We start from the raw sequence: 115343 nt of genomic DNA, 5'->3' as shown, positions 1-115343 counted from the left end.
TCTTGAGTTGTCGCCGACCGAACATATGGGCGTGCATGCCTCGCAGATGCGCCAGCAGGGAATGGCCGTCGAGCGTGGCCGGCTCGATGGTCGAAGCGGCGACAGTGTCAGCATTCTGACGGACCGCTACCAGGCGATCGACCACGGCTATGCAACGACGATCCATAAAAACCAGGGCGCGACGGTCGATCGCTCTTTTGTGCTGGCGTCCGGCACCATGGACCGGCATCTGACCTATGTCGCCATGACAAGGCATCGCGACAGCGTGCAGCTCTATGCAGACATCACGGAGTTCAGTAATGCGGGCCGGCTGGTTGATCACGGCGTAGCGCCCTACGAGCATAATCCGCAATCACGCGACTGCTATTTTGTGACGCTGGAGAATGACAAGGGCGAGCGCCGCACGGTGTGGGGCGTCGATCTCAAGCGGGCCATGCGAGATGCATCGCCAGAGATCGGAGACAGGATTGGACTGCAGCATGAAGGCGCCACGCCTGTCACGCTTCCGGACGGCACAAAGGCCGAGCGAAATGCATGGCGTGTCATCAAGGGTGACGAACTGGCCTACCAGAAACTGGCAGGCCGCCTGTCGCGTTCCGGCGCGAAGGAAACGACGCTGGATTACATCAGCGACTTTGCCGAGCGGCGCGGGATCGCAAGCGACCAATGCATCGCAGGCGACCAAGGGATCGCGGAGCAGCTCGGGCTCAAAAGCGAGATCGAACTTGCTTCCGACCGGAATGAGCGTCAAGAGGTCATGTCCCGCGCGGCCCATCTGCAACGGGAACAGCAGGGCCGGCCATCGGAACGTCAGCGGGTTTACGAGGAACCTGCCGGCGATCTGGCCGGCCCTGTTCGTCGCGAAGATCCTCGCAATCAGTTCGCCGGAAATATCGATGACGGACGGCGCGACGACCGGACAGAGGACAACAAAGGATATCGCCGCATCCGGTGGTCCGATCTCATGTCGCAAGACGGCGCCGCCCCTGCCCCCACAGAAGCTGCCGGCCAGCAATCGTTGCTGGAAACCGGTAAGCAAGCTCCGCTGGTACCAGCAATCACCCGTTACGAAAGCAGCATCGAAGAGGTGGCGCAGATGAGGGCAATGTCCGTCATCGATCAGCAATTCGATACAGTCGAATCTCTGGTGCGGCGCGTGTTCCGTGATCCGGCCGAGGTCTCAGCGAGACTGCGCACCGCGATGACCGAGAAGGAAGGCAACGGCAATATCATGGCGAAGGCCATGGCAGAGCAGCCAGAACGCTTCGGGGAGCTACGCGGCAAATCGGGTCTGTTCGGGAACAACAAGGGGCGGAAAGAGGCGCTGCAATATGCCAGGTCTCTCTCTGCCCATATCGGGTATGTCTCCGAGGCATGGGAGCGCCGGCTTGGCGAAGAGCGTCAGAGCGAACAATGGCAACGCGAGCAACGTGATGTCATCGAAGTGCCTGGCCTCACGCCGCGCAGCGCCGAAATCCTTGCGAAGATGGAGAAGATGCCGGTCGAGAGGCGAAGCAAGTTCATCAAAGAGCTGCGATCGTTACCTGGGGGCCGAGCCGCGCTCGACGAGGCCAAGCTGGTCGCTGATGCGCTCGCGCGGCGGTTTGGTAGTTGCGATCCTCGCAGGTTCGCCGAGGAGTTTGAGGCACGCCCGGAGCTCGCAAAGCAGGCCGAGCAGATCAAGGCAATCGCCGGCCTGGTGCATCGTGCACGCCATGCAGAACTCAGCCATGACCACGCGCTGAAACAGCAACTGGCCCGGTCTCCGGGGCTTGGACTGAGCCGATAGTGTGCGCTGGCAACAACACTGGCGTCAGCTTTGATAATCCTCAAATTACCAGAACATGAAGCGAGCCAGCTTTTCGCCGATTCCGCGCCATGTTTCACCGGTTGTGGCTGTGGTCTTCCTCGGCAATCGGTCCTGAGCCGGTGCGGGTGTAGTGGACGAGTTGGAGTTGATAAACTATTTATTCAGATAGATGAGCAAGCATTTCCCATCCTTTTTTCCTACAAGACTGATCGGTCGGACATCATCACCTCCATCGATGGATATCTCTACCGGCAACCCTTGGTTTTCAAAGGACTGAAGTTCCTTTATCAACTCTTCAATGGTTTTCCCTCTATTAGCCCAATCCTTATGATCTGTGTCTTTAACGTTCATTATCAATCCCCTATACGATTCAGATTTGAGTCATAAGTTCCGAGGCGCGTCCCCTTACCTCCGAGGTCCTTAACGGAAGTGGCCATCTTCCAAGCGCCTCCATTATGACCATCCAAATCCCTTGTTATGAGGTTTTGTTGACAAAGTAGCTTGAGGTGCTCGTTAAGAACTACTTTTCTGCGTCGCCCAAAAAAGCTTCGATGCTGACTTCGTGGAGCCTTTGACGCGCTGCTACAGAAATCAGCCTGACGTCGGGATTTTCCTCCACCGCTCTTCCATACCAATATTTTGCGGCATGCAGGTCACCAATCTTCTCATAACACTCTCCCAACCGCTCCCCGAGATATCCGGCATCCAACGACTGGTCGCCATCTGCCATGAAAAGATAAATCTTGATCGCGTCCGCTGCCTTCCCAGTTGCGATCAGGTCTTTCGCTATTCGGTCTAAATGATTGAAGTCATACAAGAATTTTCTCCTTTTTTTGCAACGTGTTACCGTCTTAACTAAGGTGCACAACTCATGAACCAGAGCAAGTGTGGCAACAATATTTATGCGGCGGCCAACACGAGAAAGGCGGCGAAGGATTTTTGGGTTTTATCGTATCGGGTGGCGACACGACGAAATTGCTTCAGCCGGTTGAACAGCCGCTCGATACGATTTCGGTCCATGTAGACTGTGAAGTCACAGGCGGTTGGTCTTTGCCGTTGGCCCTCGGAGGAATAACGGGCCTGACCCCGTGGATCAGCAACTCTTCGCGCAGAGCGTCGCTGCCATAGCCCTTGTTAGCGAGAAACAGCCTCGGCTTGGCAACCGGCATGGCTAATAGATCGGGAACGGTATTGTAATCGAAGCTTCACCGCCTTGTCAGGATGAAGCCGAGAGGGCGTCCCTGACCGTCCGCACGGCGTGGATTTTTGTCGAAAAGCCGCCGCGTGATCGACCGAAAGCCTCCTTATAAGTCCCTCTTTTGCGCCCGCAGCCTGAGAATGGCCGCGAACCGTGGTGCTGTCAATCATATGCTGCCAGTCATCGGTCAAGCCAAATTCGACAAGCGTCTCCAGCAGGACATCCCATACGCCTTGTTCTGCCCAACGGCGGAAGCGCACGTAGACGGAATTCCACTTGCCATACCGCTCATGCATGTCGCGCCAAGGGCACCCGACCCGCGAACATGCAACATTCCGTTGAGATACTGCCGATTATCGTGAGAAGGGCGAGATTTCCTCCCGCGCTCAGTGGGCAGTAGTCCTCCAACAATCCGCCATTCCAAATCCGTCAGATCGCCGCGAGCCAAAATCGCTTCCTAAAAGGCAGTCTTGAATCATGCTCTATGGATAGACCCGCCTCCCTGCGACTTCAAGGTATATGAAGACCACAACCGCATCGAACGAATGTTCAACAGGCTCAGACAGTTCCGACGGATTGCCCCCCGTTACGACAAGACCCGAACTTCCTCGAAGCGTTCCTTTCGCTGGCCGCCGCAAAAATCTGGCTGCCGCACTTCACACAACGCCTTTAGCCCAGCAATGGCTCAAATCGCCTGTAAGCCCACCATCGCCTATCAACCGGAACCTGCGGTCCATCCGATGGTGGAGACGTGAAGACAGTCATTATTGTTTCATAACCAAAATCCGAGATGACCTCCGATGCGACCACCTCCATGCGTTGTCGGTCATCATCGCTGAAATCGTGATCGATCAAGAATTCCAGCACAATCTTGTTGCCGCTCCAGCCGCACGTAACGGCGGCGAGCGTCGATGATACGGCCCCGAGTAAGGCGCGTTGCACACTAAGTCGAAGTCGTATTTCTCGATCAGGTCCGGACATCGAATCCTCCGTTAGGAGCGATCTTATCGCATTATCACTGATAAGTTTGTCAACAGGACCTAGTTCGTCTTCTCATCATACGGCGCGGCCTCGAGTTCATTTGCAGCATTGAGGATCCATACGTCATCTTGATTGTGGTAAAGTAACCACTGTTCAGCGGGGTCATCAGTATTGAGCCACGTCTCTAAGACCCCACCTAAATCAAACTCGAACCGGCATCGCATAGTATCTGGTATGTAAGAGACCGAACGTAAAATTTGGCCGTCGAGAAAATGCGCGGCCCTCGACATCTGAGACTGGTCTGAATTGCTACTCGCCAATAGAGCAGCATTATCTAAAACGTGCCAGCGACAACAATAAATCCACAGATGCCATTCCCCTTGAACTGATATACTTCGCCGCTTTTTCCTCGTGGTGGGCTCTATACGCCGTATACCTGCCCTTCCAAACTCGAAAGTTAGGAAGCTTCCATGCCCCAATCGCACCAGCCAAGCTGGCTCACCTATTATGGGTTGGAAGATATTTTTGAGAAGTTCGCCATTCAAAGTCGCAATACCTCTAATTCAAGTCAAACATGTCGACTGCAATTTGCTTTATCTCGTGAAACGAATAGCCTTGTCCCGTAATCTCGTCGTGCAGCCTTCTGCGCTGGTTTGGGCTTAGTCCTAGCATTCGCACTATATCGTCTACCTGCTTGTTTTGGGCCTGATTGTTTCCAGGTGTCCCCCCTTTGCCAATCGGCGGGCGACTGTGCACTTGCCTGCCCTGACGCGATCAGGCTCGCAAAAAGCGAAATGGCAAAGGTCCGCTTGAAAGCGTCCGTCGACTTAACGGAGGCATTCCGCTCTGCCCGCACGGCGACCGGGGATGTTGCGAAGATTCGAGTGGCCGGCGCAACTGCGAGATAAAAATCAGGAGGGAGTAGCCATCGGAAACCCGGAATGAAAGCAGCAAGTAGCATATTTGGGAGGCCTGCATTTGAAATGAAGTTTGTCGCGGCAATTCCGCCCATGCTTCACTCTGCAGCTATCCTTGCTGTCGATCCCCTACCGGGTGCATAGATCAGTTCATCTGATCCAAGAAGCGTTAAAGTAGTAACTTTCTTTGCGAAACGATAGTCGCAAGTCATTTGCCCAAGGAACCGCGCACGCTGAAAATTCACGTAATAATCAATCTTGCCAACACCATGGCATGGATATTATTTTTCATCCGTAAATTTTAAGCGCGATCCGCCAATCTCCATTCGTGCGTTTTCGCGAGTCAAACAACAACCAGAAGTTATTGCAAGCGTTGGTGTGCAAGACCGGATGGAAACCAAAGTTAAGGGGAAACTAAAATTGTTTCTCAGATGGGATATGAACGGTGGCGAGACAACGCAATTCAATGGCTAGAACCGATAGGTCAGACCGACCACCGGCCCGCTCAGCCTCGAATCAAAAACGTAACCGTCGTCTGAGTAATCCACGTCGAGCACCTTGTAACCTGCCGATACGGACAATGTGTCCGTGAAGATGTAGTTCACCGTCGCGAGCGCAGACCAGGTGAGATCGGATCCCGCGCCAAAGCCGCCGATATCCACCTGCGCCTGAACGGAAAGCTTATCCGTCAAGCCGAAAAAAGCGCGCGCGCCGATGACGGGATCTATCCAGCCAAAACTCTCCGTGTGGGTGGCGGACACGCTGCCGATTAGGGGATGGCTGGCGGTCACCGCCACCTCATTGGAAATATGCCAGAAGCGAGCTCCGGCCAGCGCGTCCAGCGAAAATCCATCTGCGTCAACGATGCGGTACCCGGCCTGTAGCGTCGCCATGAATTCCTGCGTGTCGACATCTGCATCGATTGCAGCGCCGGCCGGCAAGGTTGGTAAACCGGGAATCTGCAGCGCTGGCAGCGGTCCGGCCGCCTTGCTGTCCGTAGTATCGACATACATGATGTCGCCGGAAAGGACGAAGCGGTCATAACGGCCCCAGACGTTAAGAAACCCGCCGAAGTTGAGATCCTCCATCACGTCGGAGAAGGATTTTTCGACATGAAGCGTCGGCGCCCGCTGGAACGGCGAGATGTTGCCGTTCAAACCAGTGGCCCATAGATAACCCGTGGCCTGAAACGCCCAATCGGCTCCATCAACCGTTGCGGGCGCGGCACGAACCCCATCCGCGCCTGAGGCCGCAGTTGCGGAAAAGGCCGTAAATACCGCAAAGACCGATAATTTTAGCAATGCCTTCTCCCCAACTAACGCCCGTAGCTAAACCTATTTGACTCCCGCCAACAAGTCCGATCTTCTATCATACGCTGTATCTTGTACCGAAAGCACCGGAGACGTTTAAATGCGCCCGAAGACCCTGCCGCTTTTCTCTGCCTTCACCGCCGCCATGGTTTCCATCGCCACGCTCACCACGTCAGTTGCGCAAGCCTGCACGCGTTTCGTTTATTTGGGCGAGAATAATCAGGTAATGACGGCCCGTTCGATGGACTGGAAAACCGATGTGGGGACAAATATCTGGGTTTTCCCCCGCGGCATGGACCGTTCCGGTGAGGCCGGTCCGAACTCCATAAAATGGACCTCGAAATATGGCAGCGTCATCGCATCGGGTTATGACATTTCCACAACGGACGGCGTGAACGAGGCGGGCCTGGCGGCCAACGTTCTCTGGCTCGTTGAGTCGAGTTATCCCGTCTATGACGGGAAATCTCCGGGCTTGTCCATCGCAGCATGGGCGCAATATGTGCTCGACAATTTCGCGACCGTGGAGGAAGCGGTGCGTGCGCTCGAGAAAAACCCGTTCACGATCGTGACTGATAATGTCCCCGGCGAAGAGCGTCTGGCGACACTGCATCTATCGCTCTCCGATGGGAGCGGCGACAGTGCGATCGTTGAATATATCGATGGCAAGCAGGTCATCCATCACGGCCGACAGTATCAGGTGATGACCAATTCGCCGACTTTCGACCATCAGCTGGCATTGAACGAATACTGGAAGCAGATTGGCGGCACCGTCATGCTGCCGGGCACGAACCGCGCGTCCGACCGTTTCGCCCGCGCATCCTTTTACGCAAACGCAATACCCAAAAGCGAAAACCCGGTCGAAGCCATCGCAAGCGTATTCAGTGTCATCCGTAACGTCTCCGTTCCTTACGGCATCACGACCCCGGACCAGCCGAACATATCCTCCACCCGCTGGCGCACGGTGATCGATCACAAACGCAAGCTCTATTTCTTCGAGTCCGCGCTGACGCCGAATATTTTCTGGATCGACCTGACGAAGCTCGATCTTTCCAAGGAGACGGGTGCAGTGAAGAAACTCGACCTCGGCGCCAATCAGATCCATATCTATTCCGGCATGGCGAATGACAGCCTGAAGGAGACTCAACCTTTCAAATTTCTGGGGCTTTGAGTCTCATCCTGGCCGCTGCGGTTCCATGGTCGCCGGAGCGTCACGAAAAGCGGTAATGCAATCTCACACAGCCCTTGTCGATTGCTGTTGCACTTATCAGCGTCGGGCTTGCCCGATAACCGGTCAGAGGAAAGAGAGGCTGGCCGGAGCCGAGCATTTCCGGGATCACATATATTTCGATCTCATCCAGCGCGCCGCGCTCCATGAAGGCCATCTGCAGCCGGCCCCCGCCCAGCATCCAGACATCGCCGTCGTCGAGAGCACGCAGCTCCTCGATCAGCGAATCCAGGTCGGCGCGCACTTCAAGCGCGCCTTTCGGCTCCTTGATCGACCGCGACGTGACGACGATGACACGGTGGCCGTCATAGGGCCACGGACCTTGCTCCCCGGCAATGAAATCATAGGTCGCCCGCCCCATGACCACGGTCCTTATCCCCTTCAGGAACAGGCGATAGTCATGCTCGCCGAGGTTCATGTCGTCATACTTGTAGAGCCAGTCAAGAGACCCGTCTCCCGATACGATCAAGCCGTCCAGACTGGCAGCAATATATCCGCGAATGACCGCCATTTCACCCTCCTTGATTTATAAATGAATATACGTTTATAAATATCCTCATGCCAAGACACAAGCTTGTTTCCGATGAAGAGGTGCTTGACGCCCTGCTGCCGCTGATGTTGCAGACAGGGCCTGACGGCCTGACCTTTGCTGCCGCCGCCAAAGCCAGTGGCCTCTCTGCCGCTACGCTGGTACAGCGCTACGGCAACCGCGGAGACCTAGTGGAGTCTGTGCTGATGCGCGCATGGGACAACCTGCTGGCGCAGACGCGGGCAGCGGACGACGAGGAGCCGTTGACGCCGCAGGGCGCGATATCCCTGCTGATGCGGCTTATGCCGGGTGACGCTGCAGAAAAGAACGCCTGCGACGGGCTACTGCTGCTTAGAGAAGATATCCGCAATCCGAAACTCAGGGCGAAAGGTGCCCTCTGGGGCAAGATTCTTGCACAATCGCTGGGGCGCCGGGTCTCGAAAGATGAAGAAACCGAAGCAAGTCTCGGCTGGCAGATGGCTGCCGTCTGGCAGGGCGCGCACACGTGGTGGGCGTTCACCCGCGGTGAAGATGCGGATTCGGCAATTCGAAGAGCGCTTCAGGATTGGGTGGATATGGTGGAACGGGCCGGGCGGTGAACAGAAATCCTCATCGTTGCACCGACTTTTCGCCTTCAGATGGGGCAAAAACGACACGCTGTCCGCAAATAACAAGAAGCACCTGTGATTTATTCAAGCAGAGGTTGACTCCCACCTCCAATCATCTCTAGCAAAGTCTCGCATATTCGCACATTCTAATGCTGGGGGGCATATGGGCAGCGGGCGTAGTTGGTGGAGTGACGTTGCCCGTGGTGCGGCGTCGAGTTTTTACGGGATACTGACGGCGGCTTCGCTTGCCCTGGCGCTCGTTACCGTTTCGGTAACGACCAGCCTCGCTCAATCTGTTTCGATGACGGCCACTCCCGACACGTTCACTCGGGTCGGCGACACCGTCCGCTTTGACTTCGTCATTGACACCGGCTCATACAGTTTAACAACGCTAGATCCCGCTAAGACGTCCATCAAGGAAAGGGACATCTCCTGTAACCCATTCAACAGCCCAACAGGAACCGGAGCGCAGCTTTTCTGCACGGCTACTTATCAAGTGGATGCTATGGATGTCATGTCCGGCCAATTCACGGAACTAGCCTCATTCACCGGCCTCAGACTTGGCGGCATCCCTGTGTCGTTCCAAAGTAATCCGACTGTCGTTCGAGCAGTTGATGGCGGACCCGTTGTCATTTCGGTGACATCGTCGCCAAATCCTTCAATACCCGGACAAGAAGTCGCCGTGACCGCGACGGTCTCCTCGATGGGTTGCAACGCCGGCCAATCACCTTCAGGCAGCGTCAACATTTCCATCGGTTCGCAATCTGCAAATCTCGGCCTGTCGCCGACAGGGCCAGTCAGCCCGGCGTCGTCCGCCACATTTCGTACCACGACCCTTGCGTCCGGCACCTATCAGGTAAACGCATCCTATTCAGGCGGCGGCGGTTGCAGCACGGGTACAGGCTCCGGCTCAAGCCATACGGTGGACACGAATCCAACGGTGACGATCAATCAGGCCGCCACTCAGGCAGATCCGACCTCTCGCTCTCCAATCCTGTTTGATGTTGTTTTTGACAAGCCGATCGTCGGTTTTTCCGCAGCCGACATTCAGCTTTCCGGCACCGCAGGAGCGACCAATGTCGCGATCACGGGCTTGGGCCCAAGTTACCGGGTTGCGGTAACCGGAATGAGCCGCGCCGGAACCGTCACTGCAGCCATTCCGGCCGGAAGCGTGATGACGCCGGCGGGGCTTCCAAACGAAGCGTCCACAAGTTCAGACAACAGTGTGACCTATGACCCGGTAAGAATTACGCCGGTCACGATTTCAAACCCTGTTTATCAGCAGTCCTATGGGCCGATTACCCTCTCCGCGGGTGGTGGCACCGCGCCACACACTTTTGCGGTATCGGCTGGTTCGCTTCCGCCCGGTCTCTCGCTGACAACCAACGGGGAACTCAGCGGCACCCCTACCCGAAGCGGCAATTTCCCATTTACGGTGACCGCAACGGATTCCACGGGCGGTACAGGCTCGCAATCCTATACGCTGGCGATCGCCGCTCCCGTCATCGAAATCAATCCGACCAGTCTTCCCGCGGCAACCTACGATACCGCCTACAGCCAGACACTGACGGCCTCGGGTGGCGCTCTCCCCCTAGTCCTTTCAGTAACCACGGGGACTCTCCCGTATGGCTTGACACTGTCGTCCGCTGGCGTGCTCTCCGGTACGCCGTTAGCAGCAGAGAATACGGCCTTCACCATTACCGCAACGGATGCAAATGGCGAAACAGGTAGCCGGGCCTATTCCATCAACGTCGCCCCCACCGTTCCCGATGCCCCGACAGGCATCTCTGCGACCGCTGGCGATACGCAGGCATCGGTATCGTTTCAGCCTCCGCAGAAAACCGGCGGCACCTCTATTTCGTCCTACATAGTCACCGCAAGCCCGGCGGACGTCATGCCCGTAACGGGACAGAGCAGTCCAATCATTGTTAACGGCCTGACAAACGGCCAAAGCTACACGTTTACGGTGACAGCCGAAAACAGTGTGGGGGCCGGCTCTCCCTCGGCGTCATCAAACAGCGTTACGCCGCGTGCAGCCCAGACAATAACGTTCACCAATCCCGGCACGCAGACATTCGGTACAACGCCCACTCTGACAGCGACAAGCGATTCCGGCCTGACGCCTGTCTTCACATCCAGCACCACAGCCGTCTGCACGGTTACAACGACCGGCATCTTGGCATTTGTATCGACCGGCACGTGCACGATCAACGCGGATCAGCCAGGTAACGACGATTACCTCGCCGCAACGCAGGTCACGCGTAGTTTCACGGTCAACCCAGCGGCGCCCATTGCAAACGATGTTTCGGTCACGATCCTGCCGGATTCGTCCAACAACGTTCTTCCCCTTGACATAACGGGCGGCGCAGCGACCACGGTTAATGTTGCGACTGCACCGGCGCATGGAACGGCGACCGCAACTGGAACCACGATCAGCTACACGCCGGCGCCGGGCTATACCGGCCACGACAGCTTTACCTACACTGCGACCAATGTCAGCGGTCCGTCGGCACCGGCGACGGTCAACATCAATGTGACTGCAACGACGCTGGTTTTCTCGCCCGCTCCCGGACGACTGGCCGATGCTTTTACTGCAGTACCTTACGCGGCCATCATCTCGGTTTCAGGTGGACGTGCACCCTATCAGTACGCAGTCGGCGGCACGCTTCCGAGCGGCTTGAGCTTGAATGCAGCAACGGGCGAAATCGCTGGCGTGCCGACGGCGGAGGGCGTCGCAAGCTTCAGTGTCACGGTGCGAGACGCAGATGATGTAGTAGCGTCGGCGATTTACAACATCGCCGTGCTGGCGCAGGCCCCGGTCGCAACCGACAGCGCAGTGACCGTGGCTGCTGACAGTACCGGTAACTCTGTCCCGCTAAACCTTTCCGGAGGCCGGGTCGACACGCTGGTCCTCGTCGCTGGCCCGTCACACGGCACGGCAACGGTGGCCGGAACCAGTCTCACCTACAGTCCCGCAAGCGGCTACTCCGGTACCGACAGCATCACCTATACCGTCAGCAATTCGTCGGGCAGTTCCACCGCCACCATTACCTTGACGGTAACGCCACCTCCCGGCGCGCTTTCACTCTCGCCCGCCGGCGGTGCACTGAAAGATGCGATGGCGGGTGAAGCCTACAGCCAGACCATAACTGCCTCTGGCGGCACCGCGCCGCTCATCTACGGTCTCACCGGCGGAACGTTGCCACGTGGAATGGTGCTCAACGTGTCGACAGGCGAACTGACCGGGCCGCTCGAAACCGAGACAGAAGGGGATTACACCTTTACCATCCAGGTGCGGGATGCGCGCGGAAGCACGCTTTCTGTTGGCTATACGCTGAAGGTGACCCCACGTGAAGTGAGTGTCGAAGATCAGCTGATCGAGGTGAAAGACGGGGCACCGAAAAATGTCAATCTCACCGCAAAAGCCACGGGAGGCCCATTCACGGGCGCCGATCTGACGTACGTGACTCCACAAGGTGCCGGGCAGGCGTCTATCGTATATGGCGAGTTCGCGCAGGCTGGCCCGGTCCAGTCGACGGGGTTGTACCTGAAATTCGTACCGAACCCTGCGTTTAAGGGCGCCGCGAGGGTCGGCTTCCGTTTGAAAACCGCAACAGGAGTGTCAAACGAGGCGACAATCACGTACGATATCAAGACATATAACGAGGATGCGGTCGAACGAGAGATAGACCGCCTCGTGCACGGTTTCGTCAGCACAAGACAGAATCTTCTTGCTTCAACCATCAAGGTTCCGGGCCTTCTGGAACGCCGGCAGATGGCCAGTGCAACGGAGGCCGTGACCTCCCGCGCAACACCGTCCGGTGAAGGGATGGTCCTCGGCTTTTCCACCAGCCTCGCCCAGATTGAAGCTGCCCGCGAAAGGTCCGATGGAGTGACGGAGAGCGAACTGCCAGCCTTCAACATCTGGCTGGACGGTACGTTTCTCGTTCACAATCGTGATGAATCGGGTAGCAAATGGGGCAGTTTCGCCATGGTCTCGGCCGGCGTGGACTATCTGCTTTCCGACAAAGCTCTGCTGGGCTTCTCGTTTCACTTCGACCGGATGACCGACCCCACCGACGGTGACAATGAACTGACCGGCAACGGCTGGCTCCTAGGCCCGAACGCATCGCTCGAAATCGCTAAGGGAATTTTCTGGAACAGTAGCCTTCTTTATGGAGGGTCCGCAAATGACATCGATACGCCCTTCTGGGACGGGTCGTTCGATACCACACGCTGGCTGTTCGACACGTCGATTTCCGGTCGATGGGATATTGATGACGTTACGACTTTCACGCCGAAACTTCGTGGCGTCTATTTTTCCGAGACAGTTGATGATTACGCCGTGGGGAATGATGCTGGCGACAGGATAGACTTGGAAGGTTTCCGCGAAGAACAGCTCCGCGTTAGCCTCGGCGCGGAGGTGGCCCGTCAGATTGCGCTTGAGAACGGCTCGATCGTCACACCGAGATTCGGGGGTACTGTCGGCGTCTCAAGTCTTGACGGATCTGGCGCATTTGGCTCCCTCGCGACGGGTGTTTCCATGGAGACGGCGGAAAACTGGTCGCTTGATGCAGCACTCCTTTTCAACATCGGGGGCGATGGGGAAACCTCGGCAGGCGCGAAACTCGGCGTCAGCAAGAAATTCTAGGCGCAAAGGCAAGTAAACCGAAGCGCCGTCCCGTTGGCTGGCCTGCCTCACCACCGCGGCGGCACGCCGTTGGCATGACATCAAAAAACCACTTGACCTCAACCGCGATAGAGGTCCTAGAAGTACTGTCACCTTGATTTCGCAAGGCTCTTTCATGCTCTTGAGCGAACAGTTGACAAAGGAATACCCCATGGCTTTCCAGCTTCCCGACCTGCCCTATGCCCATGATGCGCTCGCCCCCTCGGGGATGTCCGAGGAGACGCTGAAGTTCCATCATGATCTTCATCACAAAGCCTATGTCGACAATCTCAACAAGGCGATATCAGGGACCGAGTGGGAAAACAGGAACCTCGAAGAGATCGTCCGAGGCACCTATGAGAAGGGTGCGGTGGCACAATCCGGCATATTCAACAACGCCTCCCAGCACTGGAACCACACTCTCTTCTGGGAAATCATGGGGCCTGAGCATCATGCGATGCCCAAGGTGCTGGAAGAGGCGCTGACACAGTCCTTCGGCTCGGTAGCATTGTTCAAGCAGAATTTCGCCCTTGCCGGCGCTTCCCAGTTCGGCTCCGGCTGGGCGTGGCTGGTGGTTGATACCGATGGTTCTCTGCAAATTACCCGCACTGAAAACGGGGTCAATCCACTGTGCTCCGGACAGAAGGCGCTTCTTGGCTGCGATGTGTGGGAACACAGCTATTACATCGATTTCCGCAACAAGCGCCCGGCCTATATCGAGAACTTCCTCGATAATCTGGTGAACTGGCAGGCGGTCGCCGGTCGTCTCTGATCTGATTGAACCAATCTGGCCGGCGCCGCTACCTCGTGCGGCCCGTCGGCTCAGGCGCAGCCGGACAGCCGCCGTCCGGCTGCCATTCCGTTCGAGCACCCAGATGCCCTATGTCGTCACCGAAAACTGCATCGCCTGCAAATACATGGACTGTGTGGACGTCTGCCCGGTCGAATGTTTTTATGAAGGCGAGAACATGCTCGTCATCCATCCCGATCAATGTATCGACTGTGGCATTTGCGAGAGAGAGTGCCCCGCCGCAGCGATCAGGCCAGATACGGAGCCGGGACTGCACGTCTGGCTCGACCTTAACCGCCACTATTCCGGCATCTGGCCGCGCGTGCATCAAAAGAGAGCGCCCCCAGACAATGCCGATATCATGAATGGCGCGGCGGCCAAGTTTTCCATTTTTTCGAAAAATCCGGGAGCGGGCGGTTAGCCCGGCGTCGCATGTCTCATAATCTCAAGCTCATCGATGGCGGTGCGGTCAATCACGCGCATCTTCCGCTTAGAGCCTCCGCTAGGCCGGCCGTCTCACCACGTGAGTTCAAGGACGCGATGAGCGCCCTCGCCTTCATCGTCGCGGTGGCCTCATCCGCCCATGGGGATGAGCGGATCGGACGCACGATCACCTCCTTCATGCCGCTCAGCGCGGAGCCACCGCTTCTGATGATCTCCATCGACGCCAGCAGCCGTATGGTCGACCTCATAGCCGCAAGCCGGCGGTTTTCTGTCGCCGCGCTGTCCAGGGGCCAGGAAGAGATCGCCGACGTTTTCGCGGGGAAGGGAAACCTGCCGGATCGGTTTTCGATCGGCCAGTGGGATTCCTGGCCTTCAGGAAGCCCTCGGCTTGCCGGGGCGCTACTCTCCCTTGATTGCGAGCTCGTCGGCTCCGTTGATGCCGCCGACCACATCCTGTTCGTTGGCGCCATCACCGAATCGATCCCGGATCCCTCACGCAAAGCCCTGCTCTGGAGCGATCGCTCCTATACCGGCAGAGAGACGAGGGGCTAGCGATCCAGGGTTCCTCCCGACGACCTCAGATACACAGCGTCTTTCAGAAGGCTTCAACACCCCACGAAGTGGCGAGAGCCCGGCAGTCAATCATGGGATTTGCAACCTGGTGGAACACAGCCAGCGACGAAATACCTGCCGCGGCAGATTTATGACCGAGTCTTCAGGCATATTACCGTCCGGTCGTCGCTGAACTCGTTGGATGTCGATCCCTTCACGGATGGGAATTCGTCGAGCTTGTGAAAATCCACTGCCTCGACGCGGGCAAATTCCGCCTCCCAATCGGCAATGTCTACACCGGTCGGCAATGACAGATAACCATCGGAGAAGATTTCGAGGCTTGTGACCGTGTCCTTGGCGAGGGTGAGATCGACCAAGCCCTCCCCTATCACCTGCCCACCGTTGATCGACGCGTAACCGAGAACATGGCCTTGCCTGTTTGCATAATGTGGCTGGACACGAATGCCGCCCATCAGGAACTCTTCGACCGCGTCGATGTCGTTTTGCAGGCCGCTTGCGACAGCGGCGGCGGCGACGACGTTTTCGGCCTCCGGCATCGTCATGATACTAGCTTTAACGGCAGCGCGAAGGCCGGAAAATATGGTAGCGCGGGTTTTTGCCTCGGCTGCATCGCCCTCGCCAAGCAACGCGAAAAGCTGTTTGAAAACATGAATTCGCGCCGACGTGCTGACCTTGTCTATCAGCTTGGCGTGCTGCAGCAGGCGGGTACCGTTGATACGCACACCAGAATCCCCGGCCAGAAGCAGGCGAAAACTGTCACCCAGATCTGCGACAATCGCGAGCGTTGTGGATGGTGGATGGCTTGCATTGATGCGCTTCGCCTCGCATTTCAGGAGGTCGCTGATACTTTGAAACAGAGCTGCCGCCTCACAGCTTTGCAAGGTGCCCTTTATGCTCATCTCGGCGACCGCGTTTGCTGCGGCAAGTGCGGCGATACGGCCGGAACTCAGCCCGTCGTAACTCGCTCCGGTCGGATCGGTCGCACCGTCGAAAACAGCCAGAACCCGGCCGGGAAGAAGAACTGCCACGTCGTCCCCCGGCGTTGCGGCGTTCTTGTATTTCGATTGCGAAAAGCTCGCGATATTCATTTTGTTGATTTCCTTGCAGAGGGGAGCGGACGGCGACACGTCGGTCACCGCAGCTATTGTCTTTACTGGGGTGTAAGAGGTCAGACGAAGGAAGCTTCCTTGTCTTCCGAAAGGCGAAAGACGACGAAGACACAGATCCCGGTGCTAACCAATAGTACGGTCGAAAGCGCGGCCGCAGTCCCGAATTCACCGTCGATTACCTGGATGTAGATCAGGACCGGCATGGTAATCGTGCGCGCCGTATAAAGGATCAGCGTCGAGGAAAGTTCGTTGATGGCGGTGATGAAGCTCATCAGCGAACCGATGATGAGGCCTGGCAACATCAATGGCACCGTCACCGACAGGAATGTCTTTGCGGGTGAAGCTCCAAGATTAACCGCCGCCTCCTCGATCGATGGCTTGATCTGCCTGAGGATCGATGTCGTGGATCGGACGCCATAGGGCAGCCGGCGTATGAACACCAGAAGAATGATGATGAGCGCCGTCCCGGTGATATCGAAAGGAGGATATCGGAACGTCGTGACGTAACCGATCGCCATAACGACGCCCGGAATGAGATACGGCACCATCAACAACAGATCGAGCGAGCCGGAAACGGCATTATCGCGCCTAACGACGATAAAGGACAGGAGTCCGGAGACGACCGCGATAAGCACCACTGCGGCCAGTGCGAAGGTAAAGCTGTTGGCGATGGCCTGAGGGGAATCCCTCAAGATGCGAGCATAGCTGTCCAACCCGAAGCCACCGGAAAAGACGGGGCCGTTCGTCGCCAGGAAAGATGTATAGATAACCGTTAGAGAAGGTAGCATGGCAATGAACACTACCAGATAGCAGAAACCGTGAACGATGAATGACTTCAGCGGGCGCATCGACTGCTTAACGGGTCGGTTGGTCAGGGAGCTGGCGTAACGGCGCTTGGCGAGAATGCGCCGTTGGAGAAGAAGCGCTGCCATGGAAATCCCGATCATTACCATTGAAATCGTGACGGCCATGGTCGGCGTGCCCGCCATTTCGGAGGTATATTGCGCATAAGCAATCGTCGACAGCGTCCTGATGCCCTTGCCGAGAATGGCGGGTGTTCCGAAGTCGGCGATGGAAAGCACGAAGCAGATGATCGCACCTGTGCTGACTGCTGGAAAAACAAGGGGCAAGGTGATTTTGCGGAAACGCTCAAACGCCGTGCAGCCGAGGTTTTCCGCCGCATCCTCATAAGACTTGTTGATGGTGTTCAGGGCATTTTCCGTCATCAGGAAGATATAGGGGAAGAACTTCAGGCTGAAGACCATGACGATGCCGGGTATTCCATAAATCGTTGGCAATGAGATGCCGGCAAAAGACAAAAGGTTGGTGACCGCACCGTTGGCACCGAACAGCATGATCCAGGCATAAGCACCGATGAAAGGCGGTGCGCAGAGAACAAGAACTGCAAAGGTCGCGATGAATGTGCGTCCCTTGATGCGATAACGCGACGTGCAAAATGCAAGCGGGATCCCAAGAAGACAGGCACCGAGCATGCCCAGGACGCCGATCAGCAATGTGTTCCAGAGGGCCACGGTGTAAAACCGGCGCGTGAACACCTCCGCGTAGTTGCTGAGCCCGAACGCACCGGTCTTCGCATCAAAAAAGCTGGTGAAAAACACACTGAATATCGGAAGGATCAGGAAAATTGCCAGCAAGATCACGGCAAGCGCCGTGACACTTGTCCAGAAACCCGGCAGCCGCAGGCGGAAACCTCCAGGCGTTGAAGTGGCGGTCATATCCGTCATGACAAGCGCTCCCCCGTCACACCTTCACCGAAAAGCTGAGTATCGGCCGCCCGCCAGGAAAAGGTTGTCTTCTGGTTCGGCTCAAGGGCGATGATCTCTGGTGACGGCTTGGTGATTGCCTCGATCTCTTCACCCGAGGAGAGTACGGCCGCCACGTTCATTTCACGTCCGGTGAAACTGACCTGACGGATGGTCACGGGCAGGTCGATGCGGTCTTGAGCAGAGATCGCGGAAGGACCCACTGAAATCGCCTCGGGGCGGATCGCTGCGACGACCTTCCGTTCCGGTGAAATCGCATCCGCTTGCGGCAGTGCAACCTTGTGGCCTGACAGGAATATCTGCCCGCCCGTGCGATCAAGCGTCAGGAAGTTATTGGCCCCAACGAAAGACGCGACGAAACGGTTAGAGGGATTATTGTAGACTTCCCAGGGTGGCGCAGCCTGCTGAATTACTCCCCCATACATGACGCAAACCAGATCGGACATGGCGAGCGCCTCTTCCTGATCATGGGTAACATAGACCGTCGTGATGTTCATGGCCTGCTGGATTTCACGCAGTTCCCGCCGCAGGTCCACGCGCAGTTTGGCGTCGAGGTTGGATAGCGGCTCGTCCATCAAAAGCACTTTGGGATTAATGACCAGTGCGCGCGCGAGGCCCACACGCTGCTGCTGGCCGCCGGAAAGCTCGTGCGGCATGCGCTTGGCATACGGAGCAAGCTGCACGATATCGAGGATCTTGGCGACTCGTTCGCGGATCTCGGCGGACGATGCCTTACGTTGCTTCAGACCGAAGGCAATATTATCGAACACGGAAATATGCGGAAAAACTGCATAATCCTGAAACACCATCCCGACATCACGCTTATGGGCGGGCACATGCTCAATCGCCTGTCTTTCGATGCTGATGCTGCCACTGTCCTGTTGGTGAAACCCGGCGATCGTGCGCAAAAGGGTGGTCTTTCCACAACCGCTCGGGCCAAGCAGCGTGAAAAATGATCCCGAAGGAATTGAGATGCTGATGTCGGAAAGTGCAACGACATTACGATAGCTTTTCTTGATGCTGTTAATCTCAACGGCGGCCATGTGCTGCTCCAAGATATATCCTGCGCGGCGCGCGACCACGGTGGACGGAATGAAAGAGGGGGAACGGCGCGTGATGCGCCGCCCTATGCTCTTACTGGACGTCGAGAAGTATCTCGTTCCATTTTTCCATCAGGCGCGATCGGTTGTCGGCAGCCCACTTGAAATCGTATTTCGCATCAGGAACATCCGAGAGCGGAATAAGTGCCGCGTTTGCCGGAACATCGGTTCGTACCGACCGACGGCCGGCTTTCACCACGACCTCCTGCGCTTCCTTGGACACGATGAAATCGATGAAAGCCTTGCCGTTCTCGGCGTTCGGCGCACCCTTGACGAGCGCCATACCATCGGGCGCTATTGCCGTGCCTTCTTGTGGGTAGACAATCTCGACCGGAGCGCTGCCTAGCTTGTAACGCAGAGCGGCATCTTCGAGCGTAATGCCTACGGCCTGCTCGCCATCATTGACAAAACGTGGAACGGCGCCGGAAGAGGTGGATAGGACAGAGTTACCAAGGATGCCGGTATAGATCTCCCAGCCCTTCTCCTCACTGTCGAAGTCCTGCAAGACAGTTGCCATCTGGATGTATGCTGAACCAGATTGATCAGCGCGGGCCGAGGAGATCAGGCCCTTATATTCAGGCTTGGCGAGATCGGCCCAGGACGTCGGAACCGGCGCGCCTTTCAAAGCCTCTTTGTTGACAATGAAGGCTGTCACGACAGCTGTGAAAGGCACCCAGTTCGCACTCGGCGAAAAAGCTGTGTTGATCGCGGCCGCTTCGACAGGCTTGTAAGGCTCGAAAAGATCAGCGGAGAAGTCGATGACGGTGCCGTCAACGCTCCAGATCACGTCGCCCGCCGCCTTGCCGCTTTCTGCCTTAATGCGGTTCATCAGCTCGCCGGATCCAGCTTTAACAAGCTCCACCTTGGTGCCGGTCTTCTTTTCAAACATTGGCAACAACTCGTCCATGAGCTGCTGCGGCGCTGCCGAATACACCACGACAGTGCCTTGTGCGTGGGCGAGTGCGGCGCTTGCTAAGAATGCTGCGCCAGTAAAAAGGCGCGCGAAAATAGTGCATGATTGACGCATGAGGATCTCCGTTTTTTGTTCCCTGACAGACGAGGACTTGCGACAGGTTCTTGCTATTTTTGGTGTCGTTGCTCGTTGTCTGATATTTATTTTCTTTACGTAAATTAATAAGTCAAGCGGCGATTGGTTCTAAAATTCCTAAAGGCCCTAGTTCATTGATAAAACGGGGAATTAAGGAAACCCAATTCGCCCCATACTGGCTCGATATGCCTCTGACTCATCGAAATTTGCTGTACAACCGCTTGGTTTGCGCTATTCATCCGGCGTAACGTCTCGCAGGAGAATGGTTTGATCGACCTCGGCTACAATGAGCGGCGACTGCTTGAAATCTTGCGCGGAAAGGGAGGCATGTCGCGTATCGAGCTGGCACGCGAGATGGATGTTTCTGCACCGACCCTAACACGCCTGACCGCAAATCTTCTCGAATCCGGCCTGATCCTCGAGGCGGAGGAAGCTCGCAGTGGCGGCAAGCGCGGCAAACCCTCCACGGCAATTGAAATAAACCCGAATGGACTATTCACTCTGGGGGTCTATTTCAATCCAGACGATCTGCGTGTTTGTATCGCCGATCTGAACGGCACGATCAGGCAGGAAATTCGGTCCGAACTCGAAGGGCACAGTTTCGAACACATCATGGAAATGGCTGAAAGGGCTTCCCGCCAAGTGCTGGAGAAGGCTAAAATAAGAAAGAAGGATGTCTTGGGTTGCGGCATCAGCTTTCCGGGCCACTTCAAGCGCGATCGAGGCCATGTGTTTCGCATCAGGCAGTTCGAGAACTGGCGCGATATAGACGTCGAGAAGGACTTCCAACCCTATTTCGATTTCCCGGTCTTTCATGAAAACGACGGCAACACCGTCATTCTCTCAGAGCTTTATTACGGTGCGGGCCGCAGTATCCGTAACTTTGCGATGATCTGGTTGACATATGGTATCGGCGGCGCCGTCGTGGTGCAGCGTCATCTTTATCGCGGCACGAACGGAAATGCTGGCGAGTTTGGTGGCCTGTTTCCCAAATCACATCCTCGTCCCTCCGGACAGGATCTTTGCGACACGCTCGCCGCCCACGGGGTGGGTGTCCGGCGCTTAAGGGATATTGATGAAAGCTATCGCGACCATCCGGCGGTGGTTACCTGGCTTGAAAGGGCAACGGACCAGCTGCGGGTGTTGGCTCTGACCGTCGCCCGCACGATGGATCCCGGCGCCATCATTTTTGGCGGATCACTGCCCAATTGGATTCTCGACCATATCGTGGAGCGCATCGGGTCGCTGGAAATGCTTGGCGAGGATTTCTTCGTGGAGCCCCCCGAAATACGCAAATCGATGATGAGTGACTTGCCGCATCTCGGTGCAGCCAGCATACCGATCTACCGTGCCACTACGCCCAGCTATTATTCAGGTAGGGCGCTGAAGGGATGGGCTTAGCCGCTGTTAGCCGGTAGCCGTCTGCCCAATAAGAGCCGCCGAAGATCCGCGGCGCCTACTGTGGAGCGAACCTGCCTAATCCGCCCCTCCCTCGCGGTGAACCGGACGGCCCTTATCGCATGACCGGCGACGGCTGGAAAAATCCTGCCTGCTGTCGGCGTCTGTCGCCATTTGCGCGGGCAAAGACGCCCGGAGCGACACCGCTTCTTCTGCGGAAAGCGGTGCTGAATGCACTGACGGATTCATAGCCGATCTCCTCCGCAATATCATCGAGGGACTTCACCCCGCGTATCAGCGCGTCCCTGGCCAGCGCCATCCGCCAGCGAGCCAGATACTCAATCGGCGCGCAGCCTAGCATTTCATTAAATCGTGCTGCGAAGGCCGAACGCGACATGCCCGCGATGCGAGCCAGTTCGGCCACGGTCCAATTCACACGTATATCGGCGTGCATGGCGGACAATGCGCGGGCAAGCCCCGGCAAGCGCATTCCCTTCACCAGTCCTGCAGGAATGGCCTCGTTACCAACATTCGGCCGACGTAGCACTTCAACCAGCAAAACCTCCAGCATGCGCCGTATGATCAAATGCTTGCCCACATCCTCGCGCGCGCACTCCTCCGCCAGCAACTCGATCAGACGCGCCAGCCGGGGTGCTCCACCCTCTCCCGCAGGTACATGGATCAACTCGGGCATCAACGAAAGCAGCAGCGCCGCATTGATCCGCTCGAACGTGAAACTTCCTCCCAGCGCAACAAAATCGGGTTCCCCATGCTGTTCCCCATGCCGCACCGCCTGATCTTGCGGCTCGACCGGAATGCAGTCGACGTCGGTATCGCTGCAAAGCGAGAAGGCGGGCGTGGACGGCAAAAGCAGGAAATCGCCACGCGCCAGCCGCAGAGGTGCCCGGCCATCGATCATAAGCCATGCCGCACCGGCCAGCACGACGGCAAAGCCCGGGGCGTCATAGGCGCGATAACGCACGCCCCATCTGCCCCGTCCGGAAATTGGCTTCGAAACGGCGGCGCCCGGCCGCAAAAGATCGATAATATCGCTGAGAGGATCCATTATCTGGACGATCAATAATAAATTATGGTGTTACGAGCATATATCATCCAGAGCACATCGTCTATCTCCGGTCATATCGAACAATGGAGATTATGATGACCAGAACGATCCTCATCACCGGCACCTCATCGGGCTACGGCAAGGCAACCGCCGAGTTCTTCCTATCACGTGGCTGGAATGTCATTGCGACCATGCGGCGTCCGGATCCCGATCGCCTCGTTGGCAACACCGACCGGTTGCGCGTCCTCCCGCTGGATGTGACGGACGAACAAAGCATCGCAGCCCTGACCGATGCGGCAGGTCCGGTCGATGTGCTGGTGAACAATGCCGGCATCGGTATGGTCGGCGCTTTCGAAGCGACACCCATATCGGCAATCCGCACGATCTTCGAGACCAACAGTTTCGGTGTGATGGCGATGACGCAGGCCATAATCCCGCAGATGCGAAAGCGCAGATCCGGCACCATCATCAACGTAACATCCAGCGCCACGCTCGCCTCTTTCCCGCTCGCCGCCGCCTACACTGCCAGCAAGCAGGCAATCCAGGGCTTCTCCGGCTCGCTCGCGCATGAACTGGATCATTTCAACATCCGGGTGAAGCTGGTGGAACCGGGCTATGCCCCGACCACCCGCTTCACGACAAACGCCATCCTTCCGCTGGAGCAACTGCTGCCGAAAGACTACATGGATTTTGCAGGACCAATCCTTGAAGGCTTCGCCAAACCGGCCATGACGACCAGCGAAGGCGATGTTGCCGACGCGATCTGGAGCGCCGTCCATGACCTATCCGGCCAGCTTCGTTTTCCCGCAGGTGCGCTGTCCCGGGCGAACTGACGACCGATAGCGGCCCGACCGGACATTGCTCGGTTGCGGCGTTTCAGCCGGCTGATATGCAGATGGCAGATGTTTCAACACATCTGCCATCGACTTTACCAGGACGATGGCGACGGCGCTTCGAGACGCTTGCTCATCTTGCCCATGCTCTACCGGTCGCGGCGGGGGCCGTCTTTAGCCAGCCGGTGAAAGCTTCGACCTCATCCGTCTGGATCGCTCCGACGCCGGCCTCGGCGAGAGCGCCCCACACCGCTTCAGGGTCCGCCAGCGCGCGCGTGTCATTGAAATCGAGGCAATGGGCGAGGTCGAGCGTGTTGACCCAGAGACGGATGTTCTGGCGCTCCATCTCGGCACGACCTTCAGCCAGATCGGCTATATCGGTGAATTTCACCTCGATCATCGGCGCACGCAACGCCTCGATACGGCGCAAATCCTCCGCAAACTTGCCCTTCCGCACCGGGAACATCGGCATATGCGGGATCTTGCCGAACCAGTGCGCATCCAGCACCTCGAAACGGGCGGCTTCCGGGTCGACATCGGTCTTCACTAGCACCTGATCCTGAATGCCGAGCCGCAGCACGGTTTCCATGACCTGTGGCAGATCGCGGGCGAATTTGGTGTCGATATTGACGGCGATCCGGCCGCGCGCCTCTTCCAGCAATTCTTCCAGCGTCGGCACGCATTCATCGGTCACCTCGGCCGCATCGCCACCCGCACCGGCCTTCAGTCTTGCAGCGCGGACCACCTCGAAGGGCAGCGCATTCACGACGCCCTTCCCCGTCGTCGTGCGGTCGAGTGTCCCGTCGTGAATGACGACCAGCTGGCCATCGGCCGTCGCCTGCGTGTCGATCTCGATCATCTCTACCCCCGCTGCAACCGCGGCACGGACGGAAGCCAGCGAATTTTCGGCGGTGGCGGTCCAGAAACCGCGATGGGCAATGGTCAGAATGGCCGGATCGTCGCGCGAGCAGAGCGCAAGGACATTGCAGGGGCTGGAGGTATTTCGAGAGGCGGCAAGGGTTTGATGCATGATTTTCACTTTCAGACGTTGTGTTTACCGGCACTGGTTGCCGGTGTCAGACTTTCCCCGTGCCGCGGCCGAGGCGGCTCCTGCGAACCGGTTGTTGACCGTCTGGATTTAATACACTCATAGTGTATTATTTATAACAGGATCCATGAAAAGTTATGTCAGCCACGGTGGTCCGCATTGCAGCCGCCCCGCACAGCCATTATCCAGAGCGATGACCATGGATCAGACCCAGCCCCAGAGTTTCGACCGCCAGCCGCTTGCCAGCGAAAACGAGCGTCTCATTCTGGATATCGTGCGCCGCCAGGGGCCCATTGCCCGCGCGTCGATCACCTGCCAGACGAACCTGACCCAGCAATCCGTGCACCGCCTGATCGAGGGCCTGTTGGAGCGTGGGCTTCTGCGTACCGGCGCACCGATCAAGGGCACACGCGGCCAGCCGAGCCCGACCATCGAACTCGTGCCGGAAGCGGCTTACTCTCTTGGCATTTCCATCAACACCGACTCCCTGGTGATCTGCATCGCCGATTTCCGTTGCGATGTCATTGTCGAGGAAAAGCTGAAGATGCTTCCGGAGGACCGGGAAGAGACGCTCGCGGCCTTGTCGTTGGCGCTCGAACGGCTGCTGGCGGAACATGGCATTCCGCGCGAGCGACTACTTGGTCTCGGTTTTTCCATGTCCGGCTTTTTCGTGTCGGAGGACCGCGCCTTCAACGCGCCTGAACCTCTTCGCGACTGGTCGCTGATGGACCTGAAGCCTATCCTTGAGAAACAGTTCCAACTGCCTGTCTGGCTGGAGAACAACGCCACCACGGGCGCGATCGGCGAAAGCCTTCGGGGTGTCGGCTCCTGGTGTCAGACCTTCGCCTATCTGTCCTTCAATTACGGCTTCGGCGGCGGCTTGATCCTCGGCGGGCAACCGTTCCAGGGCTTCCATGGCAATGCCGGCGAATTCAGCGGCATATACAGCCCGGATGAAGCGCCCAAACGGCCGGCCCTGCAATATCTGATCGCCACCCTGCAGAAAAATGGTGTCGACATTCATTCGATCGAACCGCTGTATCAGCAGTTCGACCCCACATGGCCGGGCGTTGAGGAATGGCTGAACGAGACCATGCCGCAGGTGGACAGGCTAGTAGCGAGCCTGATCGCGGTTCTCGATCCGCAGGCCATCGTCTTCGGCGGACAATTGCCGCGCGCACTTGGCCAGATGATGATCGAGCGCACGCACATGCCTTCCCAGCGCGAACACCGTTATGGCGTCGGACCGAAGGAGGCCAAGCTGGTTCTCAGCGAAACAAAGGGCGATCCATCCGCCATAGGTGCGGCGCTGCTGCCGCTCAGGGTGCGCTATTTCCTGTAACTCAGCCCAAGCGGCCTGATGTAATCCCGCAACAATCATAACGGAAACGTGAGCCTGATTTCGCCCCCGGTTTTTTACTGGTTGGCAGCTTGCATCCGAGGGCGATAAATATGATTGCAACTATCATGTTTATGACATGACGCAGCATATCCTGTTGCTTCATGCGTCAAGCCAGTACGCCACCGGGTCGATTGATGAGCAAAGCTCTGTTACAGGTTCTCGATGCCGACGAGGAAAGCCGCCTGATGCGGTTTTTCCGCCGGCGCCTGCAGAACCGGGAAGACGCTGCCGACGCCATGCAGGAAACCGTGCTGCGGGCGCTGGAGGTTTCTCATGCCACGCTGATCGACAATCCACAGGCCTATCTCTTCCAGATCGCCCGGTCCGTCGCCCGCCTGACAGCCATTCGCCAGTCGCGAGAGCGGCCATTATTCGCACCCTACGAAGCGGGTTTTGCCGTTGCCTGCGAAGAGCCGGGGCAGGAGCGGATCGTCGCCGGGCGGCAGCACCTTATTTTAATGGCACGGGCCATCGAGGCCCTGCCCAAGCGTTGCCAGCAGGTCTTCGTGCTCAGCCGCCTGCATGGCCACTCCAACGGCGAAATCGCCGCCCGTCTCGGCATTTCCCGCAATATGGTGGAAAAACACATCATCAAGGCGCTGCTGCACTGCCGTCAGGTCCGCGCGCAAATAAAAATGTAGACCGTCATCAGGTGTTCGCATCCTTTTTCACTCTATAAGGGAAAGGGGACACATCTCAGCACGCAACGAACGGCAGATCAGGACATGAACAAGCGCCCGGACGGTCTGAAGGATAAAGGCTTGATCGATGACGGTCTGGCCGAAGAGGCCGCGCTTTGGGTGGCGCGCATGCAATCGGCAGATGCGACGGAGGCGGAGCGCGAGGCGTTTCATGTCTGGCTGCGGGCCGATGCCGCCCATGCCAGCGCCTATGAGGACATGCAGAGCCTCTGGGGCGAGCTTGGCGATATAGAGCTTGCGCCGGTTGAACAGCGAAAACGGCGCGGACCTCGCCGGGCAATGCTGGCGGGTGTTGCCGGTCTCTGCCTCATCGGGCTTGCAGCGCTGGTTGCGGAGAAAAGCGGATTGAAGGACCGCTGGCAGGCGGATTTTTACACCGAAATCGGCGAAACACGCCTGCTTTCACTCGAAGACGGCAGCCGCATCAGCCTGAACACCGATACCGCGATTTCGGTTCATTATTCGCAAAAGGAACGGCGCATCACCCTTCTTCGCGGCGAAGCCTATTTCGATGTCGCCAAAAACCCGGAGCGGCCCTTCATCGTCGAGGATGGAGCGCTGACGGCAAAAGCGCTCGGTACCCATTATTCGGTGCGCACCGGCAATGGCGCGCTGCCGCAGGAGGTGCAGGTGGAGGAAGGCCGGGTGGAGGTGACCACAGGCGCCGAGATCGCCGTACTCACGCCCGGAGAGGCCGTGACCCTTGGCGGCGACGGCCGGCTGATGCGCGCCCGCAAGGATGTCGCCAAAAGCATGGCCTGGCGCGAAGGCAAGCTCGTCTTCTCTGGCCAGCCGCTGCGCGAGGTTCTCGATATTCTCTCGCAATATCGCCGGGGCCGCATCGTCATCCTCGATGAGGCGGCGGCGAGGCAGCACGTCTCCGGCATCTTCGATCTCAAGGACACAGATCAGGCCCTCACCATTCTCGAAGAGAGCCTTCCCGTTTCGGTATCGCGGCTTTCCGGAATGCTGGTTTTCGTCCGCTCGCGATAAAGTAACTTTTTTCGCAGATCCGACGTCAGGAGTCGGTCCGCCTTTTCACTCTAGGCAATCAGGACCCGTTTCAGCGGGGGGGCATGAGATCACGAGTGAGAGGGAATGACATGAAATTGGGTAAGCAGGCACGCGGCTGGTTCTGGCTGACGACGACGGCGATTATCGGGGGCATCGTCTCGGCAGGTCCGGGCGCCACGACCGCCAGCGCGCAGACACCGCCCGCCGCAAGCGGCGCACCCGCCACCGTCACCGTCTCCATTCCCGCAGGGCCGCTGGAAAACGCCATTCTCAGCTTCGGCCGCCAGGCCAATCTGCGCATGGTCTACCCCTCCGCGATCACAGGGGTCGCAGCACGGTCGGCGTCAAGGGCACGCTCAGCGTATCGGCGGCAGTCAGCGGGCTTCTGGCCGGATCGGGACTGAACTATGCATTGGCCGGCGGCAATACCGTCCGCATTTTCGATCCCGCCAGCCAGACCGCCGAAAGCGGCGGTTCGGCTGCCGCCGGCAGCACCCTGCTTGCGCCGATCACCGTGCAGGGCACCGGCCTTGAAGGCGCCAGGGGCATCATCGAGAGCGATGGCTATGTCGGCAAATCCGGCCGCACCGCCACCAAGACCGATACGCCGGTTGCCGAAACCGCCCAGTCGATCACCACCGTCAGCCGCAAGCAGCTTGACGACCTGAAGCCGCAGAACCTCTCGGAAGCGCTGAACTACACGCCCGGCGCGCGCATCGGCCAATATGGCGCGGAGCCGCGTTTCGACGCCTTCAAGGTGCGCGGCACCGATCTCAGCACCACCGGCATCTTCCGCGACGGCCTGCGGCAGGTCAGCAGCCAGAACGGCAGTGCCCGGCTCGAGCCCTATGGCGTGGAAGCTGTTTCCATCCTGCGCGGTCCCGCCGCCTCCATCTATGGTGCAAGCAGCTCCGGCGGCATTGTCGATATCATCTCGAAACGCCCGACCGAAGAGACGCTGCGCGAGGTGGAGCTGCAATATGGCTCCTTCGGCCGCGTGCAGGGCGCTTTCGATCTTTCCGGCGCCGTCGATGACGAGAAGACCATGCTTTACCGCCTGACCGGGGTGGCCCGCGACGGCCGTAACGAGATCAGCGCCATCAAGGACGACCGGCTGTTCATCGCGCCGGCCTTCACCTTCCAGCCGGATGCCGGCACCAAGCTGACGTTGCTCGGCGAATATATGGACAGCACCACCGGCGGCACCTGGGGATACATCAACAATTACGGCAGCGACGGCAAGTCGATCGGCGCGACGCCGGTTTATGGCGGCGATTCCCGTTTTAATGATTTCGAGCAGAAACAATGGCGTATCGGCTATGAGTTCGAGCATGAAATCAACGACAACGTCACCTTCTACAGCAAGGCGCGTTATTCGGCCCTTTCGGCCGACCAGCAATGGGTCTTCGCCAACTATCCCGGCATCACCATCGAGGACAATAAAGGCGTCTCCGCCGACAATTACTTGAAGACAGAATTCGACACAGGCCCGGCGAAACATACGCTGCTGACCGGTATCGACTTCAGCCACATGTCCTACACCTCAAAACAGGGCAGCGGCGCCAGCCCCTTCACCGACACCTTCACCTATGTGCCTGATGTGTCGCTGATACTGAAGCAGAGGATGAACACGCTCGGCATCTATGCGCAGGATCAGGTCGAAATCGACCGCTGGCGCCTGACGGCCGGCATTCGTCACGACTGGCTGGACACCGAATATCAGGCCCAGACCGTCGGAGACGCAGCGGCTCCCATCTATGATGGCGATGAAACCAAGACGACCGGCCGCGCCAGCCTCGGTTATGTCTTTGACAGCGGCGTGATGCCCTATATCAGCTACGGCACCTCCTTCGTCGCCAATCCGGGCGTCATCATCACCACGGGAACGGTAACGGGACAGGCGCAGCCAACGCTCGGCAAGCAATATGAGCTCGGCATGAAATATGCCCTGCCGCAATATAACGCCCTGCTGAGCGCCGCCTTCTTCAATCTCGATCAGGACAATGCGACGGTCTATGAGACCTCGTCCGGCATCAACCTGCTGCGCCAGCTCGACCTGCGCTCGCGCGGCGTGGAACTCGAAGCCACGGCCTCGCTCGACAATGGCTGGAGCCTCATCGGCTCCTATTCCTATAACGACGTTGAAATTACCAAACTGACGTCGGAAACGGTGGGCAAGCAGCTCAATTCCTCGCCCTATCACACCTTCTCGCTGTGGGCCGATTACGAGTTCCAGAGCGGTGCGCTCGAAGGCCTCGGCATCGGCGCGGGCGTTCGTTACGTCGGATCGAGCTTCGGCGACAACCAGCACACCCCCATTCTTGACAATGAGGCCCGCACCTTCGTCGACGCCTCGCTGCGCTACGATCTCGGCAAGGCCCTGCCCTCGCTGGAAGGCGTGAAATTGCAGATCAACGCCACCAACCTTCTCGACGAGGTGAAACAGGTCTGCACCACAGGCTTCTGCTATTATGACGAAGGCCGCAAGGTCGTCGGCAGCATCCGGTATCGCTTCTGATGCTGCAGCAGAACCCTGCCACAACCAAGCCGTCGCCGGCCGCCGTCTTCGTGGCGGTCGGCGGGCTTTATGTCGGCCAGAGCGTGATTGGCGGGCTGACCTTTCTCGGCCTGCCGGCGGTGCTCAGAACCGCCGGACTGCCGCTGGACCAGATCGGCCTTCTTTATCTCGTCGTTCTGCCCTGGGCGCTGAAATTCCTCTGGTCACCGCATGTGGAGCGTTACCGGCTGCCGCCCGTTGGCAGGAACCGGTCGCGAGTGATCGTCGGCACGGGCATCGCCGCCTGCGCCTGCGGCCTCGCTGTTCTTGCTTTCACCGGCCCGTCGCCGGTTTCCGTCGCAATCGCCATCCTGTCGGTAATCGGGCTGGTGACGGCGACAGTCGACATCGCCTGCGACGGCTATGCGGTCGAAACGCTGGCGGAAGAGCATCATGGATGGGGCAACGCCGCACAGGTAGGCGGCTCCTATCTCGGCTCCGCCATCGGCGCCGGCCTGTTTCTGGTGCTGGTGGACCGCGCCGGCTGGACGAGCGCCACGCTGGTCATGGCCGGGCTGGTCATCCTGCTCGCGCTCCCCTTCCTGCTCGGCCCGGCGGCAAGAACGGTCCCGCAAACACGGGACCACCTGCCATCGATCAAAAACGCGCTCAAGCGACGGGAAGTCCGCACCGGCCTTCTCGTAGCGGCCGTTTATGTCGCGGCGCAGAAATGGGGTCTGGCAATGCTCGGCCCGTTCCTGGTCGATTACGGTTTCGATCTCGCCACCATCGGCGCACTGAATGGCGTGGGCAGCATGATCGTCGGTTTCGCCGGCGCGCTGCTCGGCGGAACGCTGGTACGCCTCTACGGGGCGTCACGAATCCTGCTCATCGCCATCTTCGTGCAGACTGCGCTGTTGTGCCTTTTCGCCTATTTCAGCGTTCATCGCGATATTTCGCAATGGGTCGTCATGGCGGTTGCGGTGGCTAGCTCGTCGGGCATCATGTCCATCGGCTTCGTCGCGCTTTACGCCTGCTTCATGGGCTGGTCCGACCCCCGGCAGGCCGGGGTCGATTTCACCCTGTTCCAGTGCATGGATGGCGTTGTCGGCATGATTGGCGGGCTGGGCGCAGGCGCGATTGCCGAAAAATTCGGCTATCAAGCCTCCTTCATCATTGCCGCCATCGTTTCGGTGCTCGCCGCACCGGTCATCTTCCTGCTGATGCGACGGCAGAACTCTTGAACCGAAGCCCCGGGCGCGGCGGCTTAAGCCGCGCCAGGCAGGCCTCTTGCATCGGCCTATTCGACCACCACTGACAGGTCCGAACCGGTATAGACCGGCCGCACCTTCACGTTGCCCGCATCTATCGTGGCGAATGTCCCGGTCAGGCCGTTGGCGGAGATGACGTCGAGCCGCGTGCCGGCGGCCGACGCGCCGCCTTCGAAAGCGAGCTTCAGCGTCGCGCCGTCTAGCACCACATTGCCTTTGACGCGCAGAGCAATCTTTTGCGGATCAAGCGCCAGCGTGCCGCCGGACTGCGTATAATCACCGCCGATGGCGACATCCTTGCCTGCGGCAAGCGAGAGCGTGCCGCCCGTGACCAGCACGCCACCGGTTCCAAGCGCATCGGCGGAAGACGCAACCAAGGTTCCGTTCCTGACAATGGTGCCGCCGCCATAGCTGTTGTTGCCGCTGAGCGTCAGCGCCCCACTGCCGGATTTGACGAGACGCCCTGCCCCGGCAATATCATTCGTCCAGCGGTCTGCCGCATTGAAGCCACCGACCGCAGCGTCCATCGTCACCTCGACGTCGCCGTCAAATGCGCCATAACCACCGGCAGCGGCCACCAGATTGATGCGTCCCCAGCCGTTGCTGTCATCGAGCAGCGGATAACCCGCCTCGATGCCGGTGGAAAACAGCACGGCGCGACGTTGTGCGGCATTAAGATAAGGCAGGCGTGTTTCGAGCAGAACCTCGGCGCCCTTCGGCACCACCATGGGTGCATGGCCCCCAGCCGTGTTGCGGCTGAAGGAATAGGTCATGCGCCGGCGATAATCGGCCTGGTTTTTCGCCGCATCGGCATAGGGGTCGCTTTCCAGACCCGCGCTATGGGCGAACTGGATCAGAGACTGGCCCTGCGGCAGGCGTTTTACGAAATAGGCCTGCAGGTCGTAATGCGCCGCCTTTTTGACCTCTGCGTTCTTTGGATCCTGCAAGACGGCAGCGGCGATCGCAGTTGCCGTTATGCGGCCACCGATCACATCGACGGGGGAATGCATGCCGGCGACGATGCGGCTTTCGCCCAGTTGCGAAGCCGCCGTCAGCAACTCGGAAAAACGCTCCGGCACGGCATAAGCATAGGCAATCGCGGCAAGATAGGCGGCATTGGTGTGGCCGCTTGGAAAGCCGCCATCCTTGCCACGGCCGCGATTTTCGCGCGCATATTTCAGCGCCGGGACAACAATGCCGGCACTGGATTCGTAGCCTTCGAAGGTACGATCGCCGATGGTCTCGGTCCCCTTGTCGACGACCTCACCCTTATCGTTCATCCGCCACGGGCGCGGCGAGGAATAAAAGTATTTCGCGGGCGATGTCGTGGCTTCCGGTCCGCGGATCGCCTTCATCAAGGCCACGACGCTCTTTAACTCGGATTCGGCCGTTCCGGCTTCCGTACCCTTGTCCTCCTCCTTGCGGGTAATCACCTCGTTCGGATCGAAGTCTGCAAGTGTATGGTTGATCGTGGTGGTCGCACCCGACCCCTCACGATACCAATCGGCAAGCGGTCCCATGCCGTTGATCACGCTGTAGCTCTGCGAGCGCCGATCATTCATGTAGGCATTGAAAGCGGCGGCGGTCGTGCGGTTTTCCCCGGTCACAGACAGCACATAGCGCATGTTTTCCTGCCAGATCGCGGGATTAACGGCCTTCGCACGGCTAAAATCCGTCGGACCATCGCCGTTGGCGCCACCAGCGGCCCATTTCTCATCGCCAAGCGTCCAGATCCGGTTGAAGCCTGAGAGGATTTTGATGACGGGATTGTCATGGTCGTCATAGGCACGGACATCCTCGCCCTTCTCATTCTTGCCCGTCTGGTTGCGATAATTATCGGCAAGCGGCAGCGGGTAGGCCGCAGTCGGCTCCGTCACGGCGATGGCATAGCCCTGACCAGCCGGTGCCTTGCTATCGAATGCTTCGGCGCTCGAAACGAGCACCAGCAACGCAACGGAGGCAAGCAGTGCCGAGCGTGCGGAGGGAATGGACGACATCTTCAATTTGGGCATGATGAATCCTGTGATTTGACGCGTGACGAAAGGGGAGCGCGCAAAGCCTCGGCGCGCCGTCAGCTTTAAGCCGGGCGTATGGCAGTTTTTTTTCGGCATGCTGATTAAGATAGATCGCATGTGAAAGAGCGGCCGGCAGATGAAGGCGCGATTTGCCCGACGCGTCGCCCCGGGCAGATCGACTTTTTATCTCGAAGCGGCGCTCTTATTTCTTGACCGCGACAGCCTCGTTGATCTTGGCGATGTCATCTTCCAGAACCTTGTAGGTCTGATCGAGCGTCAACTCACCGACGATAAGCTGGCTCATGCGCTGCACGATCTGTTGATACATGGCGCTGCCACCCTTGGCGCGTTCGAAATCACGCGCGGCCTGCGGCACGTTCTTTTTGTTATCGAGGAAGACCTGCATCGCCGCCTTGGCGTTTTCGCTCTTCAGCTTGTATTGCGGATTGGCGATCTCTGCACCCGTCAGAATGACGTAGTTTTCAGCGATTTCCCGTTGCACTTTTTCGGAGCCGAGGAACTCGATGAAATGGGCCACATCTTCAGGGTATTTGGTGCGCTTGAAGCCAACGATCGCGGTGCCACCAGGCATCGCGTAGCATCCCGCATCGCCGCAGGGAGCATTGATCGCGGTCCATTCGAAAGTGTCGCCGATCTTGTTCTGGAACGGATTGACCATCCAGTTTCCGGCGAGATACGTCACGACATTGCCGTTGACGAACTCGTCACCCATGTTCTTGTACTGCGAACCGCCAGCCGCACCCCACATTTCCTTGGGGAAGCTGCCGTTTTGCGTCCATGAAAAGAGGTCGGCGATGTATTTTTTTGCCGCATCGTCAGGGAAGCTGAACTTGCCGTCCTTCACATAAGTCGAGCCGTAAGAGAAGGCGCCGCCGGAGAAACGGTGGCCGGACCGGTCCATGGTGAAGGGGATCTGCACGCCCGTCGCCTTGGCGACACGGGCGGATGCCTCGACGATCTCGCTGAATTTGGCGGTCGGGCCGGGCAAGGGTTCGCCGGCCTGCTCGAACAGCGTCTTGTTGACGAAGGGCAGGTTCAGCGTCTGCGACGCCATGTAGCCATTGATCGACTTCGGATCGTTGACATTGGGCAGGCGAAGCTGGTCGAGGCTTGCACCATGCAGTTTCGCGAAGGCGTCCGCATCCCTCATGTAAGGCCGCATGTCGAGATAATAGGGCGCGAGCTGCCAGTCGGTGATCTTGGCAATATCGGGGCCCTCGCCCACCGCCAGCTGCACTGGCAGCTGCTTAGAAACGGCATCATAACCCGACGATACGAAATTGATCTTCACGCCGGGATTGGCCGTCTCGAACTCCTTGCTGAGCGCTGCCATGCGCTGCACATAACCCTGATCGTCATCGGTAAAAAGAAACGTGATCGTGCGGGTCTCGGCCTGCGCGGCAGAAAGACCGGCCACGGAGGCAAATACCAGGGCGCTGACACCCGAAAACAATTTCATCATGCTCATCCTCCCAATGAAAAAATTTTCATAAATCGAACGAAAGCTCCTCTGCTTGGTTCGATTTATGATGTTTTGCGGCTTGACAGAATAAACGTCAAGCTGTTTGTTCCAGCGAAATCTCATAAATCGACGCGGAAAAGCGAATACAGGTTTGTGAAAATAATTTCATAATCGATCGACGGGAGGCGATCCAATATGACGGATGGACCATTTGCGGCGAAGGCGTCGCAGCCCACATATACCGTCGCGGGCGGCGAGACGGTGACCGCCTGGATCGTGTCGGAACTTGTCGAAACATCGTTTCCGGGCACGCCGGCACCGGCGGAAGATCGGGTCAACTACCGCTTCATCAACGGCTTTGTCGATGTCGGCGACCTTCCCTGCCGCAAGGCCTTCCAGCAGACCATGATCGGCCGCAGCATAGCCCCCGATACCGGCTGGCCAGTCTCCCACCTCAACCTGCCCGGTTCCAATCGCCGCGTCGAATTCACCGGCTTCTGGCATGTTCCGACCCACGTGCAGCGCTGGCTGAAGGGCACGTTTCGCAGCGAGACTGCACGGAAAGCGCAGTTCCGGCTGCGAACCTGTGGCGGCGTGCGCATCTGGGTAGGCGGCGTCGAGCAGGTCCGTTTCGAACCCTTTATCCGCAATGTCGAAAGCAGCCGTGACATCGCGCTCGATCTTGCGGCCGGTGACAACGAGGTCCTGCTTCTCTGCGAGGATCTGGCGGAGCGAGACATCATCTGGTTCTTCGAACTTGAGGTTATTGATCCCGCGCCGCTCACCGTCGTGTTGCCGGTGCCGCTCGACCGGGAAGAGACGAAGCGCCTGGCCGCGCTGGTGCGTGACGTGCACCCTGCCCGCGACGTGTTTTCTGGCAGCGCCCTAGAACTCGTCTTTGGCGCAGCGCCGGCAAGCGATCTGCCGGTGCACATCGCCGTCAAAAGCCATGGCCATGAGCGCGCCGCGCTTGCGGAAGTGGATACGGTGCTGAAAGCCGGGCAATCCTCACTCACGATCCCCGAAACAATAGGCATTGCCGACGGGTATCACGGCGTCAGGATCACCCTCGGATCGGGTTCCGGCACTGTCACCCGCGTCATCGACGCCGCCTTCATGCGTGATATCGCGCCGGAAGCATCCTCTAACGACATCAATGAACGGAAGAAGGCGGCGCTTTCCTTCAGCGCCCGTTTCGGCGCCTGGCGCATCGGCCGCGCGCTTGCCATGGTCGCCACCGGCAGCGATGACATCGAGACGATCGGCGGCATCATCGATGCGACGCTGCACTCCATCGACAGGCGCGAAGACTGCTCGGATTTCATCATGATCCCGCTGCTGTGGCTGGTGCGTGCTCATGGGGACCGGTTGCCTGCAGATATGCGGGCACGGATCGATGCTTCGATCCTTGGTTATCGTTACTGGGTGGACGAGCCGGGCAATGACGTCATGTGGTTCTGGAGTGAAAACCACGTCCTTTGCTTCCACACCAGCCAGTTGCTGGCCGGCGACTATCTGCCGGACGCCACCTTCACCGCGTCCGGCCGTAGCGGGCGCCAGCAGGCCGCGCTGGCAGCTGAACGGCTGGCGCGCTGGTTCGACAGCGTCGAGGCGCATGGGTTGGCCGAGTGGAATTCGGCCGCCTATTACCCCGTCGATTTCATCGGTCTTCTCGCCATCGAACATTGGGCGGAGCCGGAACTTGCTGCCCGCGCGCGCCACCAACTCGATCTCATTTTCGAGATGATCGCACTGCATACACTGGGCGGCGTTCCCTCCGGTTCGCAGGGGCGGGCTTATGACAAGGAACTGCGCGCCGGGCCGCTGACGGAACTGGCGCCTTTTGCGCAGGTCGCGTTCGGCAAGGGCTGGCTCAACAACGGCGTCGCCTCGCTGCCGATGTTCTGCTGCGGAGATTACCTGCCGCCGGCGCATCTTGCCGCCCTCTCCCAGCTGGAAAACGGCCGCATGGTCGAGGCGCGCTACGCGCAGGGGCTGGAGCCCGGCAAACTCGTGCTGTTCAAGAACGAGGCCGCCCAGCTTTCCACCGTTGTCGATCACAAGACCGGCCGCAGGGGTCACCAGCAGCACGTCATGGACATCAAGCTTGCCGGCCACCCGATGGCGCGGCTCTGGGTCAATCATCCCGGTGAGGACGATCCCTGGGGCAGCCAGCGTCCCTCCTATTGGGCGGGAAGCGGCATCCTGCCGCGCGTAGCGCAGCACCGCGATCTGGCGATGCTGATCTTCGATACCGAAGATCACCGCAACGACTGGACCCACGCCTATCTCGGCCGCGACGGGCTGGAGGAGGTGATGATGGAAGACAACTGGCTCATCACCCGTTCCGGCCGCGGCTTCGCGGCCCTTTACGCGACGAACGGACTTGAACCCGTCACCTCTGGTGCCACCGCCAACCGCGAGATTAGATCGCCCGGCCGCCGCGCCGGCTGGATCGGCGTTATCGGCTGCGGCGACGCGCAAGCCTTCGCCGGCTTCCGCGCGAAAATTCTCGCCACACGGGTCACCTTCGATGCCGAAAGCCGACTGCTCGCAGTCACGCCACCCGGCGGGCCGGAACTCACTCTCAGCTGGGACGGCGCCTTTACTATCGGCGGACAGGCCATGGCCTTCGACCATGACCAGCCGCAACCGAAAATCACCTTCGACAGCGCAGACCCAGCTTCGGGCAGCGCTGCAAAACCCTTCTACTCCTAAGCGGAATTGACAGATGAACCAGCCAAGCATGGAAAAAGACACTCTCAGGACGACGATCGATAATGTCGCCGCCGCCTTCAGCCGCCTCAAAGGCATTCAAGAAGGTCTGGTCAGCGGCAGTTCCGATGGCAAGATCCAGTTCGATGAATGGGATTGGGAAGTGGGTGTTGGCCTTTATGGTTTCCTGCGCCGGGCACTCGCGGCCAACGACCAGAAGGCACTGGACGACCTCGTGACATGGTACGGCTGGCAGATCGACCGTGGCCTGCCGCCGCGCCAGATCAACAGTTCCGCGCCGATGCTGCCGCTCGTCATCCTGACAGAACATGTCGACCGGCCGGATTTCCGCGCGTTGGTGGAAGACTGGGCCGACTGGCTGGTGCATAAATTACCAAAAACCGAAGATGACGGCTTTCAGCACGTCGTGAAGGAACGGCTGAATGAGGGGGAGCTCTGGGACGACACGCTGTTTATGGCCTGTCTGTTCCTCGCCCGCGCCGGCGTTGTCTGCAAACGGCAGGACTGGATCGACGAGGCCGTCTACCAGTTCATGATCCATGCGCGCTATCTCTCCGACCCCGTCACCGGGCTCTGGTATCACGGCTGGACCTTCAACGGCCGCCACAATTTCGCGGACGCTTTCTGGGCGCGCGGCAATTCATGGATCACCGTCGCCATTCCCGAGCTTTTCGAACTGGTACCGACACTCTCTGGAAAGGACAAACGCTTCCTCGCCAATGTGCTTTCGAGCCAGGTGCGGTCGCTGAGAACATATCAACGTGAAGACGGCATGTTCCATACGCTGCTGGATGACCCGACCTCGCCGGTCGAGACATCGGCAACGGCTGGCATCGCCTATGGCATTCTGCGCGGCATCGAGGCCGGCATTCTCGGCGACGAGAACCGTCCGCATGCGGAACGTGCGCTGAAAGCGGTGCTCGGCAATATCGATGAGGAAGGCGTCGTTCACGGCGTCTCCGACGGCACGCCAATGGGCCACGATCTCGATTTCTACCGCCGCATCCCCAACCTGCCCACGCCCTACGGGCAGGCACTGACGATGCTGCTTCTGATCGACGTTTTTCTGAAAAGGCGAAAGACATCGTGAGCATCATGAACATCAGTCAGGACATCACAGTTGCGGCCAGTGGCCTCGACGCCACGGCGACCAGGCTATCGATGCCGCGTCATCAGCAGGCGGCGGCCGCGTTTCTCTCTCGGCCGGACGACATGTCAGCGCCGGTCTCCGGCTCAAAAGCGGCGTGGAACTGCACCTTGCCGCAGACGCGGTACTCGCCCCCGTTTCCGATTACGACGCTTACGCCCTCACCCGCGTTTCGGTGATTGCCGAAGACTCTGATCGCGGCATGATTATCGCCAAGGGCGCGCACGACATCGCCGTCACGGGTCCGGGCCGTATCGAGGCCGGCGGTGAAAACTTCATCATTGGCGACGACACAGCCATGGGCACCTATATCCCGGCAAAAAAACGCCCGCGTGTGATGGTGCTGGAAGCCTGCCGTAATGTGCGCCTCGAAAACCTGCACGTCAGTGGCTCCCCCATGTGGACGCTGCATATGGTCAATTGCGAGGACCTTCATTTCCGCAATCTGCGCATCGAAAACGACCGCCGCCTGCCCAATACGGATGGCATCGTGCTGGATGCCTGCCGCCGCGCGCTGATCGAGGATTGCTTCATCTCGACTGCGGATGACGGCATCTGCCTCAAGACCAGTGCCGGGCCGGATGGCAAGGCAGTGGGCGTGTGCGCCAATATCGCGGTTCGCCGCTGCACCGTTTCCAGCATGAGCTGCGCGCTGAAGCTCGGCACCGAATCCTTCGGCGATTTCACTAATGTGGTGTTCGAAGACTGCAAGGTGGTGCAGTCAAATCGCGGCATGGGTCTTTTCTCCCGTGATGGCGGCGCCATGCGCAACATCCGCTTTTCACGCATCGAGGCCGAGTGCCATGAAACGCCGGGTGGTTTCTGGGGTTCTGGCGAAGCAGTGACAGTCACTGTCGTTGACCGCCGCCCCGAACGGCAGGCAGGCAGGGTGGACAATCTTGTTATCGAAGATTTGAGCGGTTCGATGGAGGGAGCGATCAACCTCGTCTCCACCTCGGCAGCCGGCATTCACAATGTCAGGCTTGCGCGCATCACGCTGGCGCAGGAGCCCGGCAAGCTCGGCACCGGCCTGCAATATGACCTGCGTCCCACCAATGCCGATATAGCGCCAAGCGCCGATGCGGCCGGCCGCGCTAATGCCTGGACGCAGGATGCTGAGGGCCGGATCGTCGGTATGGAGGATTATCCGGGCGGCATGCCCACGATCTATCTTGAGGGCGTTCACGGTTTTTCGGCTGATGATGTCGCCATCAAAAGAGCAATGCCCTTGCCCGAGGGTTGGAACAGCCAGGAGATCGTCGCGACGGCGAGCTCGGTTGAAGGGAGCAGGTGATGGGAAGTCTGAAACTCGAAAACCTCAACAAGGCGTTCGGCGCCGTGCATGTGCTGCATGATATTGATCTCCAGATCGAAAACGGCGAATTCGTCGTTTTCGTCGGCCCTTCGGGCTGCGGAAAATCGACGCTGCTGCGCATCATCGCTGGTCTTGAGGACGTCACATCTGGCAGCATCGCCATCGGAAATCGCGATGTCAGCGCGCTCTCACCGGCCGAGCGCAAGATCGCCATGGTGTTCCAGTCCTATGCGCTTTATCCGCATATGAGCGTGCGCAAGAACCTCGCTTTCGGCCTGGAAAACCTGCGCTTCAAGCGGGCGGAAATCGAAAACCGCATCAACGAGGCGGCGCGCATGCTCGCCATCGAGCCCTATCTCGACCGCAAGCCGAAACAGCTTTCCGGCGGCCAGCGCCAGCGCGTCGCCATCGGCCGCGCCATCGTGCGCGAGCCTGACATCTTCCTGTTCGACGAGCCGCTGTCGAACCTCGATGCCGCACTGCGCGTGCAGACGCGCGCCGAGATCACGCGGCTGCACCGTGATATCAAGACAACGATGATCTATGTCACCCATGATCAGGTGGAAGCCATGACTATGGCCGACAAGATCCTGGTGCTGCGCGCCGGGCGTATCGAACAGGTGGGCAGCCCGCTTGAGCTTTTCGATAATCCGCGCAACCTCTTCGTTGCCGGCTTCCTCGGCTCGCCGCGCATGAACATGCTGAAAGGCACTATCACCAAGGGCGACGACGGCACTATTACCATCGATGCCGGCTATGGCGTGTCGCTCCCCTGCCTCGTCGATCCGGCAACCGTCAGCCCCGGACAGGCGGTTCTTGCGGGCATCCGACCCTCGCATTTCACCATCGCGGATGCCGGCCTGCCCTTCGAGGTGCAATACCACGAAAGCCTCGGCACCGAGACCTATCTCTACGGCAATATCAAGGGTGAGAAGGACCAGATCATCGTGCATCAGGCCGGCCATTTCGCGCCCGCCTCCGGCGCGGTGCTCAAAATCATGCCGGCACGGGAGAAGGTCCATGTCTTCGATCCCGCCACCGAACTGGCGCTGCCGCGCCTAACGGGCAAAGGGAGGGGGTAGCATGGCCAATCCGACGCTTGCGAGACTGTCCGACCGTGCGCTCGACGCCGTGATGGCGATTGCCGAAGTGCCGCTCAACTTCATCGAGCGGCTGATCGGCAAAAGGCGCATGCCCTATATCTTCCTGATGCCGAACCTCGTTCTTTTTGGCATCTTCACCTTCCTGCCGATTGCGATTGCGGTCGGTTATGCCTTCACCGGCGGCACCGAACTTTTGATCACCGACCGCCCCTTTGTCGGTTTGGAGAATTTCGGCAAGCTGCTGGATTGCCAGAGCTATATGGACCCGGGAAGCTGCCGGGAATCGCTGTTCTGGACGGCAATCTGGAACACGCTTTGGTTTGTCGGTTTCAATGTCATCGCCACGTTGCTGGTCGCGCTCATAACCGCCCTCATCCTCAACAGGGCGATAGCCGCGCGCGGTTTCTTCCGCGCCATGTTCTTTTATCCCGTCCTGCTGTCGCCCGTCGTCATCGGCCTCATCTGGAAATGGTTTCTGGACCGCAACGGCCTGCTCAACGCCTTCTTCCAGATGCTGGGCGTGCCGCCGGAAATCTTCCTGCTGGATGTCGGCTGGTCGCGCTTTTTCGTGGTGGTCGTTTCGGTCTGGTTCCACATGGGCTTTTATACGCTGATCCTGCTCGCCGGCCTTCAGGCCATCCCGAAGGATCTCTACGAAGCCGCCGCCATCGATGCCGCCTCGCCCCGGCGCACGCTTTTGCGCATCACCCTGCCGCTTCTCGGCCCCAACCTGCTCGTCGTGCTCATCCTGTTGATGATCCGCTCGGTGCAGATATTTGATGAAGCCTGGGTTTTGACGAATGGTGGCGGGCCAGGCACGGCCAATACGTTTGTGGTGCAATATATCTACCAGATGGCCTTCGGCAGCGATCTCAGGCTGTTTGGCCTCGCATCCGCCGCATCGGTGCTGATGGGCCTTGTGCTTCTTGCGCTCACCCTCGTGCAATTGCGTCTCGGCAAAAAGATGGAGTCCTGACCATGTCCAATGCCGTCTCTTTCCTCACGCGCACCCGCCGTCCCGGCCGGATCGGCCTCACCGATATCCTCTCCTGGGTCTGGCTCATCGGCGGCACACTTGCCGTCCTCATCCCGGTTGTCTGGGCCGCAATGTCATCGCTGAAACCGGAAGCCGAGATCACGCGGTTTCCGCCAAGCCTCCTGCCGCGCGCTGCCGTGCAAGTGGAGGTTCAGGGCTACGACAGGCCGCTCAGCCTGTGGAAGGCCACCATCGACGGCGCAGAGCGTGAGATGGCCATGGTCCGCCGCATCGGCCTCAAAGCCCAGATGGTGGACCCAGCCAATCCGGGCCTGCCAATCAGTGTCGACACACGGGAAATAACGCCGGTTCAGAAGCTGACCATCGCGACGGAGAACTTCACCGATCCCCTGACACAGTTCAGCTTCCTCACCTTCCTCAAGAACTCGGTCTTCGTCACCGTCGTCGCAACGGTCCTGACGCTGATCGTCAACGCCATGGCAGCCTTTGCGCTCTCCAAATACCGTTTCCGTGGCGAAAAGGCGATCTTCGTGCTGATCATCTCGACGCTGATGATCCCGCTCACCGTCGTCATGGTGCCGGCCTATCTCGTCATCGTCGGTGTCGGTCTCGTCGATAATCTCTGGGGTGTCATCATTCCCACCGTCGCGACACCGACAGGCGTCTTTCTGCTCCGGCAATATATGCTGACCATCCCCGACGAACTGATCGAGGCGGCGCGCGTCGATGCCGCCAGCGAATTCCGCATCTTCTGGCGCATCATCCTGCCGCTGACGGCCCCGGCGCTCGCGGTTCTCGCCATATTCTCGGTTTTGTGGCGCTGGAACGACTTCCTCTGGCCGCTAATCGTTCTCAGCAGCCGTGAGAATTTCACGCTGCAGGTGGGGTTGAACGCCTTTCAGGGCGAGTTCTCGGTGCAATGGCACTATATCCTCGCCATGACCTTCCTCAGCCTGGCACCCGTCACGGTCGTGTTCCTGTTCCTACAGCGCTACATCACAACAGGCATCGCCGGAACGGGAATGAAATAGGCTTCGCAGACATTAGCGCCGAACGCCACACAAAGAAAAAGGGAGATGTTGTTTGCAACATCTCCCCCTTCGTTCATTTGGTGACGCGATGATCAGTCGTCGGAGCCCATCGCGTCATAAGAATCGCGCTCGCCGGCGATGATGGCGCGCTTGCCGACATGGTTGGCAGGTCCGACAATCCCTTCCTGCTCCATTCGCTCCACCAGCGAGGCGGCGCGGTTATAGCCCACCGAAAGGCGGCGCTGGATATAGGAGGTCGAGCACTTCTTGTCGCGCATCACGATTTTGACGGCCTTTTCATAGAGGTCATCGCTGTCGTCGTCGCCCATCGAGGTCTTGTCGAAGACAGCCGTATCCTCTTCCGCCTCTTCTTCCGCTTCCTCGGCATCTTCCGTGACCGTGCCCAGATATTCCGGACGACCCTGCGTCTTCAGATGCGCCACGACCTTTTCAACTTCCTCGTCGGACACGAAGGGGCCGTGAACACGGGCGATGCGGCCACCGCCCATCATGTGCAGCATGTCGCCCTGGCCGAGCAGATGCTCCGCCCCCTGCTCACCAAGAATGGTGCGGCTGTCGATCTTCGAGGTGACCTGGAAGGAGATGCGGGTCGGGAAGTTGGCCTTGATCGTGCCCGTGATGACATCGACCGAGGGACGCTGGGTTGCCATGATGAGATGGATGCCGGCGGCGCGCGCCATCTGCGCCAGACGCTGGATCGCACCTTCGATCTCCTTGCCGGCGACCATCATCAGGTCGGCCATTTCATCGACGATGACAACGATATAAGGCATCGCCGTCAGGTCCATTTCCTCCTGCTCATAGACCGCTTCGCCAGTGGCGCGATCGAAGCCGGTCTGGACATTGCAGAACACCGTCTCGCCCTTGGCACGGGCAGCAGCGGCCCTTGCATTGTAGCCATCAATATTGCGCACGCCGAGACGCGACATCTTGCGGTAGCGGTCTTCCATTTCACGCACCGCCCACTTCAACGCCATCACCGCCTTTTTCGGATCGGTGACGACAGGCGTCAGGAGATGCGGAATACCGTCATAGACCGAGAGCTCGAGCATCTTCGGGTCGACCATGATCAGGCGGCATTCTTCCGGCTTCAGGCGGTAGAGCAGCGACAGGATCATGGTGTTGATGGCAACGGACTTGCCCGAACCGGTGGTACCGGCGACCAGAAGGTGCGGCATCTTCGCAAGTTCGGCGATAACCGGTTCGCCGCCGATGGTCTTGCCGAGGCAAAGGGCAAGCTTCTGGCGTGTCTCGGCGTAATCCTGCGCCTCGATCAGTTCACGCAGGTAAACCGTCTCGCGCACCGGGTTCGGCAGCTCGATGCCGATGACATTGCGGCCGGGCACGACCGCAACGCGAGCCGAGAGCGCCGACATGGAGCGCGCGATATCGTCAGAGAGACCGATGACACGCGAGGACTTGACGCCAGGAGCGGGCTCGAATTCATAGAGCGTGACGACAGGACCAGGACGGACATCGATGATCTCACCCTTGATGCCGAAATCCTCGAGCACGCTTTCGAGTAGACCGGCGCTCTGTTCCAGGGCTTCCGGTGTCATGGTCGTGGTCTGCTGGACGCGGGCTTCCTGCAGGAGGTCAATCGAAGGATACTCATATTCCCCATCGGCGAAGACAGGTGCTTCACGGAACATGGGCTGAGAAGACTGGATAGGCGCTCGCGGCGTAAAACGCGGCTCGGCAACGATCCTTTCCGGCGGCTGAACCTGCTCTGCAAGCTGCTGCGGCGCAACGACCATGGCAGCTTCCGCTATCGGCTGCGACGCGAACTCCTGTTCGGCAGCCACGCCGGCGGCTGGAATGAATGTCTGCCGTACGCCAATTTCCCGATAGAGCCGGATGGCGGAGCCGCCGGGTACGGTGACGACAGGTGGCTCGGCCGAAAGGACAACCGGGGCGGCTGCGGGCGAGACGGGAGCGACAGCCACTGCGGATGAAGGCGCTGTCAGAACGGTATTTACAGGCGCCGGAGCTGCGGGCGCCGAAACGGAAAATGCGCTCCGCACCTCGGCGGTAAGAGCTTCAGCCGCATCGCCGGGCAGATCAAGCGTCATCACTTCCCAGAACAGCTCATCCGGCAGATGGGCGGCAAAGGCGGGAATGGAAGTCTGCGTCTCAGCTTCCGGCTGCGCGGCAGGTTGCGGCTCAAACGTCTGCGGCGCTGCGGGTTCCGCATCGGGCGCGGCAGACGTCGATGAAGATGGATCCCGCACGGCTGCGGCAGCCTCTTCCGCCTGTTTACGGGCAAGCTCCAGCCGCAATTTGTAAGTCAAGGCGCGAGCACCGCGGGCGTCGGGCGGCTGCGGCAGAAACGGCATGCGCGGCGGCGCCATGCGTTGCTCGGCCGGCTTCGCGGCTGGCTGGGGTACCGGCGCGTCCTGGCGAACCGCCGTCTCGGGCTCTGCGGCAACCGGTACGGACGCAGCGGGCGCCTCCTCTTCCGGGATATTCGGCGTCTCCACCGGCATACGCCGGTTAAAGACGCTCTCCGGCGTGCGGGTAAAGCGGACATTCGGGCCAAGCACGAAGGCATTCTGCCAGCCGGGCATCTCGGCACGGCCTTCGATGGCATCGGCTGCGATCACGTCAGCATTCTGCCGCGGCGCTGCACCTGCAGCCGTCACGATCGTCCGCTGCCCCGCAGGCGTCTGGACACCGGCATGACGGGCGTTTTCGCTCCCCTCCCCTACGCTATTGGACGAATTCTGAAATCTGGATCGGGAGAAGCTCATGGCAGCGTGCACACTCATCATAAACGTACATATTTCGGTCTCCTTGAAATAAAAAATAAAGGTTAATTACCCCTTTCCAAACGGGGTCGTACCGACGGATTTTCAACCGCTCCACAGGTTCGCAGCGCCATCCGCTGCCTCGCAAAACACATATCAAACGATTGGTTTCATTCGGTTATGTCGAGTTTTCCGCCGTGAATTCGCCGCTGATGGCGGACTGGAGAACCGAATTTTCCGAGACGGGGCATATTGTTTCCGCAAAGCTCTCCGCAACGTAAAATCATTGCTGTAAAGGGCGCGAATTAACGTGGACACTGCCGAGGTTGCAGCCTTAAGATCGGCGCGCCGCGGGCCAAGCGGAAAAGCCCGCCTCGCCCTCATTCCGGAGTGAAATTCATGTCGCCTGTCCAGCTTTCCCGCCGCTCGCTTCTCAAGACCTCGCTCGCTCTGGCCGCAACCACGGGATTGGCGGGAATTACCGTCGCACAGGAGAAATCCGGCGGGCGACTGATCGTCGCGGCCGATTCGGAACCGAAAAACCTCAACCCGGCAATCGTTGCCTCCAACGGCGTGTTTTACATCGCCAGCAAGATCGTCGAGCCCCTGGCCGAGGCCTCCTTTAACGGCACCGACGGGCTGGAGCCGCGACTTGCGACGGAATGGCAGGGAGCCGATGACGGGCTCAGCGCCACCTTCAAGCTGCGCGAGGGTGTGACATGGCATGACGGCAAGCCATTCACCTCGGCGGACGTTGCGTTTTCGGCGCTTTCCGTCTGGAAACCGCTGCAAAATCTTGGGCGGCTGGTCTTTGCCAATCTCCAGACGGTGGAAACGCCTGATGACCACACGGCGATTTTCCGCTTTTCCAAACCCACGCCGTTCCAGCTCATCCGCAATGCGCTGCCGGTGGTTACCAGCGTCGTGCCGAAACACCTCTACGAGGGTACCGACATCGCTACAAATCCGGCCAATACCAAACCGGTGGGCACCGGGCCTTTTATCTTTTCCGAATATAAACCCGGCGAATATTACCGCCTGACGCGGAACCCGAACTATTGGGGCAAGGGTCAGCCGCAGCTCGAGGAAATCATCTATCGCGTCCTTCCCGATCGGGCCGGCGCGGCCTCTGCGCTGGAGGCTGAAGAAATCCAGCTTGCCGCGTTTTCAGCCGTGCCGCTCGCCGATCTTGCCCGCATCGCCAAGGAGCCCGGCATAAAGGTTATTGCGGATGGCTATGAGGCACTGACCTATCAGCTGGTGGTGGAAATCAACCATCGCCGCAAGGAACTGGCAGATCTCAAGGTCAGAAAGGCGATCGCGCACGCCATCGACAGGAAATTCGTCATCGACAAGGTCTTTCTCGGTTACGCCACTGCATCGACCGGCCCCGTACCGAAGAATGCGCCGGAATTTTACACTGATGACGTTGAGACCTATGATTTCGACGTCGCCAAGGCCAACGCTCTTCTGGATGAGGCGGGTTATCCGCGTGGCGCGAATGGAACACGTTTTTCGCTGAAGCTTCTGCCCGCGCCCTACTTCAATGAGACCCGCCAGTTCGGTTCTTATCTGCGGCAGGCGCTTCAGGAAATCGGGATTGATGCAGAACTGGTGAACAATGACGCCGCGGCGCACCAGAAGGCCGTTTACACCGACCACGCCTTCGATCTCGCCATCGCCCCGCCGGTGTTCCGCGGTGATCCCGCAATATCGACCACGATTCTCGTCCGCTCCGGGATTCCCGCCGGCGTCGGCTTCTCCAATCAGGGCGGATACGAGAACAAGACGCTGGACGAATTGATCGACAAGGCGGCGATAACAGTGGATGCCGCCGCGCGCACCGCGCTTTACAAGGACTTCCAGAAACAGGTCACGGCCGATCTGCCGCTGATCAACGTCGCCGAGTGGGGTTTCATCACTGTGGCGCGCGATACGGTCAAACATGTCGCCAGTAATCCTCGGTGGGCGGTGTCCAACTGGGCGGATACGGCGGCGGATACCTGAGGCAACGCCGTGAGACGTGCGGCGAAATTGCTGCGGCGAAGGGCATTCACCGCCATTCCGGTGCTGCTGATCGTGCTCGTCTTCACCTTCCTGCTGCTTGAAAACGCATCGGGTGACGCGGTCGACGCCTATCTCGTTTCCATCGGCGGCGGCGATGCCGGGCTGCGCGATGCGCTGCGCGAACAATATGGTCTGAACGGCTCCGTGCTGGCCCGTTTCTGGCTCTATGCGAGTTCGGTGCTGCGGCTTGATCTCGGCTGGTCGCTTGCCTTTGACCGGCCTGTGCTGGGGCTGATCCTGGAAAGGCTGCCGAACACGCTTCTTCTGATGGGCAGTGCGACAACGCTCGCCTTCATCCTCGGCACAGCACTCGGCATCGTGGCGGGCGCGCGTCCGGGCGGGGCGACAGACCGCGCGCTTTCCACACTCTCACTCGCGCTTTACGCCACGCCCGGCTTCTGGCTTGGGCTCGTGCTCGCCATCGTCTTCGCGGTGAAATTCAGATGGCTGCCTACCTCCGGCATCGAGACCATCGCTTCGGGCAAGCTCGGCATGGCGAGGGCGGTTGATATCGGCCGCCATCTCGTGCTGCCGGTCGCCAGTCTTGGGCTGATCTATCTTGCGCTTTTCCTGCGCGTGATGCGCACCGCCATGGCTGCGATCTGGCCATTGGATTTCGTGCTCTTCGCCCAGTCCAAGGGGCTTTCAAAACGACGGATCGTGCTACGCCACGTCGCCCGCAACGCCGCCCTGCCGCTTGTCACCGTGCTTGGCCTGCAGGCGGCCACCATGCTGGGCGGCAGCGTGGTCATCGAAAGCGTTTTTGCCATTCCCGGTTTTGGCCGGCTGGCGCAGGAGGCCGTCACTGGCCGAGACGCCCCGTTGTTGATGGGCATCATCCTGACGAGCGCGGTTTTTGTCATCCTCGTCAACCTCTCCGTCGACATTGTCCATTCCGTGCTCGATCCGCGCATTGGCAGCGGGGAACAAGGCGCATGAGTTTCGCTTTCCGGCTCCTGCGCAGTTTCGAAGGCATGACGGGAACCGTCATCCTGGTGCTGCTTTCCCTGACGGCGCTTGCCGCACCCGCCGTCTTTCCAGGTGACCCGTTGGCTATCGTTGGCGAACCGCTGATTACGCCTTTTACGGATGCGGCCCTACCGCTCGGCACCGATCGGCTGGGCCGCAACGTGCTTGCCGAGCTCGCCCATGGTGCGCAGGCCTCCCTGCTCGTCGGCATAGGCGCCGCCGCAGCCGCGCTGATTATCGGCACCGTCATCGGCACCATTGCCGGATTTGCCGGCGGCGTTGTGGACGAAGCATTGATGCGCGTCACCGACGCCTTCCAGATCGTCCCGAACTTCCTGCTAGCGCTCGCCTTCGTCAGTACAATCGGCCCCTCCATGCCGATTGTCATACTCGCCATTGCGCTTGGCGCATGGGCGGATCCGGCGCGGTTGATGCGCGCGCAGGTCTTGAGCATCCGCGAGCGCGATTATGTTCAGTCCGCCCGCGCCATCGGCATGCACCCGCTTGAGGTCGCATTCAGGCAGATCCTGCCAAATGCCCTGCCGCCGGTCATGGCGCTTGCCGCCATCATCGTCGCCGCGGCCATTTTGACCGAAGCCGCCCTATCCTTCCTCGGGCTCGGCGATCCCAATATCGTTACCTGGGGTTCGATGATCGCAGAAGGACGCAATGTCCTTCGCTCGGCCGCGTTTCTGTCGGTCATTCCCGGCATCGGCCTTCTGGTTACGGTTCTCGGCGTTTATCTTCTTGGTGAAGGCATCAACAAGGCGATGGCGACAGGGAGGCGAGCGCCATGAGCGGAAATGCACTGTGCCGGATCGACGACCTCAGCGTTTGGTATGCGGCAAGTGATGCGCCGGCATTGCAGAATGTCTCGCTGACGATCCGGCAAGGCCAGAGGCTGGCGATCATCGGCGAAAGCGGCTCGGGGAAATCGACGCTCGGCAAGGCGATTGCGGGGCTTCTTCCCGGACATGCGAAGGTTTCCGGTGATATTTCGTGGAGCCGCGATAGCCTGTTCCACGGCAGGCCGCTGCCAGGGCGGGATATCGGCACTATCTTTCAGGACACCGGCGCAACGCTGAATCCGGTTCTCACCATCGGCGAACAGGTGGCGGAAGGGGCTGTCCGGCATCTAGGCCTCTCATGGCGGCAAGCGCGCGATCTTGCCCGCGATCTTCTGGAGCGGGTCCGGCTGCCGCACCCTTCCCACCTCATCCGGACCTATCCGCACCAGCTCTCCGGCGGCCAGAGGCAACGCGTGACGATTGCCGCCGCCATTGCAGCCAGTCCTTCAATCCTGATTGCCGATGAAGCCACGAGCGCGCTCGATACGGTTAGCCAAGCCGCCATCGCCACGCTGCTGGACGATCTGGTGCGGCAGGAAAACAAGACGCTGGTCTTCATCACCCATGATATCGGCCTTGCATCCAGCCTTGCCGACGAGATTGCCGTTCTGCGCGCGGGATTGCTGGTGGAACATGGCCCGACGAGGCGGGTGCTGTCCGCACCCGTCCATGACTATACGCGTGCGCTGCTTGCCGATTACCTCGATCTGTCCACGCCGCCGCTGGTCAGCGAGGCCGCGTCATGAACGATGCCCTGCTCACCGTCGACGGCTTGTCCAAGACCTACCGCAGCGGCGCAAGAAGGGTGGCGGCGCTTTCCGACATCTCTTTTTCGCTTCGGCCCGGTGAGACGCTGGGACTTGCCGGTCCCTCCGGCTGTGGAAAATCCACGCTTGCGCGCATTCTCATGCGATTGATCCCGGCCGACGAAGGCACGATCCTTTTCAGAGGCCACAATTGGCTGACACTGGACGGCGGCAAGCTTCGCGCCGCCCGCCAGCACATGCAGATGGTGTTTCAGGATACGCATGGCGCTTTCAATCCACGCGCCAGCGTCGAAGATGCCATCGGCGAACCGTTGCGCATTCATCGCACGGTCGCAAGACGCGAGCGTGCGGCGGAAGTCCGCCGCCTTCTCGACCGCGTTGGCCTGCCCGCCAGCTATGCCGGCCGCTCGGTCTTCGACCTTTCCGGCGGCCAAAGGCAGCGCGTCGCGATCGCACGGGCGATTGCGCTCAAGCCGTCACTTCTCATCCTGGACGAAGCCGTCTCCGCGCTCGATGTTTCGGTTCGCCGGCAAATCCTTGAACTGCTGGTGGAAATACAGCGCGATACGGCTGTTTCCTGTATTTTCGTTTCCCATGATCTCGCGGTCATTCGCGCCGTCTGCCACCGCGTCGCCATCATGGAAGCAGGAAGGATCGTTGAAATCGGCCGGACAGGAAATATCGTCTCGGCGCCGCAATCCTCGACCGCCAGAACCCTGATCGACGCCGCACCGCGCCTGACCATTACCACGTAAGGAAAAGACATGCACGCTCCGGATTATGCATTGCTGCTCGACCCACCCGCTTTTCCTGCCGAGCGTTATGCTGCCCTTGCCGACCGGCTGGCCGCGCTGATGAGCACAAGCAACGACGTGCTGCTGATACAGGCGGAAGCCGTGCTGGCGCTCGAAGCCGCAGCCACCAGCCTTGCGCGACCGGGCCTGAAAGCGCTCAACATTGTCACCAGCCCTTATGGTACGTGGTTTGGCGGCTGGCTGGAAAAGGGCGGCGCGACCGTGCGCAATCTGACCGCCAGCCCGGCAAGGCCGGTCACCCTGGAGGAAGTGGAACGGGCGCTGGACGAAGGGCCGGATTTCGACCTTCTCGCCATCGTCCACGCGGAATCGGCAAGCGGCATCCTCAACCCCCTGCCCGCCATCGCCGCGCTCGCCCGGGAACGGAGCATCGTGACCCTTGTGGATGCCGTCGCGTCCATTGGCGGACATGCTTTCGACGTCGACCGTTTAGGTATCGATATCGCCGTCATCGGCCCGCAAAAGGCGCTGGCCGGCCCGGCCGGCATTTCCGCCATTTCCGTCAGCGAAAGGGCCTGGACGCTTCTTTCGCATGACGGCGCTCCTGACAACTCCATGCTCTCGCTTATGGACCAGAAGAAACTCTGGCTCGATGCCGGCCGCGGCACACTGCCCGGGACGCCCGCCCCGTTGGAGTTTTACGCGCTGGAGGCCGCCCTCGACAGGATCGAGTCAGAAGGGCTGGCATCCGCCAATCGACGCCACAAAACGGCAGCGGCGGCCACCCGAAACGGCCTCATGGCGCTTGGCATTCCAACCTGGGTGGAAGAGGCGCACGCTTCCGCCCTCGTTTCCACGGCGATCCTGCCGGATACCCTCGAAGCCGGGGCATTCCTCGCGGCTGCGTCCCAAAAGCGAGGCGCGGACATTTCCGGTGGCGTCGGCCCCGGCGCGGAACGGTTGATCAGGCTTAACCACACCGGTCGGAGAGCGCATCGGGATGCGGTGAAAGCCAATATCCTGGCCTTCTCCGGCGCCCTGAAAATCCTTGGCCACACTGCAAATACCGATTTCGCGCTGGAAGCCGCAGAAAAAACCTATTCAGACGCACCTGCGGATGGCGCTTGACGGTGTCGAAGAACATTCATTGCGCAAAATCCGCTCGCGATGGAACGCCGCTCACGACATTGTTGTTAAAAATGGTAGACAAATTCCTCCGCCAATCTTGACGAAATCATGGCAACGCGCGAAACTTAACACTACGTTAACTCGCGTGAAGAAGGGAAACGGCCATGGTAGCAGGGTTCAACATGCTCTCCTTTGACCTCTTTGGCATCGGCCTAAGGATGCCCGTCGTCAATGAGCGGGTGGAGACCGAGTTTCAGGACAAAACACCGCGCAGACCCGACGACGAATCGCATGATGACGATCGCGATCAGGAATATGAACTGTTTTTCTGGTCGCTTTACCCGGTGATCTGAGCGTCTGCCGGCGACTTGCAGCCATGAACCTTGCCAAGGGCCGCCGGTTCATTCAATGATTGCCGCATGCGCCGGTCCGGAAATGAAAAGAACTCTGCAAACAGAGACTTGAAACTGCTGCGCCGCCTTCTGCGGGCCAAGGATCATATGGACGCGGCGCCCCATGAGGCGTGGCCTGTTTCACGCCTTGCAAGCGTCAGCGGCGCCTCACAGGCGCACTTCGCGAGATCGTTTCGCGATGCTTTTGGCATACCCCCTCACCGCTATCTGCTGACCCGCCGGGTGGAGCGGGCCGTGGCGCTGTTGCGTGATACGGATCTTCAGGTCATCGAGATCGCGCTGCAAACCGGCTGGAACAGCATCGGCACGTTCGGCCGTGTTTTCCGCGACGTGACGGGGGAAAACCCGGGTGAGTTGCGGCGCAGGATGCGGCTTTTGGCTGCCGATCTTGAGCAGGTCCCCCATTGCTTCGTCAGCGCCGCGCATCGCCCCCATCTCACAATCGCAGTTTCGGAGAAGCGCCGGCGAACGGAAAGCGGTAGGCACGGTGAGTGAAAGGGAGATAGCTCATGAAAAATGGTGTTCAAGTCGTCGGGCTTTACGTTCATGACCAGGACGAGGCGCTGCAATTTTATGTCGAAAAACTTGGATTTCGTGTGCATACGGACGCACGCAACGGCGATTATCGCTGGTTGACCGTGCAGCATCCGGACCAGCCGGATTTCCAGCTCGGCCTGTTTCGGCCGCAGGCCCCGACCGTTGACGAAGCAACAGCGCAGGATCTGAACGAAGCCGTGGCCAAGGGCGCCATGCCGCCGTTGGTTCTGGTGGTCGAGGATTGTCAGAAGGCCTTTGACGCCATGCACAAACGCGGCGTCGAATTCACCCAGGAACCGATCACGCGTTACGGCTCGGTAGATGCGAGTTTCCGCGACCCTTCCGGCAATGGCTGGAAGCTCGTCCAGGCCCGTTGAGGCAACCGTGTGTCACATTCCATCATGGATGCTTTTTCTCGGGGGCGACTTTGATCTTGCAAAAATGGATAAGGAAGAGCCATCGGTGGCTGGGCATTCTGCTGACCGTCACCATTCTGGCGAACTTCGCTTCGATGGCTTTCGGCCCGACACCACCGGTAATCGTTTATGCCCCGCTTATTCCGCTGACTTTGCTTGTCTTTAGCGGGCTCTACATGTTCTTCCTGCCTTATATGGGAAAGCCGCTCTACGCCTCGAAGGAGTAGGCAGGCGGGGGACGAGGCGCTGTATGCCTCACACATCAGGAACATTGCGGCGGTTTTGAAGAGTGACGCTTATCGAATGTCCGAAAATATTCAGCCCCGGGGCGGCACCCCAGGGCTGATCTTTAGCTGATTTTTAAAAGCGACCGGCCGAAACGGCCTTGCCTTTAGTGGTTGTCGCGCGGCAGGCCCTTGGTCTGGGCGATGCGCTGGTACTTTACCGCCGGTTCCAAAACCGCGCCGGTTTCCATCTGGCTGACGATGCCGCGCTGGATTTCCTGCCATGGCGTCTGGTGGTCAGGGAACTTGTAGCCACCCTCTGCATGCAGAGCCTCGTAACGCTTGGCCAGTTCTTCACCAGAAATCAGGATATCCGCCTTGCCGCGGCCCACATCGATGCGGACGCGGTCGCCCGTCTGCAGGACGGCGAGACCGCCGCCGGCCGCCGCTTCCGGCGAGGCATTGAGGATGGACGGGCTGCCCGACGTGCCGGACTGACGGCCGTCACCGATGCAGGGCAGCGAGTTGACGCCTTCCTTCAGCAGATAATCCGGAGCGCGCATGTTCACGACTTCTGCCGCGCCGGGATAACCGATCGGGCCGGCACCGCGCATGAACAGGATGGTGTTGGCGTCGATCTTCAGCGACGGATCATCGATGCGGTGATGGTAGTCTTCCGGACCGTCGAACACCACGGCACGTCCTTCGAAAGCTTCGGGATCGTTCGGGTTGGAAAGGTAACGGTTGCGGAACTCTTCCGAAATCACACTCGTCTTCATGATGGCGGAGGAGAACAGGTTGCCACGCAGAACGCGGAAGCCGGCACGCTCCTTGAGCGGCTGTTCATAGGGGCGAATGACCTTTTCGTCCTCGATGATCGCGCCACGGCAGTTTTCGCCGATGGTCTTGCCGTTGACCGTCATGGCGTCTTCCATGATCAGCCCCTGGGTCATCAGCTGGTTGACGACAGCAGGAACGCCGCCGGCATGGTAATAATCCTCACCGAGATACTCACCGGCCGGCTGCAGGTTAACGAGCAACGGTACGTCTTCACCATAGGTCTGCCAGTCATCCACTGTCAGCTCGACGCCGACGTGACGTGCAAGGCCGTTCAGGTGGATCGGTGCGTTGGTGGATCCGCCAATCGCCGAGTTGACGCGGATGGCGTTGATGAACGCATCCTTTGTCATGATGTCCGATGGCTTCAGGTCTTCCTTGACCATTTCGACGATACGCAAGCCGGTGAGGTAGGAGACTTCCTGACGATCACGGTAAGGCGCCGGGATGGCGGCGGAGCCGGGAAGCTGCATGCCCAGCGCTTCGGCAAGCGAATTCATGGTCGTCGCCGTGCCCATGGTGTTGCAATAGCCGGTCGACGGAGCCGAGGAAGCGACAAGCTTGACGAAGCCCTGATAATCGATCTCACCCTTCGCCAGCAGTTCGCGCGCCTTCCAGACGATGGTGCCGGAGCCGGTGCGCTCACCGCGGAACCAGCCGTTCAGCATCGGGCCGACGGAAAGGGCGATGGCCGGAATGTTGACGGTGGCCGCCGCCATGAGACAGGCAGGCGTGGTCTTGTCGCAGCCGATGGTCAGAACGACGCCGTCGAGCGGATAGCCATAAAGCACTTCCACGAGGCCGAGATAGGCGAGGTTACGGTCGAGACCTGCGGTCGGCCGCTTGCCGGTTTCCTGGATCGGGTGAACCGGAAATTCGATGGCGATACCGCCAGCTTCACGGATACCTTCGCGCAGGCGGTTTGCCAGTTCCAGATGGTGACGGTTGCAAGGAGAAAGGTCCGAACCCGTCTGCGCGATGCCGATGATCGGGCGGTCGGACTGAAGCTCGGCCTGGCTCAGACCGAAGTTCATGTAACGCTCGAGATAAAGCGCGGTCATATCCGCATTTGCGGGGTTGTCGAACCAGGCGCGTGAGCGAAGCTTGCCTTGTGTTGCAGGCAGTTTGTCGGATGTAGTCATGATGCAGGTCTCCAGCCGGAAGTGGCCAACGGTAAAATATTACGAAATGCGACAAGCTTATGTTGTGCGCACGGAAAATGGAATCAGCTTTCGGAGAACACGCATAACCGACAGAGCAGCGCCAGACGAGTGACCTGAAGCCGTTCTTCGGATTTAGCCGAATATTTTTCGGTATTTATGGTGATACCGGTGTCGCGCAACGGCCTCTCCCTCCCATGCCTTGCGGGAATGCGGCTAGCTCTTCGGCTCCCCGCTCCGCCTTTTATAAAGTCTCTTTATTTGTATTACTATTAGAGACAATCGCCTTCTGTCAAGTCGCCTCTGAGGCCACGTCAGGCCAGTTCCGCAAGCGGAAAAATGAGGCTTTATTTCGTTCAACCCATTGATTCATCGCATTTTATGGCGAAAATTCACCGCAGTTCACCGAAGCCAAATTGCGGAAAGGCTAAAAAATCGCTTTTCAAGAGTATTACTATATGCTCATAGTGATCGCGTCACGCTGACATCATCTCTGGGAGGATTAAGATGAGAAAAGCTCTCGCGACAGTTACTGTCGCCGTTTCGCTGTGCCTTGCATCAAGTGTTTCCGCCAAATCGCTTACCGTCGGCTTCTCGCAGATCGGTTCGGAATCCGGCTGGCGCGCGGCTGAAACCACCGTTACCAAACAGCAGGCCGAGAAGCGCGGCGTCACGCTTAAGTTCGCCGACGCGCAACAGAAGCAGGAAAACCAGATCAAGGCCGTCCGCGGCTTTATCGCGCAGGGCGTCGACGCAATCCTGATTGCACCGGTCGTCGCAACGGGCTGGGATGCTGTCCTGAAGGAAGCCAAGGAAGAGAAAATCCCGGTCATCCTGCTCGACCGCCAGATCGAGGCTCCCGATGATCTTTACCTGACCGCAGTTACCTCGGACCAGGTCCACGAAGGCAAGGTTGCCGGTGACTGGCTGGTGAAGGACGTCGGTTCCAAGGATTGCAAGGTGGTGGAATTGCAGGGCACGACTGGCTCCTCGCCCGCCATCAATCGCAAGAAGGGCTTCGAGCAAGCCATCGCTTCGCACGCCAATATCAAGATCGTCCGCTCGCAGACGGGTGACTTTACCCGCACCAAGGGTAAGGAAGTGATGGAAAGCTTCATCAAGGCCGAAGGCGGCGGCAAGGACATCTGTGCCGTCTACGCCCACAATGACGACATGGCCGTTGGCGCGATCCAGGCGATCAAGGAAGCCGGTCTCAAGCCCGGAACCGACATCAAGGTCGTGTCGATCGACGCCGTGCCTGACATCTTCAAGGCCATGGCAGCCGGTGAAGCCAACGCCACCGTGGAACTGACGCCCGACATGGCCGGCCCGGCATTCGACGCGCTCGAAGCCTATCTGAAAGACAAGAAGGCTCCGGCGAAGTGGATTCAGACCGAATCCAAGCTCTACACGGCATCTGACGACCCGATGAAGGTCTACGAGGCGAAGAAGGGCCTGGGTTACTAAGCCATTCTTTGCAGAAACGGCGCGTTGATTGCGCCGTCTCTTTCTGTTGAGGAGAGCGAAACCTCTCCGATCCAGTCTGCAGAATGATCTCGTATGGAGCGAGCGCATGCCACTTGTTTCTTCTCCCCGTCCGGGGAGAAGTCCGCGGCAGTGGGATGAGGGGGCAAGCCTGGAGATGTCAGGAGAGCTTGCCCCTTCATCCGACCCTTCGGCCCACCTTCTCCCCGGCGGGGATGAAGAAATACGCCGCTCCCTGCCGATTGCTCTACCAAAACCCATTGCAATACGGAAACTGCTCAATGTCCGAAACGGCACCACTTCTGGAAGCACGCGCCATCGGCAAATCCTTTTTAGGGATCACGGCGCTGGATGGCGTCGACTTTTTGCTTGGGCACGGCGAAATCCATGCCCTGCTCGGCGAAAACGGCGCGGGCAAATCGACGCTGATCAAAATCCTGACGGGCGTCTACAGCCGCGGCAGCGGATCAGTCTTTCTGGAAGGCAGCGAAATCTCGCCCGCCAATGTGGGTGAGGCGCAGGCCCTTGGCATCGGCACCGTCTATCAGGAGGTCAACCTTCTCGAAAACCTCACCGTTGCGGAGAACCTCTACCTTGGCCGCCAGCCGCGGCGCTTCGGGCTGATTGACCGCAGCACGATGCAAAAGAATTCGCAGGCGCTGCTTTCCCAGTACGGCCTTTCCATTGACGTCAACGCCCTTCTCTCAAGCTATTCCGTCGCCATCCGTCAGATCATCGCCATCGCCCGCGCCGTCGATCTTTCCGGCAAGGTGCTGGTGCTGGACGAACCGACCGCCAGCCTCGACGCTCATGAGGTTGAAATGCTGTTCGGCGTACTGAAAAAGCTGCGGGCGCGCGGTATCGGTATCGTAATCATCACTCATTTCCTCAATCAGGTCTACGATATCGCCGACCGGGTGACGGTGCTGCGCAACGGCCGGCTTGTCGGCACACGCGAAATCGGCAGCCTGCCGCGTTCCGAGTTGATATCGATGATGCTCGGCCGGGAACTTCAACAGATCACCCATGACCATCAGGCGACCGAAGAAACAATCGCCGAAGGCGAGCCAAGCATTCGCTTCGAAGGTTATGGCAAACGCGGCAGCGTCTCTCCCTTCGATCTCGGGATACGCCCCGGGGAAATCGTCGGCGTGGCAGGGCTTCTCGGCTCCGGCCGGACCGAAACGGCATTCCTGCTCTTCGGCATAGACCGCCCCGACACGGGCAAAGCAACGATCGACGGGAAGGCGGTGACGATCTCTTCTCCCGAGGCGGCGATTGCGGCCGGTTTCGGTTTCTGTCCCGAAGAACGCAAGACGGACGGCATCATTGGTGATTTCTCCGTGACCGACAACATCGCGCTGGCCCTTCAGGCCCGGCAGGGATGGGCGCGGCCGCTGTCGCGCCGGCAAAAGGCAGAGCTGGCGGAAGGTTTCATCAAATCCCTTGATATCCGCCCGGCCGACCCCGACCGGCCGATCAAGTTCCTGTCCGGCGGCAACCAGCAGAAGGCCATCCTGGCCCGCTGGCTGGCCACCCATCCCCGGCTTCTGATCCTCGATGAGCCGACACGCGGCATCGATATCGGCGCCCACGCGGAAATTCTCAAAATGATCGAAAAACTCTGCAGCGAGGGCATGTCGCTTGTCGTCATATCCTCCGAACTGGAAGAACTCACCGCCGTGGCGCATCGTGTCGTCGTGCTTTCCGACCGCCGGCATGTCAGCGAGCTGAAAGGCGGCGAAGTGACGGCCGACAATATCATGCGTGCGATCGCAGATGCGGCCAGAACGGAGGCGGCATGATGACGGCAGTCAATCGGCGTCTTAGAAGACTTGCACCGCAGCTTGCTGCGCTTTTTATCATTCTCGCAGCGATTACAATCATTTCGCCCGGCTTCCTCAATGTGTCGTTTCAAAATGGCAGGCTCTATGGCAGTCTGGTGGATATTCTTGTGCGCGCCGCCCCCGTGGCGCTGCTCACCATCGGCATGACGCTGGTCATCGCGACCAAGGGCATCGATCTTTCCATTGGTGCTGTCATCGCCATCTGCGGCGCCGTCGCCGCCACGCTCATCAGCAATGGACATTCCATTCCCGCCGTCATCGCCATTTCGCTTGGCGTGGGAATTGTCTGTGGCCTCTGGAACGGCGTGCTGGTTGCCCTTCTCGACATACAGCCCATCATCGCCACGCTGATCCTCATGGTGGCAGGGCGCGGCATCGCGCAGCTCATCACCGAGGGCGTCATCCTCACGTTCAACAATGACAGCTTTTCCGCGATCGGCTCCGGCGCATTTGCCGGTGTGCCCCTGCCCGTCATCATCTGGATAACGGCCGCGCTCCTGATAGGCTTTCTCGTTCGCAAGAGCGCACTCGGTTTCCTGATCGAAGCGACCGGCATCAATCGCCGCGCAGCGGCTCTTGCCGGTGTAAGGGCGCGCTTTCTGCTGTTCTTCGTCTATGCCGTTTCCGGTCTTTGCGCGGCGATCGCCGGCATGATCGTGACGGCGGATATTCGTGGTGCGGATGCCAACAATGCCGGCCTTTGGCTGGAATTGGACGCCATATTGGCGGTGGTCATCGGGGGCACTTCACTAAATGGTGGCCGCTTCTCCATCACCGCATCGCTGATCGGCGCGCTCATCATCCAGACCATCAATACCGGCATCCTCGTCTCGGGCTTTCCGCCGGAATTCAACCTCATCATAAAGGCCGGCATCATCATGGTGGTGCTGACGCTGCAATCTCCGGCGATCATGGCCGTCCTCGGTTTCGTGAAAGCGCCAAAGCAGCACGCCAAAACCGCCACCAACGGTATGACCAAGGAAGGAACCGCGCGATGATCCACAGCCGCAACCTGCCCTTCCTCACCACGCTGACGATTTTCGTCGTCGCCTATCTTCTTTGCGTGATGCAATATCCGGCGATCTTTTCGACGCGGGTGATCGGAAATCTTCTTACCGACAACGCCTTTCTCGGCATAGCCGCCGTCGGCATGACTTTCGTCATCCTGTCAGGCGGCATCGATCTCTCGATTGGTTCGGTCATTGCCTTCACCAGCGTCTTTGTGGCCGTCCTGGTCGGCACCTATAACATCCATCCGCTGCTTGCCTTCGCCATCGTGCTTTTGATTTCCACGCTGTTTGGCTGCCTCATGGGCGCGATGATCCGCTTTCTCTCCATCCCGCCTTTTGTGGTGACACTCGCGGGCATGTTCCTGGCGCGCGGGGCTGCCTATCTGATCTCCACCCAGTCGGTGCCGATCTCACATCCTTTCATCGATGCGATACAGGGCTTTTATTTCCGCTTTCCAGGCGGCGGCAGGCTGACGGCGCTCGCCATGCTCATGCTTCTCGTCTTCGCCGCCGGCATGCTGATCGCAAGCCGCACCCGCTTCGGTGCCAATGTCTATGCGCTGGGCGGCAATCCGCAATCTGCCGAGCTGATGGGCGTGCCGATCGGGACCACCACCATCGGCATCTATGCACTTTCCGGCTTTCTCTCCGGCCTCGCTGGCATCGTTTATACGCTTTACACCTCGTCAGGTTACTCGCTGGCGACGGTGGGCGTGGAGCTGGACGCGATCGCTGCCGTCGTCATCGGCGGTACACTTCTGACCGGCGGCACGGGATTGGTTGCGGGAACCTTTGTGGGGCTTTTGATCCAGGGCCTGATCCAGACCTACATCGTTTTTGATGGAACCCTGTCCTCCTGGTGGACGAAAATCGTCATCGGCGTGCTGCTTTTCGTGTTCATCGTGTTGCAGCGCGCAATCATCTGGTATTCAAACAGGAGACTGGCCGGACCGCATCCGGCATAACGCAAACGGAGGCTTGCTTGGGGCTGCTCGAAACGACGATTAGCGGGCGAAAACGCCGGAACAGCCACGCGCATGTGGTTTCCGAACTCGGCAGCGCCATCGTCTCGGGCAGGATCGCCGAAGGCTCTCTGCTGCCCAACGATGCGGAGCTCTCCATGCGTTTCGGCGTCTCGCGCACGGTGCTGCGCGAAACCATGAAGACGCTGGCGGCCAAGCGGCTGGTGGAACCGAAGGCGAAGGTGGGCACCCGGGTGCTCGACCGTTCGAGCTGGAATTTCTTTGATCCAGATGTGCTGGGCTGGCGCTGCGAAGCCGGCATCGACCAGGAATTTGTGAAGCACCTGGCCGAAATTCGGCTGGCGCTGGAGCCGGCGGCGGCGGCGGCAGCAGCTCTCCAGGCCTCCAATGAAGACATTGTCTCGCTTTACGTCATCGCCGCAAAATTCGACAATCCGCAGCATACGCCGGAGAGCATCGCCAAGGTGGATCTCGAGTTCCATCTTGCCGTCGCGCATATGTCCGGCAATCCCTTCATGCGTTCGGCAAGCGGGCTGATCGAGGCGGCGCTTGCCATCTCATTCCAGCTTTCGTCACCGGCCGCATCGCCCGGCACCATCGCGGAGATCGCATCCAACCACCTTCGCATTGTCCACGCCATCGCGGCGCGGGACGCGGATGCGGCGGTGAAGGCCATGCGGCATGTGATCGAAGTGGGCAAGGACCGGACGCAGAAGGCGATCAAGACGGTTTGAAACCCGAAACCAGTCGTAGCGAAGGCGGGCCCACAAGAATGCAGGCCCTTCCTCTCGCCAGGTCCTCAGCCCTGCGATGCCTCTACCTGCGGCACCACGCCGCGCCGCGACGCCATCAGCGAGGCGCCGAGAAGGGCTGCGATGGCCACGAAGACGAACACCATGGTTGCGCCCTGGAGATCGATCAGCAGGCCGCCAAGAACCGCACCGCTGGAAATAGCGATCTGGAATGTCGTAAGCAGCAGCGCACCCGCGCTCTCGGCCTCATCCGAGGCAACACGCGTGATGAAACTCTGCACGCTGACGGGCAATGCGCCGAAGGCAAAACCCCAGGAGGCGATGGCAAGGCCCGCAACAACGGGAGATGCGCCGGCGATCACCAGGATGGAAGCCGATGCGGCGATCAGCGTCGCGGCGAAGGTCACCGCCCAGGCCGTGTTCTTTTCGGCGAGGAAACCACCGAAAAGATTGCCGAAGAAACCGCCGATACCGTAAATCAGCAGAACAAGCGAAATCGCCTCCACGCCAAGCTGCGGCACGTCTTCCAGGAACGGTCGGACATAGGTGAAGCCGGCAAAGTGGCCCGCAACGATAAATAGCGTCGTCAAAAGACCGATCCGGACCTGCGTTCGCTGAAGCAGCCGGAACATGGTGGAAAGGCCGGGGGCACCGGCCGGCGGCAGCGAAGGCACGGTGAGCAATTGCACGGCGAGCGCAATGACGCCGAGCACGCCGGCAACGACGAAGGCCGATCGCCAGCCGAGCGTCGCGCCAATCCACGCGCCCACCGGTGCCGCACACACGGTTGCGACGGAGACCCCGGTAAGGATGATGGCCATGGCGCGTGGCATTTTTTCAATCGGCACGAGCCGCAACGCCAGCGCCGCCGACATGGCCCAGAAGCCGCCAAGACCGATGCCCAGCAGGACGCGCGAGGCAAAGAGCATGAAAAGCCCATTGGCAAAGGCGGCCAGTGTGCTGGAGATTATCAGCAGCGTGGTCAGCCCCAGCAGGGTCCAGCGCCGGTCAATGCCGCGTGTGCCGATGACGACACCCGGGCCCGCAACCGCAGCGACCAGCGCCGTGACGGTTATGGATTGTCCGGCAATGCCGGAGCTAATGGAGAGATCGGCCGATAACGGCGTCAGGAGGCTGACGGGCAGGAATTCCGCCGTTACCAATCCGAAAACGCCGAGCGAAAGTGAAACCACAGCGGCCCATTTCGCATCCGGCTCGTGTCTGCGCGGCGTATATTCCAGTTCGTTTATGGTCCGGCTATTCATGAAAATCTCCTGATGCGCATTCCCGGAACGCGTCGTGAAACGGAAAGGGCAAGGCGAGGAAGCCGGTTGGGAGCCCCGCTTCGACGACTGCAAATCGATGCAAGCAGGCTATGCGTGACAGCCCGGCGTTTCCATGCTAGAAAATCCGTATTCCTTAACCAATCGTCCGAATATGCGAGATACCATGAACGATGCCCTGACGGAAATGTTGCGTGGCCTTAGGCTTGACGGTGTGGAATATGGCCGCTGCCGCATGGCCACCCCCTGGGCGACGGCTTTTCCCGAACAGGAGGCGGCGCGGTTTCATTTCATCGGCGTGGGGCATGCGAAATTGCAAAAACCCTCGGGTGAATGGCTGACCCTGACATGTGGCGACGCCGTGCTTCTGCCGCGCGGGCATGCACATGTGCTGGCGAGCGGTGAAAAGGTGGCCCCTTCCCCCTTCGACCGGTTCGGCAAGAAGGAAGTGTGTCAGGGCATTTTCGACATGGAGTGCGCGAGTGCGGGTGGCGATACCGTGGCTTTCACCGCTTCGATGCGTTTCAACATGGATAACCTGCATCCGCTGCTGCAGCTGATGCCTGACGTGATGCTGACCAGCGATCTGGCCAAAAGCGATCCGGCCATTCCCCATCTTCTGGAAGCCATGACGCGGGAGGTCGAGCTGAACCGCGTCGGCGCGGGTGGCATTCTGGCGCGGCTGGCCGATGTGCTGACTGCAACGCTGATCCGTACTTGGGTGGAATATGGCTGCGGCGATTCCAGCGGCTGGCTTGCCGCCGTGCGCAATCCCGAACTCGGCCGCGTGCTCGCCGCCATTCACCTCAACCCCGAAAAGGACTGGAGCGTGGAAGAACTCGCCTCCCTGATGGGCGCATCCCGCTCAAGTTTCGCGGAACGTTTCACCCGCGTGGTAGGAGAAAGCCCCGCGCGTTATGTGGTTCGGGTGCGCATGCATCAGGCGCGGCTGTGGCTGCGAGAGGGCATGCGGGTGACGCTAGCGGCCGAAAAGCTCGGTTACGATTCCGAGGCCTCTTTCAGCCGCGCCTTCAAACGGGTAATCGGCGCACCACCCAGCCAGTTCCGCAGGAAAGATGCGGCAGGGCTGGAGGATGCGGCTTAAGACGCGCCCTCTCGGCGGATATCACAGACTTGGCGGAAATTATGGGAAAGGATCTTTATCCGCTCCACCGCATCTTCCTCATGGGCGGCCGGCGGCGGTCTTTCCCTGATTGTGCGGTGATCCGCTTATTCATCTTTTTTTCTTGATTTGTTCCTATTTCCCGCAAAGAGTCAAACAGCAGTTGGCGCTCTTCACCAGTTCGTACGGGAAGAGAGGATTCTGGCCTTGCGGCTACCTGTTGCACCGTTAAAACGGAATGATCCGTTTGCCACCTGTTACCCTGACAGACCGGGCGACGGGCATCAGGGTTTGGAGGAACCGATGATGATCGCCAGCTTTCTGATCGCCGTGATCGCGGCAATTCATATTTACATCGTCATCCTGGAAATGCTGCTTTGGGAGAAGCCTGCCGGTCGCAAGGCCTTCGGTCTTTCCGCGGATTTTGCCCGGCAGACGAAAGTGCTGGCCGCCAATCAGGGTCTTTATAATGGCTTTCTCGCAGCGGGGCTGATCTTTGGGCTCACGCAGGGTGACGACGGGCTGAACTTCAAGGTCTTCTTCCTGACCTGTGTGCTGGTGGCCGGTATTTTTGGCGCCGTGACAGCCAATATCAAAATCCTGTTCATTCAGGCATTGCCGGCATTGTTTGCGCTCGGCTTCCTCTGGATCGGAGTATGAACAAATGACCGCATGGAACGATACGTCCGCAAGAGACGCTCTCAACCGCATCTTCATGACCGCAGTCACCAGCGCCGATCCCTCTAAAGTGTTGCAACAACACCTGCCCTCCCCGCCTAGAGGGCGGTGTGTGGTGGTTGGCGCAGGCAAGGCTTCCGCCGCAATGGCCGCAGCGCTTGAAGCGGCATGGCCAAGTGTCGATCTTTCCGGCGTGGTGGTGACGCGTTACGGCCATGCCGTCCCGACCGGGCGCATTGAAATCATCGAAGCCTCGCATCCGGTGCCGGACGACAGGAGCGCCGAAGCCGCAAAACGCATTCTCGCCGCCGTTGAAGGGTTGACTGCAGACGACATGGTCATCGCGCTGATTTCCGGCGGTGGTTCGGCGCTGATGGTCTCACCCGCCGAGGGAATGACGCTTGCGGACAAGATGGCGGTCAACCGCGCTTTGCTTGCCAGCGGCGCCACGATTTCCGAAATGAACGCCGTGCGCAAGCACCTCTCCCGCATCAAGGGCGGGCGACTGGCGCTGGCCGCCAAACCGGCGAGGGTCGTTTCCCTGCTGATCTCCGACGTGCCGGGCGACGATCCCTCGGAAATTGCCTCGGGCCCGACGGTCGCCGACCCGAGCGATATTGAAACCGTGCGTGAAATCGTTTCCCGTTATGCGCTCGATCTTCCCGAAAATGTGCGCAAAGTGCTGGAAAAAGGCGAGGAAACCCCGAAGGCCGGCGATATCGCGGAAGATATCCGGCTCATCGCCGCCCCCTCGCTCGCCTTGCAGGCGGCAGCGGATGAGGCGGTGAAGCTTGGCTTAACGCCGCTCATCCTCGGGGATTCGCTGGAGGGTGAATCCAGGGATGTCGGCGCGGTCATGGCCGGTATCGCGATTTCCGCCCGCCGCAAGGGCCTGCCACTCAAAGGCCCGGCCGTTTTGCTTTCCGGCGGCGAAACCACGGTTACGATCGGCAAGGGGCCGGCCGGCAAGGGCGGCCGCAACACGGAATTCCTGCTGAGCCTTGCGCTGACGCTCAAAGGTGCTGATGGCATATGGGCCATTGCCGGCGATAGCGACGGCATAGACGGAGTGGAGGATGCCGCGGGCGCCGTGGTGACGCCGGACACACTTGCCCGTATGCGCGCAGCCGGCGTCGATCCGCGCCAGTCACTCGTGAGCCACGACAGCTATACGGCTTTCAGGGCGGCAGGAGATCTTGTCGTGACCGGCCCAACGCTCACGAATGTCAATGACATCAGGGCGATTTTGATCGGCTGATAGCGGGGCATTGGCAGAGACTACTGAGCTTCCGGCACGTGCTCGTAGAGGAGCACGTTTTGACTATGCTCTCGGACAGGAGTAATCTGCGAGATATCCTTTGGAGCCTCAGCCATGCGTCCTGGAGTGCTCATACTTGGCTTGGCCATCGCCCTTATCCCAGCTTTGGCGGATGCCCATAATTGCAAATGCCGAAATCGCGGTGTCATGTTTCAGCTCGGCCAGACGTCCTGCCTCAGAGTCGATGGCGGGTCCTATCTGGCCCGCTGCGAGATGAAACTCAACGTTTCCTCCTGGACCAAGATCCAGGACGGCTGCCCCGTGACGGAACGCGTGGAATCGACGTCGTCCAGCGCTTATCACTAAGTCTTGGGCCCCAGTGTACGAAGGAGCTGGCGCATCAGCTTTTTTCTTCTCCCCGGGGCGGGGAGAAGAAATACGCTGCAACCTCGCCTCAGAGCTTCACCCAGCCACCGTTCTTCTTGCCGGACTCGATGCAGGCCGTAACAAAGGCGACACCCTTCACGCCATCATCGACGGTCGGGTAAATCACGGCCTTGTCGAGCACCGAGCCGGTGCGGCGGGCTTCGATGGCATGCGCCGCCTCGGTATAGATCGTTGCGAAGGCTTCGAGATAACCTTCCGGGTGGCCGGAAGGGATGCGGGTGACGCGTGCTGCGGCAGCCCCTGCCCCGGCACCGCCGCGGGTGATCAACTGCTTCGGCTCGCCAAGCTTCGTGAACCAGAGATAGTTCGGGTCGGCCTGCGTCCATTCGATGCCGGCCTTGTCACCATACACACGAACTTTCAGCCCGTTTTCGTGGCCGACCGCAACCTGGCTGCACCAGAGCAGCCCCTTTGCCGGCTGCTTGCCACCCTTCGGCTTGAAACGCAGCATCACATGCGCATTGTCGTCCAGCCGGCGGCCTTCGACAAAGGTATGCACATCTGCCGCCAGTTCGTCGACTTCCAGACCGGAAATGAAGCAGCCGAGATTATAGGCATGCGTGCCGATATCGCCTGTGGAACCACCCGCACCGGATTGGGCCGGGTCGGTGCGCCAGACAGCCTGTTTGGCACCCGTCTGCTCGATGGGTTCCGCCAGCCAGTCCTGCGGATACTCCATCTGCACCAGACGGATCGTGCCGAGAGCGCCCGATTCCACCAGTTCCCGTGCATGCCGCACCATCGGATAGCCGGTGTAATTATGCGTCAGGATGAACAGCGCATCGGCCTTGTCGGCGACGTCCTTCAGCTTTTTGGCGTCCTCCAGATTGGAGGTCAGCGGCTTGTCGCAGATGACATGGATGCCACGCTCCAGAAACGCCTTCGCCGCCGGATAATGCACGTGGTTGGGCGTGACGATCGCCACCGCCTCTATGCCATCCTCGCGTAGCGCCTCCTTTTCGGCCATCTCCTCGAACGAGCCGTAGCAACGCTCGGGATCGAGCCCCAGTTCACGACCGGAGGCGAGGGATTTTTCCGGGGTCGAAGACAGCGCCCCTGCCACGAGATCGAAACGGTTGTCGAGCCGCGCCGCCATGCGGTGAACACCACCGATAAAGGCACCCGAGCCGCCGCCCACCATGCCAAGGCGAATCCGCTTGTTCGCCTTGTCGGTTGTCTTTCCTTCAATAGCCATAATGTTTCCTCTGCAATGCTCTCAAAGCCCAAGCATACGGCGGTTGGCCGCATCGTCGGTGCCACCAGATGCGAAATCGTCAAAGGCTTTTTCCGTGACGCGGATGATATGCGCCTTGACGAATTCAGCCCCTTCGCGGGCGCCGTCTTCAGGATGTTTCAGCGCACATTCCCACTCGACCACGGCCCAGCCGTCGAAATCATTGGCGGCCATTTTCGAGAAAATCGCACCGAAATCGACCTGCCCGTCGCCCAGCGAACGGAAGCGGCCGGCCCGTTCCACCCAGCCCTGATACCCACCGTAAACGCCCTGCCGTCCGGTCGGGTTGAACTCCGCATCCTTGACATGGAACATCTTGATGCGGTCTTTGTAGATATCGATATTATCGAGATAATCGAGGCATTGCAGCACGTAATGCGAGGGGTCGTAGAGCATGTTGGCACGGGGGTGGTTCTTCACCCGTTCCAGGAACATCTCGAATGTGACGCCATCATGCAGATCTTCACCCGGGTGGATTTCATAGCAGACATCCACACCCTGCTCATCGGCATAATCGAGGATCGGCGTCCAGCGTTTGGCAAGTTCGTCAAAGGCTGTTTCTACAAGACCGGCCGGGCGTTGCGGCCACGGGTAGACGAAAGGCCAGGCGAGCGCGCCGGAAAAGGTCGCATGCGCCTTGATGCCGAGATTTCTGGAGGCTTTCAGCGCAAACTTCACCTGCTCCACCGCCCATTGCTGACGCGCTTTCGGGTTGCCACGCACTTCCGGTGCGGCAAAACCGTCAAAAGCCTCGTCATAGGCTGGATGAACCGCAACAAGCTGGCCCTGCAAGTGGGTGGAAAGCTCGGTCACTTCCACACCGTTCTGGCGCGCGACACCGGCGAACTCGTCGCAATAGTCCTTCGATTCCGCCGCTTTCTTGAGATCGATCAGCTGCCCGGCCCAGGTCGGCACCTGCACGCCGGCATAGCCTTTTTCCGCCGCCCATTTGGTAATGCCGTCCCAGCTGTTGAAGGGGGCCGCATCACCGGCGAACTGACCGAGAAAAAGACCCGGTCCCTTGATCGTTCTCATAAAAATCTCCTCCTGCATCGATACAGTTGCGCGGTAACCCCGCTTTGTTCCCAATCGCCAAGCTAACCGCTCGTGATTTTCAGACAAGCCCCAAAAGCGAAGGGGCAAGAGAATTTCAGCATTTCATCAAGAACATCTGGGCACTTAAAGCGCCAGTCCGCTCGCCCTGTCGAAGACGTGCACGCGCTCATGGTGCACGGTGGCGGCAAAGGGGGTGTTGACCTTCACCGGCTGCTCACCATCCACCACTGCCGTGACTTGATCGCCCGCCAATTCGAAGACCACATGGGTCTGCGCGCCGGTTGGCTCCACCAGCACCGTTCTGCCGGTAAGCGAGATATCTCCCCCAATCGCGGAACCGATATGTTCGGGGCGAAGCCCGATCGTCACGGGCTGGCCGCGCTTGACCTTGCGGGAGGTGGCAATGCGGATCGCGGTTCCGTCCTTCAGCCGGGCGGCGGGCTGGTCACCCTCGCCATCCACCACGCCTTCTATAAGGTTCATCGCGGGCGAACCGATGAAGGCGGCGACGAAGAGATTTGCCGGCGTCTTGTAAAGCTCAAGCGGTGTGCCCTGCTGCTCGATGCGGCCGTGATTGAGCACCACGACCCGGTCGGCCAGAGTCATAGCCTCGATCTGGTCATGGGTCACATAGATGGAGGTCGTGCCGACCTTCTGGTGCAGCGCCTTGATTTCGCTGCGCATCTGCACGCGCAGCTTGGCATCCAGGTTGGAAAGCGGCTCGTCGAACAGGAAGACGGCGGGGTTGCGAACGACAGCGCGACCCATGGCGACACGCTGGCGCTGACCGCCGGAAAGCTGCGAAGGCTTGCGGTCCAGAAGCTTGCCGAGATCAAGCATACGGGCAGCTTCGGCAACACGCTCTTCAATGACGTTTTTCGGCTGGCCGGCAAGCTTCAGATTGAAGCCCATGTTTTCAGCCACCGTCATATGCGGGTAAAGCGCGTAGGACTGGAACACCATGGCGATGTTGCGCTCGCGCGGGGGGTCATGCCGTTGACCACCTTGTCGCCGATGAGAATATCGCCATCGGTGATTTCTTCCAGCCCGGCGATCATGCGCAGCAGGGTGGATTTGCCGCAACCGGAAGGGCCGACCAGCGCGATGAATTCTCCATCAGCAATATCGAGCGATATGCCGTGAATGACATCGAGCGCGGCATAGGACTTGCGGATCTCTCTAAGTTCGACGGAAGCCATATTTTGCTCCTTTCACGTCACGATTTGACGGCACCGGCCGTCAGGCCCGCGATGATGTGTTTCTGTGCGAGGAAGAAGACGATGACGGTCGGCAGGATCGTCAGCGTGATGAAGGCAAGGACAAGCTGCCATTCCGTGCCGAACTCGCCGCGATAGACCATGATGCCGAGCGGCCAGGGATATTTCGATTCGGAATTCAGCATGATTAGCGGCAGGATGTAGCTGTTCCAGCTGCCGACAAAGGAAACGATGCCAACGGTCGCCACGATCGGCCGCGAAAGCGGCACGGAAATATGCCAGAAGAAGCGCAGATAGCCGCAGCCATCCACAAAGGCCGCCTGAAACAGCTCGTCGGGCAGATTACGGAAGTAATTGCGGAACAGGAGAATGCTCATGCCGAGGCCAAAGGCCACCTGCGGCAGCACCACGCCCCAATAGGTATCGAGCAGGCCCAGATCGCGAATGCGGATGAAGAGCGGCAGAATGGCTGTGGCCGCCGGGAACATCAGCCCGAGCAAGAAATAATTGAGCAGGAAAGACGAGCCAAAGAACTTCACATGCGCGAAAGTGAAGGCCGCCATGGCCGAAACTGTCAGCGTCAGGAACACCGTCAGCAGTGCGATGACGAGCGAATTGAAAATCTGCAGCCAGTAGCGTTTGCCAAGCAGGATATCGCCGTAATTGGCCCATTGCCATTCGGCCGGAATTCCGAACGGGTTGACGCGCAGGTCTCCCAGCGTCTTGAAGCCACCGAGCGCCGTCGTCAGAAGCGGGATGAGCACGATGGCCGCAATCAGGCTCAATGAAATATAGAGATAAAGCTTGGTTTGCAGCGGCATGCGGACGGAAGTGGATGTGTCAGTCATGGCGCATGAAAATCCTTTTGTAACCGAAGGCGAGCGTCACGCAGATAATGAAGAGAACGACGCCCACCGCGCTGCCAAGCCCCACCTGCATGCGCATGACGCCGTAGGTGTAGAGGAAGGTGACCATGGTCTGCGTGGAGTTGGACGGGCCACCGCCGGTCAGCGGCATGATCATGTCGAACAGCTGCAGCGAGCCTATCACTGCGAAGAAGACGGAAAGGCGAACCGTGGAGCCCAGCATCGGCAGCGTGACGTAACGGAATTTCTGCCAGCCGGACGCGCCGTCGATTTCGGCCGCTTCCAACACGTTCTTGTCGACGGATTGAAGGCCGGCGATGAACAACATCATGTGGAAACCGAAATACTTCCAGACGATGACGCCGAGCACGGCATAGATCGCCACATCCTTGTCAGCCAGCACATAGGGATTGGCGAAGCCGAAGAAATTGGAAATGGCGGCAAACAGGCCATAATCGCCATCATAAACGAACCGCCAGATCAGACCCGCCGCGACGTCAGCCAAAACGTAAGGCAGGAAGAATACCAGCCGGAAGGCGACGACACCGGGAATGCGGTGCGCCAGCATCATGGCGAGCCAGATGGCCAGCGGAATCTGGATCAGGATCGAAATGAGGATGATGAGGCCGTTATTGATCAGGGCCTGCGAGAATGCGGCATTGCCGAAAAGCACCTGGAAATTCTTCAGGCCGACAAAATCGGTCGGCGTGCCGTAGCCGTTCCAGCGGTAAAGGCTGTACCACGCCGCCTCGCCCATGGGCAGGATGACAAACAGGGTAAAGAGCAAAAGTGCGGGCGGCAGGAAGACCAGAAGGGTCAATGCCCGGTCATGCGCGACCGAACTTTGCTTGCGCCTGGCCTTTGCCGCGCCGCGCGCCGGTATGGACGCAGGAGTCATGGAAATATCCGTCATCTCTATCCGCTTTCATGGAGGCAGATAAGCAGCGCCGCACATTCGCGGCGCCGCCATGGAAACCAGATCAGCGCAGTTCGAATGCGTCCTGAATCTGCTGGGCACCCTCTTCGGCAGTCATCTGGCCGGAAACGATCTCAACCGAGATATCGTTGACGACACGACCGACGGCAGCGCCGAGCGTCTGGTCGAAGAAGTTCTGGTGCCAGGTGGAAGCAGCCAGCTGCTTGGCGGAATCCGCCAGCAGCGGGTTCTTCACCGCACCGGCAGCCCCTGTGGCAACCGGCAGGATCATACCGGCGGTCGCCATTTTCTCTTCGCTTTCCTTGCTGGTCAGGAAGGTGGCGAAATCGACAGCCTCCTTGGAGGCGTTCTTGGTGAGCGCCCAGCCGTTCAGGCCGCCCAGAGTGTCGGTAGCCTTGCCTGCGCCGCCTTCGACAACCGGGAAAGCGAAGCGACCGATATTTTCAGGGGCCAACCCCTTGCCGTCGCCGGCATTCTTGCGCTGGTTCGCTTCGGTATTGTCAAAGCCGAGAATGATTGCGGCCTTGCCATCGCCAAAGACGCCCAGTGCCTGTGGCCAGGTTGCGCCGAGATAACCGGGCTGGAAGGGTTCGAGCTTGCCGAACTCGGCGAGTTGCTCACCCGCCTTGACAATCGCCGGATCCATAAAGCCTTCGCCTTCACCCTTGCGGGCCGCGTCAAACACGGCCTGGCCACCATTGCGCATCACGAGATAGCTCCAGTAGAAGTGGATCGGCCATTTCTCACCGCCGCCACCTGCAATCGGAACGATGCCGGCGTCTTTGATCTTCTTCACCGTCGCGCTGAAGTCCGCCCAGGTCTTGATGTCTTCGGCCTTCACACCGGCCTTGGCGAAAAGCTCCTTGTTATAGAAGAAGCTGACGAGGCTGACACGATAAGGTACGGCCCAGACCTTGCCGTCGAAAGAAAGGCCGTCAATGGCGGATGCGTTATAGGCCTGGCGCAGCTTGCCGCCATCGGCGTCGAAAACCTCGGTCAGATCCTTCAGCGCACCGGTTTTGGACTGTTCCTCAAGAACGCCGCCGCCCCAGCTATAGAAGAAGTCCGGAACATCGTTCGATTGCAGCAAGGTCGGCAATTTTGCCTTGAAGGCTTCGTTTTCGAGGAACTGCAGCTGAACATCCACATCGGGGTGCTTGGCCTCGTATTCCTTGGCAATTTCTTCCCAGACAGCCACGGATTTCGGGTCCAGCTCAACATGCATCCATTTAACGACCGTCGCGGCCGAGGCGCTTGCTGCGCCGAGCATGAGAGCAATGCTTGTCGTTGCGGCAAAGCCTGTCAGCCTGCCGCTCAGGCTTGCGCCTGCGTGCCAAATCGTCATGATGGTGATCCTCCCTCGGGGATTTCCTCATTTATTCCCCAATGCGGATTAATTCACATTAGCCCTCGCCCAATGTCAAGGCACTATGCCGATTTTTTGCGCGAACAGCTTGACACACCCCTACCCCTACACCGTTATTTAATCCGCAACCCGACGTAAATCGGTTCTCGAACCGGCATTGATCGCAGCAGGACCCCATGAAGACCGCAGACCCCGAACTAATGCGCGCGATCAACAGGCTGAGCGTGCTGGACAGCATCCGCCGACATGGACCCATTTCCCGCGTTGAGATCAGCGAACGCACCCAGCTTTCCACCACGACCGTTTCCGCCATTACCGCCTCACTTTTGGATGACGGGCTCATCCTGACCCGGCACCTGGGCGATATCCGCACCGAAGGTGGGCGCGGCAGGCCGCGTGTGATGCTGGAGCTGAACCCGGATGCCGCCCGCGTTGTGGGCGCCAAGATTGCCGCGAACCGCATGGTCTTTGTCGTCACCGATTTTTGCGGCAATGTACTCTCCACCCTTGCCTTGCCGATCCGGGTAGACCGCCAGCCTATAGGCGTCATCGCCGACCTCGTGGAGGACGGCGTAAGACGTTGCGTCGTCGATGCCGGTCTATCGCTTGAGGATGTGGATATGGTCTGCCTCGGCCTGCCCGGCGTCATCGAACATCGCACCGGCAAGATCCGAAGCAGCCCGATTTTGCGGGAAGTGAATGTTAATTTCGCTGAGGAAATGACGGCACGGCTGAATTCGCCGACCATTATCGAAAGTGACGCCCACGCGATCACGCTTGCCCATCACTGGTTCGGCCATGCGCGCGATCTCGAAGACATGGTGCTGATTTCGCTGGAACAGACGCTCGGCCTTGGCGTGCTGCACCAGAACCAGCTCTTCCGTGGCGCGGGCGGTCTCAGCCACAATCTGGGTGACCTCGTGATCGGCCTTGCCAATGAAGGCACGGTGCGGCTGGCGAGCCAGGCCGGTGAAAACGCGATTTTGGGCTCCCGCCCGGCGGATGGGCGTTTTGCCGAAGCGATCCGGCTCGGCCGTGGCATGCAACATGCTCATGCGCTGATTGCGGCCGAAGATCACGACCTCATCACGGCCGCCTTGCGAGCCGGTGCCGCCCTCGGCCTGACACTAGCCAATATAGTCACGCTGTTTGCACCGCCGCGGGTCATAATTACCGGCTCCAGCCTCGAACTTGGCGAACCTTTCATCGCCAGCATTCGCAACAGCTACAATGCCGCAGTGCCGCCATCTCTGGCCGGTGTGGCGGAACTGGTTTTCGATGTTGCAAGCGACGAATTGTGGGCGCAGGGGGCCGCGGCCGTTGCGCTTTACGAACTTTACGAATCGCCATGGAACACGACCGGGCCAGCGCTCTAACCCGCAGGGGTGAGCACAGGCCAAGCATTTCTGGTTTACGGGAGGATTATATGAACAAAGTCGGCATCGGCATCATCGGCTGCGGCAACATTTCCAGCGCCTATCTCAAGGCCATGGCTTCGTTTCCCATTCTCGACATTCGCGGTCTTGCGGATATGAACGAGCAGGCGGCAAAGGCCCGCGCCGACGAATTCGGCCTCCAGGCGAGAAGCATCGACGCACTTCTAGCCGATCCCTCGGTGGAGATCATCGTCAACTTGACGATCCCCAAGGCACATGTGGAAGTGGGTCTGCGCGCGCTGGACGCCGGCAAACACGCCTATTCGGAAAAACCGTTGGGCATCAATTTCGCCGAAGGCAAACGCCTTGCGGACGCGGCAAAGGCAAAGGGCCTGCGTATCGGTTCGGCTCCGGACACCTTCCTCGGCGGCGGGCACCAGACAGCACGCCGGTTGATCGACGAGGGTGTGCTTGGCCAGCCCGTGGGCGGCACCGCCACCTTCATGTGCCCCGGCCATGAACGCTGGCACCCCAACCCAGCTTTCTATTATGAGGTTGGTGGCGGGCCGATGCTGGATATGGGACCCTATTACATTACCGATCTCGTCAACCTGTTTGGCCCGGTCGCCAGGGTGGCAGGTTTTGCCATTGCCCCCCGCAACGAACGCCTCATTACAAGTGAGCCAAAGAACGGCGACAAAATCCCCGTCCATGTCGCCACCCATGTGTCCGGCGTGCTGGCCTTCGAGAATGGCGCTGTTGTGCAGGTGGGTATGAGCTTCGATGTCGCCGGCCACAAACATGTGCCGCTTGAACTCTACGGCACTGAAGGTACGCTGATCGTCCCCGATCCCAACCATTTTGGCGGCGAAGTGCAATTGTTGAAGAAGGGCGGACAGTTCGAGCCGCAGACCCTGTCTTCGCCCTATGCAGACGGAAATTACCGTTCGATTGGCGTCGCCGACATGGCCTACGCCATCCGCGAGAACCGTCCGCACCGCGCCAATGGCAATCTTGCCCTCCACGTGCTGGAAGTCATGGAAGCCTTCCAGACGGCGTCAGATAGCGGCACGACCGTTTCCATCACCACCAAGGCGGAACGTCCTGCTCCGCTTGAAACATCGCTGGTCGACGGCCAGCTCGGCAAATAATCCCGAGGAGGAAATAAATGCGCGAAGCACTCATCGTCTGGGGCGGCTGGAGCGGCCACGAGCCGCAGGAATGCGCCACCATCGTCAAGGACATTCTGGAGGAGGACGGTTTCAAGGTCTATGTCGAGCACAGCACCGAGGCTTTCGCCGATCCGTCGGTGCATGATCTCAGCCTTGTTGTGCCTATTGTCACCATGTCGAAGATCGAGAAGGAAGAAATCAAGAACCTGACGGCGGCTGTTGAAAACGGCGTCGGCATCGCCGGCTTTCATGGTGGCGCGGGCGACAGTTTTCGCGAATGCGTGGAATACCAGTTCATGATCGGCGGGCAATGGGTCGCCCATCCCGGAAATATCATTGACTACACGGTCAACATCACCCGCCCTGACGATCCGCTGATGGAGGGGATTTCCGATTTTTCCTATACGTCAGAGCAATATTACATGCATGTCGACCCCTCCAACGAGGTTCTGGCGACAACGACGTTCACCGGCGATCACGCTTGGTGGATCGACGGCGTGGTGATGCCGGTGGTGTGGAAACGCAAATACGGCAAGGGCCGCGTGTTTTATTCGGCGCTCGGACATCAGGCCAAGGAATTTTCCGTGCCGCAGATGAAGACCATGTTTCGCCGCGGCGCCAACTGGGCGGCGCGTTGAGGTTATCGGGAACCTCTCCCACGCAACGTCATCCTCGGCCCTTCGCCGAGGATCGGCAGCAGATCCCTGGGACAGGCCCGAGCACCTACCGCGACCGACAAACGGGATCATACGTTGCCCGGTTTTGGCTTTTAGCCGGGTTTTCCGGTAGAGTCGATCCAGTCGAGGACAGTGCCACGCTCACCTTGCAGGACGATGGAAACGTCGCCCCCTTGTCGGCTTAGGCCACGGCGATGCGGTCGATGACCTCGCGGATGCGTTCGGCAGCCTCGAATGCCTGATCGGGATGGGACAGCGTCTCGGTCAAACGCTCGATCCTGCGTCGGTAGGTTCCCGCGATGCCCGGATGAAGATCGGGAACGTCTCAGGGATATCGGAAAGACGCGTGGCAAGACTCTCCTGTCTGACCTCCAGTTTCGTGAGCAGGTCGGACAGGCGCGATGCCAACTACTAGATGCGTAAGCGGATGAGAGATACGCGGGAGATGGCGCGATCGGACTAGGTCTTCACGACAGTTCAGCCTTCGCCGGCGGCAGGTTCGGGACACTGGCGCAACTGGTCTTCGATCGAAGCGTCACGCTGGTGTCAGAGGAATTGCGGGCATAACGGGCGACACGCGTCATGTTTGACTTCTCCTTCGTTTGGCAACGTGGCGGGACGGAGCCGTCCGGTCAAGACTGACGCGGGATGTGCCACCGCGGAAAGCGGAGCTGCCTTGAGAGGGCGGTTTCTTTCAGGCAAAAAAGTCTTTCAAGCATTGGTCTTGCCGCAGTTTTTCTGTGCATCGGCGTAGGGCTGTCATTCACAGCCAGTCAGGGCAGCAAATTACCGTTTTGCAAAAGATATTTAGCCGTCGTCGCAAGGGGTGTAGATATGGCGGAAAAAGGAAAACCTGGAGTCCGGGACCTTGGTCGGGCCAAGATCTATACTGTGACGGACCGCAATCCGGACTCATCAAAGCGTGGTCTTCTTCGCCAGTCGTACGCCCGGCCCACTACCGTTCTCCGGGATGAACTCTATTCCAGCAGCTTCTAGTGCTGTGCGGATCGCTTGGAGGTTATTGGGGTGGGGTAGACGGATACCCCTTTCAAAATCAACGACGGTGGGCCGGGATACCTTCGCTGCGTCGGCTAGCTGACTTTGGCTCAGGCCCAACATGGCTCTCGCTCCCCTACATTGCGCGGCAGAAATTTTACTCGAAGGCAAATGTTGATCCAGTTTTGACATTTTGACAAATCATTGTTAAATTGACAGACATTGCGTGCAGCAACGCCCGCAGCCGAGCGAGATGCTTGCTCCATCTCACTCGGCCTGACCAGACCAAGCTGTATGGAGCTCAGATCATGGCTGATTCTGACAATAGCACGACTTTGCCGTGCGTCACCCGCAGGAAGTTGCTGGCGGGTAGCGCCATTGCAGTCGGCGCATTGAATTCCGACGCCTTCACCCGCAACGAAATTAAGGGAGATGCGCCCTTCGATCCGGTCGTGCCCCTGTGGCACCAATGGCGGGATGCCCACAAGCTTACGGAGCGCCTTCGTTCCCAGCAGCAGAGCCTCGAACGGCAGCTTGCAGAGATCGTTGGCTTTCCTTTCGCTACGATCCACCTGTCCGATGGAGAACCGTTGGCGGCCTATTCCCGCGAGGCAATCCATGATGTGTTCCGTCTCGCGCCTCAGCAGACTGCAGCGTGCGCCAAAGCTGAAGCCGAGTTCGCGGCTCATCAGTTGCGGTGGGACAGGGCCGACCGGGAAATCGGATATTCAGCCGCAGTGCAGGCTGAGCGGGAGGCTGGTGCCCGGGCAGAAAACCTGCTCCACGCCATGGCCACCACATCTGCCACAACACTTTCGGGTGTGGCGGCCAAGCTCGACGCCGTGCTGCACGAAGGCAATATCTGGGAAGACGGCTCCGAGTTTCCATGGCCTCATATACGCTCTGCGCTCAACGACATCAGGCGTTTAGAAGAATCCTTCGCCAAAGATGTCGCACTGTGAACTTCCCCGGTGTCTGCGGGGTTCAATATGAGACGTTGCGCGACAGGGTCGGTCACCTTCCCGATCAAAGGCGCTGGGAACTGCAACGGATCGCACGAATCCTCTTCGACGAATTCGTTAATGCCCAGAAGGGAAAACTATCGGCAAAAAACAAGGGTGGCCGTATTCTTAAACTTGTTCTCTTTGGCCCCTGCGCACAGGAAACGCCGACGGGTGACTTCAAGGGCGATTGTCGCTATGAATATTACCTCCTAGTGGTCGTCAACACCAAAAACTTTGCCGCGCCCCGCTTCTGGAACAATGCTGCAGAAGGCCTCCTACGAGAACTGACGGTCACCGGACGCCTGGCTACGCCGGTGAACTTCATCGTTCATTCAATTATGGACCTTAATGACCATCTCGCGCACGACCGCCCCTACTTCGTGGACATTGTCCGCGACGGCATCATGCTCTACGAGATGCCGGGCTTTCCGCTCGTCACGCCCAGGGCGCTGGACCCCAAAGTCGCCAAAACCGAGATGCGCGGCGTTTTCGACCATTGGTTTCCAAGCGCCTCGCATCGCTTCGAGTTAGCGAAGGAGGCGATCGGGCGCGGCTATAGCAGGGAAGCTGCGTTCGATCTGCATCAAACCGTTGAACGGCTTTATCATTGCATCCTGCAGGTTCTGGCACTTTATAGCCCCAAAACCCACCGGCTGACATTTCTGCGTGCTCACGCCGAACGGGTCGCACCCCTGCTGACTACGGTCTGGCCCAGCGATAGCCGTTTTGCAAAGCAATGCTTTACCCGCCTTGAACGGGCCTATGTGGAGGCCCGCTATTCGCGCGGCTATGAAATCAGCGATGAAGAACTGGCCTGGCTGTCTCAGCGTGTGGAGGTTCTGAGGAAAACTGTCGCTGCAATCTGCTCGGCGCACCTTGATGCTTTCAACAGCGCGAGAACGTAAAGACTGGGCCGCGACGTGATGTGATGCGGTGTTGCGCAGCCGGAGAGGCTCCGCACCGCAACCAGCCGCTACCGCCTCGATTACAGCAACCCAAAGCCGCTGGAGCGAACTCAAACTGGACAGAACTTAGGGCACGTCAGGGGATTAAGTCTCTATAGTCAGCAAATATCTGTCACGGTCAAAACCTGCCCGAGGATGACGAAGGACAGGTTCTACGTTATCAACAAGCCGGAAACGAACCCCTCAAACCCGAACGATTTCTTCCGCCGCCATCGCCGCCCCCAGCACATGGTCATCCGTACCGTCCAGGCCTGAAAGCAGCAAACCGACCGGCATGCCTGCGTCGCCCGTTCCACAGGGGATCGAAACTCCGCAGAGATCGAAGAAGTTACCGATCTGCGTGTTGCGCAGGGTTTTTGCATTCATGGCGAAAAAAGCATCGTCACTTTGGAGAAGCGGCGCGACCCTGGCCGCAACATGCGGCAATGTCGGCGACATCAGCAGTTCGCCTTTCCCGATCATTCCCGAAAACGCCGCAGTCATGCGTTCACGCGCATCGATGATGGCTATGTAATCCGGCACTGAAATATTGGCCCCCAGCTTCGTTCGTACGACAACGCGCGGGTCCATACGCGCGGCATCAGCACCTTCCAGCCGGGTTTTGTGCAGGGCAAAGGCCTCCGCGGTCACCAGCGCACCCTTTTCCTTGATAAGCTCGAACAGTTCCGAAAAAATCGGGAATGCCTGCCGTCGCACGGAGGCACCGGCGCGGACAAGACGGTCCACTGCCTGCTCGAAAGCGGCCGCGACTTCGTCCTCGATTCGGTCGAAAAATACGGTCTCGGGCACCACAAGAGAAAGGCTGGAAAGTGGCACGCGCTGCACATCGGCGGCAGTCCTGCCCCGCATGGCGGCATCCACCCAGACCGCATCCTGAACCGTGCGGGTGAGGGGCCCGAGCGAATCGAGACTCTTCGCCAATGGATATACGCCGCGCATCGAATAACGGCCGCGACTGGCCTTGTAGCCTACCACGCCATTGAAAGCGGCAGGAATGCGGACCGATCCGCCCGTATCCGTGCCGATCGCCACCGGCACCAGACCGGCCGCCACGGCCACGCCCGCACCGGAGGAGGAACCGCCGGGCAGACGGTGTCCATCCGTGGAAAGGGGATTGCGCGGCGTGCCGTAATGCGGATTGATGCCAAGACCGGAAAATGCAAACTCGCTCATATTCGTTCGGCCGATGCAGATCATGCCGGCCTGTTTCAGCGCGGTCACCACATCAGCGTCCCGCGACGCAGGCTCATCATCCGCAAGCACGGTCGATCCGGCCGTGGTCACCGTTCCCTCCAGATCAAAAAGATCCTTCCAGGCCACTGGAATGCCGTCGAGAAGCCCGCGGGAACGGCCTTCGCGGATGCGTGTCGATGCGGCCTCCGCTTCGGCGGCGGCCCGCTCCGCCGTCAGCCCTATGAAAATGGCCTGATCGGCCTCCTGACGGATCGCATCGACTGTCTCTTCCACCAGGGCGCGCGGATCAAGGTGGCCACCCTGGATGAGAGCGGAAAGCTGCGCGATGTTCTTGCCCCTGTGAGCCATGACGAAATTCCCTAAAATCGGCGTATGATGCCCAGCATGCCGTTTATGCAAGGCTTGGCAAGGCCGGTCGCGGGATTTTCCAGGACGGCCGTTGCCGCCACTGGAACTCGGCTGCCAGAGTCTCTTTCTCAACCTGAAGTGCAAAGGCAGACCGCTTATATAAGCAGTGACTGTAAAAAGACGGATTAATTCTTAATCGCATCTAAACTTTGTTGAATTATTTAGCAGACACCATTGAAGTGCATGCCCTATAAAAATTCCATAAAACAATCATAACGCGACATCGCGGGGGACTATCGCGAATGGAAGAGACTGCCTATCGGGGGATGGATAGACAGGTAGAGCCCGGCCACATGCTTCGCTCAACGACGCCGCCGGAAAAGGGCCGGTCGTCGCGGCGGCGCTCGCTCGCCAGCAAGATAACCCTGATTTTCCTGGGTGGGGTGATCTTCGCCTACAGCATCGGCGCGCTTGTGGGCTGGTACATGTTCGTTGCCGCCGCCAGCGAACAGTGGCTCAATCAGGCCCGCGTCAACTCCCAGATTGCCAGCGCCACCCTTCGAAGCATCTACACCTATGTCAGCGTCACGGCGGATGCCGATGGCCAGGTCAACGGCATTTTGACCGACAAGCCTATCGGCGACGATGAATCCATTCTCGTTACGGGCTTCAATCCAAGCGATGTTCTCGCGCTCATAGGCGCCCAGACGAAAAATGCCGTCTGGCTATTCCGCTATGATGACGCCGATTCCGGTTTCAGGCAGATCGCAGCCGCTTTCGACAACGCCACAGACGATGATGAAAAACCGCTCGCTACCGACCCGATCTTCGCCAGAGATGCCGTGGCGGCGCGCTTCGCGACGGGGTTTGCAACCATAGGCGACTCCAGCCACTATATCGGCCTGCTGCCGATCATCAGTACGGAGACGAAAAAGCCGATCGGCGCGGTCGCCGTCAGCATCGGCGGTTCGGATGAACTTTATGGTGCGCAGCGCAAACTGATCTACAATTCGCTCATCGCGCTGATCGTGGTGCTGACCGTGACAGGTGTTCTGGTAACGGTCATCGCGCGGCATTTCCTGAAACCCGTACCGGCGCTGGTGCAGGCGACCCTGCGGATCGCCCGCGAGGAAACCGATGTCGCAACCCCCTTTCAGGACCGACGGGATGAAATCGGCGACATGGCAACCGCCATCGAGACGCTGCGCGAAGCCGTTCTGGAACGCGGACGCCTGCGGCAGATACGCGACATGGCGCAGCAAATGGAGCACATGGCCCATCACGATGCACTGACCGGGCTTCCAAACCGGGTGCTGCTGATGAAGACGCTGGAAAATCGCCTTGAGCATCTCTCCGCGTCCGGCCAGCTGTTCAATGTCATGCTGCTGGACCTCGATCGTTTCAAGGCCGTTAATGACACGCTCGGGCACGCGGCCGGCGACGCCCTGCTGGTGGCTGTCGCTTCGCGGATCTCCTCCGTCCTCGGAGAAAACGACATGGTGAGCCGCCTGGGCGGCGATGAATTCGCGATCATACAGTCGACAAGCGGCGACTTTGAGAGCGATGCGGCGATGCTGGCAGCGCGGGTGGTGCATGCCGTGTCGCGCAGTTTTGCGCTCGAAGGCAGCGATATCAGCATCGATACCAGCATCGGCATCGCCTGTGCGCCCGGTCACGGCACATCGGCCACACAGCTGCTGCAACATGCCGATCTCGGCCTTTACCGGGCGAAATCCATGGGCTGCGGCTATTTCGTCTTCTATGAGCCAGGCATGGACATGGCTGCGCAGCACAAGCACGCGCTGGAAATAGATATGAAATCCGCCCTCGAAAACCATGAGTTCGAACTGCATTACCAACCCGTGGTCAATCTGCAGAGCGGCCGCATCGTTGCCTATGAAGCGCTTGCCCGCTGGCGCCACAGCAAGCTTGGCCTGATCTCTCCGGACCGCTTCATCGCGCTTGCGGAAGAAAACAACTTCATCAGGCCGTTGGGCGAGTGGGTTTTGGCCCAGGCCTGCATGGATGCAATGACCTGGCCGAAGGATATCAGACTTGCCGTCAACCTATCCGCCGTTCAGCTTTGCAATGACGATATCGTCCCCATTGTGGACCGGGCGCTTGAAGCATCCGGATTCCCGGCGGAACGGCTTGAGCTGGAAGTGACGGAAACGGCTATGCTTGAGCGCGACAGCAGCACGCGCGTCCTAAAAATGCTGAAGGAAAGAGGCGTCCGCCTGGCGCTTGATGATTTCGGCACCGGTTATGCGGGGCTCAGCACGCTCACCCACGTCGCCTTCGACAAGATCAAGATCGACCGCGAATTCGTTTCCGGCCTTCCGACCAATCCCATGTGTTCGGCTATCGTCAACACCGTCATCGACATGGCCGAACAGATCGGCCTGAAGGTGACCGCCGAGGGGGTGGAAAACGTGGAGCAGGTCGAGGTGCTCAAACTTTCCGGATGCGATGAGGCCCAGGGCTATTATTTCGCCGAGCCTGCACCGCTTGCGCAGATTCTCAGGAGCCGTGCGGTCATCGTCCAAGTGGGAAAAACCGAAATCGCCGATCGAGCCGCGCAGACGGGCCACGATGCCGGACGACCGACACAGGACACCTATTGCCCTTCACAAAAAGCGATTTGAGAAACCGGCCGCCGGCCAAGAGGACATAAATGCGTATTGCAGTCTATTGCCTTTTCCTCACATGCTTTGCCCCCCTCACCCCGCTGCAGGCTGCCGGTGAAGGCGACACGCTTCAGCAGATCGCCAGGACCGCAAAAATCCGCATCGGCTATCGTGAGGCCGAACCTCCCTTTTCCTATCAGCTGCCGAACGGAGAAGTGACCGGTTTCTCAACCGATCTCTGCAGGACGATCAGCGAGGACATTCGCAAGTCCCTGAAACTCGACAAGCTCGACGTCGAATATGTCAAGGCCACGCCCGCCACCCGCTTCATCCTTGTCCGCGGCGGTCAGATCGACATCGAATGCGCCGCCACGACCAACAATAGCGACCGTCGCAGGATCGTGGATTTTTCCTATCCGAATTTTATGACGGCAACACAGTTTCTCTCGCGCAAGCAGGATAATCTGAAAAGCCTCGCCGATCTGGCAGGCAGGTCAGTCACATCCGCCTCCGGAACCGTCAATATTGAGCAGCTCAATGCCGTGAACCGTGAGAAGAACCTCAATATCTCCGTCATGCCGACGAAAACCAACGAGGAAGCCTTCGCCCTCGTCGTTTCCGGCAAGGCTTCGGCTTTCGTGATGGATGGTATCCTGCTGGCGGCGCTGGCGGCGACATCTGAAAATCCGGATCTTTATGCGCTTTCCGAGGAGACGCTGAGCGCACCGGAACCCTACGGGCTGGTCTTCCGTCGCGACGACCCGGCCTTCAAGGCGGTCGTCAACGACAGTCTGAAACGGATTTTCACTGGCCCCGCCATTCATGATCTCTATGAAAAATGGTTCACCAGACCCATTCCGCCAAACGGCATGAATCTGAACCTGCCGATGGCAGCAGCTCTGAGACAGGCCTACGAACAACCGAAAGAATATCGGGATTAAGGTGCTCGCACCCCCGCCTCCATTTTCATGAAAACACGTTTCGACAGATACTTTAGCTGGAGATGCGCGATGCAGAGATCGACATTATGGCTTGCATTAGGAATTTTTAGCCTTTTATCCACTCATGCGGCCGGGCAGGAAGTGCAGCCGCCGACACTCGAGACCATTGCTAGAACCGGTGTCATCCGGCTGGGTTATGCCGATCGCAATATCCCCTTTTCGTATCTCGGCACCGGCCCGGAGCCGATCGGCTACAGCATCGAGCTTTGCCTCAAGGTGGTGGATTCCATCAGGGAAAAACTGGATCTGCCGGGACTGAAGGTCGACTTCGTCAAACGCACGCCCAGCAATCGCATCACGCTTCTCAATGACGGCACGATCGACATGGAATGTGTGGCGAGCACGAACACGGAAGAACGGCGCAAGGCCGTATGGTTCTCTTACAGCCACTTCATCACCGGTACGCGATACGTGGCGCTGAAATCGAGCGGCCTGAATACCGTCGCGGATCTTGCCGGGCGTACCGTGGTGGTAACGACGGGGACCATTAATATCAGCCAGTTGAACGTGCTCAATCGCAAACTGGGGCTGAACATCGCCGTGCTGCAAAATGACAGCACCGAAGGCGGTTTCGAGATGGTGACGGAAAACCGTGCTTCGGCTTTCGTCATGGACGATATTCTTCTGCGATCCTTCGTCGCCGAAACAGGCAGGCCTGAGGATTACGCAATTTCAAATGAATATCTTGCGCCACCCCAACCCTACGGCCTGATGCTTCGCCACGGCGATACCGGTTTCAGAGATGCCGTCAACGAGGCCTTGGGTGAAATCTATGCGAGCGGTGAAATCGAGAAAATCTACGAGAAATGGTTCAACGCTCCGATCCCGCCGAACGGGATGAACCTTCAGCGCCCGCTTCCGGACGATCTCGCTGACGCGTTTCGAAACCCCGTGGATACGACCGCGCAGTAAAAACGCCGCCCGGTTGGGGCGGCGTCTTTCATGCCTATGTCACGCGGCGCGGAGATCTGCGCCGAGCGGAATTTCGACGTCGATCTCGAGAATCGAGAAATGTTCGTCGCGATCCATCTTCACGTGCACACGGTCGCCGTCGATCTGTACATGCTTGGCAATGACGCCGAGAATTTCTTCCCGCAGGATGGCGACAAGATCAGAGCCCGATGAGGCCCGCTCATGGGCGAGCAGCACTTGCAGGCGCTCACGCGCAAGCGGTGCCGACTTCTGTTTGCGAAAAAGATTGAAGAGACTCATGCAGCCCTCCTTGCGAAGATCTTGGAGAAGATGCCACGCTTTTCGCCCGGAATGACCACCGGAATATCTTCCCCCGATAGGCGGCGGGCAGCGTCGAAATAGGCCATGGCCGGCGCGCAGCGGGCATCTGCGAGCGTGACCGGCGCACCGACGTTAGAGGCGCGCAGCACATCCGAACTCTCGGGAATGATGCCAATCAACGGGATCGACAGGATTTCGAGAACGTCGTCGACCTTCAGCATATCACCCCGCTCCGCACGCGCAGAATCATAGCGGGTAATGAGAAGGTGTTTTTCCATGCGCTCGCCGCGCTCGGCCTTCAGCGTCTTTGAATCGAGCAGGCCGATGATGCGGTCGCTGTCGCGCACCGAGGAGACTTCAGGATTGGTAACGACCACAGCCACATCCGCATGGCGCATGGCCAGCGTCGCGCCGCGTTCGATTCCGGCGGGGCTGTCGCAGATCACCCAGTCGAAGTGCTTCTTCAACTCGTTGATGACCCATTCCACACCTTCCGGCGTCAGATTGTCCTTGTCCCGCGTCTGCGAGGCGGGCAGCAGGAACAGCGTCTCCAGGCGCTTGTCGCGGATCAGCGCCTGCGTCAGCTTGGCATCGCCCTGAATAACGTTGACGAGATCGTAGACCACACGGCGTTCAGCACCCATGACGAGATCGAGGTTGCGCAGGCCGACATCGAAATCGACAACCACGACCTTCTCTTTATTCTGCGCCAATGCGGCGCCAAGCGCTGCGGTCGAGGTGGTCTTACCAACCCCGCCCTTGCCGGAAGTTACAACGACTACCTTCCCCATATGGCTCTCTCCTGTTCGTGCGTGTTTATCTGTTATCAGCCGAGTTTCGCGGCCTTGATCGTATCGTCTTCCAGCCAGAGCTGAACGGGTTGCCCGCGCAGCTTGTCGTCAATGTCCTCAGCCACCTTGTAGACGCCGTCGATTGCCAGAAGCTCGGCCTCCAGCTTGCGGCAGAAGATGCGCGCAGAGACATTGCCGAGCGAACCGGCCATGGCCCGCCCGCGCAGCGCTCCGTAAACATGGATCGAACCGCCAGCGATGATCTCCGCTCCCGAGGCGACCGAGCCAATGACGGTCACGTCACCTTCGGGAAACATGATCGACTGGCCGGAGCGCACGGGCTCGTTGATGACGAGTGACTGCACGACGGCGCGGATCTCGCCCGATGTAGGCGGCTTCTCCTCCGGCAATTCGGCAGCCACGGCGACCGGCTCGACCTCGACATCGGAAGCCGGCTTCCCGCCCTTCAGCGATGGGGGCATGCCCGGCTCGATCATCGAGGGACGAACGCCCTCGATGCCCATAATGCCGACATTGCGCTCCCTGAGCGCCGCCAGCAGTTCCTTCAGACCCGCCTTGTCGAGCGACAGTTCCGAAACATCGAGAACCACCGGCCGCGACAGGAAGAAGCCCGCCGAACGCGCCGCGAGATCATCGAGCCTTTCCAGCCATTGATCGACCGGAGCTTCGGGGGACAGGACGACTGCGAGGAAGGAGCGGCCTTTGATGCGGATGGAACGCTGGTCTGTTAGCACTTTGGTCATCTTGGTAAACAAATCGTTGACAATTAGGTACCTCGAATATGGTTAACAAATGGTTAACGCCACCCTCAAGAGAGGGAAATCGTTAAGAAAATTCCGGTTTCGAAACTCTCATGCAGAATCTTCAAGAACATCTGCTATCCCCTTGAATCTTTGACATTCCCTGGCATATGAAGGCAAAGGATAACAGCGAATCCTTGCTGCAGGCTGACTCCCGGTGTGGCTCTGTTCGCCGTCGCCCTGGCTGCCGACGACCTCGACTCGCGTGTGTCTGACCGCGTCCGATTCCGGGACAACATCCCCCACCCGCGGCGATGACCATCGGCCCTTGGTGGCTGAAAAACGATTCCGTTATGCCTGACAATACTGTAGAGACAGGCGAGGCCGACAGTTCAACGGAAGAATGAGATGCACAGCAAAGTCCCGCCGCAAAACCAGATTTTTTCGCAAGAGTTTGCGGCCTTCCTGTTCGACATGGATGGCACACTCGTCAATTCGATCGCCGTCGTCGAGCGCGTATGGCGGGAGTGGGCAGTGGCGAACGGCATCGAGCCGAATGCCTTCCTGCAGCGCATTCACGGCATGCGAGCCTCGGAAGTTATCCGCCGTGAGGCCATTCCGGGTCTCGACGTGGATGAGCAGGCCGAAATGATCCTTCGTGCAGAGATGGATGATGTGGATGGCATTGTTCAAATACCGGGCGCCGGCGCTTTCCTACAGTCGCTGCCGGCGGGCAAGTGGGCTATCGTGACGTCGGCCGTACGCGAACTGGCTGAACGCCGGCTCGCAGCGGCGGGCATTGCACCGCCGCCTGTCATGATCTGTGCGGAAGACGTGGTGAACGGCAAACCCGATCCTGAAGGCTATCGAAAAGCGGCCGAAAAGCTCGGCGTATCACCGCAAGACTGCATTGTCTTCGAGGATGCCCCCGCCGGCATCCAGGCGGGGGAAAACATGGGGGCGTCAGTGGTGGTCATCAACGCCACCCATTCGCATCCTATCGAAACGCCACACCTTTCCATTGGCGGCTATGGTGAGGTGAATGTAATTATCGACGGCAAAGGCGGCCTGAAGCTGGCGACGGGCAGGAGCTGAAAAGCCTGCCCTCAAAGGGAAGGAAGCGATCGCTTGCCAGCCGATGTCGCGAACTGCTGGCAAGCCATCGCGCCCCGACATCATCCAAAACATTGAGAGAGGCAAAGTTTGCGACTTTGCCGTCGTTCTCCACCAAAGGAATCCGGCTGCCCGGCCAGCTCGCGGCCGGAATGAGGAAATGGCAGAACCCCCGGGAGCCAGAGCCCCGGGGAGCGTGACAATACCGCTGAGCCTCCTGACGACCTCCGTATATTTTTCATTAACGTCTAATTGACAGCGTCGCCCAAATGCGCCCTAATGAAATTGGTAAGACAATCTTACCGCTTGCGCGATTGGGGGAGACTTTCGCGCTGGGAGGACATCATGTTTGTGGCTCTTGAGCCGCGCCGTCTTTACCGGCTGGTTGCGGAACAAATTCGCTTGCTCATCGAAAGCGGGGAACTGACGGACGGTCAGCGCCTGCCGGCGGAACGCGACCTTGCGGAACGCTTCGGCGTATCACGCCCCACGGTGCGGGAAGCGCTTATCGTTCTTGAAGTGGAAGGCCATATCCATATTCGCATGGGTTCGGGCGTTTATGTAAACGCAACCGGCAAACAGGGGAAAGAAAAGCCAACAGTGCCGGATGCGCATGGGCCTTTCGAAATCCTGCAGGCGCGTTGCATCATCGAAAGCGCTATCGCGGAGGAAGCCGCACGGCTCGCCACGCCGGAATGCATCGTCAAACTTGATGACATCATCGAGCGCATGGCCGGCGCACTCGACAATTCACCGCAGGCGCTCAATCTCGACCGGGCCTTTCACACCGCCATCGCCGACATCATCGGCAACTCGGCGCTCAACCGCTTTACCGGCCTGATCTATGACGAGCGCAGCCTGTCACCCTTTTTCGAAAAGCTCGCCAGCTATTTCGAAGGTCCGCACACCTGGAACCTCGCCGTGCAGGAACACCGGGTCATCCGCGACGCCATTGCCGCGAACGATCCGGAAGGTGCCCGGGAGGCGATGCGGCAGCATCTGACGCTGTCGCAGAAGAGATTTTCCGAAAGTTTCGGGGAGGAAACGCTCGGAGAAGAATAACCGCCGCCGCAACCGGCGACGGGAAAAACGGAAATCTGGCTTTAATTCGGGAGGAGTTAAGAATGAAAATCAGATTGTCGACTTTGATGGGCGCAACAGCGGCCATCCTGCTCTCGGCGCTTGCGGCGCAGGCGCAGACCGCACTGAAATGGGCACATGTCTACGAGACCTCAGAGCCGTTCCATACGGATTCGGTCTGGGCCGCGGAAGAGATCGCCAAGCGCACAGATGGCCGCTACAAGATCGATGTCTTTCCGGCCTCGCAGCTCGGCAAGGAAGCCGATATCAATCAGGGCCTGAAGATCGGCACCGTTGATATCATCATTTCCGGCTCGAGCTTTGCCGCGCGTGACTTCAAGCCGATCGGCGTCACCTATTTCCCTTACATCTTCCGCGATCCGAGCCATCTGATCGCCTATACCAAAAGCGATATCTTCAAGCGGCTCGCGAAGGGTTACGAAGACAAGACCGGCAACCATATCGCTGCCGTCAGCTATTACGGCACACGCCACACAACATCGAACAAGCCGATTGCCACCTGCGCCGACATGGGCGGGCTGAAAATGCGCGTCCCTGATGTTCCGGCCTACCTCGCCATGCCGCGCGCCTGCGGCGCCAACACGACCCCGATTGCCTTTGCGGAAGTCTATCTGGCGCTGCAGAACGGCACCGTCGACGCACAGGAAAACCCGCTCACCACCATCGAGGCGAAGAAGTTCTTCGAAGTGCAGAAGAACATCGTTCTGACAGGCCACATCGTCGACCACCTCAATACAGTGATATCGAAGAACCTGTGGTCCAAGCTGTCAGATGAAGACAAGAAAATCTTTACCGAAGTCATGCAGCAGGCTGCCGAGCGCACCACCAAGACCATCGAAGGCCGCGAGAAAAGCCTCGTCGAGGACTTCAAGAAGCGCGGCCTGACCGTCGCCGAAGTCGACAAGGCCGACTTCGAGAAGAACGTCCTCGAAAAAGTGAAGTTCGAGGACTTCGGTTACGACAAGGCCGACTGGGAAGCCATTCGCGCCGTCAAGTGAAGCAAGATCCGGTGCGGCTCCTTTGCCGCACCGCCCTTTCTCTCCAGACGGGATATCTCAATGTCGCAGGAAATTCATACTCAGGTCACGCCTGAGGAACTCGCCCATACGTTCGACGAGGCGCCGCCGGAGGTCGATCTCAAGGTCTATTCATTCGAAGACTGGGTTACGCTTGGCCTCTTCTGGCTGATGACGGGCTGCGTGTTCCTTCAGTTCTTCACCCGCTACGTGCTCAACGACAGCTACGCCTGGACGGAAGAAATCGCCGTCAACTGCCTGATCGGCGTCGTCTTTTTAGGTTCGGTCATGTGCGTGCGCATGTCCCGCCACATCCAGGTTGATGTGCTTTATCACTATGTGCCGCCGCAGGTGGCCCGCGCCATGTCGATCCTCGTCGATGTGCTGCGGATCCTGTTCTTCGCCTACACCTCTTGGCTGATGTGGCGCTACATGGAAATCGTCGCGGATGAGGAGATGGTCACCGTGGCCCTGCCGCGCAGCATCGTCTTTTATACGGTTCTGGCCGCTTTCGTTCTGATGTTCTTCCGGTCGGTACAGGTCTTCATAGCCAATATGCAGCGCGGTTATTCCGTTCTGGAGCGGCCCGAAGAATTCCAGAGCGCGGGGGATTGATCACATGCTGCTTCTCATCGGCTCCTTTCTTCTCCTGATGGTGATCGGCCTGCCGGTCGCCATTTCCATGGCCTCTGCCTCTCTGCTGTACATCGTGTTTTACGATGTCGCGCCCGATATCATAGCGGCGCAGCGCCTGATCGCGGGAGTGGAAAGCTTCCCGCTTCTCGCCGTTCCCTTCTTCATCCTTGCCGGCAACTTGATGAATACGGCGGGCGTGACGGGACGTATCTATTCCTTCGCCGTCGCGCTCGTCGGCTGGATGAAGGGTGGTCTCGCCCAGGTCAACATCATCGGTTCGGTGATCTTTTCCGGCATGTCGGGGACCGCGCTTGCCGATGCGGCCGGTATCGGCACCATCGAGATCAAGGCCATGAAGGACCACGGGTATCCGGTCGAAGCGGCCGTCGGCGTCACCGCCGCCTCCGCAACGCTCGGCCCGATCTTCCCGCCATCGCTGCCCTTCGTCATCTACGGCATGATGGCCAATGTCTCCATCGGAGCATTGTTCATGGCCGGCATCATTCCCGGCGTCGTCATGACGCTTCTGATGATGATCACGGTTGCGGTCTTCGCCTATATCAAGGGCTGGGGCTCCGATACACCGTTCAGCCTCAGAACGATCTTCGGCGCATCGATTGAAGTCTTCGTGGTGATGATGGTGCCGCTCGGCATCTATATCCTCACGGCGCTTGGTCTTTCCCTCAACCTGTCGATCCTGATCGTGCTGGTCATCCTGCTCGCCTGCGACTGGTATTTCGACTTCTCAGCCGTGATGGCGCTGATGACGCCCGTGATCCTGATCGGCGGCATGACCATGGGCTGGTTCACACCGACGGAAGCAGCCGTCGCGGCCGTTCTGTGGTCACTGTTCCTCGGCCTCGTCCGCTATCGCACGATGACCTTCAAGACGCTGGCGAAATCGACCTTTGACACGATCGAAACCACCGCATCGGTGCTCTTCATCGTCGCGGCGGCCTCGGTCTTCGCATGGCTTCTGACCGTCAGCCAGGCAGCGCAGCTTCTGTCGGCGGCGATCCTGACGATCACGGACAGCAAGTGGATTTTCCTTGTGCTGGTCAATCTGCTGATGCTTTTCGTGGGCTGCTTCCTCGATACGATTGCGGCCATCACCATCCTCGTGCCGATCCTTCTGCCGCTCGTGCTGCAGTTTCACATCGATCCGGTGCATTTCGGCCTCATCATCACGCTCAACCTGATGATCGGTCTGCTGCATCCGCCGCTCGGCATGGTGCTGTTCGTGCTCTCGCGCGTGGCGAAACTCTCCGTCGAACGCACGACCATGGCCATCCTGCCCTGGCTGGTGCCTCTGTTCGTCGCGCTGCTTCTGATCACCTTCGTTCCGGCCATCACCCTGTGGCTGCCGACCGAAATGGGCCTGATCCGCTGACGAGGCACCCTGCCCGCGCGGTTCGCCGCGCGGGGTTATCATTCCATATCAAGACATGAGGGCATGGTCATGCAGACACGCGTGGCACGTCTATACGGCGAGAAGGACATTCGCGTCGAAACAGAGGATCTCGCTGAGCCGGGCCCCGGCGAGGTGCTGCTCGCCATGGCAGCGGGTGGCATCTGCGGCTCCGATCTTCACTATTATCAGGATGGCGGTTTTGGCCCGGTCAGGGTGCGCGAGCCGATCATCTCCGGCCACGAGGCATCGGGCAATGTGCGGGCGCTGGGGGAAGGCGTCAGCGGGCTCGCCGTCGGCCAGCTCGTCGCCGTCAATCCCTCGCAACCCTGCGGCCATTGCCAGTTCTGCCTGAAGGGCCAGCCGATCCATTGCCTCGACATGCGCTTCATGGGCAGCGCCATGCGCCTGCCGCACGAACAGGGCATGTTCCGCGACCGGCTGGTGGTTCCGGCCAAACAATGCGCGCCATTTCCAGCCCAAACCTCGGCTGCTGAAGCGGCCTGCACCGAGCCGCTTGCAGTCTGTCTGCATGCCGTCGCCCAGGCTGGCGATCTCGCCGGCGCTAAGGTGCTGGTGACGGGAGCCGGCCCAATCGGACTCTTGACCATCGCCGCCGCCCGCCATGCGGGCGCAAGTATTATCGTTGCAACCGATCTGACCGATGCGGCGCTGGAACGCGCACCAGCCATGGGTGCGGACCGCACGATCAATGTCGCAAAGGACGCCGAGGCGCTTTTGCCCTACCAGGATGACAAGGGTTATTTCGACGTCATTTTCGATTGCTCCGCGGCAGCCCCCGCGCTCCGCACCGCCTTTGCCTGCGTGCGCCCGCGCGGTACCATCGTACAGGTGGGCGTAACCGGTGACATCACCATTCCGCTCAATGCGCTGGTGAGCAAAGAAATCCTCTGGCGCGGTTCGCAGCGCTTTCATGATGAATTCGCCATCGCCGCCGGGCTGATCTCAACGCGCAAGATCGATGTGCGGCCGATCATTTCCCACAGCTTCCCGCTCGATGAGGCGAAGGCCGCATTCGAGCAGGCCGGAGACCGCTCGGCCGCCTGCAAGGTGCAACTGACTTTTTCCGCAGACGGAATTTTTGAGGACGAAAGATGAGACATACATGGCGCTGGTTCGGCCCGGTCGACAAGGTCACGGTTCAGGATGCGGCTCAGGCGGGTGCGGAAGGCATTGTCAGCGCGTTGCACCACATCGCCACCGGCGATGTCTGGCCGGTGGACGAAATAACCAGGCGGCATGAGGCCATCAAGGCCGGCGGGCTTTATTGGGACGTGGTGGAAAGCGTGCCAGTCTCCGAGGACATCAAGACCCAGACGGGCGACTGGAAAACCCATATCGCCAACTGGCAGGAAACGCTGCGCCGCCTCTCGGTATCAGGCATCCGCACCGTCTGTTACAACTTCATGCCCGTGCTGGACTGGACCCGCACCGACCTGCGCTGGGAAACGAAACACGGCGCGAAAGCGATGCGCTTCGACCTTACGGATTTCGCTGCCTTTGATATTCACATTCTCAAGCGCCCGGACGCGACACGGGATTATCCTGGCTGGTTGCTGGAGGATGCGGCAAAGCGGTTCACCGAGATGCCCGACACAAAAATCGTCGCGCTATCGCGCAATATCGGCGCTGGCCTGCCCGGCTCGGCGGATGGTTATACCCTGCCGGAACTCATCGAAAAGCTGCGTTCCTACCATGGCGTTAATCGAGAAAGGCTGCAGCAGAACCTGATCGACTTTCTCTCCGAGGTGACGCCGGTTGCCGAAGACGTCGGCATCAACATCTGCGCCCATGGCGATGATCCGCCCTGGCCGCTTCTCGGCCTGCCGCGTATTCTCTCAACGGAGACGGATTACGCCCATATGCTGTCGCAGGTCGACAGCCGCGCCAACGGCGTCACGCTCTGCACCGGCTCTCTCGGTGCGCGCGCGGATAACGACCTGCCCTTTATCGCCAGCCGTTTTGCAGATCGAATCCATTTCGTGCATCTGCGCAACGTGACGCGCGACACGGACACCGTGCCCTGCTCCTTCTTCGAGGACGAACATCTGGAAGGCGGAACCGACATGGTCGCCGTCATTGCCGCCCTCCTCACCGAAGAAGCCCGCCGGCGAGCGGAGGGCCGTGAAGACCACACCATTCCGATGCGGCCGGATCACGGGCAGGAAATTCTCGACGACCTCACGCGCGGCGCCCAGCCCGGTTACCCCGCCATTGGGCGATTGAAGGGGTTGGCTGAGCTGCGCGGCATCGAGCGTACGCTATCACACAGCCACTTCGGTCTCGCGAATGGGAATGGCTAATCGGAAATCTGACCGCAGGGGATGTGTCAGCCTGCGGCCATCTTCGCCCGAAACATGAGGTAGGAATAGGCGGCCAATCCGCCGGCAACAGCCCCAACGGCCTTCACGGCTGCGTCGGTCAGATGCGGATGGCGTGTCGGCGACAGGAATTGCAGCGCCTCGATGCCAAAAGCCGCAACAATGCCCGCGACGATGATGGCAAGCCAGTAACGCGGATAGGCGAGCACGAAGGCGGTCGAACAGAGGGCGAAGGCACCTGCGCGGTCGATGCCAACCGTCGTCAATGTGTGGGGCCTCAGCCCAATGGGGCTGACAGTCACGATTACAATCAGCAGAAGAAGCGACCAGGCAACATATTTCGGAAATCTGTTTGTCATCATGGCGTCACATTAGAGCGTCGTGTGCGTAAACGGAAGCAGGTCTTTTTCACGCTTCGCCCAATTAATCACACTTTTTGGTCAGATAGTTGAAAAACCGGCTTTCGCTCAGGCCCTACACGGGCTAAGGCAGAAGGCAACCGGGCGAGGATCGCGGCTGATGGCGCTTGCGCTGTCGCCTTTCGGTGCACGTTACGGTGTCGGGTGGGTTTTCCACACAGGATCAGTTTTCAGGGAAGAGCACAATGAGTTTCAAGCCGCACGGCAAACATCTGGTTGCAGGAGAATGGGTCGCAACGGAAGCAAAATTCCGCAGCGAGCCTGCACATGGCGAAGCTTTCGATTTTTCGGTCGGCACCGTCGATCTGGTGAATGCCGCCTGTGAGGCAGCTGAAGAAGCCTTCTGGAGCTACGGTTACACCACCCGCGAAGAGCGCGCCGCATTCCTCGACACCATTGCCGATGAGATCGAAGCCCGCGCCGACGCCATCACCGAAATCGGTTCCTCCGAAACCGGCCTGCCCGCAGGACGTTTGCAAGGCGAACGCGGCCGCACCGTCGGTCAGCTCCGCCTGTTTGCCTCGCATATCCGCAAGGGCGACTATCTCGATCGTCGCCACGACGAAGCGCTGCCGGATCGCCAGCCGCTGCCGCGCCCGGATATCCGCCTGATGCAGCGTCCGATCGGCCCTGTCGCCGTTTTCGGCGCGTCGAACTTCCCGCTCGCCTTCTCCACGGCCGGTGGTGACACCGCTGCGGCTCTGGCTGCCGGTTGCCCTGTTGTCGTCAAGGGTCACTCCGCCCATCCCGGCACCGGTGAAATCGTTGCCGAAGCGGTTCTTGCCGCCGTCAAGAAGCACAATCTGCATCCCGGCGTCTTCTCGCTGATCCAAGGCGGCCGCCGCGATGTCGGTTCCGCGCTCGTGCAGCATCCGCGCATCAAGGCGGTCGGTTTCACCGGTTCGCTCGCCGGCGGCCGCGCACTGTTCGATCTCTGCGCCCAGCGCCCCGAGCCGATCCCCTTCTTCGGCGAACTGGGTTCGGTCAACCCGATGTTCCTGCTGCCGGAAGCCGTTGCCAACCGCGGCGAAGCCATTGCCAAGGGCTGGGCCGGTTCGCTCACCATGGGTGCGGGCCAGTTCTGCACCAACCCGGGCATTGCCGTCATTCTCTCCGAGCAGGCGGATGCGGTTGCTGAAACCGCACGTGCGGCCCTGTCGGAAGTCGGCCCTCAGGTCATGCTGACCGACGGCATCGCCGCCGCCTATCGTGATGGCCGTGATCGTATCGCTGCCGGCAACGGCGTGCGCGACGTGCTGACCACCACCTGCAACCTGCGCAATGCAACGCCGTATCTCTATCGGGTCGCAGGCAAGGACTGGGTTGCCAACCATGCGCTTGCTGAAGAAGTCTTCGGACCCCTTGGCCTGATCGTGACTGTTGATAGCACCGAAGAAATGCTTGAGGTTGCCAAGAGCTTCGAAGGCCAGCTGACGGCGACAATGCATCTCGATGCAGGCGACGCCGAACTCGCCCGCAAGCTGCTGCCGATCCTGGAACGCAAGGCCGGCCGCGTTCTCGCCAACGGTTTCCCGACCGGCGTCGAAGTTTCCGAAGCCATGGTTCACGGTGGCCCCTACCCGGCCTCCACGAACTTCGGCGCAACCTCTGTCGGCACCATGTCGATCCGCCGCTTCATGCGCCCGGTTTCCTATCAGAACATTCCCTCGGACGTTCTGCCGGAAGATATTCGCTAATAAAAAAGGGGAGGCGCTCACACGCCTCCCCTGTTCTTCGTCTGACCCGTCGTCTCAGGCAGACTGCACGGCCTGTATCTTCTCGATACCCCCAACAATGCCGGCGAAATCCTGCCAGACGCCCTGAGCGCCCTTGCGCCATTCATCCAGCGCTTCCGGCTGCAGCACCTTGCCACCCTTGGAAAGCGCAAGCCCAACGGACTTCGTTTCATCTTCAACGATCAGCTGGTTGAAGTACTTCGCGCCTTCGCTGGAAGCCTCCGACAGCACCTTCTTTTCTTCGTCATCCAGCTGGTTCCAGAAGGTCGCGCCATAATAAACGACGCCTGAAGCCCAGATGTGGCCGGTTTCCGTCAGATAAGGCACGACCTCGTATAGCTTGAAGCCGGCATAGGCGGACTTGGTAAGATCCATGGCATCGGCCACGCCTGTGGCCAGCGCATTATAGGTCTCGGTGATCGGAATACCGACCGGCGTGGTGCCGAAGGCGCTCCACAGCTTGGTGTGCAGCGGGCTCTGGATGACGCGGATCTTCTTGCCTTCCAGCTGCTCGGGGCGTGTTACCGGTTCCTTGGTCAGCAGATGGCGCGCGCCGTAATTGATGAAATCGGCAGCGATGAATTGCTGGGCGGCGAGCTTCGTCTTCAACTCGTTGCCAGTCTCGCCGGTTACCACCTTGCGCACGTGCTCCCCATCACGGAACAGGAAGGGCAGATCGAGGATCTGCAATTCCGGCACCCAGCCTGAAAGCGAGGAAACGGTTGAAAGACTGGCCTGAACCGATCCCAGCCGAATATTCTCCGCCACTTCCTTTTCGCCGCCCAGCGCACCGCTCTTTACGATATTGAACCGGAAGCGACCGGGCAGCTTCGCTTCCACCAGCTCACTGATCTTCACCCAGATTTTCGTCTCCGGCTTGTCGTCAGCGAAAAGCGACGCAACGGTGAGGCTGCGGGTTCTGGCACTAGCCGTGCGCACGAAGGCCGGTGCGGCGAGCGTTGCCGCGCCGAGAGCGGAGAGTTTGAGGAGATGACGACGGTCGATAATAGTCATGAATAAAGCCCCGGATTAGAAGAAAATGGCCCAGACGCACAGAATGGCGAGGGAAACGAAAAGGGAGAGGAGATAGGGAACGACGGCCCGGAAAAGGGCTGTCGCCGGAATGCGGGTGACGCCGCTCACCACAAAGATCAGCATGCCGAGCGGCGGTGTCAGGCCGTGGATCATGAGATTGACCACGAGGATGACACCGAAATGGATGGGATCGATACCGGCTGCCACGGCAGCAGGCAGAAGGATCGGCCCGAACAGCAGGATGGCAGCGCCGATATCAAGCACAAGACCGACCACGAGCAGAATGAGGTTGGACAGCAGAAGCACCGCGATCTTGCTGCCACCGAGCAATGTCACGAAGTCGGTGACAAGACCGGAGACATTATCGACCGCCAGGAGAAAGGCGAAGGGGCCAGCCGTGCCGATCAGAAGGCCGATCGCAGCTGCTTCACCCGCCGATTGGCGGAAGGTTGTAAAAATGCGGCCCGCGCCCAGCCGGTATCCGAAGCCGAGAAACAGCGTGTAAAGCGCTGCAAGCGCTGCGGCTTCCGTGGTCGTGACGACGCCAATGCGGATGCCGACCACCACGATGACGCCAAGACCGAAAGCAGGTATCGCAGCCACGGCCGAGCGCCACCGCTCAGAGCCCGTCGCGCGAGGCAAGGTATCAACGCTGCGCACGCTGAAATGGATAGCCACCGCCAGGCAGACCGCCATCAACCCGCCCGCAAAGAATCCGCCGACCAGCAGCGACCCGACCGAAAGGTTGGTGGCCGTTGCGAGGATGAGAAATGCGATGGAGGGCGGAATGACGTTGTCCAGCACGGAAGTGGCGGCGATGATCGCACCCGCCTGCGCGGGTGGATAACCATGCTTGACGAGTTCCGGCTGGAAGGTGGAGGCGCCGAAGGCAGCATTGGCGACTGAAGAACCGGAGGCGCCCGAAAACAGCACGCTGGTCAGAAGCGTCGTCTGGGCCAGCCCCGCCCGTCGGTGGCCGACCATGGAGGCGGCAAAACGGACGAGCTGGTTTGCGACGCCCGATTCCGTCAGCAGACTTCCCGCCAGCAGGAAGAAGGGGATGGCGAGCAGCAGGAATTTCGACATGCCTGTGACCGTGGAGGAAACGATGGCCGGCTCCGGCAAAGTACTGCCGAAGGCAATCGCCACATAGGCGGCGGCGAGGAAGGCATGGGCAAGCGGCGCGGCCAAAACCAGCCCCACGGCTGCCGTCAGCGCCAGAAACAGGCTCGGCGGCAGGGTTGTATCGACGAAAATTTCCGGCAGGCCCACATAGGAAACAACAGCAATGACGACGGAGAGCAGAACAGCAAACGCCTTGCCTTCACTGACGCGCTGAAGCGCGAGATAAACAAAGATCAGTGCGCCACCCGCACCAAGAAATCCGAAACGCACCCATTCCGGCAGGCCAAGCGTCGGGGACGTCCCGCCCAGCATTGCCGCAATTTCTACCCCGCCGAAGGCCAGTATGAGCGCGGCAACGAACGAGAAAGCATCGGCCAGGACTTCCGTGCCAGCATGGAAACGTTCGGGCAGGAAGCGCACAAAAACATCAAGCCGCATCGCAAGCGCGCTTTTGAGACTGAGAGGCGCGCCGACAGCGATCATCGCGACATTAAGCCAGATGCCCAGATCTTCCGCGCCGATGAAGCCGGTGTGAAACAGATAACGCAGAGTGACATTGACCAGAACCACCACGAGCAGCGTGGCAAGGATTGCTGCCGCGACCGCGCCGAGTACCTTGTCCAGAATGGCCAGCAGCCCCCCTGCCACACGCTGCGTGCCGATGCGGCCTTGTGCCGATGTCGTTGCGGGACTTGCCATCATGTCTGTCTTCTCCACTCCCGAAGCCATGCTCATGAGGCCTTGGCCGAGAGGTCACGGTCGAACAATGTCGACCACGTGAATTGTTTTGCCGCCGAAACCTCACGCGATACGTCAAGACGCGGAAGCACCTTTTCCCCGAAACGGAAGGCTTCTTCCAGCAATGGCATGCCGGAAAGGATAAAGGTGTTCACGCCCGCCTTCTTATAGGCCTGCAGCGTGCGGATGACAGTATCGGGCGAGCCGACGATAGCTGTTCCCGGACCTGGACGAACGAGACCGATGCCGGCCCAGAGATTTGGCGCTATTTCAAGATCGCGCAGGTTCTCCGGCTTCTGGCCGCCATGCATCGCCGTCATGCGCTGCTGGCCGACGGAATCGGTCTTGCCGACGAAACGCTGGTTGGCGGCAATCGCTGCCTCATCCATGCGCCGGTAGAGATCGGCGGCGGCAGCCCAGGCCTCTTCATCCGTATCGCGCACGATAACATAAAGGCGAATACCGTATTCCAGTTCTCGACCGAGCTTTTCCGCCCGCGCCTTGACGAGATCGACCTTCGCGCCAATCTGATCAGGCGTTTCGCCCCACGAGAGATAGGTCTCGACATGTTTGGCCGCAACGTCGATGGCCTTGTCCGAAGAGCCGCCAAACCACAGCGGCGGCGGCTCAATGCCCTGCCCCACCGGCAGAGCGAGTTTTGCGCCCTGCGTCTGGAAATAATGCCCGTTGAAATCCACCGTCTCGCCGGCGAAAAGCCGGTGCCAGATTTGCAGATATTCATCCGCCATCTCGTAACGCTCGTCATGCGGCATGGTCATGCCGTAGGCGCCGAGCATCTTCGCATCGCCCGAGACGACATTGATAAGCAGGCGCCCGCGCGAAAACTCCTGAAGCGTTGCCGCCATCTTGCCAAGCAGCGTTGGCGCGATCAGGCCCGGATGAATGGCGACCAGCAGCTTCAGCCGCTCGGTATAGGAAAGAAGCGCACCCGCCAGAACCCAGACGTCATGCGCGCCGGTGGCAAACAGCGCCCCGGTATAACCGAGCTGGTCGTAAGCGAGCGCCAGTTGCTTGTAATAACCGAGATCGACCCTGCGGGAGCCTTCCGGCTGCCAGGGATAGGCGCCGTCGGGGGCGCACATGTACCAGAAAACATTCATCTGTCGCCTCCCGCGCTGGCTGCCTGCTGAACCATGCTCTGTCCGGTGTGAACCGGTAAGGAAAAATGGCCGTGCCTGTAAAGCGTATCGGCCTCCTCCTGCTGTTCGGCAAGAATATTTTGAGTGGCGGGCACGACTGAAAGATTGCGAGAGCGCAATACCCTTGCCCAGGACGAAGCGTCGCCTTCGCTGCCAGGTTCGGCGGCGAGCAGCGCAGCCGCCCGCTCTACATCAGCCATGACAGCGCGGCCGATGCGGTTCAGTTCAGCCGCAATCGCCTGCCTCGTTTCAGGCGCAAGAACGTGACGATCCAACGTCCAAAACAGCGAACGGTTGGGAATGGTGGAGCCGCAGCGAACCAAAAGACTGATTTCTTCATGGGTCAGAGCCTTTTCCAGCCGCGGCGACATCGTCACCCAGGCATCGACGCGACCTTCCACGAGGTCCCTCAGGCTGTCACTGTCGCCGCTTTCTATCCGGTTGACATCCGAGAGGCCAAGCCCCGCTCCTTCCAGGCTGCGCGCCAGAAGATAGGTATGAAACGATCCGTCAATAAGGGATATGCGTTTTCCCAAGAGATCGGCGGCGGAACGGATCGGGCTGTCGCGCCGCACGAGGATCGCGCCATTGGCCGGCCGCGGTGCGGAGGCGGCAATATAGACCGCCGAAAGCCCGCGCGCATCCGCCTCGATGGGCGGTGTCGACCCGGTGCCGCCAAAATGTATTTCACCCTTTTCCAGAAGCGCCGCGGTATCGCGCCCTTCTCTATAGGGCACGAATTCAGGCTCGAATGCCTTAAAAGATCCGGGCCAGAGCCGGGCGAGCCGCAAATGCAGATTGTTGGGATGGACCCCGATTTTCATGTCGACACCTCATTTCACAATCAATCTACTTTTTTATAGAGTGTTTTCGAGAAACGTTTTGGCGATCCCCGGGCGGAAAGCGAAAGAGAAATCTACTAATCCTGTAGATTTTTAAAAATGCCTGATTGATCCGGGATGAGATTCATCAAACCATTGAAATTTATCGCCGCACAATTTACTTTTTTATAGTTTGAAAAGTGGGCCTCTTCAGTCGTGACCAAACCGGTTTCCAATCTCATCTGCCGCAGCGTCGTTGAAGCAAGCGAGCTCCTGAAGCTTGTGGCCAATGCCAACCGTCTGGCCAGTCGTCTGTTACCTCATGGAAACGGAAGCCTCCGTTTCCGCGCTTGAATATGAACTCGGCATCCAGCAGCCGACGCTTTCACAGCAGCTGGCCGAACTGCGCGATGCGGGGGTCATCGAAGGCTCGCGGGAGGGCAAGGCGGTGATCTATCGTGTTACCGATCCGCGTATTGTCCAGTTGGTTCTGACATTACGCGGCCTCTATGCTGATCTTTCCGATGTGACCGGCAAGAAAGGCAGGCGCGCCTTGCCGCTGGATGAGGCAATGTTCGACTAACATGATCGACCTTTACACCTGGATCACGCCGAACGGCCTCAAAATCTCGATTGCGCTGGAAGAACTTGGCCTACCCTATGTCAGCCATGCCATAGATATCGAAAAAGGCGAACAGTTCTCGGCCGAGTACAGTCGCATCAACCCTGGCTCCAAAATCCCTGCAATCGTCGATCAAGACAATGGCACCGTTTTAACAGAGTCCAACGCAATCCTGATCTATCTCGCGGAAAAAGCCGGACGGCTCATGCCTGTCTCTGCCGCGGCACGGCTGACAGTCACCGAGTGGCTGATGTGGCAGGCCGCCAACTTCGGCCCGACACTCGGTTACGCCCATTATTTCCTGACGTACAATACAGGAAAGGCACCCTTTGCCGAAACCCGTTTCGCCTCGGATACCGAACGCCTCTATCGGACGCTGAACGACCGCTTGGCAAAGCGCGGGTTCGTCGCCGGCGATTTTTCAATAGCCGATATTGCCATCTGGCCATGGGTTTCGCGTTTCGCCCGTCATAAAATCGATCTCGCTGATTTTCCCGCAGTAAACCGCTGGTATCGCCAGCTTGGACAGCGCGAAACCTTCCAGCGCGGTTATCGCGTACCATTTGTAACATCTGACGTTCCGGGGCTTTGATCGCTCAGCTGGCGACAAGATGGCCGGGTGAGACTTCGTGATATTCCCGCGGCTTCACGGAATAATCGACTGAGCGGATAGGACTTTTCAACTCGTCATTGGCGGCACCGCGACGCGTGTTTCTGCGGTCCGGGTCCGGCACCGGCACCGCCGCCATCAGCTTGCGGGTATAGTCATGCTGCGGGTTGTCGAAGACAGCCGCACGCGGGCCGATTTCGACGATCTCGCCGAGATACATCACCGCCACCCGGTGGCTGACCCGCTCCACCACCGCCATGTCATGGCTGATGAAGAGAAAGGCGAGATCGAGGCTCTGCTGCAAGTCCAGCATCAGGTTGATGACCTGCGCCTTGATCGAGACATCCAGCGCCGAAACGCTCTCATCAGCGACGATCACCTTGGGCTGGAGTGCCAGCGCGCGGGCGATGCAGATGCGCTGCCGCTGACCGCCGGAAAACTCGTGCGGGTAACGCGCCGCCATATCCGGCGAGAGGCCGACCTTGTTGAGCATGTCGGCCACCACATCCTTCGCCTCGCGGGCGCTGCCCATACGGTGTTCCAGAAAAGGTTCGGCGATCGCCGCGCCCACCGTCATGCGCGGATTGAGTGAGGCAAAGGGATCCTGAAAGATCATCTGCACCGTCTTGCGCATCTCTCGCATGCCTGACTTGTCGAGGGCTAGAATATTCTCGCCGTTCACCACCACGGAACCGGCATCCGGCTCGATGAGCCGCATGATGGCGCGACCGGTGGTCGACTTGCCGCAGCCGCTTTCGCCCACCAGTGACAACGTCTCCCCGGCCCTCAGATCGAAGGACACGTTTTCCACCGCATGCACGCGGCCGCTGAGCCGCCCCAAGAGACCGGAGTGGATATCGAAGCGCTTGGTCAGCCCCTCAACTTTCAGCACCGGCTGGGCTGCGGCATTGACGGTATCGGCCGGACGCGCCGGTTCCTGCGTTTCTCCCGTGGTGGTGTTGACAATGGGAAACCGCAGCGGCCTTTCCTCACCCGTCATGGAACCGAGAACCGGAACCGCGGACAACAGTGCACGCGTGTAGGGATGTTTACCGCGATGGAAAATATCCGCGGTCGCGCCGACTTCCACCTGCTCGCCGCGATACATGACGACCGTACGATCGGCGATCTCAGCCACCACGCCCATGTCATGGGTGATGAACAGGACGGAGGTACCTTCCTCTTCCTGAAGTGTCTTGATGAGATCGAGAATCTGGCCCTGAATGGTGACGTCAAGCGCCGTCGTCGGCTCATCCGCGATCAGCAGCTTCGGTTTGGAGGCAAGCGCCATTGCGATCATCACGCGCTGGCGCATGCCGCCGGAAAACCGATGTGGATATTCATCGAAACGCGAGGCGGCGGAGGGTATGCGGACTTTTTCGAGCAGGCGGATCGTCTCCGCCCGCGCTTCCGCTTTCGACATGGGCTGGTGGCACAGAAGAGCCTCGGAAATCTGGTCGCCGATGGTGAAGAGCGGATTGAGGCTGGTCATCGGCTCCTGAAAGATCATGGCCACCTCATTGCCCCGCACCCGCCGCATGGCGTCTTCGGAAAGCGAGAGCAGGTTGCGACCTCCGAGCAGGATTTCACCCTGCACCCTGCTGCTTTCGCGGTCCAGCAGCCGCATGATGGAAAGCGATGTCACGCTTTTGCCCGAACCGCTTTCGCCAACGATCGCAACCGTCTCGCCTGACCCGACATCAAAGGAAATATCACGCACCACCGGTTTCCAGCCGCCATCCACGTGAAAGGACGTGGTGAGGTTGCGGACGGAAAGCACGGCATCTTTTGCACCAAGCGGTACTGCCTGCGGCATGGTCATGATCGTTCCCTTCTTTTCTTCTCGTTTGAATTCAGGCACGGCGTCACGGCCTGTGTCTTCTCCCCGTCGGGGAGAAGGTGGCCCGAAGGGTCGGATGAGGGGGCGACGTTCACGATAGATCGCACCCCTGCCCCCCCTTCCGCTGCCGCGACCTTCTCCCCGGCGGGGAGAAGAAACTCGCGGCACCCGCTCGTCCGATATGCAGTCGTTATTAGTCCGGCCAGCGCAGCATGCCGTCGAAACGGTGGCGGCTGCGGTCTTCGAACGGTGTCGCAATTACCTCGTTGGAGGCGCGCGCCTTGTCCAGTTCCTCCGCCAGACGGGACGCAACGATAGTCTCCTGGCCAGGATGCAGGTTGCAGGGGTCGAGATAGAAATAGCGATGTTCCACCTCGTGATCGCGGGTGATGATCGGCGGATTACCCTTGGCCAGCGCCGTTGTCAGGTCCCATGCCGTAATATGCGCTTCTTCGGCATTGATGATAACGCGCAGCCGGTCGAGCGGGTTGTTGGTCGGGTCGGGCTCGATCAACGCCGTCACGCCCGGCCGTCCATCCAGCGTCCTTTTCCAGAGGTTGAGATAACCGGTTTCCCGTTCGCGAATTCCGGCATGGTCCCGCTTTTCCCAGGCCTCAAGCGCCGCCATGACACCATAGATACTTTCCTTGCCGACTTTCATGCCGCGGCCGATGCCCATATTCTGAAGGAAAGCATGACGCACCAGTTCCTTCTTACCCGCGACGATGCCCGAGGTGGGGCCGCCGAGGAACTTGTGGCCGGAATAGAGCACGACATCCGCACCCGTGGCCAAAAACAGCTTCAGGTCGTATTCGGAAGCGGCATCGACAATGACAGGGACACCCTTGGCATGGGCGATCTCGACGAATTCGGAAAGATGTAGCAGACCGTAATCCACCACATGATGCGAGACGACATAGACAGCGGCAGCCGTCTTTTCGGTGATGGCGTTTTCCATATGGAAACGGTGGGTCGATGTTGCCTGCCCGATCAGCACCACCTTGCCGCCGCCGAGGCGGATGGCCTGATCCACCGGTGCGCCATAACTCACCACATGCCCCATCTGCACCAGAACCTCGTTCTTCTCAGGCGTAACATCGGGCAGCTTTTCGATGGCGAGAAGATTATTGCCGGTGATCGCGCCTGCGACAGCAAGGCTGATGCCAGAGGAGCAGGACGCCGTGATAAAACCGGCCTCGCCCCCCGTCAGCCTCGCAATCACTGCACTTGCCTTGCGCTGCAGATCGTTGATCTCGACAAATTGCGGCAGGATGGCCGCCATGGCTTCGACCGCTTCCGGAACGACGATGGAAGCGCCGAGCGAGGTCATGGTGCCCGAGACGTTGATGACCGGGCGAAGGCCGATCCTGCTTCTGATATCCTCGGTCATGTCTTTCTCCTGTCTTTGCGATGCGATGGGCATCGACATATATGCCATAATAATGTAATAGCTTCCCAAAATTGATGAGGAGCCAAAATTGGACGCCCATAAGCTGGACGAAACGCCTTTATCCGCCCTTCCTGATACGGCGGAAAACCCGGACGCGAAGGTGGCCAAGCGCTCTCGCGTCAGCGGCATCGACCGCGCCCTTCAGGTTATTGATTATCTTTACGAAACCGGATCCCCCGCCGGCGCTTACGCCATCGCCAAGGCGATCAAGGCCCCGCTGTCCACCGTCTATGTGATCATCGATGATCTCATCGAAAAGAACATGCTGGCGCGCAATGCCGACGGCAATATCTGGCTCGGCGCGCGGCTTTACCACTACGGTCTTGCCTATGCCCGCTCGCTCGATTTCATGGGTGTCGCCACCCACGAAATGCACGATCTCTGCCGCCATGCGGGCGAGACGGTGCAGCTTTGCGGCCGCGATGGCGACCATATGCTGGTATTGGCCATGGCGGATGGACCGAGCCATTTTCAGGTCGCGTCCCGTGTCGGCACCCGCGTTCCCTTGAACTGGACGGCGTCTGGACGTCTGCTCGTCGGGCATCTGCCGGAAGCGGAACGTCTCGAACTTTTCCGTCGCTGCGCCCGTTCCTCGCCGACCGGACGCGCCGAAATCAACCCGGAAACGCTGTCCCAATCTGCGGCGGCGGCCTTCCATGACAGGCTGTCTATCCAGGTCGCCGAGTCCGATTACGCCGTGGCGTGCATCGCTTCGCCGATTTGCGACAACAGGGGCGAATGCGTTGCGACGATTTCCATCGTGCTGCCCGAGCAGAAGGTGCTGGCGGACGAGAACCACTACACCGAGCAGGTCAGGGTCTCGGCGGAACGGATCGAAAAGCTGATGGGCTGGCGCAACCATTAAACGGCCTCAACCCTTGAGCGCGACGATGGCTTCGATTTCGACAGTTATATTGCCCGGCAGTGAGCCGAAGCCCACGGCGGAGCGGGCATGTTGTCCCGCATCGCCGAACACATCGATGAAGAGATCTGAACAGCCGTTGATGACGCTCGGGTGATCGCGGAAATCGCTGACGGCATTGACCATGCCCAGCAGCTTCACCACCTTCTTCACCCGCGATAGGTCGCCCAGCGCCTCGTGCATGACGGCAAGCAGGTTGATGCCGGTGAGACGCGCATGGTTATAGGCCTCTTCCAGACCGATTTCCGCGCCCACCTTGCCGGCATAGAGGTGGCCATTTTCTTCCCGCGGCCCCTGGCCCGAAAGATAAAGCATGTTGCCTTCCACCACATGCGTGACGAAATTGGCAATCGGCGGCGGCGGCGGCGGCAGGGAGATGCCGAGCGCGGCGAGCCGGTCATAGGGCGAGACGTGCCCTTCTGCGTCGAGCGAAGACTGTTTCACGCGAATTCCTCATAATGCCGGGAGCGGTTTCCCGTAATGGCTGCGAACGGCGGAGGAAGGACCTCCGCCCTATCAGTCGGGGTCAGCGCCAGGAATAACCATGGCTGTGGCGCACCAGCTTGCGCGCCCTTGGAATGTAACGGCTGGCCGCGATGGCTTCCGCGCCGATAACCGCGTAACGCGGCTCGAACAGGCGCTTCAGGCGCGACACGTCGCCGTTGGAATCGGTCGCTTCCAGATCGGCATCGACAAGATCAAAAACAGTGAAATCGGCGCGCTGACCGACCTCGAGACGGTTTTCCATATCGAGGCGGATGATGGAGGCGGGGTTACGGGTCACGGCTTCAATCACGTTTTCGAAGGGCATGTTGACGGAGAGCAGCTTCGACATGGTGGTCGCCAGATCCCAGACCGGGAAATTCATCGAATGGCCATGCAAATCCGTAGAGATGGAGAACGGAAGCAACCCGCGTTCAATCGCGGCTTCCGCAACCTTGAAGGAGAAGGATGCGCCGCCATGGCCGATATCCAGCCGGATGCCTTCGCCCGCGCAGCGTTCGGCAAGGTTGAACAGGTCCTCGTCTTCCATGATGCTGGAGCCCGACTTGCCGTTGAAGCAGTGGGTCACGACATCGCCAGGGCCGAGAATTTCCAGAACCTCGTCGTAAAGGGCCGGTGGCTCCCCCACATGTACCATCATCGGGACTTTCAGGATCTTGGCGATCTTCTTGCCGAGCTTGACCGGCGTCACACCCCAGGAGCCGGTGATGACATGGCTCGCCCGCACCTTCAGGCCGACTATATGCTCGCTGTTTTCCGCGTAACATTCGAGGATACGGTCGAGATCGATATCCTTGATGTCGCGCAGTTCAGGCACCCGGTTGCAGGCAACGAGACCGATGGAGCCGAGGTTGAGGAAGGCCTTGATGCGCTCCCTTGAGGGTTCGATGATATATTCCCTGAAACCGTGGAAATTCGCCTCGCCCGCCGAACCGGCATCCACCAGTGTGGTTACGCCGCGCTCGGCCCCGCATTCGGAGGGGCGGATGGAGATGTCGGTGCCGCCGTGCCAGACATGCACGTGCAGATCGACCCAGCCGGGCGAGATGAAGGCACCCTTGGCGTCGATACGCTGCGCATCCGCAGGCACCTGCAGGGCAGAGCCTACCGCGGCAATCTTGCCGTCGCCGCCGATCAGAATATCGGTTGAAGCCTCAGACGCACCTTTTCCGAAACCGACAGGTTTGACATTGGTGAGAAGAATGGGAGCTTGAAGAGGCGTTTTTGCCTGTTCACCTGATGTCATATTACAAATCCCTTCGCAGTCTTGGGTCGAGCATGTCCCGCAGTCCATCGCCAACCATTTGCAGCGACAGTACGGAAAGAATGATGGCAAAGCCGGGGAAATAGGTCATCCAGTCGGCCTGTCCGATATATTGGCGGCCGGCGGAAATCATGGTTCCCCACGTTGGAATTTCGGGGCTGACACCAAGTCCCAGAAACGACAGGCCGGCCTCCGCCAGCATGGCGCTGGCAAAAAGAAAGGTGCATTGCACGAGGATCGGCGAGACGAGATTGCGCAGGACATGCCGCGTCATGATGTGGAAAGTGGAAATGCCGAGCGCCTTTGCCGCCTCCACATAGGGCAACTCACGAATTACCAGCGTCGAGGCGCGCACGATGCGGGCAAGGCGCGGCGAATAAACGACGGCGAGCGCGATGATGACAGTCGTCAGCGACGGGCCGAGAGCCGCCACCAGCGCAATCGCCAGCAGAATATCAGGAAACGCCATCATCGCATCGATCAGCCGCGCGATCGGCGTATCCAGTTTCTGGAAGAAACCGGCAAGCAGGCCGAGCGTGATGCCAATCAGCGCCGAAAGCGCCACCACGGCGGCCCCGACCAGAAGCGACAGTCTTCCGGCGTATATGGTACGGGAAAAGACGTCGCGACCAAACTCATCGGTGCCGAACCAATAGAGTTCGCTCGGCGGCTTCAGGCGGTTCACGATCGACAGTTTTGAGGGCGAGTACGGCGCTATCATCGGCGCGAAAACCGCAAGCAGCACGAAGACAAGCAGCACGAGCAGGCCGGCGGCGACTGTCTTGCGCTTCAGGAGACGCCGAATGAACAGGACAGTCGGATTTCGTGCCGGGGGAACGGTGGAAACGATATCGGCCATCAGTAGCGAACCCTTGGATCGACCAGCAGGTAGAGCATGTCGATTGCAAAATTGATGAGCACGTAGAGACCGGCGATAACGAGAAGCGCGCCCTGGATGACCGGATAATCACGCCGGAGCACCGCCGAGACGACGAGATTTCCGACCCCCGGCAAGCCAAAGACCGTCTCCGTTACCACCGCACCCGAAATCAGCACGGCGGCGGTGAGGCCAAGCACGGTGAGGATGGGTATAAGCGCATTCTTCAGCGCATGTTTCATCACCACCCGACGCTCCTTGACGCCCTTGGCACGCGCAGTGCGGACATAGTCGTCACCGAGGACATCCAGCATAGAGGCGCGGGTGAAGCGCAGAATGAGGGCGGAGGACACGAGGCCGAGCGCGATGGCCGGCAACGTCAGATGATACATGCGCTCGACGAAACTCGACCCCGGCCCGCCGTAACCCGATACGGGGAACATATCGAGCCTGACGGCGAAGACCTGCATGAGGATGAGGCCGAGCCAGAAGCTCGGAATGCTCGCCGCCAGCATCGCGACCGTCGTTGCGGCCTGGTCCACGAACGAGCCGCGCCGGTAAGCGGCATAGATGCCGATCGGGAGAGCGATGACGCTGGCGATCAGCAATGAAAAGATTGTCAGGAAAAAGGTCGGTTCGGCCCGATCCAGCAGGGCTGATCCGACAGGCATATTGAGAAAGATCGACTGGCCGAGATCGCCCTTCAGCAATTGGCCGATATAGTAGACATATTGCACCCCAAGCGACTGATCGAGGCCGAGGCGGGTGCGCAGTTCCGCAATGTCCTGTGCCGAGGCATCCGGCCCCAGCATCACGGCGGCCGGGTCTCCGGGCGTGACGCGCAGGATGACGAAAACGATGGTGACGACGAGGAACATCACCACGATCATTCCTGCAAGTCTCTGGAAGATATACCGTATCACGAATAAGGGCTCCCGATCGCAAAAGTGGCGGACCACTTATGCGCGATAGTTGAAGCGAAGCTGCTGAAGGGTGCCGGCAGCCCGGCACCCGATTGCCGTCCTGGCCTTATTTTGTGACCGAGGCATTCCAGAAATACGGCCACGGAGCAGGATCGACGCCTTCCAGCTTGTTGGACTTCGCCGCCACGGCATTGAAGTCACCGATCTTGAGAAGCGGCAGCTCGGCATAGATCGTCTTCTGCACGTCGGCCCAGAGAGCGATGCGTTTATCCGGATCGACTTCGGCAGTGAAGGCATCAACCGCAGCCTTGCGTGCCGGCGTATCCCACCAGCCCGGCGAGCTCGTGGAAAGCGCGCCCATCAGCGCCGGTTCCGGCAGGAACGGGCTGTGGCTGATATAAATATCCCAGAGCTTCGGGTCAGCGCGGCGCTGTGTCAGCGTCGCCCAGTCCACCACCTGCATATCCACCTTGAAACCGGCCAGTTTCAGATATTCTGCAGCGACCTGCGCCATCTTGTAATGGAACTCATACTGGCGGCTGGTAAGGATGCGCAGCGGCTCACCATTGTAACCGGCCGCCTTCAGCTTTTCGGCGGCGGCTTCCGGATTGCCGACATTATAGTTGCCCTCGACACCTTCTTCTGAATGCCAGGAGAAGTTGTCGGGATAATAAGCACCGTCGAGCGCGTAGAAATCCGTGCTGCCGAAAGCCGCCGCGAGCATGTCTTCCATGTTCAGCGCTTCCGTCACCGCCTTGCGAACCTCAAGCTTTGAGGACGGTCCCTCCTTGGTGTTGAAGACGAAGACCGGATAGCCGAAGGGCTTCAGCATCAACGGCTGCGAGGCGGAGGACGACTTCACCTTCTCGAAGGATTCCACAGGAATGGAATCGACATAGTCGTATTGGCCCGAAACGGCGGCTTCGACGCGGGTGTTCGGATCAGGCACCGGAACGAAGCGGATTTCATCGAGATATTGATGGCGCGCACCTCCGTAACCGTCGCTTTCGCCGCCGCGGGACTTGTAGCCATCGAAGCGCACGAGCTGGATATACTGGTCGGCCTTGCGTTCCTTCAGCATATAGGGGCCGGTGCCGATGAATTCGGCCATCGGCTCCGCCTGCTTTTCGGCCCGCAGGATGATCGCCGCGGAATTGTTGAACGCGAGCAGCGAGGTGAGCGGGGCATAGGGCTGCTTGAGGGTGATCGCCACCGTACCGGCGTCGGGTGCGGAGATATTCTCGATAAAGCCGGCGGCCTGCTTTCCGCGCGAGGCGATCTTCATCCAGCGTCCGAGCGAGGCGACGACATCTTCAGACGTCATGTCGCTGCCGTCGTGGAACTTGATGCCCTGTCTGAGCTTGATCGTGTAGGTTTTGCCATCTGCGCTGATCTCGGGCAGGCTTTCCGCCAGCAGCGGCGTCACCTTCCAGCCCTTGTCGAAAGTATAGAGCGTTTCGAAAATATGCTGTGTGACGATGCCGACGAGATCGGCGGTAGACGCCATCGGGTCCAATGTCGGCGGCTCGCCGATGGTGGCAACATTGATCACGCCGCCCTTTTCCTGGGCCATCATCACACCCGGTGCAAGCAACAACGCGGCGGTGGCGAGAAATGCAATTTTACGTCTCATGGTCAAGCTCCCAGCTCTTCTGTGTTCCATTATTATGTTATATGCATCTTTATAACAGAATATCTTGCTGCGACGCCTTGTCAATAACCTTGAAGCGAGGAGGAATGATTACCAGACCGAAGGCGACGCATTTTGGCACGCACCGCCCGCCCGGCGCGCTTTCGGGAGCCACAGCCAGACGCCGGGTCGGCGCAGATGTCAGGAAATTAGGAAGCGGGATATTTCGCATCTGCGAACAAGATGCTATTCAAGAGACGGAGCAGGACAGGCTTCCGACAGACATAACCCTGCGTCCATATTATTTTCGCATTGTTTCGTCTTCGCAGCCGCGCTTTTGCGGGTGAAGACAAGATTGATATTCGATACTGCCGGCTTATTTCCAGGTCGGATTACAAATTTTCATTACGTTGATATTATTGAGGAAACTATGAAGACGGCGATCGTCCATGACTGGCTCACCGATAGGGGTGGGGCTGAAAAGGTTCTTCACAACCTTCTCGAAATCTATCCTCAGGCAGATCTTTTCTGCATCGTCGATTTCATGAGCGAGCGTGATCGCGGCTTTCTCGGCGGCCGCCCGGTGAATACCTCCTTCATCCAGAAGCTGCCCTTCGCCCGGAAGAAATATCGCTCTTACCTGCCGTTGATGCCGCTCGCCATCGAGCAATTCGATCTGAGCGGTTATGATCTCGTCATTTCCTCAAGCTATGCAGTCGCCAAAGGCGTCATCGAGGAGCGCCTGGCAAATCGCGCCATCGAGCCGCAGGTTCTGATCACCAAGATTTCCAGCCGCTCCGCACAGGCCTCGGTTCTGGGCGATGTCAAGGAGCCGACAAAGGTGCAGCTGTCGGAAGCAGGTGATCGCGTTCTTGACGTCATCTCTTACGCGAAAGGCCTGAGTGCTCCCAACATAGAGTCCTATGTCACGCTCATTCGGCGCGGGAAAACGGCCCGCGTAAACTATAATCACCTTGTCAGCACGCCTTCTGAAAACATCTATGTGGTGCCGGGCGACACCATCATGGTGGAGCGGGAGCGCCGCACTTATCTCGCCTTCGGCGCTTCCGGCCTCAACGGCCGTTTCGAGTTCGAGGACGCCGATCTCAAGCTCTCGGACGCCCTTGGCAAGGCGGGCGGATTGCTCGACTCCCGGGCAGATCCCGCCCAAGTCTACGTCTACCGCATCGTCAAGCGCGATCTTCTCTTGAAGCTCGGCATCAACACGTCCAAATTCGCTGGCCAGGACGTTCCGGTCATTTTCCGTGCCAATCTGCGCGATCCCTCGACCTTCTTTGCCAGCACGAAATTCCCGATGCAGGATCGCGACATCATCTATGTCACGAACTCGCAGGCCACCGAACTCTACAAGTTCCTGGATCTCGTCGGCTCCGTGCCCGCCACCACAGGCAATGTTGCTGAAGATGTGCTGGCCACCCGCAACGCCATCCGGGCTTTCTGACCTCGGCGTATCGCGTCGCGCAAAAGGCCACCCCGGACACGAGGCGGCCTTTTCCCGTACCAACCGGCGCGAAGAATACGCGCAATGGCGGGGTTGCCTGCGAGCGCGATCCGCTTCAGCCCCTGTACGGCAGGGCAAACGGCCCTCGCGTACGGTTACTGCCATTACAAAAGTTTAAGGTGATTTCGCAGCGTATTGGGTGTCTTGTGGAGGAAAGCTGCTCCCAAGGCTTGCCGCACATGTCGGGAAACATGTATCGCCTTCATTACGCGGAACCGTCAGATGAAACGTTTCTGGACCGCCCTCAGCGTTCTTGCCATCGCAGCCGCCGGCGCGTGGTATTTCAAGGACCGCCTGCCGCTCGATCAAATTCCCTATCTGAAACAATTTGCCAGCATTCCACCGCAGGCAGAGACCGCAACCGCAGAGACGACTGCAAATGCAAAACCGCAATCCTCCCGCAATGGCCAGCCAGGTGCACAACAGGGGCAACGGCAGGGCGGTGGGCGGCGCAATGGCGGACCACCGACCGTCAGCACCATTTCGGTCAGTAAGGCGACGCTGCCAATGGACGCGGCGGCAACAGGGTGGGCGGTAGCAGCCGACATCACCAATATCGCACCGCTCCAGGCCGGCCTCGTCACCGAAATCGAGGCAAAGGACGGCCAGCACATCAAGGCGGGCGATCTGATCCTCAAGATGGACGATCGAATTGCCCGTGCGGCGGTCGACAAGGACAAGGCGAATATCGCCGCCGACCAGGCGACACTTGAACAGACTGAAGCCGCTTTTCAGCGTGCCGCCAACCTCGTCAAGCAGAGCGCCGAGTCACAGCAGGTGCTGGATCAGGCAAGAGCGGCG

General features: G+C 59.4%; 97 protein-coding genes and 5 pseudogenes (2 of these 102 cut by a window edge). 60 read left to right on the top strand and 42 right to left on the bottom strand.

What is annotated here, in order from left to right; translation table 11 throughout:
- A protein-coding gene (gene mobQ, locus QE453_RS07985) for a MobQ family relaxase (RefSeq protein WP_309776693.1) crosses the window boundary here: on the top strand, positions 1 to 1789 show its 3' portion. Its footprint begins 632 nt before the window's first position; 1789 of the gene's 2421 nt are visible here — the last part of the coding sequence; its start codon lies beyond the left edge, outside the window; its stop codon occupies positions 1787 to 1789.
- 174 nt (positions 1790 to 1963) lie between these two features.
- On the opposite strand, the gene QE453_RS07980 is transcribed toward mobQ, so the two are convergent.
- From QE453_RS07980 to QE453_RS07960, 6 genes and pseudogenes are all read right to left on the bottom strand, one after another.
- Positions 1964 to 2161 carry a hypothetical protein gene (locus QE453_RS07980; RefSeq protein ID WP_044459931.1) on the bottom strand — a complete coding sequence of 66 codons (198 nt, stop codon included), beginning with the start codon at positions 2159 to 2161 and terminating at the stop codon, positions 1964 to 1966.
- 2 nt (positions 2162 to 2163) lie between these two features.
- Positions 2164 to 2445 carry a toxin C-terminal domain-containing protein gene (locus QE453_RS25240; RefSeq protein WP_267900251.1) on the bottom strand — a complete coding sequence of 94 codons (282 nt, stop codon included), beginning with the start codon at positions 2443 to 2445 and terminating at the stop codon, positions 2164 to 2166.
- A complete protein-coding gene (locus QE453_RS07975; protein WP_135856313.1) occupies positions 2331 to 2627 on the bottom strand; it encodes a hypothetical protein in 297 nt (98 codons plus the stop codon). The genes QE453_RS25240 and QE453_RS07975 overlap by 115 nt, the downstream gene beginning before the upstream one ends.
- 83 nt (positions 2628 to 2710) lie before the next feature.
- Positions 2711 to 2833 (bottom strand): annotated as a pseudogene (locus QE453_RS25235) (IS5/IS1182 family transposase); the annotation flags it as partial.
- A gap of 111 nt (positions 2834 to 2944) precedes the next feature.
- A complete protein-coding gene (locus QE453_RS07970; RefSeq protein WP_234882092.1) occupies positions 2945 to 3304 on the bottom strand; it encodes a hypothetical protein in 360 nt (119 codons plus the stop codon).
- Between the two features lie 2072 nt (positions 3305 to 5376).
- The gene (locus QE453_RS07960) at positions 5377 to 6207 is read right to left on the bottom strand and encodes a hypothetical protein (RefSeq protein WP_135856317.1); all 831 of its coding nucleotides are present in this window, start codon (positions 6205 to 6207) and stop codon (positions 5377 to 5379) included.
- A 109-nt stretch (positions 6208 to 6316) separates the two neighbouring features.
- On the opposite strand from QE453_RS07960, the gene QE453_RS07955 reads away from it, so the two are divergent.
- A complete protein-coding gene (locus QE453_RS07955; protein ID WP_135856318.1) occupies positions 6317 to 7384 on the top strand; it encodes a linear amide C-N hydrolase in 1068 nt (355 codons plus the stop codon).
- 40 nt (positions 7385 to 7424) lie between these two features.
- Here QE453_RS07955 and QE453_RS07950 read toward each other — a convergent pair whose 3' ends face one another.
- Positions 7425 to 7952 (bottom strand): dihydrofolate reductase family protein, encoded by a 528-nt coding sequence (locus QE453_RS07950; protein ID WP_309776689.1) that lies wholly within the window; start codon positions 7950 to 7952, stop codon positions 7425 to 7427.
- A 47-nt stretch (positions 7953 to 7999) separates the two neighbouring features.
- On the opposite strand from QE453_RS07950, the gene QE453_RS07945 reads away from it, so the two are divergent.
- From QE453_RS07945 to QE453_RS07925, 5 genes are all read left to right on the top strand, one after another.
- Positions 8000 to 8569, top strand: a complete 570-nt coding sequence (locus QE453_RS07945) for a TetR/AcrR family transcriptional regulator (protein ID WP_309776686.1) — start codon at positions 8000 to 8002, stop codon at positions 8567 to 8569.
- Positions 8570 to 8741: 172 nt separating this feature from the next.
- Positions 8742 to 13229 (top strand): putative Ig domain-containing protein, encoded by a 4488-nt coding sequence (locus tag QE453_RS07940; protein ID WP_309776684.1) that lies wholly within the window; start codon positions 8742 to 8744, stop codon positions 13227 to 13229.
- Positions 13230 to 13419: 190 nt separating this feature from the next.
- On the top strand, positions 13420 to 14019 hold the full coding sequence (locus QE453_RS07935) for a superoxide dismutase (protein ID WP_004438975.1): 600 nt from the start codon (positions 13420 to 13422) through the stop codon (positions 14017 to 14019).
- Between the two features lie 103 nt (positions 14020 to 14122).
- A complete protein-coding gene (fdxA, locus tag QE453_RS07930) occupies positions 14123 to 14458 on the top strand; it encodes a ferredoxin FdxA (protein WP_004438973.1) in 336 nt (111 codons plus the stop codon).
- Positions 14459 to 14469: 11 nt separating this feature from the next.
- On the top strand, positions 14470 to 15033 hold the full coding sequence (locus QE453_RS07925; RefSeq protein ID WP_135856324.1) for a flavin reductase family protein: 564 nt from the start codon (positions 14470 to 14472) through the stop codon (positions 15031 to 15033).
- A 149-nt stretch (positions 15034 to 15182) separates the two neighbouring features.
- Here QE453_RS07925 and QE453_RS07920 read toward each other — a convergent pair whose 3' ends face one another.
- The 4 genes from QE453_RS07920 to QE453_RS07905 all read right to left on the bottom strand — a co-directional run bounded on the left by QE453_RS07920 (position 15183) and on the right by QE453_RS07905 (position 20074).
- Positions 15183 to 16142: a hypothetical protein gene (locus QE453_RS07920; protein ID WP_136883408.1), complete on the bottom strand. Its 960-nt coding sequence runs from the start codon at positions 16140 to 16142 to the stop codon at positions 15183 to 15185.
- A gap of 80 nt (positions 16143 to 16222) precedes the next feature.
- Positions 16223 to 17908 carry an iron ABC transporter permease gene (locus QE453_RS07915; RefSeq protein WP_309776681.1) on the bottom strand — a complete coding sequence of 562 codons (1686 nt, stop codon included), beginning with the start codon at positions 17906 to 17908 and terminating at the stop codon, positions 16223 to 16225.
- A complete protein-coding gene (locus tag QE453_RS07910) occupies positions 17905 to 18990 on the bottom strand; it encodes an ABC transporter ATP-binding protein (RefSeq protein ID WP_045534429.1) in 1086 nt (361 codons plus the stop codon). The genes QE453_RS07915 and QE453_RS07910 overlap by 4 nt, the downstream gene beginning before the upstream one ends.
- A 91-nt stretch (positions 18991 to 19081) precedes the next feature.
- Positions 19082 to 20074: an ABC transporter substrate-binding protein gene (locus tag QE453_RS07905; protein WP_309776679.1), complete on the bottom strand. Its 993-nt coding sequence runs from the start codon at positions 20072 to 20074 to the stop codon at positions 19082 to 19084.
- A 288-nt stretch (positions 20075 to 20362) separates the two neighbouring features.
- On the opposite strand from QE453_RS07905, the gene QE453_RS07900 reads away from it, so the two are divergent.
- On the top strand, positions 20363 to 21496 hold the full coding sequence (locus QE453_RS07900; protein ID WP_044459921.1) for an ROK family transcriptional regulator: 1134 nt from the start codon (positions 20363 to 20365) through the stop codon (positions 21494 to 21496).
- 112 nt (positions 21497 to 21608) lie between these two features.
- On the opposite strand, the gene QE453_RS07895 is transcribed toward QE453_RS07900, so the two are convergent.
- Complete coding sequence (locus tag QE453_RS07895) at positions 21609 to 22559, bottom strand: AraC family transcriptional regulator (RefSeq protein ID WP_309776677.1); 951 nt, start codon at positions 22557 to 22559, stop codon at positions 21609 to 21611.
- Positions 22560 to 22654: 95 nt separating this feature from the next.
- On the opposite strand from QE453_RS07895, the gene QE453_RS07890 reads away from it, so the two are divergent.
- On the top strand, positions 22655 to 23392 hold the full coding sequence (locus QE453_RS07890) for an SDR family oxidoreductase (RefSeq protein WP_309776676.1): 738 nt from the start codon (positions 22655 to 22657) through the stop codon (positions 23390 to 23392).
- Between the two features lie 133 nt (positions 23393 to 23525).
- Here the strand turns inward: QE453_RS07890 and QE453_RS07885 are convergent, their stop codons facing one another.
- Positions 23526 to 24422 (bottom strand): glycerophosphodiester phosphodiesterase family protein, encoded by an 897-nt coding sequence (locus QE453_RS07885; protein WP_309776675.1) that lies wholly within the window; start codon positions 24420 to 24422, stop codon positions 23526 to 23528.
- A gap of 211 nt (positions 24423 to 24633) precedes the next feature.
- Between QE453_RS07885 and QE453_RS07880 the strand changes: the two genes are divergently transcribed.
- The 5 genes and pseudogenes from QE453_RS07880 to QE453_RS07860 all read left to right on the top strand — a co-directional run bounded on the left by QE453_RS07880 (position 24634) and on the right by QE453_RS07860 (position 31298).
- A complete protein-coding gene (locus tag QE453_RS07880; RefSeq protein ID WP_309776935.1) occupies positions 24634 to 25782 on the top strand; it encodes an ROK family protein in 1149 nt (382 codons plus the stop codon).
- Between the two features lie 194 nt (positions 25783 to 25976).
- Positions 25977 to 26483: a sigma-70 family RNA polymerase sigma factor gene (locus tag QE453_RS07875; RefSeq protein WP_006697272.1), complete on the top strand. Its 507-nt coding sequence runs from the start codon at positions 25977 to 25979 to the stop codon at positions 26481 to 26483.
- Positions 26484 to 26567: 84 nt separating this feature from the next.
- Positions 26568 to 27536, top strand: coding sequence for a FecR family protein (locus tag QE453_RS07870; RefSeq protein ID WP_309776674.1), 969 nt, complete (start codon positions 26568 to 26570; stop codon positions 27534 to 27536).
- A gap of 110 nt (positions 27537 to 27646) precedes the next feature.
- Positions 27647 to 30075, top strand: a pseudogene (locus QE453_RS07865) (TonB-dependent siderophore receptor).
- On the top strand, positions 30075 to 31298 hold the full coding sequence (locus tag QE453_RS07860; RefSeq protein ID WP_113381860.1) for an MFS transporter: 1224 nt from the start codon (positions 30075 to 30077) through the stop codon (positions 31296 to 31298). The pseudogene QE453_RS07865 and the gene QE453_RS07860 overlap by 1 nt, the downstream one beginning before the upstream one ends.
- A 56-nt stretch (positions 31299 to 31354) precedes the next feature.
- Here the strand turns inward: QE453_RS07860 and QE453_RS07855 are convergent, their stop codons facing one another.
- Both QE453_RS07855 and QE453_RS07850 read right to left on the bottom strand, forming a co-directional pair.
- Positions 31355 to 33337 (bottom strand): phosphatase PAP2 family protein, encoded by a 1983-nt coding sequence (locus QE453_RS07855; protein WP_309776673.1) that lies wholly within the window; start codon positions 33335 to 33337, stop codon positions 31355 to 31357.
- Positions 33338 to 33542: 205 nt separating this feature from the next.
- Positions 33543 to 34823, bottom strand: coding sequence for an ABC transporter substrate-binding protein (locus tag QE453_RS07850; protein ID WP_135856334.1), 1281 nt, complete (start codon positions 34821 to 34823; stop codon positions 33543 to 33545).
- A 195-nt stretch (positions 34824 to 35018) separates the two neighbouring features.
- On the opposite strand from QE453_RS07850, the gene QE453_RS07845 reads away from it, so the two are divergent.
- The 6 genes and pseudogenes from QE453_RS07845 (at position 35019) to QE453_RS07820 (ending at position 43152) form a co-directional block, all read left to right on the top strand.
- Complete coding sequence (locus QE453_RS07845) at positions 35019 to 37541, top strand: hypothetical protein (RefSeq protein WP_309776672.1); 2523 nt, start codon at positions 35019 to 35021, stop codon at positions 37539 to 37541.
- Positions 37542 to 37554: 13 nt separating this feature from the next.
- Entirely contained in the window at positions 37555 to 38649 is a 1095-nt protein-coding gene (locus tag QE453_RS07840; protein WP_309776671.1) for a glycoside hydrolase family 105 protein, read from the top strand.
- Positions 38650 to 38654: 5 nt separating this feature from the next.
- Positions 38655 to 40000 (top strand): annotated as a pseudogene (locus QE453_RS07835) (glycoside hydrolase family 28 protein).
- The gene (locus tag QE453_RS07830; RefSeq protein ID WP_309776670.1) at positions 40000 to 41103 is read left to right on the top strand and encodes a sn-glycerol-3-phosphate ABC transporter ATP-binding protein UgpC; all 1104 of its coding nucleotides are present in this window, start codon (positions 40000 to 40002) and stop codon (positions 41101 to 41103) included. Before QE453_RS07835 ends, QE453_RS07830 begins: the two are co-directional and overlap by 1 nt.
- A gap of 1 nt (position 41104) precedes the next feature.
- Positions 41105 to 42100 carry a carbohydrate ABC transporter permease gene (locus tag QE453_RS07825; RefSeq protein ID WP_034498130.1) on the top strand — a complete coding sequence of 332 codons (996 nt, stop codon included), beginning with the start codon at positions 41105 to 41107 and terminating at the stop codon, positions 42098 to 42100.
- Positions 42101 to 42102: 2 nt separating this feature from the next.
- On the top strand, positions 42103 to 43152 hold the full coding sequence (locus tag QE453_RS07820; RefSeq protein ID WP_137069921.1) for a carbohydrate ABC transporter permease: 1050 nt from the start codon (positions 42103 to 42105) through the stop codon (positions 43150 to 43152).
- Positions 43153 to 43244: 92 nt separating this feature from the next.
- On the opposite strand, the gene QE453_RS07815 is transcribed toward QE453_RS07820, so the two are convergent.
- The gene (locus tag QE453_RS07815) at positions 43245 to 45944 is read right to left on the bottom strand and encodes a DNA translocase FtsK (RefSeq protein ID WP_309776668.1); all 2700 of its coding nucleotides are present in this window, start codon (positions 45942 to 45944) and stop codon (positions 43245 to 43247) included.
- Positions 45945 to 46319: 375 nt separating this feature from the next.
- On the opposite strand from QE453_RS07815, the gene QE453_RS07810 reads away from it, so the two are divergent.
- The 10 genes from QE453_RS07810 (at position 46320) to QE453_RS07765 (ending at position 54047) form a co-directional block, all read left to right on the top strand.
- Entirely contained in the window at positions 46320 to 47927 is a 1608-nt protein-coding gene (locus QE453_RS07810; RefSeq protein ID WP_309776666.1) for an ABC transporter substrate-binding protein, read from the top strand.
- Positions 47928 to 47936: 9 nt separating this feature from the next.
- Positions 47937 to 48926 carry an ABC transporter permease gene (locus tag QE453_RS07805; RefSeq protein ID WP_137069918.1) on the top strand — a complete coding sequence of 330 codons (990 nt, stop codon included), beginning with the start codon at positions 47937 to 47939 and terminating at the stop codon, positions 48924 to 48926.
- Positions 48923 to 49753 (top strand): ABC transporter permease, encoded by an 831-nt coding sequence (locus QE453_RS07800; protein WP_309776665.1) that lies wholly within the window; start codon positions 48923 to 48925, stop codon positions 49751 to 49753. Before QE453_RS07805 ends, QE453_RS07800 begins: the two co-directional genes overlap by 4 nt.
- On the top strand, positions 49750 to 50550 hold the full coding sequence (locus QE453_RS07795) for an ABC transporter ATP-binding protein (protein WP_309776664.1): 801 nt from the start codon (positions 49750 to 49752) through the stop codon (positions 50548 to 50550). Before QE453_RS07800 ends, QE453_RS07795 begins: the two co-directional genes overlap by 4 nt.
- Complete coding sequence (locus tag QE453_RS07790; RefSeq protein ID WP_309776663.1) at positions 50547 to 51326, top strand: ATP-binding cassette domain-containing protein; 780 nt, start codon at positions 50547 to 50549, stop codon at positions 51324 to 51326. The genes QE453_RS07795 and QE453_RS07790 overlap by 4 nt, the downstream gene beginning before the upstream one ends.
- Before the next feature lie 9 nt (positions 51327 to 51335).
- Positions 51336 to 52454, top strand: coding sequence for an aminotransferase class V-fold PLP-dependent enzyme (locus QE453_RS07785; protein WP_309776662.1), 1119 nt, complete (start codon positions 51336 to 51338; stop codon positions 52452 to 52454).
- Between the two features lie 164 nt (positions 52455 to 52618).
- Complete coding sequence (locus QE453_RS07780; protein ID WP_309776661.1) at positions 52619 to 52807, top strand: hypothetical protein; 189 nt, start codon at positions 52619 to 52621, stop codon at positions 52805 to 52807.
- A gap of 66 nt (positions 52808 to 52873) precedes the next feature.
- The gene (locus QE453_RS07775) at positions 52874 to 53362 is read left to right on the top strand and encodes a helix-turn-helix transcriptional regulator (RefSeq protein ID WP_309776660.1); all 489 of its coding nucleotides are present in this window, start codon (positions 52874 to 52876) and stop codon (positions 53360 to 53362) included.
- Positions 53363 to 53376: 14 nt separating this feature from the next.
- Positions 53377 to 53781, top strand: coding sequence for a VOC family protein (locus tag QE453_RS07770; protein ID WP_004438893.1), 405 nt, complete (start codon positions 53377 to 53379; stop codon positions 53779 to 53781).
- Positions 53782 to 53831: 50 nt separating this feature from the next.
- Positions 53832 to 54047, top strand: a complete 216-nt coding sequence (locus QE453_RS07765) for a hypothetical protein (protein WP_309776659.1) — start codon at positions 53832 to 53834, stop codon at positions 54045 to 54047.
- Positions 54048 to 54211: 164 nt separating this feature from the next.
- Here QE453_RS07765 and QE453_RS07760 read toward each other — a convergent pair whose 3' ends face one another.
- On the bottom strand, positions 54212 to 56023 hold the full coding sequence (locus tag QE453_RS07760) for an IlvD/Edd family dehydratase (RefSeq protein WP_035208190.1): 1812 nt from the start codon (positions 56021 to 56023) through the stop codon (positions 54212 to 54214).
- Positions 56024 to 56548: 525 nt separating this feature from the next.
- Here QE453_RS07760 and ytfQ point away from each other — a divergent pair.
- The 5 genes from ytfQ to QE453_RS07735 all read left to right on the top strand — a co-directional run bounded on the left by ytfQ (position 56549) and on the right by QE453_RS07735 (position 62100).
- Positions 56549 to 57508 (top strand): galactofuranose ABC transporter, galactofuranose-binding protein YtfQ, encoded by a 960-nt coding sequence (gene ytfQ, locus QE453_RS07755; RefSeq protein WP_004438884.1) that lies wholly within the window; start codon positions 56549 to 56551, stop codon positions 57506 to 57508.
- A 299-nt stretch (positions 57509 to 57807) separates the two neighbouring features.
- Positions 57808 to 59331 (top strand): sugar ABC transporter ATP-binding protein, encoded by a 1524-nt coding sequence (locus QE453_RS07750; RefSeq protein WP_309776658.1) that lies wholly within the window; start codon positions 57808 to 57810, stop codon positions 59329 to 59331.
- Positions 59331 to 60371, top strand: coding sequence for an ABC transporter permease (locus tag QE453_RS07745; protein WP_161794454.1), 1041 nt, complete (start codon positions 59331 to 59333; stop codon positions 60369 to 60371). Before QE453_RS07750 ends, QE453_RS07745 begins: the two co-directional genes overlap by 1 nt.
- Positions 60368 to 61348: a galactofuranose ABC transporter, permease protein YjfF gene (yjfF, locus tag QE453_RS07740; protein ID WP_006697252.1), complete on the top strand. Its 981-nt coding sequence runs from the start codon at positions 60368 to 60370 to the stop codon at positions 61346 to 61348. The genes QE453_RS07745 and yjfF overlap by 4 nt, the downstream gene beginning before the upstream one ends.
- Positions 61349 to 61365: 17 nt before the next feature.
- Positions 61366 to 62100, top strand: a complete 735-nt coding sequence (locus QE453_RS07735) for a FadR/GntR family transcriptional regulator (RefSeq protein ID WP_006697251.1) — start codon at positions 61366 to 61368, stop codon at positions 62098 to 62100.
- Between the two features lie 65 nt (positions 62101 to 62165).
- Here the strand turns inward: QE453_RS07735 and QE453_RS07730 are convergent, their stop codons facing one another.
- Positions 62166 to 63383 carry an MFS transporter gene (locus QE453_RS07730; RefSeq protein WP_022563720.1) on the bottom strand — a complete coding sequence of 406 codons (1218 nt, stop codon included), beginning with the start codon at positions 63381 to 63383 and terminating at the stop codon, positions 62166 to 62168.
- 184 nt (positions 63384 to 63567) lie between these two features.
- Here QE453_RS07730 and QE453_RS07725 point away from each other — a divergent pair, with 184 nt between their 5' ends.
- The 4 genes from QE453_RS07725 to QE453_RS07710 all read left to right on the top strand — a co-directional run bounded on the left by QE453_RS07725 (position 63568) and on the right by QE453_RS07710 (position 66826).
- Entirely contained in the window at positions 63568 to 64506 is a 939-nt protein-coding gene (locus QE453_RS07725) for an AraC family transcriptional regulator (protein ID WP_035208187.1), read from the top strand.
- 324 nt (positions 64507 to 64830) lie between these two features.
- On the top strand, positions 64831 to 65184 hold the full coding sequence (locus QE453_RS07720) for a DUF1304 domain-containing protein (RefSeq protein ID WP_309776657.1): 354 nt from the start codon (positions 64831 to 64833) through the stop codon (positions 65182 to 65184).
- A gap of 4 nt (positions 65185 to 65188) precedes the next feature.
- Entirely contained in the window at positions 65189 to 66460 is a 1272-nt protein-coding gene (locus QE453_RS07715) for a glycerate kinase (RefSeq protein ID WP_060942146.1), read from the top strand.
- A 114-nt stretch (positions 66461 to 66574) separates the two neighbouring features.
- A complete protein-coding gene (locus QE453_RS07710) occupies positions 66575 to 66826 on the top strand; it encodes a hypothetical protein (RefSeq protein WP_111814012.1) in 252 nt (83 codons plus the stop codon).
- Between the two features lie 88 nt (positions 66827 to 66914).
- Here QE453_RS07710 and QE453_RS07705 read toward each other — a convergent pair whose 3' ends face one another.
- The 7 genes and pseudogenes from QE453_RS07705 to QE453_RS07680 form a co-directional block, all read right to left on the bottom strand.
- On the bottom strand, positions 66915 to 68102 hold the full coding sequence (locus tag QE453_RS07705) for a Gfo/Idh/MocA family protein (protein WP_035208184.1): 1188 nt from the start codon (positions 68100 to 68102) through the stop codon (positions 66915 to 66917).
- Between the two features lie 21 nt (positions 68103 to 68123).
- Positions 68124 to 69176: a sugar phosphate isomerase/epimerase gene (locus QE453_RS07700; RefSeq protein ID WP_278067869.1), complete on the bottom strand. Its 1053-nt coding sequence runs from the start codon at positions 69174 to 69176 to the stop codon at positions 68124 to 68126.
- Between the two features lie 144 nt (positions 69177 to 69320).
- Entirely contained in the window at positions 69321 to 70160 is an 840-nt protein-coding gene (locus tag QE453_RS07695) for an ABC transporter ATP-binding protein (RefSeq protein WP_404977883.1), read from the bottom strand.
- 47 nt (positions 70161 to 70207) lie between these two features.
- A pseudogene (locus QE453_RS25230) lies at positions 70208 to 70312 on the bottom strand (ATP-binding cassette domain-containing protein); the annotation flags it as partial.
- A 101-nt stretch (positions 70313 to 70413) separates the two neighbouring features.
- A complete protein-coding gene (locus QE453_RS07690) occupies positions 70414 to 71262 on the bottom strand; it encodes a carbohydrate ABC transporter permease (protein ID WP_022563716.1) in 849 nt (282 codons plus the stop codon).
- Positions 71255 to 72193: a sugar ABC transporter permease gene (locus QE453_RS07685; RefSeq protein WP_309776656.1), complete on the bottom strand. Its 939-nt coding sequence runs from the start codon at positions 72191 to 72193 to the stop codon at positions 71255 to 71257. Before QE453_RS07685 ends, QE453_RS07690 begins: the two co-directional genes overlap by 8 nt.
- A 67-nt stretch (positions 72194 to 72260) precedes the next feature.
- Positions 72261 to 73562 carry an extracellular solute-binding protein gene (locus QE453_RS07680; RefSeq protein ID WP_309776655.1) on the bottom strand — a complete coding sequence of 434 codons (1302 nt, stop codon included), beginning with the start codon at positions 73560 to 73562 and terminating at the stop codon, positions 72261 to 72263.
- Positions 73563 to 73759: 197 nt separating this feature from the next.
- Here QE453_RS07680 and QE453_RS07675 point away from each other — a divergent pair, with 197 nt between their 5' ends.
- Genes QE453_RS07675 through QE453_RS07665 form a run of 3 tightly spaced genes read left to right on the top strand, consistent with a single transcriptional unit; the run spans position 73760 to position 76769 of the window.
- Positions 73760 to 74959, top strand: a complete 1200-nt coding sequence (locus tag QE453_RS07675; protein WP_004438840.1) for an ROK family transcriptional regulator — start codon at positions 73760 to 73762, stop codon at positions 74957 to 74959.
- Between the two features lie 50 nt (positions 74960 to 75009).
- Entirely contained in the window at positions 75010 to 76110 is a 1101-nt protein-coding gene (locus tag QE453_RS07670) for a Gfo/Idh/MocA family oxidoreductase (protein ID WP_309776654.1), read from the top strand.
- Positions 76111 to 76127: 17 nt separating this feature from the next.
- Positions 76128 to 76769, top strand: a complete 642-nt coding sequence (locus tag QE453_RS07665) for a ThuA domain-containing protein (RefSeq protein ID WP_309776653.1) — start codon at positions 76128 to 76130, stop codon at positions 76767 to 76769.
- 954 nt (positions 76770 to 77723) lie between these two features.
- Here the strand turns inward: QE453_RS07665 and QE453_RS07660 are convergent.
- Positions 77724 to 77996: a helix-turn-helix domain-containing protein gene (locus QE453_RS07660; RefSeq protein WP_281411418.1), complete on the bottom strand. Its 273-nt coding sequence runs from the start codon at positions 77994 to 77996 to the stop codon at positions 77724 to 77726.
- Positions 77997 to 78112: 116 nt separating this feature from the next.
- Between QE453_RS07660 and QE453_RS07655 the strand changes: the two genes are divergently transcribed.
- Positions 78113 to 78766, top strand: a complete 654-nt coding sequence (locus QE453_RS07655) for a hypothetical protein (protein ID WP_309776652.1) — start codon at positions 78113 to 78115, stop codon at positions 78764 to 78766.
- Positions 78763 to 79713: a HEPN domain-containing protein gene (locus QE453_RS07650; RefSeq protein WP_309776651.1), complete on the top strand. Its 951-nt coding sequence runs from the start codon at positions 78763 to 78765 to the stop codon at positions 79711 to 79713. The genes QE453_RS07655 and QE453_RS07650 overlap by 4 nt, the downstream gene beginning before the upstream one ends.
- 243 nt (positions 79714 to 79956) lie before the next feature.
- Here the strand turns inward: QE453_RS07650 and QE453_RS07645 are convergent, their stop codons facing one another.
- Positions 79957 to 81315 carry an amidase gene (locus QE453_RS07645; protein WP_309776650.1) on the bottom strand — a complete coding sequence of 453 codons (1359 nt, stop codon included), beginning with the start codon at positions 81313 to 81315 and terminating at the stop codon, positions 79957 to 79959.
- 302 nt (positions 81316 to 81617) lie between these two features.
- Here QE453_RS07645 and QE453_RS07640 point away from each other — a divergent pair, with 302 nt between their 5' ends.
- The 3 genes from QE453_RS07640 to QE453_RS07630 all read left to right on the top strand — a co-directional run bounded on the left by QE453_RS07640 (position 81618) and on the right by QE453_RS07630 (position 85855).
- Positions 81618 to 83960: a sensor domain-containing phosphodiesterase gene (locus QE453_RS07640; protein WP_309776649.1), complete on the top strand. Its 2343-nt coding sequence runs from the start codon at positions 81618 to 81620 to the stop codon at positions 83958 to 83960.
- Positions 83961 to 83989: 29 nt separating this feature from the next.
- On the top strand, positions 83990 to 84883 hold the full coding sequence (locus tag QE453_RS07635) for an amino acid ABC transporter substrate-binding protein (RefSeq protein ID WP_006697233.1): 894 nt from the start codon (positions 83990 to 83992) through the stop codon (positions 84881 to 84883).
- A 69-nt stretch (positions 84884 to 84952) separates the two neighbouring features.
- The gene (locus QE453_RS07630; protein ID WP_309776648.1) at positions 84953 to 85855 is read left to right on the top strand and encodes an amino acid ABC transporter substrate-binding protein; all 903 of its coding nucleotides are present in this window, start codon (positions 84953 to 84955) and stop codon (positions 85853 to 85855) included.
- A 39-nt stretch (positions 85856 to 85894) separates the two neighbouring features.
- Here the strand turns inward: QE453_RS07630 and minE are convergent, their stop codons facing one another.
- From minE to minC, 3 genes are read right to left on the bottom strand one after another with little or no spacing between them, the layout of a single operon-like run.
- A complete protein-coding gene (minE, locus tag QE453_RS07625; RefSeq protein ID WP_004438814.1) occupies positions 85895 to 86155 on the bottom strand; it encodes a cell division topological specificity factor MinE in 261 nt (86 codons plus the stop codon).
- Positions 86152 to 86967, bottom strand: coding sequence for a septum site-determining protein MinD (minD, locus tag QE453_RS07620; RefSeq protein WP_004438810.1), 816 nt, complete (start codon positions 86965 to 86967; stop codon positions 86152 to 86154). Before minD ends, minE begins: the two co-directional genes overlap by 4 nt.
- A 35-nt stretch (positions 86968 to 87002) precedes the next feature.
- Positions 87003 to 87731, bottom strand: a complete 729-nt coding sequence (gene minC / locus QE453_RS07615; protein WP_309776647.1) for a septum site-determining protein MinC — start codon at positions 87729 to 87731, stop codon at positions 87003 to 87005.
- A 405-nt stretch (positions 87732 to 88136) separates the two neighbouring features.
- On the opposite strand from minC, the gene QE453_RS07610 reads away from it, so the two are divergent.
- The 7 genes from QE453_RS07610 (at position 88137) to uxuA (ending at position 95326) form a co-directional block, all read left to right on the top strand.
- Complete coding sequence (locus QE453_RS07610) at positions 88137 to 88823, top strand: HAD family hydrolase (protein WP_309776646.1); 687 nt, start codon at positions 88137 to 88139, stop codon at positions 88821 to 88823.
- 363 nt (positions 88824 to 89186) lie between these two features.
- Positions 89187 to 89903 (top strand): FadR/GntR family transcriptional regulator, encoded by a 717-nt coding sequence (locus QE453_RS07605; RefSeq protein WP_004438798.1) that lies wholly within the window; start codon positions 89187 to 89189, stop codon positions 89901 to 89903.
- Positions 89904 to 89965: 62 nt separating this feature from the next.
- Positions 89966 to 90940: a sialic acid TRAP transporter substrate-binding protein SiaP gene (locus QE453_RS07600; protein WP_004438795.1), complete on the top strand. Its 975-nt coding sequence runs from the start codon at positions 89966 to 89968 to the stop codon at positions 90938 to 90940.
- Between the two features lie 60 nt (positions 90941 to 91000).
- Positions 91001 to 91573: a TRAP transporter small permease gene (locus QE453_RS07595; protein ID WP_035208172.1), complete on the top strand. Its 573-nt coding sequence runs from the start codon at positions 91001 to 91003 to the stop codon at positions 91571 to 91573.
- Between the two features lie 4 nt (positions 91574 to 91577).
- Positions 91578 to 92984: a TRAP transporter large permease gene (locus tag QE453_RS07590; protein ID WP_309776645.1), complete on the top strand. Its 1407-nt coding sequence runs from the start codon at positions 91578 to 91580 to the stop codon at positions 92982 to 92984.
- 69 nt (positions 92985 to 93053) lie between these two features.
- Positions 93054 to 94121, top strand: coding sequence for an L-idonate 5-dehydrogenase (locus QE453_RS07585; protein WP_309776644.1), 1068 nt, complete (start codon positions 93054 to 93056; stop codon positions 94119 to 94121).
- Positions 94118 to 95326 carry a mannonate dehydratase gene (gene uxuA, locus QE453_RS07580; protein ID WP_045534489.1) on the top strand — a complete coding sequence of 403 codons (1209 nt, stop codon included), beginning with the start codon at positions 94118 to 94120 and terminating at the stop codon, positions 95324 to 95326. Before QE453_RS07585 ends, uxuA begins: the two co-directional genes overlap by 4 nt.
- Positions 95327 to 95352: 26 nt before the next feature.
- On the opposite strand, the gene QE453_RS07575 is transcribed toward uxuA, so the two are convergent.
- Entirely contained in the window at positions 95353 to 95706 is a 354-nt protein-coding gene (locus tag QE453_RS07575) for an antibiotic resistance protein VanZ (RefSeq protein ID WP_034498180.1), read from the bottom strand.
- A 242-nt stretch (positions 95707 to 95948) separates the two neighbouring features.
- Here QE453_RS07575 and QE453_RS07570 point away from each other — a divergent pair, with 242 nt between their 5' ends.
- A complete protein-coding gene (locus tag QE453_RS07570; RefSeq protein WP_309776643.1) occupies positions 95949 to 97460 on the top strand; it encodes an aldehyde dehydrogenase (NADP(+)) in 1512 nt (503 codons plus the stop codon).
- A 54-nt stretch (positions 97461 to 97514) separates the two neighbouring features.
- Here QE453_RS07570 and QE453_RS07565 read toward each other — a convergent pair whose 3' ends face one another.
- From QE453_RS07565 to QE453_RS07550, 4 genes are read right to left on the bottom strand one after another with little or no spacing between them, the layout of a single operon-like run.
- The gene (locus QE453_RS07565; protein WP_309776642.1) at positions 97515 to 98513 is read right to left on the bottom strand and encodes a TRAP transporter substrate-binding protein; all 999 of its coding nucleotides are present in this window, start codon (positions 98511 to 98513) and stop codon (positions 97515 to 97517) included.
- 15 nt (positions 98514 to 98528) lie between these two features.
- Positions 98529 to 100361 (bottom strand): TRAP transporter large permease subunit, encoded by a 1833-nt coding sequence (locus QE453_RS07560; protein ID WP_309776641.1) that lies wholly within the window; start codon positions 100359 to 100361, stop codon positions 98529 to 98531.
- Between the two features lie 29 nt (positions 100362 to 100390).
- On the bottom strand, positions 100391 to 101518 hold the full coding sequence (locus QE453_RS07555; protein WP_309776640.1) for an LLM class flavin-dependent oxidoreductase: 1128 nt from the start codon (positions 101516 to 101518) through the stop codon (positions 100391 to 100393).
- Positions 101515 to 102381 carry an ABC transporter substrate-binding protein gene (locus QE453_RS07550; protein ID WP_309776639.1) on the bottom strand — a complete coding sequence of 289 codons (867 nt, stop codon included), beginning with the start codon at positions 102379 to 102381 and terminating at the stop codon, positions 101515 to 101517. The genes QE453_RS07555 and QE453_RS07550 overlap by 4 nt, the downstream gene beginning before the upstream one ends.
- A gap of 213 nt (positions 102382 to 102594) precedes the next feature.
- On the opposite strand from QE453_RS07550, the pseudogene QE453_RS07545 reads away from it, so the two are divergent.
- Positions 102595 to 102961, top strand: a pseudogene (locus QE453_RS07545) (ArsR/SmtB family transcription factor).
- A gap of 1 nt (position 102962) precedes the next feature.
- The gene (locus QE453_RS07540; protein WP_309776638.1) at positions 102963 to 103592 is read left to right on the top strand and encodes a glutathione S-transferase N-terminal domain-containing protein; all 630 of its coding nucleotides are present in this window, start codon (positions 102963 to 102965) and stop codon (positions 103590 to 103592) included.
- A gap of 4 nt (positions 103593 to 103596) precedes the next feature.
- Here QE453_RS07540 and QE453_RS07535 read toward each other — a convergent pair whose 3' ends face one another.
- Entirely contained in the window at positions 103597 to 105432 is a 1836-nt protein-coding gene (locus QE453_RS07535; protein WP_309776637.1) for an ABC transporter ATP-binding protein, read from the bottom strand.
- Between the two features lie 211 nt (positions 105433 to 105643).
- Positions 105644 to 106840, bottom strand: a complete 1197-nt coding sequence (locus QE453_RS07530) for an aminotransferase class V-fold PLP-dependent enzyme (protein ID WP_309776636.1) — start codon at positions 106838 to 106840, stop codon at positions 105644 to 105646.
- An 88-nt stretch (positions 106841 to 106928) separates the two neighbouring features.
- On the opposite strand from QE453_RS07530, the gene QE453_RS07525 reads away from it, so the two are divergent.
- Positions 106929 to 107765, top strand: coding sequence for an IclR family transcriptional regulator (locus QE453_RS07525; protein ID WP_072493551.1), 837 nt, complete (start codon positions 106929 to 106931; stop codon positions 107763 to 107765).
- 6 nt (positions 107766 to 107771) lie between these two features.
- Here QE453_RS07525 and QE453_RS07520 read toward each other — a convergent pair whose 3' ends face one another.
- The 5 genes from QE453_RS07520 to QE453_RS07500 form a co-directional block, all read right to left on the bottom strand.
- On the bottom strand, positions 107772 to 108266 hold the full coding sequence (locus QE453_RS07520; RefSeq protein ID WP_004438756.1) for a RidA family protein: 495 nt from the start codon (positions 108264 to 108266) through the stop codon (positions 107772 to 107774).
- Between the two features lie 82 nt (positions 108267 to 108348).
- Positions 108349 to 109572 (bottom strand): amidohydrolase/deacetylase family metallohydrolase, encoded by a 1224-nt coding sequence (locus tag QE453_RS07515; protein ID WP_309776635.1) that lies wholly within the window; start codon positions 109570 to 109572, stop codon positions 108349 to 108351.
- Between the two features lies 1 nt (position 109573).
- Positions 109574 to 110449: an ABC transporter permease gene (locus QE453_RS07510; protein WP_004438752.1), complete on the bottom strand. Its 876-nt coding sequence runs from the start codon at positions 110447 to 110449 to the stop codon at positions 109574 to 109576.
- Positions 110449 to 111390, bottom strand: a complete 942-nt coding sequence (locus QE453_RS07505) for an ABC transporter permease (protein ID WP_006698531.1) — start codon at positions 111388 to 111390, stop codon at positions 110449 to 110451. Before QE453_RS07505 ends, QE453_RS07510 begins: the two co-directional genes overlap by 1 nt.
- A gap of 106 nt (positions 111391 to 111496) precedes the next feature.
- Positions 111497 to 113023 (bottom strand): ABC transporter substrate-binding protein, encoded by a 1527-nt coding sequence (locus QE453_RS07500; RefSeq protein ID WP_309776634.1) that lies wholly within the window; start codon positions 113021 to 113023, stop codon positions 111497 to 111499.
- Positions 113024 to 113450: 427 nt separating this feature from the next.
- Here QE453_RS07500 and QE453_RS07495 point away from each other — a divergent pair, with 427 nt between their 5' ends.
- On the top strand, positions 113451 to 114482 hold the full coding sequence (locus tag QE453_RS07495) for a hypothetical protein (protein ID WP_309776633.1): 1032 nt from the start codon (positions 113451 to 113453) through the stop codon (positions 114480 to 114482).
- Positions 114483 to 114764: 282 nt separating this feature from the next.
- Positions 114765 to 115343: the 5' end (the start) of an efflux RND transporter periplasmic adaptor subunit gene (locus tag QE453_RS07490; RefSeq protein WP_309776632.1), read on the top strand. Its footprint extends 720 nt past the window's final position; only the first 579 of its 1299 coding nucleotides appear in the window; its start codon is at positions 114765 to 114767; its stop codon lies beyond the right edge, outside the window.

Origin of the sequence: Agrobacterium sp. SORGH_AS_0440 (assembly GCF_031453135.1) — a bacterium.
Lineage (GTDB): Bacteria > Pseudomonadota > Alphaproteobacteria > Rhizobiales > Rhizobiaceae > Agrobacterium > Agrobacterium pusense.
The sequence above is the reverse complement of the archived record's forward strand: the minus strand, read 5'-3'. Positions and strand labels throughout refer to the sequence as shown.

Coding starts and splice junctions, on each gene's coding strand:
- minE (WP_004438814.1), bottom strand. CDS start 86,155: ATGAGTCTCTTCAATCTTTTTCGCAAACAGAAGTCGGCACCGCTTGCG.
- QE453_RS07535 (WP_309776637.1), bottom strand. CDS start 105,432: ATGACCATGCCGCAGGCAGTACCGCTTGGTGCAAAAGATGCCGTGCTT.
- QE453_RS07940 (WP_309776684.1), top strand. CDS start 8,742: ATGGGCAGCGGGCGTAGTTGGTGGAGTGACGTTGCCCGTGGTGCGGCG.
- QE453_RS07980 (WP_044459931.1), bottom strand. CDS start 2,161: ATGAACGTTAAAGACACAGATCATAAGGATTGGGCTAATAGAGGGAAA.
- QE453_RS07635 (WP_006697233.1), top strand. CDS start 83,990: ATGCGTATTGCAGTCTATTGCCTTTTCCTCACATGCTTTGCCCCCCTC.
- QE453_RS07605 (WP_004438798.1), top strand. CDS start 89,187: ATGTTTGTGGCTCTTGAGCCGCGCCGTCTTTACCGGCTGGTTGCGGAA.
- QE453_RS07880 (WP_309776935.1), top strand. CDS start 24,634: ATGACCATGGATCAGACCCAGCCCCAGAGTTTCGACCGCCAGCCGCTT.
- QE453_RS07840 (WP_309776671.1), top strand. CDS start 37,555: ATGAACCAGCCAAGCATGGAAAAAGACACTCTCAGGACGACGATCGAT.
- QE453_RS07705 (WP_035208184.1), bottom strand. CDS start 68,102: ATGGCTATTGAAGGAAAGACAACCGACAAGGCGAACAAGCGGATTCGC.
- QE453_RS07920 (WP_136883408.1), bottom strand. CDS start 16,142: ATGAATATCGCGAGCTTTTCGCAATCGAAATACAAGAACGCCGCAACG.
- QE453_RS07970 (WP_234882092.1), bottom strand. CDS start 3,304: ATGCATGAGCGGTATGGCAAGTGGAATTCCGTCTACGTGCGCTTCCGC.
- QE453_RS07640 (WP_309776649.1), top strand. CDS start 81,618: ATGGAAGAGACTGCCTATCGGGGGATGGATAGACAGGTAGAGCCCGGC.
- QE453_RS07700 (WP_278067869.1), bottom strand. CDS start 69,176: ATGAGAACGATCAAGGGACCGGGTCTTTTTCTCGGTCAGTTCGCCGGT.
- QE453_RS07560 (WP_309776641.1), bottom strand. CDS start 100,361: ATGATGGCAAGTCCCGCAACGACATCGGCACAAGGCCGCATCGGCACG.
- QE453_RS07540 (WP_309776638.1), top strand. CDS start 102,963: ATGATCGACCTTTACACCTGGATCACGCCGAACGGCCTCAAAATCTCG.
- QE453_RS07775 (WP_309776660.1), top strand. CDS start 52,874: ATGCGCCGGTCCGGAAATGAAAAGAACTCTGCAAACAGAGACTTGAAA.
- QE453_RS07645 (WP_309776650.1), bottom strand. CDS start 81,315: ATGGCTCACAGGGGCAAGAACATCGCGCAGCTTTCCGCTCTCATCCAG.
- QE453_RS07870 (WP_309776674.1), top strand. CDS start 26,568: ATGAACAAGCGCCCGGACGGTCTGAAGGATAAAGGCTTGATCGATGAC.
- QE453_RS07950 (WP_309776689.1), bottom strand. CDS start 7,952: ATGGCGGTCATTCGCGGATATATTGCTGCCAGTCTGGACGGCTTGATC.
- QE453_RS07895 (WP_309776677.1), bottom strand. CDS start 22,559: ATGGATCCTCTCAGCGATATTATCGATCTTTTGCGGCCGGGCGCCGCC.
- QE453_RS07550 (WP_309776639.1), bottom strand. CDS start 102,381: ATGAAAATCGGGGTCCATCCCAACAATCTGCATTTGCGGCTCGCCCGG.
- QE453_RS07695 (WP_404977883.1), bottom strand. CDS start 70,160: ATGGTGTTCCAGTCCTACGCGCTTTACCCGCATATGACGGTGGCTGAA.
- QE453_RS07680 (WP_309776655.1), bottom strand. CDS start 73,562: ATGACGATTTGGCACGCAGGCGCAAGCCTGAGCGGCAGGCTGACAGGC.
- QE453_RS07795 (WP_309776664.1), top strand. CDS start 49,750: ATGAGCGGAAATGCACTGTGCCGGATCGACGACCTCAGCGTTTGGTAT.
- QE453_RS07655 (WP_309776652.1), top strand. CDS start 78,113: ATGGCTGATTCTGACAATAGCACGACTTTGCCGTGCGTCACCCGCAGG.
- QE453_RS07855 (WP_309776673.1), bottom strand. CDS start 33,337: ATGCCCAAATTGAAGATGTCGTCCATTCCCTCCGCACGCTCGGCACTG.
- QE453_RS07955 (WP_135856318.1), top strand. CDS start 6,317: ATGCGCCCGAAGACCCTGCCGCTTTTCTCTGCCTTCACCGCCGCCATG.
- QE453_RS07510 (WP_004438752.1), bottom strand. CDS start 110,449: ATGGCCGATATCGTTTCCACCGTTCCCCCGGCACGAAATCCGACTGTC.
- QE453_RS07555 (WP_309776640.1), bottom strand. CDS start 101,518: ATGAATGTTTTCTGGTACATGTGCGCCCCCGACGGCGCCTATCCCTGG.
- uxuA (WP_045534489.1), top strand. CDS start 94,118: ATGAGACATACATGGCGCTGGTTCGGCCCGGTCGACAAGGTCACGGTT.
- fdxA (WP_004438973.1), top strand. CDS start 14,123: ATGCCCTATGTCGTCACCGAAAACTGCATCGCCTGCAAATACATGGAC.
- QE453_RS07915 (WP_309776681.1), bottom strand. CDS start 17,908: ATGACGGATATGACCGCCACTTCAACGCCTGGAGGTTTCCGCCTGCGG.
- QE453_RS07585 (WP_309776644.1), top strand. CDS start 93,054: ATGCAGACACGCGTGGCACGTCTATACGGCGAGAAGGACATTCGCGTC.
- QE453_RS07925 (WP_135856324.1), top strand. CDS start 14,470: ATGTCTCATAATCTCAAGCTCATCGATGGCGGTGCGGTCAATCACGCG.
- minC (WP_309776647.1), bottom strand. CDS start 87,731: ATGACCAAAGTGCTAACAGACCAGCGTTCCATCCGCATCAAAGGCCGC.
- QE453_RS07685 (WP_309776656.1), bottom strand. CDS start 72,193: ATGACGGATATTTCCATGACTCCTGCGTCCATACCGGCGCGCGGCGCG.
- QE453_RS07690 (WP_022563716.1), bottom strand. CDS start 71,262: ATGACTGACACATCCACTTCCGTCCGCATGCCGCTGCAAACCAAGCTT.
- QE453_RS07660 (WP_281411418.1), bottom strand. CDS start 77,996: ATGTCAAAACTGGATCAACATTTGCCTTCGAGTAAAATTTCTGCCGCG.
- QE453_RS07665 (WP_309776653.1), top strand. CDS start 76,128: ATGCGCGAAGCACTCATCGTCTGGGGCGGCTGGAGCGGCCACGAGCCG.
- QE453_RS07815 (WP_309776668.1), bottom strand. CDS start 45,944: ATGATGAGTGTGCACGCTGCCATGAGCTTCTCCCGATCCAGATTTCAG.
- QE453_RS07785 (WP_309776662.1), top strand. CDS start 51,336: ATGCACGCTCCGGATTATGCATTGCTGCTCGACCCACCCGCTTTTCCT.
- QE453_RS07935 (WP_004438975.1), top strand. CDS start 13,420: ATGGCTTTCCAGCTTCCCGACCTGCCCTATGCCCATGATGCGCTCGCC.
- ytfQ (WP_004438884.1), top strand. CDS start 56,549: ATGAGAAAAGCTCTCGCGACAGTTACTGTCGCCGTTTCGCTGTGCCTT.
- QE453_RS07675 (WP_004438840.1), top strand. CDS start 73,760: ATGAAGACCGCAGACCCCGAACTAATGCGCGCGATCAACAGGCTGAGC.
- QE453_RS07820 (WP_137069921.1), top strand. CDS start 42,103: ATGTCCAATGCCGTCTCTTTCCTCACGCGCACCCGCCGTCCCGGCCGG.
- QE453_RS07945 (WP_309776686.1), top strand. CDS start 8,000: ATGCCAAGACACAAGCTTGTTTCCGATGAAGAGGTGCTTGACGCCCTG.
- QE453_RS07530 (WP_309776636.1), bottom strand. CDS start 106,840: ATGACCGAGGATATCAGAAGCAGGATCGGCCTTCGCCCGGTCATCAAC.
- QE453_RS07600 (WP_004438795.1), top strand. CDS start 89,966: ATGAAAATCAGATTGTCGACTTTGATGGGCGCAACAGCGGCCATCCTG.
- QE453_RS07575 (WP_034498180.1), bottom strand. CDS start 95,706: ATGATGACAAACAGATTTCCGAAATATGTTGCCTGGTCGCTTCTTCTG.
- QE453_RS07825 (WP_034498130.1), top strand. CDS start 41,105: ATGGCCAATCCGACGCTTGCGAGACTGTCCGACCGTGCGCTCGACGCC.
- QE453_RS07780 (WP_309776661.1), top strand. CDS start 52,619: ATGGTAGCAGGGTTCAACATGCTCTCCTTTGACCTCTTTGGCATCGGC.
- QE453_RS07860 (WP_113381860.1), top strand. CDS start 30,075: ATGCTGCAGCAGAACCCTGCCACAACCAAGCCGTCGCCGGCCGCCGTC.
- QE453_RS07875 (WP_006697272.1), top strand. CDS start 25,977: ATGAGCAAAGCTCTGTTACAGGTTCTCGATGCCGACGAGGAAAGCCGC.
- QE453_RS07810 (WP_309776666.1), top strand. CDS start 46,320: ATGTCGCCTGTCCAGCTTTCCCGCCGCTCGCTTCTCAAGACCTCGCTC.
- QE453_RS07845 (WP_309776672.1), top strand. CDS start 35,019: ATGACGGATGGACCATTTGCGGCGAAGGCGTCGCAGCCCACATATACC.
- QE453_RS07670 (WP_309776654.1), top strand. CDS start 75,010: ATGAACAAAGTCGGCATCGGCATCATCGGCTGCGGCAACATTTCCAGC.
- QE453_RS07495 (WP_309776633.1), top strand. CDS start 113,451: ATGAAGACGGCGATCGTCCATGACTGGCTCACCGATAGGGGTGGGGCT.
- QE453_RS07570 (WP_309776643.1), top strand. CDS start 95,949: ATGAGTTTCAAGCCGCACGGCAAACATCTGGTTGCAGGAGAATGGGTC.
- QE453_RS07610 (WP_309776646.1), top strand. CDS start 88,137: ATGCACAGCAAAGTCCCGCCGCAAAACCAGATTTTTTCGCAAGAGTTT.
- QE453_RS07745 (WP_161794454.1), top strand. CDS start 59,331: ATGACGGCAGTCAATCGGCGTCTTAGAAGACTTGCACCGCAGCTTGCT.
- QE453_RS07720 (WP_309776657.1), top strand. CDS start 64,831: ATGATCGCCAGCTTTCTGATCGCCGTGATCGCGGCAATTCATATTTAC.
- QE453_RS07710 (WP_111814012.1), top strand. CDS start 66,575: ATGCGTCCTGGAGTGCTCATACTTGGCTTGGCCATCGCCCTTATCCCA.
- minD (WP_004438810.1), bottom strand. CDS start 86,967: ATGGGGAAGGTAGTCGTTGTAACTTCCGGCAAGGGCGGGGTTGGTAAG.
- QE453_RS07885 (WP_309776675.1), bottom strand. CDS start 24,422: ATGCATCAAACCCTTGCCGCCTCTCGAAATACCTCCAGCCCCTGCAAT.
- QE453_RS07515 (WP_309776635.1), bottom strand. CDS start 109,572: ATGACATCAGGTGAACAGGCAAAAACGCCTCTTCAAGCTCCCATTCTT.
- QE453_RS07730 (WP_022563720.1), bottom strand. CDS start 63,383: ATGAATAGCCGGACCATAAACGAACTGGAATATACGCCGCGCAGACAC.
- QE453_RS07770 (WP_004438893.1), top strand. CDS start 53,377: ATGAAAAATGGTGTTCAAGTCGTCGGGCTTTACGTTCATGACCAGGAC.
- QE453_RS07890 (WP_309776676.1), top strand. CDS start 22,655: ATGACCAGAACGATCCTCATCACCGGCACCTCATCGGGCTACGGCAAG.
- QE453_RS07830 (WP_309776670.1), top strand. CDS start 40,000: ATGGGAAGTCTGAAACTCGAAAACCTCAACAAGGCGTTCGGCGCCGTG.
- QE453_RS07590 (WP_309776645.1), top strand. CDS start 91,578: ATGCTGCTTCTCATCGGCTCCTTTCTTCTCCTGATGGTGATCGGCCTG.
- QE453_RS07910 (WP_045534429.1), bottom strand. CDS start 18,990: ATGGCCGCCGTTGAGATTAACAGCATCAAGAAAAGCTATCGTAATGTC.
- QE453_RS07630 (WP_309776648.1), top strand. CDS start 84,953: ATGCAGAGATCGACATTATGGCTTGCATTAGGAATTTTTAGCCTTTTA.
- QE453_RS07595 (WP_035208172.1), top strand. CDS start 91,001: ATGTCGCAGGAAATTCATACTCAGGTCACGCCTGAGGAACTCGCCCAT.
- QE453_RS07715 (WP_060942146.1), top strand. CDS start 65,189: ATGACCGCATGGAACGATACGTCCGCAAGAGACGCTCTCAACCGCATC.
- QE453_RS07850 (WP_135856334.1), bottom strand. CDS start 34,823: ATGATGAAATTGTTTTCGGGTGTCAGCGCCCTGGTATTTGCCTCCGTG.
- yjfF (WP_006697252.1), top strand. CDS start 60,368: ATGATCCACAGCCGCAACCTGCCCTTCCTCACCACGCTGACGATTTTC.
- QE453_RS07790 (WP_309776663.1), top strand. CDS start 50,547: ATGAACGATGCCCTGCTCACCGTCGACGGCTTGTCCAAGACCTACCGC.
- QE453_RS07725 (WP_035208187.1), top strand. CDS start 63,568: ATGAACGATGCCCTGACGGAAATGTTGCGTGGCCTTAGGCTTGACGGT.
- QE453_RS07750 (WP_309776658.1), top strand. CDS start 57,808: ATGTCCGAAACGGCACCACTTCTGGAAGCACGCGCCATCGGCAAATCC.
- QE453_RS07760 (WP_035208190.1), bottom strand. CDS start 56,023: ATGACTACATCCGACAAACTGCCTGCAACACAAGGCAAGCTTCGCTCA.
- QE453_RS07905 (WP_309776679.1), bottom strand. CDS start 20,074: ATGCGTCAATCATGCACTATTTTCGCGCGCCTTTTTACTGGCGCAGCA.
- QE453_RS07565 (WP_309776642.1), bottom strand. CDS start 98,513: ATGACTATTATCGACCGTCGTCATCTCCTCAAACTCTCCGCTCTCGGC.
- QE453_RS07500 (WP_309776634.1), bottom strand. CDS start 113,023: ATGAGACGTAAAATTGCATTTCTCGCCACCGCCGCGTTGTTGCTTGCA.
- QE453_RS07800 (WP_309776665.1), top strand. CDS start 48,923: ATGAGTTTCGCTTTCCGGCTCCTGCGCAGTTTCGAAGGCATGACGGGA.